The sequence below is a fragment of the Nitratidesulfovibrio sp. D1 genome (genome assembly GCF_051133415.1).
Lineage (GTDB): Bacteria > Desulfobacterota > Desulfovibrionia > Desulfovibrionales > Desulfovibrionaceae > Cupidesulfovibrio.
This window is the reverse complement of record NZ_JBPGNZ010000001.1, coordinates 169,003-282,913: the sequence shown is the minus strand read 5'-3', so window position 1 is coordinate 282,913 and position 113,911 is coordinate 169,003. Positions and strand designations below refer to the sequence as shown.

The 113,911-nt window shown below is 68.4% G+C and carries 96 protein-coding genes and 1 tRNA gene (2 of these 97 running past the window's edge); 25 read left to right on the top strand and 72 right to left on the bottom strand.

The features are described 5' to 3' along the window. Together gatA and mnmA are read left to right on the top strand one after the other, a co-directional pair. On the top strand, positions 1-822 hold the 3' portion of the coding sequence (gatA, locus tag ACR4XJ_RS01200) for an Asp-tRNA(Asn)/Glu-tRNA(Gln) amidotransferase subunit GatA (RefSeq protein WP_434753489.1). The gene continues 708 nt to the left of window position 1, outside the view; the window shows 822 of its 1,530 coding nt (coding positions 709-1,530); its start codon lies beyond the left edge, outside the window; the stop codon is at positions 820-822. A gap of 45 nt (positions 823-867) precedes the next feature. Beyond that, positions 868-1,911 carry a tRNA 2-thiouridine(34) synthase MnmA gene (gene mnmA, locus ACR4XJ_RS01195; RefSeq protein ID WP_434753488.1) on the top strand — a complete coding sequence of 348 codons (1,044 nt, stop codon included), beginning with the start codon at positions 868-870 and terminating at the stop codon, positions 1,909-1,911. Positions 1,912-1,947: 36 nt separating this feature from the next. Here the strand turns inward: mnmA and ACR4XJ_RS01190 are convergent, their stop codons facing one another. The 6 genes from ACR4XJ_RS01190 to uvrC all read right to left on the bottom strand — a co-directional run bounded on the left by ACR4XJ_RS01190 (position 1,948) and on the right by uvrC (position 9,795). Next, positions 1,948-3,159 carry an EAL and HDOD domain-containing protein gene (locus ACR4XJ_RS01190; protein WP_434753487.1) on the bottom strand — a complete coding sequence of 404 codons (1,212 nt, stop codon included), beginning with the start codon at positions 3,157-3,159 and terminating at the stop codon, positions 1,948-1,950. Positions 3,160-3,596: 437 nt separating this feature from the next. Continuing rightward, entirely contained in the window at positions 3,597-4,034 is a 438-nt protein-coding gene (locus tag ACR4XJ_RS01185; RefSeq protein ID WP_333504923.1) for a response regulator, read from the bottom strand. A 153-nt stretch (positions 4,035-4,187) separates the two neighbouring features. Continuing rightward, complete coding sequence (locus tag ACR4XJ_RS01180; RefSeq protein WP_015946464.1) at positions 4,188-4,484, bottom strand: phage regulatory CII family protein; 297 nt, start codon at positions 4,482-4,484, stop codon at positions 4,188-4,190. Between the two features lie 176 nt (positions 4,485-4,660). Then, the gene (locus tag ACR4XJ_RS01175) at positions 4,661-6,223 is read right to left on the bottom strand and encodes a sigma-54-dependent transcriptional regulator (protein WP_434753486.1); all 1,563 of its coding nucleotides are present in this window, start codon (positions 6,221-6,223) and stop codon (positions 4,661-4,663) included. A gap of 20 nt (positions 6,224-6,243) precedes the next feature. After that, complete coding sequence (locus ACR4XJ_RS01170; RefSeq protein WP_434753485.1) at positions 6,244-7,617, bottom strand: sensor histidine kinase; 1,374 nt, start codon at positions 7,615-7,617, stop codon at positions 6,244-6,246. 192 nt (positions 7,618-7,809) lie between these two features. Next, complete coding sequence (gene uvrC, locus ACR4XJ_RS01165) at positions 7,810-9,795, bottom strand: excinuclease ABC subunit UvrC (RefSeq protein ID WP_434753484.1); 1,986 nt, start codon at positions 9,793-9,795, stop codon at positions 7,810-7,812. Positions 9,796-10,117: 322 nt separating this feature from the next. On the opposite strand from uvrC, the gene ACR4XJ_RS01160 reads away from it, so the two are divergent. Beyond that, positions 10,118-11,533, top strand: coding sequence for an outer membrane homotrimeric porin (locus ACR4XJ_RS01160; RefSeq protein ID WP_434753483.1), 1,416 nt, complete (start codon positions 10,118-10,120; stop codon positions 11,531-11,533). 351 nt (positions 11,534-11,884) lie between these two features. Further along, positions 11,885-13,315 (top strand): outer membrane homotrimeric porin, encoded by a 1,431-nt coding sequence (locus tag ACR4XJ_RS01155; protein WP_434753482.1) that lies wholly within the window; start codon positions 11,885-11,887, stop codon positions 13,313-13,315. Positions 13,316-13,617: 302 nt separating this feature from the next. On the opposite strand, the gene ACR4XJ_RS01150 is transcribed toward ACR4XJ_RS01155, so the two are convergent. From ACR4XJ_RS01150 to ACR4XJ_RS01140, 3 genes are all read right to left on the bottom strand, one after another. Next, positions 13,618-13,926: a BrnA antitoxin family protein gene (locus ACR4XJ_RS01150; RefSeq protein ID WP_333504916.1), complete on the bottom strand. Its 309-nt coding sequence runs from the start codon at positions 13,924-13,926 to the stop codon at positions 13,618-13,620. Continuing rightward, on the bottom strand, positions 13,886-14,170 hold the full coding sequence (locus ACR4XJ_RS01145) for a BrnT family toxin (protein ID WP_434753481.1): 285 nt from the start codon (positions 14,168-14,170) through the stop codon (positions 13,886-13,888). The genes ACR4XJ_RS01150 and ACR4XJ_RS01145 overlap by 41 nt, the downstream gene beginning before the upstream one ends. Before the next feature lie 276 nt (positions 14,171-14,446). Then, the gene (locus ACR4XJ_RS01140) at positions 14,447-15,118 is read right to left on the bottom strand and encodes a CBS domain-containing protein (RefSeq protein WP_434753480.1); all 672 of its coding nucleotides are present in this window, start codon (positions 15,116-15,118) and stop codon (positions 14,447-14,449) included. Positions 15,119-15,339: 221 nt separating this feature from the next. Between ACR4XJ_RS01140 and ACR4XJ_RS01135 the strand changes: the two genes are divergently transcribed. Then, complete coding sequence (locus ACR4XJ_RS01135) at positions 15,340-16,206, top strand: YitT family protein (RefSeq protein ID WP_434753479.1); 867 nt, start codon at positions 15,340-15,342, stop codon at positions 16,204-16,206. 114 nt (positions 16,207-16,320) lie between these two features. On the opposite strand, the gene ACR4XJ_RS01130 is transcribed toward ACR4XJ_RS01135, so the two are convergent. Together ACR4XJ_RS01130 and ACR4XJ_RS01125 are read right to left on the bottom strand one after the other, a co-directional pair. Next, positions 16,321-17,301 (bottom strand): hypothetical protein, encoded by a 981-nt coding sequence (locus ACR4XJ_RS01130; RefSeq protein ID WP_434753478.1) that lies wholly within the window; start codon positions 17,299-17,301, stop codon positions 16,321-16,323. Positions 17,302-17,508: 207 nt separating this feature from the next. After that, complete coding sequence (locus tag ACR4XJ_RS01125) at positions 17,509-20,037, bottom strand: tetratricopeptide repeat-containing diguanylate cyclase (protein ID WP_434753477.1); 2,529 nt, start codon at positions 20,035-20,037, stop codon at positions 17,509-17,511. A gap of 264 nt (positions 20,038-20,301) precedes the next feature. Between ACR4XJ_RS01125 and ACR4XJ_RS01120 the strand changes: the two genes are divergently transcribed. The 8 genes from ACR4XJ_RS01120 (at position 20,302) to ACR4XJ_RS01085 (ending at position 26,149) form a co-directional block, all read left to right on the top strand. Next, positions 20,302-20,838 carry a nitroreductase family protein gene (locus tag ACR4XJ_RS01120; RefSeq protein WP_434753476.1) on the top strand — a complete coding sequence of 179 codons (537 nt, stop codon included), beginning with the start codon at positions 20,302-20,304 and terminating at the stop codon, positions 20,836-20,838. After that, positions 20,835-21,467: an MBL fold metallo-hydrolase gene (locus ACR4XJ_RS01115; RefSeq protein ID WP_434753475.1), complete on the top strand. Its 633-nt coding sequence runs from the start codon at positions 20,835-20,837 to the stop codon at positions 21,465-21,467. Before ACR4XJ_RS01120 ends, ACR4XJ_RS01115 begins: the two co-directional genes overlap by 4 nt. Positions 21,468-21,682: 215 nt before the next feature. Continuing rightward, the gene (locus tag ACR4XJ_RS01110) at positions 21,683-21,904 is read left to right on the top strand and encodes a hypothetical protein (RefSeq protein WP_434753474.1); all 222 of its coding nucleotides are present in this window, start codon (positions 21,683-21,685) and stop codon (positions 21,902-21,904) included. Positions 21,905-21,906: 2 nt separating this feature from the next. Continuing rightward, complete coding sequence (locus ACR4XJ_RS01105; protein ID WP_434753473.1) at positions 21,907-22,539, top strand: flavodoxin family protein; 633 nt, start codon at positions 21,907-21,909, stop codon at positions 22,537-22,539. A 3-nt stretch (positions 22,540-22,542) separates the two neighbouring features. Next, positions 22,543-23,349 (top strand): ComF family protein, encoded by an 807-nt coding sequence (locus ACR4XJ_RS01100; RefSeq protein WP_434753472.1) that lies wholly within the window; start codon positions 22,543-22,545, stop codon positions 23,347-23,349. Between the two features lie 197 nt (positions 23,350-23,546). Continuing rightward, the gene (locus ACR4XJ_RS01095) at positions 23,547-24,335 is read left to right on the top strand and encodes a DUF4198 domain-containing protein (RefSeq protein WP_434753471.1); all 789 of its coding nucleotides are present in this window, start codon (positions 23,547-23,549) and stop codon (positions 24,333-24,335) included. A gap of 255 nt (positions 24,336-24,590) precedes the next feature. Then, a complete protein-coding gene (locus ACR4XJ_RS01090) occupies positions 24,591-24,989 on the top strand; it encodes a response regulator (RefSeq protein WP_434753470.1) in 399 nt (132 codons plus the stop codon). Positions 24,990-25,225: 236 nt separating this feature from the next. Continuing rightward, positions 25,226-26,149, top strand: coding sequence for a Tim44 domain-containing protein (locus ACR4XJ_RS01085; RefSeq protein ID WP_434753469.1), 924 nt, complete (start codon positions 25,226-25,228; stop codon positions 26,147-26,149). Between the two features lie 137 nt (positions 26,150-26,286). On the opposite strand, the gene ACR4XJ_RS01080 is transcribed toward ACR4XJ_RS01085, so the two are convergent. Together ACR4XJ_RS01080 and ACR4XJ_RS01075 are read right to left on the bottom strand one after the other, a co-directional pair. Continuing rightward, positions 26,287-26,778 (bottom strand): peroxiredoxin, encoded by a 492-nt coding sequence (locus ACR4XJ_RS01080; protein WP_434753468.1) that lies wholly within the window; start codon positions 26,776-26,778, stop codon positions 26,287-26,289. Between the two features lie 91 nt (positions 26,779-26,869). Beyond that, positions 26,870-29,023 carry an AsmA family protein gene (locus ACR4XJ_RS01075; protein WP_434753467.1) on the bottom strand — a complete coding sequence of 718 codons (2,154 nt, stop codon included), beginning with the start codon at positions 29,021-29,023 and terminating at the stop codon, positions 26,870-26,872. 233 nt (positions 29,024-29,256) lie between these two features. Here ACR4XJ_RS01075 and ACR4XJ_RS01070 point away from each other — a divergent pair, with 233 nt between their 5' ends. Further along, positions 29,257-30,870: a cobyric acid synthase gene (locus ACR4XJ_RS01070; protein ID WP_434753466.1), complete on the top strand. Its 1,614-nt coding sequence runs from the start codon at positions 29,257-29,259 to the stop codon at positions 30,868-30,870. A gap of 18 nt (positions 30,871-30,888) precedes the next feature. Then, the gene (locus tag ACR4XJ_RS01065) at positions 30,889-31,899 is read left to right on the top strand and encodes a hypothetical protein (protein ID WP_434753465.1); all 1,011 of its coding nucleotides are present in this window, start codon (positions 30,889-30,891) and stop codon (positions 31,897-31,899) included. Between the two features lie 104 nt (positions 31,900-32,003). Here ACR4XJ_RS01065 and ACR4XJ_RS01060 read toward each other — a convergent pair whose 3' ends face one another. Next, positions 32,004-32,441 (bottom strand): hypothetical protein, encoded by a 438-nt coding sequence (locus ACR4XJ_RS01060; protein ID WP_434753464.1) that lies wholly within the window; start codon positions 32,439-32,441, stop codon positions 32,004-32,006. 276 nt (positions 32,442-32,717) lie between these two features. Here ACR4XJ_RS01060 and ACR4XJ_RS01055 point away from each other — a divergent pair, with 276 nt between their 5' ends. Next, entirely contained in the window at positions 32,718-32,960 is a 243-nt protein-coding gene (locus tag ACR4XJ_RS01055; protein ID WP_333504899.1) for a GlsB/YeaQ/YmgE family stress response membrane protein, read from the top strand. A 48-nt stretch (positions 32,961-33,008) separates the two neighbouring features. Here ACR4XJ_RS01055 and ACR4XJ_RS01050 read toward each other — a convergent pair whose 3' ends face one another. The 24 genes from ACR4XJ_RS01050 to ACR4XJ_RS00935 form a co-directional block, all read right to left on the bottom strand. After that, a complete protein-coding gene (locus ACR4XJ_RS01050) occupies positions 33,009-33,752 on the bottom strand; it encodes an OmpA/MotB family protein (protein ID WP_434753463.1) in 744 nt (247 codons plus the stop codon). Beyond that, positions 33,742-34,497, bottom strand: a complete 756-nt coding sequence (locus ACR4XJ_RS01045; RefSeq protein ID WP_434753462.1) for a motility protein A — start codon at positions 34,495-34,497, stop codon at positions 33,742-33,744. The genes ACR4XJ_RS01050 and ACR4XJ_RS01045 overlap by 11 nt, the downstream gene beginning before the upstream one ends. A gap of 561 nt (positions 34,498-35,058) precedes the next feature. After that, positions 35,059-35,802 carry a DUF5677 domain-containing protein gene (locus ACR4XJ_RS01040; RefSeq protein WP_434753461.1) on the bottom strand — a complete coding sequence of 248 codons (744 nt, stop codon included), beginning with the start codon at positions 35,800-35,802 and terminating at the stop codon, positions 35,059-35,061. Positions 35,803-36,349: 547 nt separating this feature from the next. Then, positions 36,350-36,442, bottom strand: a tRNA-Ser gene (locus ACR4XJ_RS01035). Between the two features lie 117 nt (positions 36,443-36,559). Beyond that, positions 36,560-37,798, bottom strand: a complete 1,239-nt coding sequence (gene argJ, locus ACR4XJ_RS01030; protein WP_434753460.1) for a bifunctional glutamate N-acetyltransferase/amino-acid acetyltransferase ArgJ — start codon at positions 37,796-37,798, stop codon at positions 36,560-36,562. Between the two features lie 146 nt (positions 37,799-37,944). Beyond that, a complete protein-coding gene (secA, locus tag ACR4XJ_RS01025) occupies positions 37,945-40,479 on the bottom strand; it encodes a preprotein translocase subunit SecA (RefSeq protein ID WP_434753459.1) in 2,535 nt (844 codons plus the stop codon). 308 nt (positions 40,480-40,787) lie between these two features. After that, positions 40,788-42,197, bottom strand: a complete 1,410-nt coding sequence (locus ACR4XJ_RS01020) for a (Fe-S)-binding protein (protein ID WP_434753458.1) — start codon at positions 42,195-42,197, stop codon at positions 40,788-40,790. Positions 42,198-42,227: 30 nt separating this feature from the next. Further along, on the bottom strand, positions 42,228-43,640 hold the full coding sequence (locus ACR4XJ_RS01015) for an FAD-binding oxidoreductase (protein ID WP_434753457.1): 1,413 nt from the start codon (positions 43,638-43,640) through the stop codon (positions 42,228-42,230). A gap of 116 nt (positions 43,641-43,756) precedes the next feature. Next, on the bottom strand, positions 43,757-44,218 hold the full coding sequence (gene smpB, locus ACR4XJ_RS01010; RefSeq protein ID WP_434753456.1) for an SsrA-binding protein SmpB: 462 nt from the start codon (positions 44,216-44,218) through the stop codon (positions 43,757-43,759). A 198-nt stretch (positions 44,219-44,416) separates the two neighbouring features. Continuing rightward, positions 44,417-46,192, bottom strand: coding sequence for a phosphoenolpyruvate--protein phosphotransferase (gene ptsP / locus ACR4XJ_RS01005; protein ID WP_434753455.1), 1,776 nt, complete (start codon positions 46,190-46,192; stop codon positions 44,417-44,419). Positions 46,193-46,195: 3 nt separating this feature from the next. Next, positions 46,196-46,492: an HPr family phosphocarrier protein gene (locus ACR4XJ_RS01000; protein WP_434753454.1), complete on the bottom strand. Its 297-nt coding sequence runs from the start codon at positions 46,490-46,492 to the stop codon at positions 46,196-46,198. Positions 46,493-46,625: 133 nt separating this feature from the next. Further along, on the bottom strand, positions 46,626-47,405 hold the full coding sequence (locus ACR4XJ_RS00995) for a PTS system mannose/fructose/sorbose family transporter subunit IID (RefSeq protein WP_434753453.1): 780 nt from the start codon (positions 47,403-47,405) through the stop codon (positions 46,626-46,628). An 89-nt stretch (positions 47,406-47,494) separates the two neighbouring features. Further along, the gene (gene rsmI / locus ACR4XJ_RS00990; RefSeq protein WP_434753452.1) at positions 47,495-48,334 is read right to left on the bottom strand and encodes a 16S rRNA (cytidine(1402)-2'-O)-methyltransferase; all 840 of its coding nucleotides are present in this window, start codon (positions 48,332-48,334) and stop codon (positions 47,495-47,497) included. After that, the gene (locus tag ACR4XJ_RS00985) at positions 48,276-48,710 is read right to left on the bottom strand and encodes a YraN family protein (RefSeq protein ID WP_434753451.1); all 435 of its coding nucleotides are present in this window, start codon (positions 48,708-48,710) and stop codon (positions 48,276-48,278) included. The genes rsmI and ACR4XJ_RS00985 overlap by 59 nt, the downstream gene beginning before the upstream one ends. After that, complete coding sequence (locus ACR4XJ_RS00980; protein ID WP_434753841.1) at positions 48,707-49,486, bottom strand: ribonuclease HII; 780 nt, start codon at positions 49,484-49,486, stop codon at positions 48,707-48,709. The genes ACR4XJ_RS00985 and ACR4XJ_RS00980 overlap by 4 nt, the downstream gene beginning before the upstream one ends. A 233-nt stretch (positions 49,487-49,719) precedes the next feature. Next, a complete protein-coding gene (gene rplS / locus ACR4XJ_RS00975) occupies positions 49,720-50,067 on the bottom strand; it encodes a 50S ribosomal protein L19 (RefSeq protein ID WP_333504879.1) in 348 nt (115 codons plus the stop codon). A 55-nt stretch (positions 50,068-50,122) separates the two neighbouring features. Next, positions 50,123-51,418, bottom strand: coding sequence for a tRNA (guanosine(37)-N1)-methyltransferase TrmD (trmD, locus tag ACR4XJ_RS00970; protein WP_434753450.1), 1,296 nt, complete (start codon positions 51,416-51,418; stop codon positions 50,123-50,125). Positions 51,419-51,433: 15 nt separating this feature from the next. Next, a complete protein-coding gene (gene rimM, locus ACR4XJ_RS00965) occupies positions 51,434-52,066 on the bottom strand; it encodes a ribosome maturation factor RimM (protein WP_434753449.1) in 633 nt (210 codons plus the stop codon). A 221-nt stretch (positions 52,067-52,287) separates the two neighbouring features. Then, on the bottom strand, positions 52,288-52,521 hold the full coding sequence (locus ACR4XJ_RS00960) for a KH domain-containing protein (RefSeq protein ID WP_333504876.1): 234 nt from the start codon (positions 52,519-52,521) through the stop codon (positions 52,288-52,290). 84 nt (positions 52,522-52,605) lie between these two features. Then, positions 52,606-52,845 carry a 30S ribosomal protein S16 gene (rpsP, locus tag ACR4XJ_RS00955; RefSeq protein WP_434753448.1) on the bottom strand — a complete coding sequence of 80 codons (240 nt, stop codon included), beginning with the start codon at positions 52,843-52,845 and terminating at the stop codon, positions 52,606-52,608. Between the two features lie 88 nt (positions 52,846-52,933). Further along, a complete protein-coding gene (gene ffh, locus ACR4XJ_RS00950) occupies positions 52,934-54,481 on the bottom strand; it encodes a signal recognition particle protein (protein ID WP_434753447.1) in 1,548 nt (515 codons plus the stop codon). A 204-nt stretch (positions 54,482-54,685) separates the two neighbouring features. Then, positions 54,686-55,870: a pyridoxal phosphate-dependent aminotransferase gene (locus ACR4XJ_RS00945; RefSeq protein ID WP_434753446.1), complete on the bottom strand. Its 1,185-nt coding sequence runs from the start codon at positions 55,868-55,870 to the stop codon at positions 54,686-54,688. Between the two features lie 118 nt (positions 55,871-55,988). Next, positions 55,989-56,189, bottom strand: a complete 201-nt coding sequence (locus tag ACR4XJ_RS00940; protein ID WP_434753445.1) for a hypothetical protein — start codon at positions 56,187-56,189, stop codon at positions 55,989-55,991. Positions 56,190-56,211: 22 nt separating this feature from the next. Next, positions 56,212-58,071, bottom strand: a complete 1,860-nt coding sequence (locus ACR4XJ_RS00935; protein WP_434753444.1) for a chorismate mutase — start codon at positions 58,069-58,071, stop codon at positions 56,212-56,214. Between the two features lie 787 nt (positions 58,072-58,858). On the opposite strand from ACR4XJ_RS00935, the gene aprB reads away from it, so the two are divergent. From aprB to ACR4XJ_RS00905, 6 genes are all read left to right on the top strand, one after another. Continuing rightward, positions 58,859-59,362 carry an adenylyl-sulfate reductase subunit beta gene (gene aprB, locus ACR4XJ_RS00930; RefSeq protein WP_333504870.1) on the top strand — a complete coding sequence of 168 codons (504 nt, stop codon included), beginning with the start codon at positions 58,859-58,861 and terminating at the stop codon, positions 59,360-59,362. A 42-nt stretch (positions 59,363-59,404) separates the two neighbouring features. Further along, a complete protein-coding gene (aprA, locus tag ACR4XJ_RS00925) occupies positions 59,405-61,402 on the top strand; it encodes an adenylyl-sulfate reductase subunit alpha (RefSeq protein ID WP_434753443.1) in 1,998 nt (665 codons plus the stop codon). A gap of 148 nt (positions 61,403-61,550) precedes the next feature. Further along, entirely contained in the window at positions 61,551-62,789 is a 1,239-nt protein-coding gene (locus ACR4XJ_RS00920; RefSeq protein WP_434753442.1) for a CoB--CoM heterodisulfide reductase iron-sulfur subunit A family protein, read from the top strand. A gap of 6 nt (positions 62,790-62,795) precedes the next feature. Next, on the top strand, positions 62,796-65,060 hold the full coding sequence (locus tag ACR4XJ_RS00915) for a hydrogenase iron-sulfur subunit (protein WP_434753441.1): 2,265 nt from the start codon (positions 62,796-62,798) through the stop codon (positions 65,058-65,060). A gap of 13 nt (positions 65,061-65,073) precedes the next feature. Further along, on the top strand, positions 65,074-66,228 hold the full coding sequence (gene qmoC / locus ACR4XJ_RS00910) for a quinone-interacting membrane-bound oxidoreductase complex subunit QmoC (RefSeq protein ID WP_434753440.1): 1,155 nt from the start codon (positions 65,074-65,076) through the stop codon (positions 66,226-66,228). An 84-nt stretch (positions 66,229-66,312) separates the two neighbouring features. After that, entirely contained in the window at positions 66,313-67,053 is a 741-nt protein-coding gene (locus ACR4XJ_RS00905; protein WP_434753439.1) for a hypothetical protein, read from the top strand. 517 nt (positions 67,054-67,570) lie between these two features. On the opposite strand, the gene ACR4XJ_RS00900 is transcribed toward ACR4XJ_RS00905, so the two are convergent. From ACR4XJ_RS00900 to ACR4XJ_RS00740, 33 genes are all read right to left on the bottom strand, one after another. Next, positions 67,571-68,929, bottom strand: coding sequence for an RtcB family protein (locus ACR4XJ_RS00900; RefSeq protein WP_434753438.1), 1,359 nt, complete (start codon positions 68,927-68,929; stop codon positions 67,571-67,573). Positions 68,930-69,052: 123 nt separating this feature from the next. Continuing rightward, on the bottom strand, positions 69,053-69,568 hold the full coding sequence (ahbA, locus tag ACR4XJ_RS00895; protein ID WP_434753437.1) for a siroheme decarboxylase subunit alpha: 516 nt from the start codon (positions 69,566-69,568) through the stop codon (positions 69,053-69,055). A 10-nt stretch (positions 69,569-69,578) separates the two neighbouring features. After that, positions 69,579-70,802: a heme b synthase gene (gene ahbD, locus ACR4XJ_RS00890; protein WP_434753436.1), complete on the bottom strand. Its 1,224-nt coding sequence runs from the start codon at positions 70,800-70,802 to the stop codon at positions 69,579-69,581. A 1-nt stretch (position 70,803) separates the two neighbouring features. Beyond that, the gene (gene hemB / locus ACR4XJ_RS00885; protein ID WP_434753435.1) at positions 70,804-71,805 is read right to left on the bottom strand and encodes a porphobilinogen synthase; all 1,002 of its coding nucleotides are present in this window, start codon (positions 71,803-71,805) and stop codon (positions 70,804-70,806) included. Between the two features lie 109 nt (positions 71,806-71,914). Further along, positions 71,915-73,096: a 12,18-didecarboxysiroheme deacetylase gene (ahbC, locus tag ACR4XJ_RS00880; protein ID WP_434753434.1), complete on the bottom strand. Its 1,182-nt coding sequence runs from the start codon at positions 73,094-73,096 to the stop codon at positions 71,915-71,917. 220 nt (positions 73,097-73,316) lie between these two features. Continuing rightward, positions 73,317-78,518, bottom strand: a complete 5,202-nt coding sequence (locus ACR4XJ_RS00875) for a translocation/assembly module TamB domain-containing protein (RefSeq protein ID WP_434753433.1) — start codon at positions 78,516-78,518, stop codon at positions 73,317-73,319. After that, entirely contained in the window at positions 78,518-80,773 is a 2,256-nt protein-coding gene (locus ACR4XJ_RS00870) for an autotransporter assembly complex protein TamA (RefSeq protein WP_434753432.1), read from the bottom strand. The genes ACR4XJ_RS00875 and ACR4XJ_RS00870 overlap by 1 nt, the downstream gene beginning before the upstream one ends. Positions 80,774-81,263: 490 nt before the next feature. After that, complete coding sequence (locus tag ACR4XJ_RS00865; RefSeq protein WP_434753431.1) at positions 81,264-82,016, bottom strand: hypothetical protein; 753 nt, start codon at positions 82,014-82,016, stop codon at positions 81,264-81,266. Between the two features lie 179 nt (positions 82,017-82,195). Beyond that, positions 82,196-82,531 carry a hypothetical protein gene (locus tag ACR4XJ_RS00860; RefSeq protein ID WP_196609794.1) on the bottom strand — a complete coding sequence of 112 codons (336 nt, stop codon included), beginning with the start codon at positions 82,529-82,531 and terminating at the stop codon, positions 82,196-82,198. Positions 82,532-82,579: 48 nt separating this feature from the next. After that, entirely contained in the window at positions 82,580-84,088 is a 1,509-nt protein-coding gene (locus tag ACR4XJ_RS00855) for a YIP1 family protein (RefSeq protein ID WP_434753430.1), read from the bottom strand. 132 nt (positions 84,089-84,220) lie between these two features. Then, positions 84,221-85,531, bottom strand: coding sequence for a hypothetical protein (locus tag ACR4XJ_RS00850; RefSeq protein ID WP_434753429.1), 1,311 nt, complete (start codon positions 85,529-85,531; stop codon positions 84,221-84,223). Beyond that, positions 85,528-86,733, bottom strand: a complete 1,206-nt coding sequence (locus tag ACR4XJ_RS00845) for a glycosyltransferase family 4 protein (RefSeq protein ID WP_434753428.1) — start codon at positions 86,731-86,733, stop codon at positions 85,528-85,530. The genes ACR4XJ_RS00850 and ACR4XJ_RS00845 overlap by 4 nt, the downstream gene beginning before the upstream one ends. 103 nt (positions 86,734-86,836) lie before the next feature. Beyond that, positions 86,837-87,616 (bottom strand): flagellar export chaperone FliS, encoded by a 780-nt coding sequence (gene fliS, locus ACR4XJ_RS00840; RefSeq protein ID WP_434753427.1) that lies wholly within the window; start codon positions 87,614-87,616, stop codon positions 86,837-86,839. A gap of 169 nt (positions 87,617-87,785) precedes the next feature. Next, positions 87,786-89,540: a flagellar filament capping protein FliD gene (gene fliD, locus ACR4XJ_RS00835; protein WP_434753426.1), complete on the bottom strand. Its 1,755-nt coding sequence runs from the start codon at positions 89,538-89,540 to the stop codon at positions 87,786-87,788. Positions 89,541-89,947: 407 nt separating this feature from the next. Continuing rightward, the gene (gene tsaB, locus ACR4XJ_RS00830; RefSeq protein WP_434753425.1) at positions 89,948-90,874 is read right to left on the bottom strand and encodes a tRNA (adenosine(37)-N6)-threonylcarbamoyltransferase complex dimerization subunit type 1 TsaB; all 927 of its coding nucleotides are present in this window, start codon (positions 90,872-90,874) and stop codon (positions 89,948-89,950) included. Continuing rightward, positions 90,871-91,935, bottom strand: a complete 1,065-nt coding sequence (gene rseP, locus ACR4XJ_RS00825) for an RIP metalloprotease RseP (protein ID WP_434753424.1) — start codon at positions 91,933-91,935, stop codon at positions 90,871-90,873. The genes tsaB and rseP overlap by 4 nt, the downstream gene beginning before the upstream one ends. After that, the gene (gene dxr / locus ACR4XJ_RS00820) at positions 91,932-93,299 is read right to left on the bottom strand and encodes a 1-deoxy-D-xylulose-5-phosphate reductoisomerase (RefSeq protein ID WP_434753423.1); all 1,368 of its coding nucleotides are present in this window, start codon (positions 93,297-93,299) and stop codon (positions 91,932-91,934) included. The genes rseP and dxr overlap by 4 nt, the downstream gene beginning before the upstream one ends. 37 nt (positions 93,300-93,336) lie before the next feature. Further along, complete coding sequence (locus tag ACR4XJ_RS00815) at positions 93,337-94,842, bottom strand: pyridoxal phosphate-dependent decarboxylase family protein (RefSeq protein ID WP_434753422.1); 1,506 nt, start codon at positions 94,840-94,842, stop codon at positions 93,337-93,339. 81 nt (positions 94,843-94,923) lie between these two features. Next, positions 94,924-95,730 (bottom strand): phosphatidate cytidylyltransferase, encoded by an 807-nt coding sequence (locus tag ACR4XJ_RS00810; protein WP_434753421.1) that lies wholly within the window; start codon positions 95,728-95,730, stop codon positions 94,924-94,926. Beyond that, positions 95,727-96,494 (bottom strand): polyprenyl diphosphate synthase, encoded by a 768-nt coding sequence (uppS, locus tag ACR4XJ_RS00805; RefSeq protein WP_434753420.1) that lies wholly within the window; start codon positions 96,492-96,494, stop codon positions 95,727-95,729. Before uppS ends, ACR4XJ_RS00810 begins: the two co-directional genes overlap by 4 nt. 171 nt (positions 96,495-96,665) lie before the next feature. Further along, positions 96,666-97,226, bottom strand: coding sequence for a ribosome recycling factor (frr, locus tag ACR4XJ_RS00800; protein ID WP_333504845.1), 561 nt, complete (start codon positions 97,224-97,226; stop codon positions 96,666-96,668). Between the two features lie 6 nt (positions 97,227-97,232). Further along, positions 97,233-97,949, bottom strand: a complete 717-nt coding sequence (pyrH, locus tag ACR4XJ_RS00795) for a UMP kinase (protein ID WP_333504844.1) — start codon at positions 97,947-97,949, stop codon at positions 97,233-97,235. A gap of 114 nt (positions 97,950-98,063) precedes the next feature. Then, on the bottom strand, positions 98,064-98,864 hold the full coding sequence (locus tag ACR4XJ_RS00790; protein WP_434753419.1) for a glycosyltransferase family 2 protein: 801 nt from the start codon (positions 98,862-98,864) through the stop codon (positions 98,064-98,066). A gap of 409 nt (positions 98,865-99,273) precedes the next feature. Next, positions 99,274-100,434, bottom strand: coding sequence for a DegT/DnrJ/EryC1/StrS family aminotransferase (locus tag ACR4XJ_RS00785; RefSeq protein ID WP_434753418.1), 1,161 nt, complete (start codon positions 100,432-100,434; stop codon positions 99,274-99,276). A gap of 342 nt (positions 100,435-100,776) precedes the next feature. Continuing rightward, the gene (tsf, locus tag ACR4XJ_RS00780; RefSeq protein ID WP_434753417.1) at positions 100,777-101,379 is read right to left on the bottom strand and encodes a translation elongation factor Ts; all 603 of its coding nucleotides are present in this window, start codon (positions 101,377-101,379) and stop codon (positions 100,777-100,779) included. A gap of 34 nt (positions 101,380-101,413) precedes the next feature. After that, positions 101,414-102,214: a 30S ribosomal protein S2 gene (gene rpsB, locus ACR4XJ_RS00775; protein WP_434753416.1), complete on the bottom strand. Its 801-nt coding sequence runs from the start codon at positions 102,212-102,214 to the stop codon at positions 101,414-101,416. 225 nt (positions 102,215-102,439) lie between these two features. Continuing rightward, positions 102,440-103,222, bottom strand: coding sequence for a fumarylacetoacetate hydrolase family protein (locus tag ACR4XJ_RS00770; RefSeq protein ID WP_434753415.1), 783 nt, complete (start codon positions 103,220-103,222; stop codon positions 102,440-102,442). Positions 103,223-103,353: 131 nt separating this feature from the next. After that, positions 103,354-105,015: a ribonuclease J gene (locus ACR4XJ_RS00765; protein WP_434753414.1), complete on the bottom strand. Its 1,662-nt coding sequence runs from the start codon at positions 105,013-105,015 to the stop codon at positions 103,354-103,356. Positions 105,016-105,313: 298 nt separating this feature from the next. Further along, positions 105,314-106,336: a 2-hydroxy-3-oxopropionate reductase gene (gene garR, locus ACR4XJ_RS00760; RefSeq protein WP_434753840.1), complete on the bottom strand. Its 1,023-nt coding sequence runs from the start codon at positions 106,334-106,336 to the stop codon at positions 105,314-105,316. Then, the gene (locus ACR4XJ_RS00755; RefSeq protein WP_434753413.1) at positions 106,293-107,450 is read right to left on the bottom strand and encodes a lipid II:glycine glycyltransferase FemX; all 1,158 of its coding nucleotides are present in this window, start codon (positions 107,448-107,450) and stop codon (positions 106,293-106,295) included. Before ACR4XJ_RS00755 ends, garR begins: the two co-directional genes overlap by 44 nt. A 120-nt stretch (positions 107,451-107,570) precedes the next feature. Then, positions 107,571-108,362, bottom strand: a complete 792-nt coding sequence (gene hyi / locus ACR4XJ_RS00750) for a hydroxypyruvate isomerase (protein ID WP_434753412.1) — start codon at positions 108,360-108,362, stop codon at positions 107,571-107,573. A gap of 67 nt (positions 108,363-108,429) precedes the next feature. Further along, positions 108,430-109,176 carry a GntR family transcriptional regulator gene (locus tag ACR4XJ_RS00745; RefSeq protein WP_434753411.1) on the bottom strand — a complete coding sequence of 249 codons (747 nt, stop codon included), beginning with the start codon at positions 109,174-109,176 and terminating at the stop codon, positions 108,430-108,432. A 188-nt stretch (positions 109,177-109,364) separates the two neighbouring features. Continuing rightward, positions 109,365-111,431 (bottom strand): elongation factor G, encoded by a 2,067-nt coding sequence (locus tag ACR4XJ_RS00740; protein WP_434753410.1) that lies wholly within the window; start codon positions 111,429-111,431, stop codon positions 109,365-109,367. 573 nt (positions 111,432-112,004) lie between these two features. On the opposite strand from ACR4XJ_RS00740, the gene ACR4XJ_RS00735 reads away from it, so the two are divergent. The 3 genes from ACR4XJ_RS00735 (at position 112,005) to ACR4XJ_RS00725 (ending at position 113,298) form a co-directional block, all read left to right on the top strand. Beyond that, positions 112,005-112,517 (top strand): hypothetical protein, encoded by a 513-nt coding sequence (locus tag ACR4XJ_RS00735; RefSeq protein WP_434753409.1) that lies wholly within the window; start codon positions 112,005-112,007, stop codon positions 112,515-112,517. 176 nt (positions 112,518-112,693) lie between these two features. Next, positions 112,694-112,957 carry a glutaredoxin family protein gene (locus ACR4XJ_RS00730; protein ID WP_434753408.1) on the top strand — a complete coding sequence of 88 codons (264 nt, stop codon included), beginning with the start codon at positions 112,694-112,696 and terminating at the stop codon, positions 112,955-112,957. Further along, entirely contained in the window at positions 112,954-113,298 is a 345-nt protein-coding gene (locus ACR4XJ_RS00725; RefSeq protein ID WP_434753407.1) for a ferredoxin-thioredoxin reductase catalytic domain-containing protein, read from the top strand. Before ACR4XJ_RS00730 ends, ACR4XJ_RS00725 begins: the two co-directional genes overlap by 4 nt. Positions 113,299-113,564: 266 nt before the next feature. Here ACR4XJ_RS00725 and ACR4XJ_RS00720 read toward each other — a convergent pair whose 3' ends face one another. Then, a protein-coding gene (locus ACR4XJ_RS00720) for a carbohydrate kinase family protein (RefSeq protein ID WP_434753406.1) crosses the window boundary here: on the bottom strand, positions 113,565-113,911 show its final stretch. 580 nt of this gene lie beyond the right edge of the window; the window shows 347 of its 927 coding nt (coding positions 581-927); its start codon lies beyond the right edge, outside the window; its stop codon occupies positions 113,565-113,567.

Genomic DNA, 113,911 nt, shown 5'->3' with positions numbered 1-113,911 from the left:
GACCCGCGCGACGCCACCAGCGCCGACCTGCCTGTGGACGACTACCTGGGCGCGCTGGCCGCCCGCAAGGACCTGTCCGGGGTGCGCATCGGCGTGCCGCGCGAATTCCGGGGCGAGGGCATCGACCCCGAGGTGTCCGCCGCCTGCGAAGGCGCGCTGGACACGGCGAAGGCGCTCGGGGCCAGCATCGTGGACGTGGAACTGCCGCACACCCCTTACAGCATTGCGGCGTACTACATCATCGCCCCGGCCGAGGCGAGCTCCAACCTGGCCCGCTTCGACGGGGTGCGCTACGGCCGCCGGGCGGAGTCCCCGCGCGACCTGGCCGACCTGTACGTGCGCTCGCGCGCGGAGGGATTCGGCGACGAGGTGCAGCGGCGCATCATGCTGGGCACCTACGTGCTGTCGTCCGGCTACTACGACGCCTACTACCGCAAGGCCGCGCAGGTGCGCCGCCTGATCCGCGAGGACTACGGGAAGGCCCTTGCCCGGTGCGACGTGCTGTGCGGCCCGGCCTCGCCGGTGACGGCGTGGGGCCTTGGGGAACTGACCAGCGACCCGCTGAAGATGTACATGATGGACGTGTTCACCCTGTCGCTGAACCTGGCGGGCCTGCCGGGCCTGTGCATCCCCGTGGGCATGGGCGGCCGTTCCGGCATGCCCGTGGGCTTGCAGATGCTGGGCCGCGCCTTTGGCGAGGGCGACCTGCTGGCCGCCGCCAACGTGCTGTCCGGCGCGCTGGGCGTGCCGGGCGTGGCCCCCGCCGCGTCCCCCGATGCGTCCCCTGTCGCGTCCTCTGCATCTGGCGGGGGCGGCGCGTAAGCGCGTCCGGATGACCGCACCCCGTACCACGGCAGCCCGCGCAGCATGAAGATCGCCGTCGCACTCAGCGGAGGCACCGACAGCCTGTTCGCGCTCCTGCTCCTGCTGGAGCAGGGGCAGGACGTGTTCGGCCTGCACGCGCGCTTCCTGCCTCAGCAGCCCGGCAAGCCGGACCCGGCCGAGGCCATCGGCACCCTGTGCGCCCGCCTTGGGGTGGACTTTCACGCCGTGGACCTGGCCGACGCCTTCGAGGAGGCCGTGGTGGCCCCGTTCATCGAGGAATACGTGGTGGGGCGCACGCCCAACCCCTGCGCCCGGTGCAACGCCACCATGAAGTTCGGCCTGCTGCTGGACGCCGCGCGCCGCCTTGGCGCGGCCCGCCTGGCAACCGGGCATTACGTGCGCCAGTTGCGCCACCCGGAATGGGGCATGACCCTGCAACGGGGAACCGACCCGGCCAAGGATCAGAGCTATTTCCTGTCGCTGGTGGCCCGCGCCCGGCTGGAGCAGGCCGTGTTCCCGCTGGGCAACTGGCGCAAGGAACAGGTGAAGGCCGAACTGGCGAAACGGAACATCGTTCCGCCGCTGCCGTCGGAAAGCCAGGAAATCTGCTTCGTGCCCGGCGACGACTACCGCGCCTTCCTGCGCCACCGGCAGGCGCGCCTGCCCGGCCCCGGCCCCATCGTGACCGTGCGCGGCCGCAAGATCGGCAGCCACCGGGGGTTGTGGCAGTACACCGAGGGCCAGCGGCGGGGCCTGGGCATCGCCTGGGACGAGCCGCTGTACGTGGTGGCCAAGGACATGGAGAACAACGTGCTGCTGGTGGGCGGGCGCGAACACCTGGCCGCGCGCGGCTGCCTGGCCGAGGACGTGAACCTGCTGGTGGACCCGTCCGACTGGCCCGCCGAGATCAGCGTGCGCACCCGCTACCGCCAGGCCCCGCAGCCCGCGCGGGTGACCGTGGGCGACACCGGCATGGCCGTGCGCTTCCGCGAGCCGCAAACCCCGCCCGCGCGCGGGCAGGTGGCGGCGGTGTACGATGCCGAAGGCCATGTGCTGGCCGGGGGCGTCATCCTGGGGCCGGTGTAGGCCCCGGACTCCTTGCGGCCGTGGCGGCCTTCGCCCCTACTGCGTCGTGCAGATGCACTGCGACACGTTCAGGGCCTGCAAGTAGCGGTGCGTCAGCAGCGACATGTCCAGTCCCAGCTCGGCAAAGCCCCGCGCGGCATCGCCGAAGTCCCCCCGCTCGTACGACTCCACCACGTGCAGCCAGTGCGCCAGCGCGCCGCGCCGCTCGATGAGCGCCTCGTCGATGTCGCTGCTGAGCCGGATGTCCGCCAGAACCGCCTCCATGGGCATGCCCAGGATTGCGTCCAGCAACGAGAACAGACCGGCCAGGTACAGCCTGTCCGGCGGCGGCCCGCCGGTGGTGCTGTTGCGCAATGCCTCGGCAAAGATGCCCCTGAACACCGACATGCGGATCAGTTCCGGCACGAACGGCCCCTTGGCGATGCCGGAAAGCAGCGCGGCGCACAGCCACCGGCGCAGCCCCGCCTCGCCCATGAGCCTGGCCGCGAACTCCACGGAGGATACCCGCGCGGTGAAGGAGAAGTGCGCGGAATTCAGGTAGCGCAGCAGCCGGTAGGACAGCGACACATCGGCCCGGATGGCCTCGATGAGGCGCGGGGTGGTGGTGCTGCCGGAAGAGAATATCTTGATGGTCTTCAGCCGCAGGGCCTGGGTGGTGCTGACGGTGCACCCGGAGGCCAGTTGCGGGCGCGCCATGAAATACCCCTGGAACAGATGGCACCCCAGCTTGCGGCAGTATTCCAGCGTGGCCCGGTCCTCGATCTTTTCGGCCACCACCCTGGCCCCGACCGCAAGCACCCGCTCCACGTCCCGCGCCACGTCCGCGCGCGGCCTGTGCAGCACTTCCACCTTCACGTAGTCGGCCAGGGGCAGCAGTGCGTCCGCCGGGCCCGGCCCTGCGTAGTCGTCGAGGGCGATGGTGAAGCCGCGCTGCTTGAGCGCCGACAGTTGCGCCATGACCCCGGGCGAGGCCGAGGTGGTTTCCAGCACCTCGATGCAGGTGCGGGCGGGGTCGAGCATGTTGGCCAGACCGCTGAGCAGCAGGGATTCGTCGAAGTTGACGAACAGCATCCGGGCGTCGCCCAGGCTGTCCATGATCAGCGGCAGGCCGTCGATGATCACCGAGGACGTGGCGACGGCGCCGGAAAATGGCGGGCAATTGCCGGGCGGCCAGCATGCGTTTCTGTACAACAGCTCGAATCCGAAAATGTGACCGGCGATGTCGAAGATGGGCTGGTGCGCGACCATGACGGGCGTGCTTCCGGGGCGCCCAGGCATGGCATCCCTGGCGGGCGTGCCGGTTGTTGCCGTGTCGGGTGGGCGGACATCGTTGTTCAGGATTTCGTCCATGGGGCCTTCCGCTCCTGGAATTGTCTGGTTGTAGTCGAGCCCACATGAAATAATCGGAATCCGTGACCCGCGACAGTCGGGCATGCCCCATGAATGGGTGTGAGTACATGCTATTGATGGAGATGCGGGTGGGGACGCCGGGCAGGAAATGGAGCAGGAGGGGGGCGGGGGCTGGTGGCGTTGATGCCGGAAAGGGTGGGGGCGATGCGCCTTTCATGCGGGTGGCGCATGGGGGCGGGCGGGTGCGCGCGGGATGACGGGCATCCGGCGTCGTTGGCCCGTGGGCAACAGGCGAGGAAGGGTGCGGGTACGGGGCGGCAATCGGAAGGAAGGGATCAGCAGAGTTTGGGCAGGGGCATGGCGGCGGGGTGGGCGTCCGGGTGGCTGGCTGTGGCGGCCAGCACGCGCGGCGTGGATACGGCGGTCAGCGCCCCGCGCAGCACGTCGGTGTCCAGCGGCTTGGGCAGCACGGCGTCGGCGCCCATGAGGTGGGCGGTGCGGATAGCCGACTCCATGTCCATGACCGGCGTGCCGCCGGACATGGCGATGACTTTCACCCCCGGGAACTCGCGCCGCAGCTGCGCGATGGTGGCCAGTCCGTCCTGCTCGGGCATGATGATGTCGGTGATCACCACGTCGGCCGGGGCGGTGCGCTGGCAGGTCATGCACGAGCGGCCGTTGTCCGCCGTGGCCACCTCGTGCCCCCAACTGCATAGCAGGGCTTCGAGAAAGCACAGCGTCACGGCATCGTCGTCCACGACCAGTATCCGCACCTTGACCTCCGGTGGGCATGCGGGAAGGCCCGCGGGATGTCCGCGCCGCCGGTGCGGCAACGCGGGTGTCTTGCCTGTGAACCGGGCATTGCGCCCGGCCCGTCGCCATGCGGACACGTGTCCGCAAACGCCATTGCCCCCACGGGGGCCGGGCTAGCGCTCGGCCGACATGCGCAGGGGCAGCAGGGGACGATGGATCTCGGCGCCGCCCGCATCGGGCTCCAGACGGTAGCCCAACTGCCGCGCCATGTATTCCAGCGGCCTGATGTTGCCGGTGTGCTTCATGATTTCAAGAAGCGTCTCGACACCCAGCTTGGCCCCGGTATCGTACGGGTTGATCTCGCGGAGCAGGGTGGAGTAGGGCTTGCCGATTTCCTTGGCCAGCGCCTTGGCCGGGGTGGGGCTGTCCAGCACGATGCCGTGGACGATCTTGGTCAGTTCGGAAAGCATGAGCGGTCTCCTGGTTGGGATCAAGGGCGACACGCGCATGTCCTATCAAAAGTCATACCATGGCGTTATTTTTGGTATTGATCAATGAAGGTAGTGTGTTGTGTGATGCGGGAGTGGGTGCGCAAGCATCCTCATGTAATTTTTTTCGGTATTTTGTCTTGTAAAAATTTACAATGTCATTCTGGTGTGGACGAACCGTCCCCCGCCCATTGCCGCATCACGCCGTGCTTGCGCAGCAGCGCGTACAACCGTTGCCGCGACAGTCCGGCCATGCGGGCGGCCCTGGTGATGTTGCCCCCGCTGGCCAGCAGCAGGTGGTGCAGGTAGCCCTTTTCCACGCTGCCGAGGGCGGCGTTGCGGTAGTCCTTCCAGGCCGGGGGTGCGATGCCGCACGGCGGTTGGGGCGCCGGGGCTATTCCGCCGGAGACGGTCTGGCCGGGCGCACCCGTGGCGGGGGGCGGGCAGGCGATGCCCGGCACGCAGCCCGCGGGGCTCCTGGCGTTCCCTGGTGTACCCTGTCCGGCCAGGTTGCCGAATCCGTCCGCTCCGGCGCCTGCGCCGGGCGCCAGCCTGTGGCGGGCGCGGCGGGCGCGCAGGGGCACGGGCAGGTGTTCCGGTTGCACCACCGGCTCCTCGCGGGCCTGCAACAGCGCGCCCTCCACCACGTTGACCAGTTCGCGCACGTTGCCGGGCCAGTCGTACGCGGCCAGCGCCTCGAACACTTCCGGGTCGAAGCTCTTGGCGCCGATGTCGTCGCGGCGGCAGATGCGCGCGGCGTGGGCGGCGACCAGTTCGCGGATGTCCTCCTTGCGTTCCCGCAGGGGGGGCAGTTGCACTTCCACGGCTTGCAGGCGGAACAGCAGGTCCTTGCGGAAGGCGCCGCGCTGGGCCATGTCCGGCAGGTTGCGGTTGGTGGCGGCCACCAGGCGGAAGTCGCTCTCCACCTCCTCCCTGCTGCCGATGGGCCGGAAGCGCCGTTCCTGCAGCACGCGCAGGAAGGCCTTTTGCTGGGCCAGGGGCAGTTCGCCCACTTCGTCCAAAAACAGGGTGCCGCCGTCGGCCTGGCGGATGAGCCCGGCGCGTGATTCCATGGCGCCGGTGAACGCCCCGCGCCGGTAGCCGAACAGTTCGCTGTGCAGCAGCGAGCGCGAAAGCGCCGCGCAGTCCAGGGTGATGAATGGCCCCGAGGCGCGGCGGCTGTTGCGGTGCAGCGCCCGCGCGAACAGTTCCTTGCCGGTGCCCGTCTCGCCGGTGATGAGTACGGCGGCGTCGCCCATGGCCGCCTCGGCCAGCCGTTCCAGGCATGCGGCCAGACGCGGGCTGGCGCCCACGATGCCGCCCGTGTCCAGCGGGCGGCGGTGCATGCGGGCCTGCCGGTCGCGGTGGCGCAGGGCGCGGTCCAGGGTGAAGCGCATCTGCTCCAGCGAGGCGGGCTTTTCCACGTAGTCCCACGCCCCGTCGGTGATGGCCAGTTCCGCGCCGTCCGGGTCGCCCGCCGCCGTGACGATGATGATCTCGGGCGGACTGGCCATGTGGCGCAGCCGGGGCAGCATGTCCAGGCCGTTGCCGTCGGGCAGGCGCACGTCCAGGAACACGGCGTCGAACACGTCGCGCTCCAGCAGGAGGGCGCCTTCCGCCAGCGAGTGGGCGGCGGACGAGGCGTGGCCCTCCATCTCCATGGCCGAGCGCAGCATTTCGCAGAACAGTTCGTCGTCGTCGAGGATGAGCACGTTGGCCATGTGGTCAGGCTCCGTAGGGATCAGTCGCCGTGGGCCACGGGCAGCAGGATGTCCACCATGCAGCCCAGACCGGGCCCCGCCGCGATGTCCAGCCGCCCGCCGTGGGCCCGCACGATGCCCGCCGCGCGGGCCAGGCCGCGCCCCTTGCCCTCGTGCCGGGCCTTGGTGGAAAAATAGGGGTCGCGCATGCGGCACAGGGTGTCCGCGTCCATGCCCCGTCCGGTGTCGCGCACGCGTAGGCGTACCCAGCGGCCGGGATGGCGCGGCGAGGCGGTGATCAGGGTGGTTTCCACCAGGATGCGTCCGGAGGGATTGTCGTTCTGAGGGGACGGGGGGGCCTGGGGGGACTGAGGGGTGGCTGGAATGGCATGCCCGGCGCTGTCCGGCGATCCCGTGTCCCGTGTCTGGGCCTTGCTTATGTCTTGGCCCATGTCTTGTCCCATGTCCTGCACCGCCCAGGCGGCGTTGCGCCATATCTCGGCAAAGGCCTCGCGCAGGCGGGCCGCATCCACGCGCACCGGCGGCAACCGTTCGGGCTGCGGCGGTTCCGGCGTGGGCTGGCCGCGGGATACCGTCCACCGGACATCGGGGGGCAGTTCGCCCGCAAGCTCGGCGCACCAGGCGGTGACCAGGCCGTGCAGGTCGGCCGGTTCCGGGTTCAGGTCCACCCGCCCGGCGACGGACTGGGCAAAGGCGATGACCTCCCGGGCGCGCTGGCAGCCCAGCACGATGTTGTCCAGACTGCGCACCACCATGGGGTCGGTGGCGGGTGGCGCGGCGGGGGCGGCGTGCAGCCGCGAGACGGCGATTTCCGCAAAGCCCAGGATGGAGGCCACCACGTTGCCGAAGTCGTGCGCCAGCCCCACGGACAGGGCGTCCAGCGCCTGGCGCAGGTGGGCGTCGGGTACGGCGGGGGAGGAGCCGGACGGGGAAATGTCGGCATGGCTGGCCGGGCCGGGATGATCCGCCAAGTCTGCCAGATCCCACATATCCCACAGATCCGGGGCATGCAGTTGCAGCAGCACCCCGGTACGGCCGGGGGAGGCTGGCCGGGTGGGGGTATCGGCGGCGTGATCGCGCAGGTCCGGACACTGGAGGATGGCGCGGGTTTCGGTGGGGTGCAGGGTGCGCACCAGCACGCCGCCGCGCACGGCGGCCGGGCGGGGTGATTGGCTGGCCTGGCCGGGGGCGGGCGGAAGGTCCAGCAGCCAGTGCCACCCCGCGCAGGGGGGGCAGCCCTCGGACAGGGGCAGCAGATCGTGCAGCATGGCGTCCGGCGGGGGGGCGGCAAGCCCCAGCGCACGCAGGAACAGCCCGCTCACGCCGAGCACGCGGCCCGTGGGGGCCACCGCGCAAAGGCCGGTTCCGGCATGGTCGTGCAGCAGGCGTGTCATGTGCGTTCCGCGTCCGAAGGGTGCGGCGGGGAATCCGCCGGAATCTCCATTGTGGTCCCATACTGCGCAAAGTCGCGCCGCAAGGCAATGGGCCGGGGTGCGGAACCTGCGGGCGCGCGGGGAAAACGGCTCGGTGCGCGGCGGGAGGGGCGGCGTGAGATGCGGTCGAACCGACGGGGTGGCGAGGGCGGGTCAGCGGCGGCGGGTGGTGTCCATTTCCTTCAGCCGCTGGTGAATCTGGCGCGCCCGGCGCGGGCCGATGCCCGGCACCTCGGCCAGTTCCTTCTCGTCGGCCTCGCGCATGGCGGCCAGCGTGCCGAAGCGGTCCCACAACAGGCGCGCGGTCTTGGGCCCCACGCCCTCCACCCGTTGCAGTTCGCCGGTCAGCGCCGCCCCGGCCCTGGCGCGGCGGTGCCGCCCGATGGCGAAGTCGTGCACCGCGTCGCGCACGTGCTGGAGAAACAGCAGTTCCGGCGCGCCGTCGCGCAGGGGCAGTGGGTTGGCGCGGCCGGGCAGGAAGACGCGGTCGGCCACGTTGCCCGCGCGGCGGTCTGCCCGGCCGTCCCCGGTGCGGGCCTTGGCGATGGAGGCCAGCGCGAACAGCCCTTCTCCGCCCGCCTCGCGGATGGCCCGGTGCACGGCGGAAAGCTGGCCCCTGCCGCCGTCGATCAGGACCAGGTCCGGCCACGGCGGGCCGGAGGCGATGCGCCGCCGTGCCCACTCGGCCAGGGCGGCGTAGTCGTCGCCCGCCGTGAAGGTGGGCGTTTCGTGGTCCGCCGGATGGTCCGTGGGATGGGCTGCGGGATAGGCTGCGGAATGGTCCGCCGGACGGTCGAAAGCGTAGGCGCGCCAAGCGTCGCGCACCGGGCGGCCATCCTCGAAGACCACCATGCCCGCGCGGGTGGACCGGCCGCCGGTATGCGAGATGTCCACGGCCTCCACCCGGCGCACCGGTGCGGACAGGTGCAGGGCGCGGGCCAGCAGGTCCGGCAGGGGGGCTTCCGTCTCGCGGCGGGCATGTTCGCGGGCGTTGGCGGCGGCCATGTCCACCAGCCGGTTCTCCTCGGGCGAGCGGGGGGCCACGATGCGCACCGGGCCGCCGCGCAGGTCGGCCAGGGTTTCCTCGATGGCGCGTAGGCTCATGTCTGTGGCCGCCTGGGGCGGGAGGGGGGCGTCGTCGTCCGCACCCACGCCATCCACACCGTCTGTCACCGGCAGCCACGGCACCACGATGCGCGCGGGTATGGCCGAATGCGGGCCATAGAACTGGCCCAGGAAGCTCAGCAGCAACTCCGGGGCCTCCTCGAAGCCCAACCCCGGCCACAGGAAGGCCCGGCCATCCAGCACCGCGCCCTGGCGCACGAACAGCACGCCGAGACCCAGCCCGCCGCCGGTGTCCACGATGCCCACCACATCCAGGTCGCCGCCGCCCGGCAGCACGGCGGCCTGGCGCTCCACGGTGCGCTCCACGGCCCGGATCTGGTCGCGCAGTAGGGCGGCCCGCTCGAATTCCAGGGATTCCGAGGCGCTTTCCATCTCGCCGCGCAACTGGCCCACGAGTTCGCCCGAGCGGCCGGAGAGCAGCATTTCCACCCGGTGCACCAGCGCGGCGTAGTCGTCCCTGGGCACGTCGAACACGCAGGGGGCAAGGCACTGCCCTATGAAATGGTACAGGCAGGGGCGCACCCGGTTTTCCAGGGCGCGGTCGGTGCAGCGGCGCAGGGGAAAGGCGCGGTGGATGGCCTTCCACGTGGCGCGGGCGGCCCCGGCCGAGGCGAACGGGCCGTAGTACTGGGCGCCGTCGCGGCGCACGGCGCGCACGATGTCCAGGCGCGGGTAGGGGTGCTTCTTCTGCAGGCGAAAGAGCACGTACTGCTTGTCGTCGCGCAGCACGATATTGTAGCGCGGCCGGTGCTTCTTGATCAGGCTGGCCTCCAGCAGCAGCGCCTCCTTCTCGGTGGTGGTGCTGAGGGTGTCGAGGCGCTCGGCCTGGCGGAGCATGGCGAGGGTCTTGGGGGTCTGGGGCGGCGGCGCGCCTTCGACCGCCTCGCGGAAGTAGGACGCGACGCGGCGGCGCAGGTGTTTGGCCTTGCCCACGTACAGGATGCGTCCGGCAGCGTCCTTGAACAGATAGACGCCGGGCGTATCTGGAATGCTCGATATGACGGGCTTTTGCATGCGGAAGAGGGGCGGCCCGCAGGGTGCGGGCCAGGTGTCAAAAGCGTGACTTTCGGGTGACCGCTCCTGTGCGAAAGGGGAATGCGGCGGGGGCGGTCGCGTTCCGGTCTCCCCCATCGGGCCTCGTGCGTCAAGTACGGGCGAGGCACGGGCGGGGTGCGTGACGGTTCCGCACGGGCCGGGTCGAAAAACTTCTACCGTAAAAAAATTTTTACACCGGCTCTTGCCAAGGTTTTGCGGGAGGAGTATGTTCCGGACCGAATCCTAGTGTTCCCGCGTCAGGAACATCGCACTTGAACCGCAAAGGAAGGAAGGGAAAACAATGAAGCGCATCGTTACTCTGATGCTCGCCGCCATGCTGGTGCTCGGCTCCGTCGCCGGCGCCTCGGCCGCCGACATCAAGGTGAAAGGCCAGTGGGACTTCAGCTTCGAGTGGCTGGACAACCCCGATTTCCAGGGTGAAGACAACGACGGGCCCAACGAAGACACCTTCGGCGCCAAGCAGCGCCTGCGCACCCAGATCGACATCATCGCCAGCGAAAACCTGCGCGGCGTGGTGTTCTTTGAAATGGGCGATACCGTGTGGGGCCGCAACGATGGTGCCCTGGGCGCCGACGGCAAGTCCGTGGAAGTGAAGCGTTCGTACATCGACTGGACCGTGCCCAACACCGACCTGATGGTCCGCATGGGTATCCAGGGCCTGGCCCTGCCCGGCGCCGTGGCCGGTTCCCCGGTCCTCGACGACGACGTGGCCGCCCTTACCCTGTCCTACAAGTTCAGCGACATGGTCGGCCTGACCGCCTTCTGGGCGCGTCCGTACGACAGCTACTCTGGTGAACCCGCCGGGTCGCACAACAACAACGCGTTCGACGAACTGGACCTGTTCGGCCTGATCGTGCCCGTGACCCTCGACGGCGCCAAGATCACCCCCTGGGGCATGTACGGCGTCCTCGGCAAGGATGTGGTCCGGGGCGAGGGCAATGGCGCTTCCTGGAACCAGGCCGCCTACGGCCTGCGTCCTGCCAACTACTCCGGTACCCAGACCTTTGGTGACGACTCCACCGCGTGGTGGGGCGGCGCCGCGTTCGAACTGACCATGTTCTCGCCCCTGTCGTTCAAGCTGGACGCCATGTACGGCTCCGTGGACGGCGACGAGATCGGCAGCATCGACATGGACCGTGCTGGCTGGCTGGTGATCGGCGCCATCGACTACAAGATGGACATGATGACCCCCGGCATCTTCGCCTGGTACGCCTCCGGTGACGACGACGACGAAAACAACGGTTCCGAGCGCATGCCCTACGTTGTGCCCGACTTCGGTCCCACCTCGTTCGGCTTTGACAAGGTCGGCGCGCCCATCGCCACCGACTCCCTGGCTTCCGTCAGCGGTACCGGCATGTGGGGCGTTGGCGTGCAACTGGCCAACATCTCCTTTGTCGAGAACCTGAAGCACACCCTGCGCGTGGTGTACATGGAAGGTACCAACGACAAGGATATGGCCGACCATGCTTCCGTGCGTCCTGTGGACAGCAATGGCGCCGCTTGGAATGGCCTGTACCTGACCGAGAAGGACAGCCTCTGGGAAGTGAACTTCGACCACTTCTACAAGATCTACGAAAACCTCGACCTGATCGTCGAAATGGGCTACATCAAGGCCGACCTTGATGAAGACACTTGGCACGATCAGGACTTCGACGACGCCTGGAAGCTCGGCTTCAACCTGAAGTACAGCTTCTAGGTTGCATTGTTCCTGACGCACCCCGAGGGGAGGCCGTGCGGCCTCCCCTTTTTTTATCCAAAAAACCACAGGCATAGCCGGTGGTTTTTATTCTTGGGTTTCCTGCCGCTGCGCACTGAGGGCGGCATCGAAACGATGCAGTCGGCGTGGCTGGCGCCCTTGTGGTTTCGGCGCTGTGCGTCATTGCAAAAGCGGTCCGCTTTCGCCATTTTTCATTTTTGTCGTACAAAAAATTCGCCGGGTGGTGGGCAAAAAGCGCCCGTCGCACAATTGTTGCCAAAATTTTAAACTTCGGGTACGTAGTGCGGGTGGTTTCAGGCACCCCCAACAGCAAAGAAGGAAGGAGCTTTCATGAAACGTTTTGCTACCCTGATGCTGGCCTTCGCGCTGGTGCTGGGCGCCTTCTCCGGCGCGCAGGCCGCCGACATCAAGGCCAAGGGCGTGTGGGCCTTTGACTTCTCGTGGCTCGACAGCGGCGACTACAAGTCCTCGGATGACGGCGGCGACGGCGAAGACGACTTCTCTGCCGCGCAGCGCTTCCGTACCCAGATCGACGTCATCGCCAGCGAATCCCTGAAGGGTGTCGTGTTCTTCGAAATCGGCCATCAGACCTGGGGCCGTGGCAGCCAGGGGGGTGCCCTGGGCGCCGATGGCAAGGTCGTCAAGGTCCGCCGTTCGTACATCGACTGGCTGGTGCCCAACACCGAACTGAAGGTCCGCATGGGTATCCAGGGCCTGTCTCTGCCCGGCGCCGTGGTGCCTTCCTCCCCCGTGCTCGACGACGACGTGGCGGCCCTTACGCTGTCCTACGCCATCAACGACATGGTGGGCGTGACCGCTCTGTGGGCTCGCCCCGTTGATTCCAGCAGCGGCAACTCGGCCGCCGATAATCGTAACGACTTTGACGAAGTCGACGTGTTCGCGCTGGCAGTGCCCGTGACCTTGGACGGTTTCAAGATCACCCCCTACGGCGTGTATGCCTCCGTGGGCAAGGATATCGACTTCACTGATGTCCCCAACGAGGGTTTTGAATTCACCCGGGGCATGCTGAGCATGGATGAAACCATAAACGGCATCAATCAGGGCTCCGACACCTACAACGCCTGGTGGGGCGGCGTGTCCTTCGAAATGAGCTACTTCGCTCCCTTCGGTCTGAAGGTCGACGCCGTGTACGGCTCCAAGACCGCTGACGACGATGCCGACTCCGCCGAACGTGCTGGCTGGCTGGTTGCCGCCCTTGCCGAGTACAAGCTCGACATGGTCACCCCCGGCATCATCGCCTGGTACGGCTCCGGCGAAGACGACGACATCACCGACGGTTCCGAGCGTATGCCTTCCATCTCCCCCACCGGCTGGGGCGTGACCAGCTTCGGCTTCCCCGGTTCCGTGTACCGTCAGGACTCCTACTTCGGTCTTAACGGCGCCGGCACCTGGGCCGTGGGCCTGCAACTGGCCGACATCTCCTTCATGGAGAACCTGTCGCACGTGTTCCGCGTGGTCTACATGCAGGGCACCAACGACGCCGACGTGGTGAAGGGCAACCCCGCCGTCATCGATGCGTTCAACCCCGCCGCTCACGGTTCCCAGGGCGCTGCGGTGTTCCTGACCGATGAAGACAGCGCCATCGAAGTGAACTTCGACACCACCTACAAGATCTACGAGAACCTCTCCCTCGTGGTCGAAATGGGCTGGATCAAGCTCGACATGGATGAAGACACCTGGGGCACGGACGACTTCTCCGACGCCAAGAAGCTGGTCTTCAACTTCATCTACGAGTTCTAAGCCTTACTCTGCCTGAGACCGCACACCCCGCCGGGGGCCGCAAGGCCCCCGGTTTTTCATTTTCCGGCCCCGGAAAGCGGGGCGCAGGTGCGCGGGTTGCCCAGTGAAGCAACCAGCGTCCGGGGGATTCCCCCCTGAAAGAGGACTGCAAAGCCCCCGTCATTTCTGACGGAGGCTTTGTGTGCATACAGTGCGCTTCCGGTTGGAGGGCTTGAACACGTTGAAGCCCCTGCAAGATTCTATCTGCAACCCGGCCAGATATGGCCGCAAGAGGACGTTGCTTATTGCAAGCGCAGCATGTCCTAACAAGCCTGAAGCCGACACTTGCGTTTTGCCGCAAGCATTTCCCGGCGCAAAATGGCGTTGATTTTCGTCTGGTATCCCTTGCCGCCGCTTTTCAGCCACGCCAGTACATCCGCATCGATGCGAACGGTGGTCATCTTCTTGTCCGGGCGGTACATGCAGTCTTGGGCCGGGATGTCCGAATAGTCAATCTCTTCATCGGGCATGCGAGCCAATGCCGCCAGCATTTCTTGCTGCTTGGCGGTCAAAGGGGGGGGATTATGCTGATCAAGCTCGAATCGAGTGGTATGCTTTGCGTTCTTGCTCATTGGCCTTCCTCGCGGATATGATACGGATACTTTCGCCCGCTGGCCCGCGTTCGGTATAAATGACGACCAGAACAACCGGGTCTACCATGCCGATTATTCTCCAACGGTCTTCATCCTCGACGTGGTCTGCGTCAAACACCTCGAGTCGCATGGGATCGAGAAAGACGCGGGCTGCAACTTCAAAATCGACGCCGTGCTTGCGCGCGTTCTTTTCGGCCTTGACGGGATCCCATTCAAATTTCATGGCGCCGCCGTTGTCATTATAAAAATGTTACAACAAAGCCGGGCGATGTCAAGATACGCCAACGGTTGATATCGCCAGAGCCCCAGCCGGAGATGGCCGGGGCTTTTCTGTTTCCAGACCCGGAAAGCGGAGCCCAGGGGCGCTGGCTGTACCCAAGCGAAACGGCCCGCACCTTTCCGTGTGCGGGCCGTGTGCTGTCCTGCGCGGTTCGTATCCTGCCCGTATTCTGCTGGGGGCGCGCCATCGCCGGGTGGGATTCCGTCCTCTCCGCGCTGTCTAGGCGGGGTGCACGTTGTCGCGCGCCCAGTACATGAGCGGGAAGCGATTCTTCACCGCTTCGATGATGCGGTTTTCCTCGGCGCGGTCCATGGGCAGGATGCGGATGTACACGCGGCGGGTGGGTCCGCCGGCATCGTCCATGGAAGTGAGGATGGAGATGATGCGCGCGCTGTGTTCGCGCAGGGTGTCCACGATGGGCTTCAGCGTGCCGGGGGTGTTCTCCAGTTCGAAGGCGAACTGCACGCCGCCGTGGCGCACGCCGGTGATGGTGATGAGCACCTTGAACACGTCGCTGTCGGAAATGATGCCCACCAGCTTTCCGCCGTCGTCGATGACGGGCAGGCCGCCGATGCGCTTCTCGATCATGTTCAGGGCCACGGTTTCCACCGTGTCGTCGGCGCGCACCGTGAACGGGTCGCGCGTCATGATGTCTTTGACCTTGATTTCGGAAAGCAGATAGTACAGCTCGTGCATGTCGAGCGTGGTGGCCTTGGAGGGGGAGGCTTCCTTGATGTCCCGGTCGGAGACGATGCCGATCAGGCGGCCTTCGGCGTCCACCACGGGCAGGCGGCGGATGCGGTTCTCCTTGAGGATCTTGGACGCCTTCATCATGGACGTGTCAGGCGTGACGGTGATGACATCCTTGGTCATCCATTCGCGGATGAGCATATGGTGAAACCTCCTTGGTCGCGGATGGCGTGCGTTGATGTTCTAGGGTATCCTGTTGGAACCATTCTATACCTGTTTCCGGCAGGAGCACAACCACCCGGCGGGCGCCCGGCCGGGGGAACCGGGCGGAATGGGGCGGAACCGGGTGGAATTGGTCGGAACTGGGCGGAGCGGGCGCCGCCACGCCATGCCGGTGTGCGGGCAACATCAGGGGAAGCAGCATGTTCGAAAGGGAATTGCGCAGCATCAGCATGACCGTGTGGTGGAACCTTGCGCTGCTGACCATCGGCGGCACGCTGTTCTCGCTGGGCATGAAGTCCATCGCCGTGCCGCACGGGTTCATTTCCGGCGGCATCTTCGGCACGGGCATCTACATATACTACGCCACGGGCGCGCTGTCGCCGGCGCTGTGGTACGTGCTGCTCAACCTGCCCATCTTCGTGCTGGGCTGGCTGTTCGTCAGCCGCCGCTTCTTCCTGTACAGCCTGTACGGCACGGCGGTGACCACCATCGCCGCGCAGTTCATCACCTGGCAGGCGCATATCGCCAACCCGCTGCTGGCTGCCGTGGCGGCGGGCACGGTGTGCGGGGCGGGCCTCGGCATCGTGCTGCGTTCGCTGGGCAGCGAGGGCGGCATGACCATCATCGCCATCATGCTGCACCAGCGCTGGGGCATGCGCGTGGGGCAGGTGAGTTTTCTCTACAACTTCGTGTTGTTCATGGTGGGCCTGGCCACGCTGGACGTGGACATGGTGCTCTATTCCGTCATCCTGGTGTACACCTATTCGCAAGTCATGGACTACGTGCACTCGCTGTTCAACCAGCGCAAGATGGTGTTCATCATTTCCGAGTGCTCGGAATGCATCGCTGCGGAAATATTGCAGCACCTGCATCGCGGCGCCACCTTCCTGCAGGGCAAGGGCGCGTTCACGGGGCGGGAAAAGCAGGTGCTGATGACCGTGGTGCACAACCACCAGTTGAAGCGATTGGAGGAAACGGTGTTCCGGCACGACCCCAATGCGTTCATGATCGTGGAGAACACCTTCAACGTGTTGGGGACGGGTTTTTCCAGGCGCAAGGTGTACTAGGCGGCACGGATACGGGCATTGCGGAACCGAGCCCAGGCGTGGCTTCATGAATACGGCGGCGGGCAGGGGGCAACTTCCCTGTCCGCCGCATCATTTCAGGGCAGGTAGCAGGCGTCAGTCTTCCTCGATGACATGCAGGCTGGCGCACAGGGCGGTCAGGGTATCGGGCTCCGGCTGTCCGGCGCTGCGCAGGCAGACCGTCACCAGCTTGTTTTCGTCGCCGATGAGCCATGCCGCGCCCTCTTCGCGGGTGGGGCCACGGGACAGCCCGCGCAGCACCGGCAGCGCCCCCAGCAGCGGGCGGCGCAGCGTGCGCTGCCAGGCGGCGGTTTCGCGGGCGCGGGGCGGCTGGCAGTACGGCAGGCGGGACCGCACCTCGCGGGTATCCACCCCGGCCCGGCGGGCGGCCCAGTGACGCAGCGGCAGCCCCTGCAACACCACGTTGGCGGGCGAAAGGCGCTCTACGGACAGGGTGTCCGCGCCGCGCCGAAAGCGCAGGGCGCACAACCCCGGCCGGAAGGTGAAGTCGCGCAGGGCGAAGCCGGGGGGGACGGAAAGCTCCATGTCGTGCAGCCGGTAGGGCATGGCCTCGTGCCGGGGGTGCAGGCGCAGGGTGGCCAGCACCGTGGCCGCCTCCAGCAGGGCCGCCTCGTCCGGTTCCGGGGCGTGCAGGCGGGTGACGGCGGGCGTCGTGCCCGGCCCGGCGGTTTCCCCGCCGCCATGGGCGGCCGCGTTCCCGGCGGGAAAGCGGATTTCAACGGTGCACAGGGCCTCCGCGTCGTGGCACAGGGCGCCGCAGCCCCCGTGCCAGGCAAAGGGTACGTAGGCCAGCCGGGGGCGCAAGGTGGCCAGCACCTGCGCCCAGCGGGCGGGCACCCGGCGCGGGTCGGCGGTGAAGCCGGGAAGGCGGCGGTTCTGGCGCTCCAGGGCCGCGCGGCGGCGGGGGACGGAAAATTCGGCGGGGTCAGGCCGCCAGGCGCATTCCAGCGCGGGGCGGCCGTGCCGGGACAGCGCCAGGAAGTGGTGCTCCACGTCGGCGGGCTGCCAGTCGGGCGGGGCGGAAAGGCTCAGGCCGTTCCAGGCGATACGTCGCAAGTGCGGTTCGGATGATGGGGGCGCGGGGTCCATGTGGTCCGGTCTGGGCGCCGGCGGGGCAAAAGGGACGGGCTGCGGCCACGCGGCCATGGGCCGTCGCGGTTGCGGTGGGGCGGGGGAACGTCCGTGGCGTTCCGGGCATCGGGGCCCTCACACTGAAAGCGTACCCAATCAATTGCCAGGGCGCAAGGGGAGCGGCGCTGGTTCTCAGCGCTCCCCGGCGCGCAGCAGGGCTTCGCGGGCGTCGTGGTCGCGGCCGCGCACTTGCAGGGCGCGGGCCAGTTCCAGCCAGCCCTGTTTCAGATCGGGCCGCAGGGCCACGCTCTGCCGGGCCATCACTTCCGCGATTTCCGGATCCTCGCCGCCGTCCAGGTACAGCCGGGCCATGAGTTGCAGGGCGATAGCGTCCTGCGGATTGTGCAGCAACGCCTCGTGCAGGTGTTCGCGGGCTTCGTCCGGACGGCCCTGGCGCATGCACAGCCGGGCCAGGTGGCGGCAGGTCAGCGCCGCGCCGCCATCCAGTTTCGCGGCCTTGGTATAGTACTGCCGGGCCTGGGCGAAGCGCTTCTCGCCCTCGGCCAGCTGGCCCAGACGGATCAGGGCGTAGACGTGGCCCGGCGCGTTGCGCAGGCACTTGCGGAAGCAGTCGCGCGCCTCCGCCGTTTCGCCCTCGGACTGGCACACGGTGCCCAGGTTGTACAGGGCCATGGGGTCGCCGGGCTTGCGGGCCAGCGCCTCGCCGAAGTGGCGGCGCGCCTCGGAATGCCGCCCCAGGCCCGCCATGCACACCCCCAGCGAGTTCCAGGCCATGGTGTTGGTTTCGTCCGCCAGCAGGGCCAGCTTGTATTCCTCGATGGCCCCGAAGGTGTCGCCCAGGCTGTAGCGCTTGTCCGCGCTGATGTTCAGGGCCAGCGAATCCAGCACGCCCACGCGCGGGGGGGGCAGCAGCATGGCGTATTCCAGGGCCTTGAGGCAGTTTTCCAGCGCGTCGGCCTTGCGGTAGCTGAGGTACGGATGGCAGGCCACGCCCACGGCGGCCCCGATGCGCAGGCGGCGTTCCAGTTCATGGCACAGCGCGCCGTACACTTCCCGCGCCCCGTCCGTACCATCGGGAGTCATGCCGGGGTGGAAGAAGATCAGGCTGTTCAGGCCGTAGCGTCCGCCCAGGGCCTGCGGCCCCAGCAGGTCGCGGCATAGTTGGGCGGCCTCGGCCATGAGTTGTTCCGGATGCGCGGCCCGGCCTTCCGGCTCGCGGCCTTCGTCGGACAGGCGGACGAGCGCCAGGGAGAAGGCGTCGCAACGTTCGCGTTCGGCGCTCCAGCGGGCCAGAAAGTCGCCGTGCCGGAACAGGCCGGTCAAGGGATCGGTGCGCGGGGCCTCGCCGCCGTCGCGCACGGTGACGCCCTTTTCCTCGGGCAGCAGGGTCAGCAGGTCGCCGGGCTCCACCGGCCAGGTGGGGTCGCCGACGTGCATGATTTCGGCCAGCGAGGTGTTGTCGCGCACCTCCATCAGCACCACCTCGCCCTTGTACAGGGGCTGGCGCGGCTCCTGCGAGCCGCCGCGCACGGGGTAGGCCACCGACCACACCGAAAAGCGCTGCCCTTCGCGGGCGTTCATGTTGCCGCCAAGGCTCACCACCACCCGCGACAGGGGCAGGGTTTCCAGCACCCGGCCGCCTTCGGCCAGGATGCGCGAAAATCCCATCACCGGCACGCCGGGGGCCGCGTCGCCCTTGCCGTCGCCGTCGCCCGGCGACAGGGCCGCCGCCTCCACGGCCACGGCGGCGGCCAGGCGGGCCTTGCGCAGCAGCACCCGGGCCTGTTCCCCGTGGTCGCGGGCAAAGGCGGCGCCCTCCATGTCCTGCGGGTAGACGGCGAATCCGGCGGAAACGGCCACCCCCACCGGCTCGTCGGTGAGCCCGCAGGTGATGGTCACCCCGCGCAGGCGGCGCACCATGTCCACGGCCAGCTTGCGACAGCCGCCGGAGGTGCCCGCAGGCACGAACAGGGCGAATTCGAAGTCTCCGGTGCGGGCGGGCAGGGCCTGTTCCGGCGCGGCGCTGCGCAGTTCTTCGGCCAGCGCGGCGATGAGCCGGTCGGCGAAGACGTAGCCGTGGTCGCGCGCCACCTCGCGCAGGCTGCCCAGGCGCACGGCGATGACGCCCATGCTGGCCCGGTGCCCGGCGGCCAGGTCGCACTTGCCCTCCGACGCGATGGAGAAGCAGTCGCGGATGCAGTCCACCTCGCGCGCGATGGCGTCCAGTAAGTGCTGCCTGGTGGCCAGCCCCGTCACCGGGTCGGTCAGGCTGGCCTTGTACAGTTGCAGGTTTTCCAGGCACAGCGCGGCCACGCCCGGCAGCACCGGCGACAGCGCGCGCACCGTGCGCGCGGCCACCCCGCGCGCCACGAACACGCCAAGCTGCTCGCCCTGGTGCAGCAGGGGCACCAGCAGCTTGCGCTCCTGCGGCAGCCACAGCGGTTCCGGGCCGCTGGCGGCGCGGGGAAAATACAGGCTGTACGCCTTGAAGGACAGCACGCGGGCCATGGCGTCGCGCAGACGGTGTTCGAAAGCGATCAGGTCGCGCCGATTGAGCTGGACGAGATGTTCGGGGCGTGCGGGACGGCACGCGGCGGAAGTCCCGGCGGCGGGTTGGGCGGCGGACTGGGCGGAACTGCCCGATCTGCCCGATCTGGCGGACACGGCGGCGCGGGTGGTAGCAGGCTGCTTCATGGGCATGGCTTATACCGTCTTTCCGCACTGTTGGAAAGGCATGCGGACGTGCCCGCTGCATGGAGCGCCATGGCCGGGGCGGGGTGGCGTTCCGCCCGGCGTGCGGGTGGCGGTTGAACCGTGCGGTGGCTTGGGCTATGGTCCCGAATGTCCGGTCAGGCCGGATTGGCGTGGACCGGGCAGCGCGGATCGGGCAGCGCGGATCGGGCAGCACGGATCGGGCGCACTTTCCGAAAACATTTCCCAGGCATATTTCCCGAGAGCACTCCCATGACGGAACCCCATATTCCCGCAGAAGTCCGCGCCGTGTTCGACGCCCTGTACGGGCGGCGCAGCATCCGCCGCTTCACCGATGCGCCGGTCACCCGCGACGAGATCGTGGCCATGCTGGACGCCGCCCGCTGGGCGCCCAGCGGACTGAACAACCAGCCGTGGCGTTTCCTGGTGGTGCAGCGTGGCGATCCCCGGCAGGATGCGCTGGCGGGCTGCACCAAGTATGCCCGCATCGTGCGCGACGCCGGGGTGCTGGTGGCCGTGTTCCTCGACCGCGAGGCGTGCTACCACCCCATGAAGGACCACCAGGGCGCGGGCGCGTGCATCCAGAACCTGCTGCTGGCCGCCCACGCGCTGGGCCTGGGAGCGGTGTGGCTGGGCGAGATCGTCAACCAGGCGGAACAGGTGGAACAGGCCCTGGGCCTGCCCGCCGGACGGTACGAATTCATGGCCCTCATCGCGGCCGGGCGCCCCGCCCAGCGCGGCTCGTCCAGCCGCGTCCCCCTTGAAGAACTGCTGCTGGAGGCCCTGTGAAGCCGCGCATTTCCACCTTTCCCATGGGGCCGCTGGAGACCAACGGCTATCTCGTGCACCTGGACGGGGCGGCCGTGGCCGTGGACCCCGGCGGCACGCCGCGTCCCATGTTGCAGTACGCCGAAAAGAACAAGCTCACGCTCACGCACATCCTGATCACCCACCTGCACTTCGACCACATCTACGGCGCCGCCGCCCTGGCGGAGGCCTCCGGCGCGCCGGTGCTGGCGGGCGCGGCCGACGCCTTCCTGATGGAGACGGAACTGGGCCGCGGCGGGGCCTTCGGCTTTCCGCGCGTGGCCCCCTTCAGCTACCGGCCGGTGGAAGAGGGCGACCTGGACCTGGGCGCCCTTGCCTGCCGGGTGCTGGCCACGCCGGGACACACGCCGGGCAGCCTGTCGTTCCATTTTCCGCAGGCGGGCGCGGTGATCGTGGGCGACCTGCTGTTCCACCGGTCCATCGGCCGCACGGACTTTCCCGGCGGCGACCTGGACGCCCTGCGCCGCTCGGTGGTGGAGAAGATCTTCACCCTGCCCGACGACACCGTGGTCTACCCGGGCCATGGGCCGGAGACCACCGTGGGCGCGGAGAAATTGAACAACCCGTACTTTACGGAGTTTTCCCTGTAGGGACTGTTTCCAGATGGCCCTTCATGGCAGGCTTGTTTTCCTTGCCAGCGAACGAAAGTCCTGATTTGGAAACAGCCCCTAGTGTTTACGCGCAAGCTGTTATATCGGAGCGTATGGATATGCCGGAACCGTTGATGGTGGACCTGCGCGCCACCTGCTGAGGGGTGGGCCTGGAGGTAGGTTGGTACCTCCGTTTCAAGCCGGATGCGGTTCTGGTGTTTCTGGTCGGCCACGGGTCCGTGGATGCGGCGCTGGGTGCGCTGCACACGGTTTCCGGCTGGCTGGCCGAGGTCGTCCGGCACGACGGCCATGCGGAAGTCCGCTTCCGGCGGGGCGCGCCGGAGCCGGAGCCCGCGCGGGATGCCGGGGCGGCCGCGTCGAATGGGCCAGACGATGCCGGTGGGGGACGCCACACCGGGGGGCACGGCAAGGAGTAGCCATGAACGCAAGCACCATTCCGGCCCGGGCGATTTCGTGCAGCCCGCGGGCGAACGGCAACAGCGACAAGCTGGCCGCGCTGTTCGCGCGCGGCTTCGCCGAGGCGGGCGGCAACATCGAGGTCACGCTGATGCGCCAGTACGAGGTGCGCCCCTGCGTGTCCTGCTACCGCTGCCAGCACGACCCCAACGGCTGGTGCTTCCTGGAGGGCACCGACCGCAGCGCGCCGCTGTTCTCCATGCTGTTCGAGGCGCCCGCGCTGTTTTTCGCCGCGCCGGTGTTCTTCTATCACCTGCCCGCCATGTTCAAGGCGTTCATCGACCGGGGCCAGTCGTACTGGCTGCGGCGCGAGGATGGCGACGAAAGGTTGCTGTCCCTGCCGCGCCGCACGGCCTGGGTGTCCCTGGTGGCCGGACGCAAGAAGGGTGAGCGCATCTTTGACGGCAGCCTGCTGACGCTGCGCTACTTCCTGGCGGCGTTCAACATCACCCTGGCCGAACCGCTGCTGCTGGCGGGCTACGACGGGCCCGACGACATCGCCAACGACCCGGCGACCTGCGCGCGGGTGCTGGAATACGGCGGCAACGCCGCGCGGGCCATGTTCGACGGCCAGGCCATGGCCGTGAACCAGTAGCAGGTGCACCCGCTTCTGGCCCGTCTGGCCGGTCTGGTAGATCTGGCCGGTCTGGGGGCGTGGGCGCGCGCCTGCGGCCTGGCCGAGGTGCGTTGCGCCGCCTGCGGCAGACCGTGCGACGGGCACCCGGCCACACCATCCGGCGCGCCGGAATCCCCTTCCCATGCCCCGGCATTGTGCCCGGCCTGCGCCCTGGCTCTGGCCCCGCGCCGGGGCGGCATCTGCCCGCGTTGCGGCGCGCCGCACGCCTTGCCCACCCTGCCGGACGCCCCCTGCGTCCATTGCCTGGCCTCCCCGCCGCCGTGGGCGGCCTTCCGCATGCACGGCCTGTACGAAGGCGCGCTGCGCCATCTGGTGCTGCGCGTGAAGTTTTCGGAGGACCACGCCGCCGCGCGGCTGCTGGGCGGTCTGCTGGCCACGGCCTGCGCGGACCTGCCACGGCCGGACGGAGTGGTGCCGGTGCCGCTGCACCCGGAACGGCTGCGCCGCAGGGGCTGCAACCAGTGTCTGGAACTGGCGCGCCTGCCCGCCGCCGCCCTGGGCGCGCCGCTGCGGCCCGGCTGGCTGACGCGCGTGACGCCCACCCGCCCGCAGACGGGCCTTTCGCGGCAGGAACGCCGCCGCAACCTGCGCGGGGCCTTCACCGCCCATCCGGACGTGCGCGGCAGGCGCATCCTGCTGGTGGACGACATCTGCACCACCGGCACCACGCTGGCCCGCGCCGTGGACTGCCTGTTGCGGGCCGGTGCCGTGGCGGTGGACTGCGCCGTGGCGGCGCGCACCCCGGCCCATCCCGGCCGACAGGGATAGCCGCCGGTTTCCCCGCGTTTCCAGCGCCCGGGCAGGGCGGTCGGCTTCGCTTTTCCGCCTTGCCGCCGCCCCCCGCCCCCTCGCCCCCGGCGTTGTCCGCATTTCATGGTGACACGACACATTGTTTCGTGTAACGAAACATCGCATATTTAACGCTTCGTATTCCCGCACGCATATCAACAGGAAAGGAGTGTCCCATGCAGCTTCGCAGGCTCGTCGGCGCGCTGGCGCTGGTGCTCGTCACCGCTGCCCCGGCCCTTGCCCACTTCGGCATGATCATCCCCGACGCCCCGGTGGCCACCGCCGCCAAGCGCGCCACCACCGTCACCCTGTCGTTCTCGCACCCCTTCGAGGGGCACGGCATGAACCTGGAGCGGCCGCAGGCCTTCGGCGTGCTGCGGGTGGACGATGGCAAGACCGAGCGCACCGACCTGCTGGCCTCGCTGAAGGAAGCCAAGGTCATGGGCAAGACCGCCTGGAAGACCGATTTCACCTTCCCCAAGCCCGGCGTGTACATGTTCACCATGGAGCCCAAGCTGTACTGGGAACCGGAAGAAGACTGCTACATCCAGCACCTGACCAAGGTGGTGGTGCCCGCCTTCGGCAACGAGGACGGCTGGGACACCCCGGCGGGGCTGAAGTTCGAGATCATTCCCCTTACCCGGCCCTTCGGCAACTACGCGGGCGGCGTGTTCACCGGTGTGGCCATGCTGGACGGCAAGCCCGCCCCCGGCGTGGACGTGGAGGTGGAATACTACAACGCCCAGGGCAAGTACGCGGCGCCCACCGAATTCCACGTGACCCAGGTGGTCAAGACCGACGCCAGCGGCGTGTTCACCGTGGCCTGCCCGCTGGCTGGCTGGTGGGGCTTTGCCGCGCTGACCACCGCGCCCGAGCAGGTCAAGGGTCCCGACGGCGCCATGAAGGACGTGGAGATCGGCGCGGTGCTGTGGACCCGTTTCGACGCCCTCAAGCCCGCCAAATAGCGCGCGGCGGGGCACCCCGCCGGGCATGGCCGACGTTGCGCGCCCGGTTCCGGCTTCGCCGGGGCCGGGCGTCGCAACATGCGCGGAATGGTCGAGGCCAGAGAGTAACCGGCGCGCACGAAAAGGGCGGGGCGCGTGATAGGTGCCCCGCGACGACTTGCATTCCACGGGCGAAACCTTATGATTGCCCGAACGCCACCGGCGCGGCCCCACGGCGCACCGGTCCCAGCGCCAGAACCGGTTCGGAGGCCCTCCATGCGCGTGCTCATCGTCGAGGACGACTTCACCAGCCGCAAGTTCCTGCAGACCATCCTTTCGCCTTACGGGGCCTGCGACATCGCCGTCAGCGGCGTCGAGGCGGTGGAGGCGTTCGCGGCGGCACTGAACACGCAGCAACCGTACGACCTTGTCTGTCTGGACATCATGCTGCCCGAGATGGACGGACAGGAAGCGCTGCGGCGCATCCGCGCCCTGGAGCGCGAGCGCGGGGTGGCCCCCGCCGACGAGGTGCCCGTGGTCATGACCACGGCCCTCGACGACCCGCGCAACGTGGTGGAAGCCTATTACAAGGGCGGGGCCACGTCGTACGTGCCCAAGCCCATCGACCGCCAACTGTTCGTGCAGATGCTGAAGGGACTGGGAGTGATTCGCTAGGATTTCTCCGGGAATCCGTTTCCTTCCCCCGCATCCGCCCGGCGCATCCGGCCACCTGCCGCAGCGCCGACCCGTCGCATGCCGCCGTTTCGATGGTGGACCGACGCCGCACCGACACCCACGTCGTTGCACCGGCCCGATACGTTGCGGGCCGCAACTGATGCGGTATGCCGGTGGGCACAGCCCGCCAGTCTACCCCGACTCCGACCAACCGCACGCAACCATCGGGAGTACCCATGACCCGTACCCGGATTATTGCCTGTTGCCTGGCCGTGGCCGTGGCCTTTTGCCTGAGCATGACCGACCTTGCCGACGCCAAGCGTCTCGGCGGGGGCAAGTCGTTCGGCGGCAGCCCCAGTTACCAGCGCAGCTTCACCCCCACCCAGCCTTCGCCTTCCTCGCCCGCCGGGCCCAACATGAACCGGCAGCAGCAGACCCAGCAACCCGGCCCCACCGCGCCGCAGCAGGCCCCGCGTTCCCGCTTCGGCGGATTCGGCGGCATGCTGGGCGGCATGCTGGCGGGCAGCCTGCTTGGCTCGCTGCTGTTCGGCGGCGGCTTCGGCGGCGTGGGCATGGTGGACATGCTGCTCATCGCGCTGGTGGTCTTCATGGCGCTGAAGTTCTTCGCGGCGCGGCGCGGCGGCGGCGCTCCTGCCCCGGCCACCGGTCCCGCTCCGGACAGGGGCATGCGCCGCGACGCCGACTACGGCGCGCAGTCCGGCTCCGGCGCCGGGTGGGACGCCCTGCGCTCCGCCCCGGCGGCGGCCGCGCAGCCCGCGTCCCCCGGCATTCCGGAAGGCTTCGACACCGAGGACTTCCTGCGCGGGGCCAAGCTGGCCTACACCCGCCTGCAATCCTCGTGGGACCGGCGCGACCTGGACGACATCGCCCAGTTCACCACCCCGGACATACTCAAGGAAATCACCCAACAGGCGCAGGAAGACCCCGGCCCCTCGCGCACCGAGATCCTGTACTGCAACGCCAGCGTGCTGTCCGTCACCGAAGAGAAGGACCGCACCGTGGCCACGGTGTTCTTCGACGTGCTGATGCGCGAGGACGCCCAGGCCGACGCCCCCGGCCAGGTGCGCGAGGTGTGGCACTTCGTGCGCTCGGGCAGCGAGATGTGGCGTCTGGACGGCATCCAGCAGGTGGAAATGTAGCGGCGCGGCCGAAGCCGGACGGCGGGCAGCGCCGTCCGGCCGGGCCGCGGACCGATGACGCGAACGGGGCGGTTTTCCGTGGGCGGACCCACGGGAAACCGCTCCGTTCCGTTGCGTGCCTGCGGACGCCGGGGGCGTTATCCGGCCGAGAGCCGCCGCAATTCGTCCAGCACCGCCTGGGCGTGCCCGTCCACCTTCACCGGCGACCACACCGCCCGCACCGTGCCGTCCGGCCCGATGAGAAAGGTGGAGCGCACGATGCCGGTCACCGCCTTGCCGTACATCATCTTGGCGCCGAAGGCCCCGTAGGCCCTGGCCACGGCCCGGTCCGGGTCGCTCAGCAGGGTCACGCCCAGTTCCTGCTTCAGCGTGAAGTTGCCGATGGCTTTCGGCGAATCGGGGCTTACCCCGGCCACGGCCGCGCCCGCCGCCGCGAAGTCGGACAGCATGCAGGTGAAGTCGCGCGCCTCGCGCGTGCAGCCGGGGGTGCTGGCCTTGGGGTAGAAGTAGAGCACCAGCCATTTTCCGGCAAAGTCGGCAAGGGCGCGCGGCGCGCCGGATGCGTCCGCCAGCCTGAAACCGGGGGCCGCCTTGCCTTGCAACGAGGCGGCGGTGATCAGTTCGTTCATGGGTGTGCTCCGTGGGTATCCGGTCATGGTGCCGCCCGGAACGCATGGCCCTTGCGGCGGGCGTGCGTTCCGGGCGGTTGTCGTTCCGTTGCTACTGCTTCTGGCCGGGCAGCAGGTTCCTGATGGCCCCGCCGATGCCCTTCACCGCCTCGCCGCCCTTTTCCACCGGGGCCTGGATGACGTTGCCCGCGCCTTCCAGGGTGTTTTGCAGCATCTTGGCCGGGTCAACCCCGTAGCTGGGCGAGTCCAGCGGGCCGCTGATCTTGATGGGTATCTTGGGCAGGCCGGTGACGTCGAGGGTGGCGGCGTAGTCCACCACGTTGCGGCCAAGGTCGGCCGTGCCCGCGCCCGTGGCGCCGATGCCCGGCGAGACGAACCTGAGGTCCCTGTTGCTGACCACGCCCTTGTCGGCGCGGATGGACGCGGTGAGGCTGTCGAACTTCTGGCCCGATGCCCCGGCCCGCCGGGATTCCGCGCCCTTGATGCCTTCGGGGATGATCTGGAAGCCGTGGATGGTGCCCTGGGTCATGGCCAGCGAGGCCGTGCCCGCCAGGGTGTGCTTGGCGGCGTTCCAGTCGTCGCCGGTGGCGGTGAGGTCGGTCTTCGCGTCGGTGCGGGCCGAAACGTGCCGCTTGCCCAGCGCGGCCTGCTGCAATTCGCCCACCTCCACTCCCTTCACGGTGCTGACGATGCGCGACTTCGTCGCTTCGGCGCGGGTGTCGGCGGTGATGTCGCCGTCCACGGAGCCGCCGCCCAGGTTCAGCTTCAGCGGGTTGATGCGCACCAGGCCCTTGTCGGCCACCAGGCGCACCAGCACGTTGGTCATGGGCACCTTGGAGGCGACGAGCCGCCCGGCCTTGAAGGTGGCGTCCACGTCGTAGGCGCGCAGGGCCTTCTTGGCCTCCGCCGCGCCGCCCTGCTGGGCCGCCTTGCCGCCCTGCGGGGCGGAGGCGGCCTTTTCCGGCGCTTTGCCCCCGCTCTGCCTGTCGCCTTCCGGGGGCAGGTAGCGGTCCACGTCGATGGCGTCCAGCGCCAGTTCCGCCCGGATCACCTGCACCGGGCCGGGCACGGCGGACGCCTTGCCCTGAATGGCGGTGTCATCCAGCTTGCCGGTGATGGAGCGCACGTCCACCTTGGCGGGCGCGGCCTGCACGTCCAGCGTGAGGTCCAGCGCTTCCAGCGCCTTGGGGTCGGCCGTACGGACGGGGGTGCCCAGCGCTTCCAGCGCCTTGCGCGGCGAACCGGCCAGGGTCAGCATGCCTTCGAAGGCCTGTGCGCCCAGCGCGGCGGTGCCGTTGGCGCCGACCTTCAGGGTGGGCGTGGACAGCGACAGCCGGGCGATGTCCAGCCGCTGCGGCACGGTGTGGAAGGTCATGTCGCCCGCCAGTTCCACCTTGCCGAGCCCGGCGGGGATCACGCCGCCCTTGGGGGTGAGGGTCACGGTCAGGCTGCTCACTTCCAGCACCGAGCCGCCCAGGTCGGACTGGACCTTGGCGGTGACGGAAAGGTCGGCCTCCATGTCCGGCTTCTGGCCGGACATGGCTACGGTCAGCCTGATGTCGGCGGGGTCGCCGCCGGGAGCCAGGCCGTTGACGTCCACGTTCAGGTCGCGGGCGCGGAACTGCTGTCCGGTGGGCAGGTCGCGGAAGGACAGCGAGGCCCCGTTCACCGACAGGGTGTCCACGGCCACGGCCAGGGGTGCGCCGCCGGAACTGCCAGAGTTGGCGGAACCGGATGCCGGGGGCTGGGCCGGTTGTGCGCCGGGTGTGCCGGTTGCGCCGGACGCGCCGGACGTGCCGGGGGTCTGGCCGGGCTTGGCGAAGTCCCAGTTGGTCCGGCCGTCGGCGGCGCGCACCAGGTTCAGGTGCGGCCCGTCCAGGATCAGTTCCGCCACCTCCACCCGCTTGGACAGCAGCGGCATGAAGGCCACGCGCAACCCGCCGCCCTTGATGCGCAGGAAGACGTCGTCGTCGCCCGCCGGGGAAGACGGGGGGGACGGACTGGGGAAGTCCGGCGGGTTGCCGAGGTGCATGGGGCCGAAGGCGATGCCCAGCCACGGGAAGAAGGACAGCGAGAGGTCGCCGTCGAAGACCAGTTCGCGGCCGGTGGCCGAGCGCGCGGCGTCGGCGATGCGGCCCTTGTAGTCGTTGGGGTCGATGGTCGCCACCACGATGGCGACGGCCGCCGCGGCAAGGATGACCAGGGCGCCGATGGCGGCGGCCACGAGTTTGAGCGTTCTGTTCATGGCGGTGCTCCCGGTTTGGGGTTGCCGAAGAGGACAGCGGACGCGGGCCGGGGCCGCGCGGACACGGCGGCGGAAGAAGGAAAGCCCGAGCCTTCCCTAAGGATAACCCACCGGGGATGTTGGGGCAAGGCATGGAGGTAAATCGGGGGCGTCCGCGGATCGGGGAGCGGGACCGGACGCTCTGGCGGACCGGTCCGATTCGCGCTAGACCTTGGCCCATGAGTTCCGTCACCATGCCCCCCGCAGCCGTCTCCCGCCCGCCCGCCCCCCGCCCGCCCGCGCTGATGGTGCAGGGCACCTGCTCCAACGCGGGCAAGAGCATCCTTGCCGCCGCGTTCTGCCGCATCTTCCTGCAGGACGGCCTGCGCGTGGCCCCGTTCAAGGCGCAGAACATGGCGCTCAATTCCTGCGTCACCCCCGACGGCCTGGAGATGGGCCGGGCGCAGGCGGTGCAGGCGGCGGCCTGCCGTCTCGACCCGGACGTGCGCATGAATCCGGTGCTGCTGAAGCCCTGTTCCGACGTGGGCTCGCAGGTCATCGTCATGGGGCGTCCGGTGGGCGTCATGCGAGTGCGTCAGTACGTGGACTACAAGCCACGGGCGCGCGATGCGGCCTTTGCCGCCTACGACAGCCTGGCGGCGGAGCACGACGTGATGGTCATCGAGGGGGCGGGCAGCCCGGCGGAAATCAACCTGAAGGCCCACGACATTGTGAACATGGCCATGGCCCGCCACGCCGGGGCGCGGGTGCTGCTGGTGGGCGACATCGACCGGGGCGGGGTGTTCGCGGCGCTGGTGGGCACCATGGAACTGCTGGACGGCTGGGAGCGCGACCTGGTGGCGGGCTACCTGCTGAACAAGTTCCGGGGCGACGCCAGCCTGCTGGACCCGGCGCTGGACTTCATGAGGGAACGGACCGGCCGTCCCGTGCTGGGCGTGGTGCCGCACCTGCGCGACCTGGGCCTGCCGGAAGAGGATTCCGTGACCTTCAAGGAAGGGCTGCCGGGCCTGCGGGACGGCGGTGTGGAGGGAGAAGGCGGCGGCGATGCGCTGGACATCGTGCTGGTGGACTTGCCGCACATCAGCAATTTCACCGACGTGGACGCCCTGCGCGGAGAGCCGGACGTGCGGCTGCGCGTGGCCCGCGTCCCGGCGGACCTCGCGGGATCGGCCGGACCGGGGGGGCGTTACCCGGATGCGGTGATCCTGCCCGGCAGCAAGAACACCACCGGCGACCTGCGTGCCCTGCGCGCCTCGGGCATGGCCGGGGAGTTGGCGCGCCTTGCGCGCGACCCGGACGGGCCGGTGGTGGCGGGCATCTGCGCCGGGTTGCAGATGCTGGGCCTTTCCGTGGCCGACCCGCTGGGGCTGGAAGGCGGCGGGCGCGAGCAGGGGCTGGGCCTGCTGCCGGTGCGCACCGAACTGGCGGCGGAAAAGACCCTGCGCCGCACGGCCGGGGTGCACCCGCACAGCGGCCTGCCGGTGGCCGGGTACGAGATCCGGCACGGGATAACCGTTGGAGAGGAGGGGGGAGGGGCCGGTGACGCGGGAGACCCGGAAGACGCGCGCGTCTTCCTGCTGCGCGAGGACGGCGGTGCGCTGGGCTGGTCCGTCGGAACCGGGCCACGGGAGCGGGTGTGGGGCACCTCGCTGCACGGGGTGTTCGACGCGGACGGCTTCCGCAGGCATTTTCTGGACGGGTTGCGCGCACGCCGGGGGCTGGCTCCGCTGGGCCGGGTGGTGGCCCCCTATTCGCTGGACCCGGCGCTGGACCGGCTGGCCGACGCCGTGCGCGCCGCCGTGGACATGGACGCCATTTACGGTATGCTGGGCTTGGCGCGGGCCTGATGCCGAAAAGGAGAGGCGATGTGTACTGACGGAGAGAGACGGGCTGCGGCGCGGGCCATGCCGGATGGTTGCGGCCGGATTTCGCGCCTGGCGGCCCGGTGCCTGCTGGCGTGCCTGCTGACGGGGCTGCTGGCGGCCCTGTCTGCCGTGTCCGCCGTGGCAGCCGAATTTTCCGAATCCCCCGCTCCCGCCCCCGTTCTCTCCATCGGCCACATGCCGAATTTCGGCGACCAGCCCGCCACCGAAGGGGCCAGTGCCCTGTACGCGGAGGCGGTGCGCGTGCTCTCGCAGGTGCGCAGCACCCGCTACACCGGCAACTACGTGGTGGACGAGGAGACCGGCCGGTTCGAGCTGAACTGTTCCGGCTTCCTGTCCATGCTGCTGTACGAGGTGAACCCCTCGGCGCTGGCCACCGTGGACCGCAGCGGCAAGCACTACCGCCCCCGGGCCGAGGACTTCCACCGCAGCATCCTGCGCGCCGGACCCAAGGGCGACGGCACGGGCTGGCTGCGGCTGGAGCGGGTTTCGGACCTGCGCCCCGGCGACGTGGTGGCGTGGCTGCGGCCCGCCGAACGCAGCGCCAGCTCCGCCACCGGCCACGTCATGGTGGCGCTGGGCGGTCCACGCTCCAACCCGGCCCGGCCCGGCGAGGTGCTGCTGCCCGTGGCCGACTGTACCCTGAGTCCGCACGGCGACCTGGCCGCCATACGCGAGGCGGGCAGCCCCGAATTCGAAGCCGCGCGGCCCACGCAACCGGCGATGGAACCCGTGCCGGGCGCCACCCTGGGGCAGCCCCGGACGCCGGAGGTGGAGGCCCCCCCGGCCATTGCTCCCGGCATAGAGCGGGGCAGCGCCGCATGGCTTGCCGCACTGCCCAGGGACACGCGAGAGCCGGGCATCGGCGGCGTGGGCACCGGGGTCATCGGCCTGGCCACCGACGCCACCGGCCACCCCGTGGCCTACTGGTGGCGGGGCGGTGTTTCGCGGCACCGGCTGGTGACCTCCATCATGCTCGGCCGGCTGGAATAGCCGGCCCGGCCGGGGCGGGACTGTTCCCGCGCTTCCGGTCAGGCCGTCTTTCCATTCCCCGGCCTCGCGTCCGGGCGTCCGGAGCCCCTCCGGCTCGATTCCCGCTATTTGGCCAGTTCGTCGGCCTTCTTGCGCAGGTAGTCGCCAAGATCGTTCATGGCCGCCTTGGCCTTGAACAGGTTGAGTTGCAGCGCATCGGTAAAGCCCAGCACGTTGGCCCCCTCCTTCAGCGGCGTGGACGACTGGCCGAGGGTGGCGTGCTTCAGGCGGCCGCCTTCCACCACGAACACCGTGGTGTCCACCATGTTGCCCACGAATTCCTTTTTCACGTCCACGGTGAGCACCACGTTGTTGCCCTTCAGTTCGCGCTTGGTGATGTCGCCCATCACCGATTCGCCAAGGTATATCCTGTCGTCCTTGATGTCGGGCACGGCGTCGAACACCACCCGGTAGTCGTTCTCGAACAGCCCGAGCACGGCGTGGGCGCTGGTGGCCGCGCCCGGCAACAGCAGCAGGGCGAAGACAAGCATGAGGGTGCGCATGGGAACCTCTCTTCACGGTTGGGTGACGGTTGCGGATGGCGGGCGCGCCGGGCGCGGAGACCGGGACGCGGTATCCGGCAAGGCCCGGCACGGTACTGCCCGCAGCATACACCCCCGCACGCGTCGCGGGCAACCACATGTCCCCGCCGGGCGCGGAAACATCCCGCACCCTCGCGCGGGGGGCAGACATTTTTCCGGGCTGCGGGTACCATGGAAGGAGCAACCCCGGCGGGCGCCGCTGCCGCGCGCCCCCGAACACAACGGGAGGACACATCCATGGGCATCATCTGGTTTCTGCTGCTGGGCGCGCTGGCTGGCTGGCTGGCCGCCAAACTGATGCAGGGGCGCGGCTTCGGCTTTCTGGGCAACATGGCCGTGGGCGTGGTGGGCGCGGTGCTGGGCGGTTTTCTGTTCCGCATGGTGGGCGTGCACGGCGGCGGCATGACCGGATCGCTGGTCACCGCCGTGGTGGGCGCCATCGTGCTGCTGTTCCTGGTGGGCCTGATAAAGCGGAACTGATGCGGCGTGGCGCGCGCGGCCCGCGGCATTGCCCGCAGGCCGCCGCCGCTACTTGTTGTCGCGCATGATCTGCCTTTCCAGCACGAATTCCACGCGGCGGTTCCTGGCCCGGTTCTCTTCCGTGGTGTTGGGGAACAGCGGGTTCATGTCCGCAAGGCCGGTGGCGGTGATGCGGTGCGGGTCTATGCCCATGTCCAGCAGGGTGCGCAGCACGTTGATGGCCCGGGCGGAGGACAGGTCCCAGTTGTCGCGGAACCGTCCGCCCGGAGCGGTAGGCGAACTGTCGGTGAAGCCGCGCACGTTGATGTCCTGGTCGGGGTGGCGCACGAACAGGTCGTACATGTGCTGCAACAGCTTGCGGCCTTCCGGCGTGATGGAGTCGTTGCCCGGCTCGAACAGCACCCCGGCGGGCATGTTCAGGGTGATCTTGCCGTCCTCGCTGCTGCCGGTGAGGATGTCGCTCATGCCGCGCGACTGCGCGAACAGCCGTACTTCCGCGTAGAGCCGGTTCTGGGCTTCCACCAACTGGCGGCGGTACATCACCTCGTCCACCACGCTGCCCACCTTCTCGTCCTTCAGGCGCACGATGCGCGAGCCTTCCCCCACGCCCAGGGCCTGCTGCACCGAGTTGATGGAGTCGGAGAACATGCCCTTTTCCACCGAAGACATGGAAAAGAGCAGCACGAAACAGGCCAGCAGCAGCAGGGACAGGTCCGAGGTGGTGATCAGCCAGATGGCGTGGTCGTCGCCATCGGATTCCATGGCCTTCTGGCGTTCCTTTCTATCGAGCATAGCGGCGCTCCTTGGGGGACAGGAACGAGGACAGCTTTTCGTAGACCAGGCGCGGGTTGTTGTTTTCGAGGATGCACTTGGCCCCCTCGAAGATGATTTCCAGCCGGTGCACCTCAAGCTGGGTGCGCGCGGCCAGCTTGCCCGCGATGGGGGTGAGGATGAGGTTGGAGAGCATGGCCCCGTAGAATGTGCAGATCATGGCCACGGACATGGACGGGCCGATGCTCTTGGGATTGTCGAGGTTGGCGAACATCTGCACCAGGCCGATCAGCGTGCCGGTAAGGCCCAGCGAAGGGGCCAGCAGGCCCAGCCGCTTGAACACGTTCTGGGCCACCGAATGGCGCTTGCACAGTGAGGATATCTCGATCAGCAGCGAATCCTTGATCAGTTCCGGCCCGGCGTTGTCGGCGATGAGCATGCACGCCTTCTTGAGCACCGCGTCGTTGGTGTGCACGTGCTCCAGGGCCACGATGCCCTCGCGGCGGCTCAGTTCGGCGATGCGCACCATGGTGTTCACCACGTCGGCGTCGGAGAATTCGCGCATCATCAGCGTTTTGGATGCGGCGCGAAATGCCTGAAGCACCTGGTTGAGCGGAAAGTTTATGCAGATGGCCGCCAGCGAGCCCCCCACCACGATCATGAAGGCATGCAGGTCCACGAACAGCCATATGGAACCGCCGCCCATGATGGCCCCGAAGACCATGGCAAGTCCGACGATGAGGCCGAAAAGGGTTGCGATGTCCATGCGCCGTACTCCGGAGTGGCGTTAACGTGTGGTGAAAGCGTATACATTCTGCCGGTTGGCGTGCAGGGGCGGCCATGGGGCGCTGCCGATGCAACGTTCTGCCAAGGCGCGGAGATGCGAAAGCTTTTGCAGGGAGGTACGCTGCGTACGTGTTGTCCGCACGGAAGGGGGCATTGTGCCGCGCTGCGCCTGGCATGAACCCATGCCTGTTGCAGGTTGGTGCATTTCACGTGGAAATGCAAGCAGGTGGAATGGCGGGGTGAAGGGAACACCCCGCCTGGGCTGGCTTTTCATGCGCCTGCCGCGTGCGGGGGACGCCGGAGCGGGAGGAGTATCCCCCGGAACCGTGCGGGGCCGCCCACCCTGTGCGGGGCGGTGGCAGCACGCGAAAAGGGTCACGGTGTGCACCGTGACCCTTTGTCGTCTGGCGGAGAGGGAGAGATTCGGCAGTTCGGATACGTTTCCTGCCGAACTCACCGATTTTCTTCAGGTCCGTCGAAGGGCCTAGAGAGCGTTTGTAGCAGGGGGGTGTATCCGGGGCAAGCAAAGGGATGCTTGTATTTAACTTGACGTTGCTGGCTTGAGTCCTTTGAAAATACTGTGCATTTCGTCACGCGTCTGGACCATGAGCAAAGACACAAGTGATAGACATATAGTAATATAATCCTCTTCTATCTCGCTATGTACACCTCTTCCGCGTTCTTGAGAATCCATTCGGTAGTATGCCATTGGCAGTCCGTGTACTTGGGCAGAGAATAGGCGAAACGCCCATCGATAAGTTTTCTTTTCAAAACCAGCAAGAGCAGCAATGTCTTCTAGTTTGTGAATATATGCTTGTTTTCCTTTCAAGATCTCTGCTTGTATCTTTTTGTCAAGCGATAAAAAGTAGTTGTTTTTATTTAGTCTTTCTCGAAGGTCTTCCATCATATTTTTGTGGTATGCGGCATCTTTTGTAGCGATCGGGTTGTCCTTAAACAGAAGATATCTGCTTCGGCAGTCATGAAGATTTAGTATGTTCCATCGGCATTCCCATTCATCATTGCTTATTTCTTCATAGCATATATAATGAAATGCTAGTCTTATTTCAAGGATAGACCGAGCAAGTACAGCTATGCTGGCATAGTCCCAGTGTGGTATATTTATTTGATATAGTGGAGAGTGTGGTACAAGCATTGATATGCTCACACCACGTGTGCAAAGTGTCGTGAATAAAACTGAAGCATAGAAATGCCTTCCAGTCGGCGATTTGATTCCAGCATAATCTCTGGAAACAGAGATGCATTCGCGGATAATGTTGTCAAGCATGTTCACTCGATCAAGATAGTCTCCGGACGGGGATTTTTTCGGCATAGCATTTTACCACGCGTTGTTATGTTAGGCGTCTCATGGTGTTGAGTATGCTGGATGCATGCCACTTACCACCCCGAGGGGCGGCAACACAACGACGGTTTCAGCTCTTCGGCTATCCCTTTGGCCGAGGTGATCTTTGATGCCTGGATGGACTTGACGAGGGGCCGAAGCCCTGTGCCCGTGCGTCGGCGTTCTGCTTTACGGCGTCCACTCCGGCGGCATTGCCGTATTCCCGGAGGTGTGCCGCCCCGGTGGGGCACCCCAGCTTGCCCCCTCGCTCTTTGGCTTCGGCGAGGGCGGCCTTGGTCCGGGATGAGTGGCCTTCCGTTCCTCCCGTGCAACGAGGGCCATGATGCCCACGGTCAACTCGTTAGCGTTCGGCATGTCGGCGGCCACGAAGGACTCCCGGCTTGTGTAAGTTCGATTCATGATGCCAACAGAAGGAAAACATAGTGAATTAATACGAAAAGGGTCACGGTTTGCACCGTGACCCTTTGCCGTCTGGCGGAGAGGGAGAGATTTGAACTCTCGATACAGGTTTTGCCCGTATACTCCCTTAGCAGGGGAGCGCCTTCGGCCGCTCGGCCACCTCTCCGTTGTCGCGCGGACAAGCCGCGCGAGAAAGCGTGTGTACCCGGTTGGCGGGCGCGCTGTCAAGCACGCGGGCCAGATTCATGGGGCGGACCCCATGGCGGGGCGGTGCCGCCTGCCGCTAGCTGCGGTAGTCGGCGTTGCAGCTGACGTAGTCGTGCGTCAGGTCCGAGGCCAGCAGGCGGTAGCTGCCCGGCCCGTTGCCCAGCATGATGTTGACCACGATGTCGCGCCCGGCCAGCGGCTCCTTGAGCAGGGCGTCGAAGTCCAGGTTGGTGGGCTGCCCGCCCCGGAACAGTTCCACCCCGCACAGGGACACGATGACCGCCGCCGGGTTGAAGACGGCCCCGCTGCGGCCCAGCGCCGCCACGATGCGGCCCCAGTTGGCGTCGCGGCCGTACATGGCCGTCTTCACCAGTTGCGAATGGCCCACGGTGCGCGCGGCCAGTTCCGCGTCGGCGTCGTCGCGCGCGCCCGCCACGTTGATGTGGATGACCTTGGTGGCCCCTTCGCCGTCCTTCACCAGCATGTAGGCCACCTCGCCCAGCACGCCGGTAAGCGCCGCGCCCAGCACGGCCAGGTCCGCGCCGCGCGCGGCCACGCCCGAAGCGCCGTTGGCAAGGCCGAACACGGTGTCGTTGGTGGAGGTGTCGCCGTCCACGGTCACGCGGTTGAAGGTGGCGTCCACCGCGTCGCGGAACAGGGCCTGCCAGGCGGCGGGCTCCACGTCGGCGTCGCACAGCACGGTGGCCAGCATGGTGGCCATGTTGGGGCAGATCATGCCCGCGCCCTTGGCCATGCCCGCCAGGGTCACCGTGCCGCCGGAAAGCTCCACCGTGCGCGAGGCGAACTTGGGGAAGGCGTCGGTGGTCATGATGGCCCTGGCGAAGTCTTCCGGCCCCTTCTTGCCAAGGTCGGCGGCCAGGGCGGGCGCGGCGGCGGCCCACAGGTCCATCTTCAACTGCGCGCCGATGACGCCCGTGGACGCGGGCAGGATGTCCTGCGGCGCAAGGCCGGTGGCGGCGGCCACCAGTTCCAGCGTGGCGCGGCAGTTGGCGAGGCCCTCGTCGCCGGTACAGGCGTTGGCCTGGCCGGAATTGATCAGCACCGCGCGGGCCTTGGGCGCGCGGGCCAGAATGTCGCGCGCCACCAGCACCGGGGCGGCCTGGAACAGGTTCTTGGTGAACACGGCGGCAGCCACGGCGGGGGTGTCGCTGACCGCCAGGGCCAGGTCGTCGCGCCCCGACTTGCGGAACCCGGCGCCCGTGGTGGCGAAGCGGAAGCCCTTGGGAGCCGCGCAGGTGGCGGGGACTTCCTGAGTGGTGGCCGGGGTGTCGTTACTGGCCCTGTTCGGTTGCATGGTCGGCTCCGTGTTCGGCCCGTCGGGCCGGTTGGCGGGTGCGTGGGGTGCCCGCCGTGCGTATTACGGGCAAGTCCCGGAAAAGTGAAGGGCGGCGCGGGAACTCCCGCGCCGCCCCTGTGTGTGCGACAGTGCCGTGGGGCGCGTTACGCGCCGCAGCACTTCTTGTATTTCTGGCCGCTGCCGCAGGGGCACGGGTCGTTGCGGCCGACTTTGGGCTCGGCTCGTCGCTCGGGCGTTGCGGACGGGGTTTCCTTCTGCGCGCCGGAATAGTTCAGGCTCTTGGGCTCTTCCTTGTGCTTGAATTCCTGCTTCAGTTCTTCCTGCGGCACCTGCTCCTCGCGCTGGATGCGCAGGCGGGTCAGGGCGCGGAACAGGTTTTCGCGCACGCGGAACAGCATGTCCTGGAACAGCGAGAAGCCCTCGCGCTTGTATTCCTGCTTGGGGTCGCGCTGGCCGTACCCGCGCAGGCCGATGCCGTCGCGCAGGTGGTCCATGTTCAGCAGGTGTTCCTTCCAGCAACGGTCCACTTCCTCCAGCAGGAAGAAGCGCAGGATGTCGCGGTACACCTCGCCGGTGTCGCGCTTCAGTTCTTCCAGTATGGACAGCACGGCCCCGCGCGCGGTTTCGCGGTCGGGCAGGTTGCCGTCGGCAAGGGGCAGCACGCGGGTGATGTTGAACACGTCGCGCAGGCGGGCCATGGCGTAGGCCTTGGCGTCGTCGCCCTCGCCGCCCTTGCCCTGTTCCACGTCGCCGTAGATCTCGTCGAACAGGTCGTCCATGAATTCGAGGGCGGTGTCTTCGAGGTCCGCCTCCATCATGGTCTCGCGGCGCAGGGTGTAGATGACCTCGCGCTGCTGGTTCATGACGTTGTCGTAGTCCAGCAGCGTCTTGCGGATTTCGAAGTTGTGGCCTTCCACGCGCTTCTGGGCGTTTTCGATGGCGCGGCTGACCATGCGGTTCTCGATGGGTTCGCCTTCCTCCATGCCCAGCTTCTGCATCAGGCCGGAGATGCGGTCGGACCCGAACAGGCGCATCAGGTCGTCTTCCAGCGAAAGGTAGAACCGCGACGAGCCGGGGTCGCCCTGGCGGCCGGAGCGGCCGCGCAACTGGTTGTCGATGCGGCGGCTTTCGTGGCGTTCGGTGCCCAGGATGTGCAGGCCGCCCAGTTCGCGCACGCCTTCGCCCAGCACGATGTCGGTGCCTCGGCCCGCCATGTTGGTGGCGATGGTGACCTTGCCGCGCTGGCCCGCCTGGGCCACGATTTCGGCTTCCTGCTCGTGGTGCTTGGCGTTCAGCACGTTGTGCGGCACGCCCGCCTTCTTGAGCATGGCCGAAAGCAGTTCCGACGTCTCGATGGAGATGGTGCCCACCAGCACCGGCTGGCCGCTCTGGTGCAGTTCGCCGATGGCGGCCACGATGGCGTCGAACTTTTCGCGGCGGGTGCGGTAGATGGAATCCGGGTAGTCGCGGCGGACCATGGGCTTGTTGGTCGGGATGGTGATGACCTGCAACCCGTAGATCTGCTGGAATTCCACGGCCTCGGTGTCGGCCGTGCCGGTCATGCCCGCCAGCTTCTTGTACATGCGGAAGTAGTTCTGGAAGGTGATGGAGGCCAGCGTCTGGTTTTCCGCCTCGACCTTCACCTTTTCTTTGGCTTCCAGCGCCTGGTGCAGCCCGTCGCTGAAGCGGCGGCCCGGCATGAGGCGGCCGGTGAACTCGTCCACGATGACCACCTGGTCTTCGGGGGTGACGATGTAGTCCACGTCGCGCCGGAACACGTGGTGGGCCTTCAGGGCCTGCAACACGTGGTGCTGGAAGGTGATGTTGCCGGGGTCGAACAGGTTGTCGATGCCCAGCAGTTCTTCGCATTTCGCCACGCCCTCGTCGGTGAGGGTGGCGGTGCGGGCCTTTTCGTCCACGGAAAAGTGGGTTTCGGCCGAAAGCCTGGGGATGATGTCGTCCACGCGGCGGTAGAGGCCGGTGGAATCCTCCGACGGGCCGGAGATGATCAGCGGGGTGCGCGCCTCGTCGATGAGGATGGAGTCCACTTCGTCCACGATGGCGAAATTGTGTTCGCGCTGCACCAACTGGTGCGGGTAGAACTTCATGTTGTCGCGCAGGTAGTCGAAGCCGAATTCGTTGTTGGTGCCGTAGGTGATGTCGGACCCGTAGGCGGCCTTGCGCTCCTCGTCGGTCAGGCCGTGCACGATGACGCCCACGGACAGACCCAGGAAGCTGTACAGGCGGCCCATCCACGCGGCGTCGCGTTTGGCCAGGTAGTCGTTGACGGTGACGACGTGCACCCCGAGCCCGGAAATGGCGTTCAGCACCACGGGCAGGGTGGCCACCAGGGTCTTGCCTTCACCGGTCTTCATTTCGGCGATGCGGCCTTCGTGCAGCACCATGCCGCCCACCAGCTGCACGTCGAAGTGGCGCATGTTCAGGACGCGCCTGCCCGCCTCGCGCGTCAGCGCGAAGACTTCGGGCAGCAGGTCGTCCAGGCTGCGGCCGTTCTGGGCCTGTTCGCGGTATTCGGCCAGGCGCGCCGGAAAGTCTTCGTCGGCAAGGGCCTGCATCTGCGGCTCAAGGGCGTTGATGGCCTCGACGCGGGCGCGGCAGCGCTTGATGTAGCGGTCGTTGGAAGAGCCGAAGAGGCTTTTGAACAGGATATCGAACATTCCTTCTCCCGAAAGATGGAGGCGGTGGGAACGCGGGGCGGCCAGGGCCGGTTGCCGCGCGGAAGGCCCCGCGCGGGGCGGGGCTGGCGATGGCCGCAAGGGCGACGTGCCGGGCGGGCCGCATGGCGCGGCGTCCGACGTGCGGCGGCGGAGCGGAAAACATGGGCCGCGCGGCGGGTGGCCGAACCCGTCTCAAATAAGTCAAATACCGTCTGTTGGCAATGCGCGCACCTTGAATTCACACGCAGTATTCCGGAATGACAGGGAATCGTGACGCATGCATCGCGCCGGGCAATGCCGGGGCGGGACTAGCCTTTCGGCAGGCCCACCACGTCCAGCCAGTGCAGCACGCGCACGTTGCGGGGCGCGGTTGCGGCCAGTTGCAGAGTGCAGCCGCTGCACCCGGTCAGTACGGTGACCTCCGGAGCCTGTGCGGCGTCGGGCGGGGCGGCTGGCGCGTTTGCCAAAGATGTCGGGGCGGACGCCGGGGGGGACGCCGGGCCAGATGTGGGGGAGGGCGCGAGGGAGGACGCGGCGGCCCGTTCCGGCAGCAGGGCGTTCCAGCAGGCATCGGCCACGGTGCGCGAAAGGTCGGGCGCGGCCAGTTGCAGCACGCCGCCCATGCCGCAGCAGTTCACCCCGCCGGGGGCGCGCATGCGGTCGCCCAACAGGGCGCGCAGCCACACCGCGTCGGGGTCCGTGCCCTTGCGGTGGCAGGGCTGGTGGTAGCGCACGGGCGCGGGGGCGCCGGGTTCGGGCAGGGCCGGGGCGTCACCGGTGACGCGGAACGCGGCCTCGCCCCACAACGTGGACAGGGAACGCAGGGCGGCGGTCCATGCCTCGCGCTCGCCGTCCTGCCAGTCGAGATCGGCGTGGCCGGGGTATTCGCCCAGACCGTGGTGGCAGGTGGCGCAGAAGGTGACCAGCAGCGGGCGGCCCGCGGCGCGCCAGGCGTCCAGGTTGCGGGCGCGGGCCGAGGCGGCGGCATCGGGGATGCCCGCGTGCTCCAGCGTGGAGCCGCAGCAGGTGAAGGCGTCCTCGTCGCCCTGAGCAGGCGCGGGGTGCCCCAGCCAGCGCAGCAGGGCGCGGGCCGTGTCCTTCCAGCGGGGGCGGATGCGCCGGGCGGTGCACCCGGCAAAGAGCATGGCCGGGGGACGGGCGGCCTCGCCGCGCGTTGCCTCCTGCGTTGCCTTTTGCGTCGCCTGATCCGCCACTATCCACGGGGCGGGCGGCGGCGGGGGCAGCATGGCGGCGGCGGAGCGAAGCATGTGCTGCACGCCTTCCGGCACCACCGCGCCGGGCACCACGCGGGTCGACCTAGAGATTTGGGCCAGCGCGGGCCACAGCAGGCGGCCGTGTTCGATCCACTGCTTCCACAGCCACTGCTGCCAGTTGGGGTGTCTGGCGCGCAGGGCGGCCAGCGCCTGCGGCACCGACAGCCCCTGCGGACAGATGGTCGCGCAGCGCCCGCAGGACAGGCAGCGGTCGGCCAGTTCGCGCGCGGGCTTCAGGCCCAGGCGTCCCGGCTCGTCGCGCAGGGCGGCGAACACCAGGTGCTTGGCGCGGGGCGAAAGTTCTTCCCGCCCGGTGGTCAGGAAGGCGGGGCACACGGCCGTGCACTGGCCGCACAGCAGGCAGGCGCGGGGCCGTTCGGGGGCGTCGCCGTGCGCGGTGTCGGCCGGTGTGGCCGTGGTTCTGGAAGTGGTGTCCGTGCTCATGATGTGTTGCCGCGTGGTGTGGGAGCGCCCCTAGTAGGCCTTGTCGGGATTCATGATCCCCAGCGGGTCGAAGGCGTGCTTCACCTGGCGCATCAGTTCCGTTTCCAGGGGCGAAAGTTGCAGGTGCAGGAATTCCTTCTTGGCCATGCCCACGCCGTGCTCGCCGGAAAGGGTGCCGTCCATGGACCGGACCAGGCGCATGACCTCCACGGTGGCGGCGTCGGCGCGGGTGACCTCGGCCTGGTCTGCCCCGTCGAACATGATGTTCACGTGGATGTTGCCGTCGCCCACGTGGCCGTACGTGAGGATGGGCAGGTCGTGGGCCTGAGCGATGGCCCGGATGCCGGTCAGCGCGTCCAGCAGGCGGCCGCGCGGCACGGCGATGTCCTCGCCGATCTTGTTGGGCCGCACCAGATATGATGACGGGCTGATGCCGCGCCGCATGGCCCACAGGGGGTCTTCCTCGTCGTGGCCCACCCCGTGGGCGGACCACACCGGCGGTTCGTTGCCGGGGGCGGCATCCGTGGTGTGCAGGGCGTCGTGCATGCGTCTGATTTCCAGCGGCAGCGATTCGCGGCTGCCGTCCAGGCGGATCAGCAGCGCGCCGCGCACAGAGTCGGGCCATGGGGGCGGCTGGCGGCGGGCCACGCAGTCCAGCACTTCCGGGCTCAGGAATTCCAGCGCCACCGGCAGGATGCCCGCGCGGAAGATGCGCCGCACCCCGTGCATGGCCGCCTCCATGGACGAGAACCCGGCCAGCAGGGTGGCCGTGGCCTGCGGCAGGGGCAGCAGCTTGAGCGCGATGCGGGTGACGATGCCCAGCGTGCCTTCCGAGCCCACGAACAGGCGGGTAAGGTCCAGCCCTACCACGTTCTTGTGGCAGCGGCCGCCGGGGCGCAGCACCCTGCCGCCGGGCAGCACCGCCGTGAGCCCCAGCACGTATTCGCGGGTGACGCCGTACTTCAGGGCGCGCATGCCGCCCGCGCAGGTGGCCACGTTGCCGCCGATGGTGGAAATGTCGATGCTGGCCGGGTCCGGGGGGTAGAACAGGCCGCGCGCCTCCACGGCGCGTTGCAGGTCGGAGGTGACCACCCCCGGCTCCACCTCGGCCACGAAGTCGTCGTCCGCGATGTCGAGGATGCGGTTCATGTGCAGCAAGGATACCACGATGCCCGGCCGGGTGGGCACGCACGCGCCTACCTGGTTGGAGGCGCGGCCCCGCGCGTATACGGGCAGGTGTTCCGCCTGGGCCAGGCGCAGCAGTTCCACCACCTGCGCTTCGGTGGTGGGGCGCACCACGGCCAGCGGAGTGCCCATGCGGCGGCCCGCGTCGGTGGCGAAGATCAGGGTCTGCTCCGGTGCGAGCAGCAGCGAATCGCCGGGAAAGATGTCCCGCAGGGAACGTTCCTGCGCGGCGGTGAGATGGGGGGCTTGCGTGGACACGAAAATATCCGGGGCTGATGCGGTTGGAGATTGGCTGAAAGATGGTCGGGGGGCAGGGAAAAGGGGAAACGGAAACGGCGGGGCGGCGGTGGCGGCGGCTTCGCCGTCACGGTTGCCTAGAAACGGGCCAGTTCGCGCTCCGTATCCCGGTCGGCGGCGCGGCGCTTCAGGTCCTCGCGCTGGTCGTGCAGCTTCTTGCCTCGGCCCACGGCTATTTCTACCTTCACCCGGCCCTTGCTGAAGTGCAGGTTCACCGGCACCACGGTCAGGCCCTTCTGCGCCACGCGCAAGGCCAGCGTGTCGATCTGCTTGGCATGCAGCAGCAGCTTGCGGTCGCGGTCGGGGTCGTGCTGGGCGTAGCCCGCGTTGTCGTACGGGGCGATGTGCAGTCCCACCAGGAAGGCTTCGCCGTTGCGGAAGTCCACGTAGCTGTCGCGGAAGTTCACGTGGCCCGCGCGCAGGCTCTTGACCTCCGAGCCGGTCAGCACGAGGCCAGCCTCCATGAAGTCGTCGAGTTCATAGAGGTGCCGGGCCTTCTTGTTCTGGGCGATGAGGGCGGGAGAGGGTTTCTTGCTCATATGTTTGGGGAATGTTCGTGCGGTTGCAGGCGCGCGGGGAGGGATGGGCCATCAGGGGGGATGGCGGCGGCAGCGGTGGCGAGGCGTGCGCCGGGCGCCGCGCGATGACATGGCGCGCAAGGGGTTTCAAGACCAGAAATCGGCGGGAATGGCAAGGGTTGGGGGGAAGGGGGCCCCCTTCGGGAAAGGCGTCAGCCCCTAATCGTCCTGGTCCAGCATGGACGAGAAGAAGGTCAATTCTTCCGGGAACCTGTTGTAGATCGTCTCCTTCACCATGCGGTTGATGGTCGAGACGGTGGACGCGCTCAGCACGTCGCGCAACAGTTCCTTGCACTCTTCCATGTTGGTGCGCCGCAGAATGTGCTTGATGCCCGGTATGGCCTGCGGGGCGATGGATATGGCGTCGATCTGCATGCCCAGCAGGATGGGCAGGCAGTACGGGTCGGACGCCACCTCGCCGCACACGCACACGGATATGCCCATGCGGTGGGCCGAATCCACCACGTACTTGATGGACCGCACGATGGCCGGGTGCAGCGGCTGGTACAGATAGGAGACGTGCTTGTTGCCCCGGTCGATGCCCAGCGAATACTGGATCAGGTCGTTGGTGCCGATGCTGAAGAAGTCCACTTCCTGCGCCAGCGCCTCGGAAATCAGCACGGCGGAGGGCAGTTCCACCATGATGCCCACGGGCATGTCCGGGTCGTAGGGCTGGCCTGCCGCGTCCAGTTCGGCGCGCACCTCGTTCAGGATGTGCTTGGCCTGCCGCAACTCGTGCAGCCCCGAGATCATGGGGAACAGCAGCGACGCGCTGCCGTGCGCGCTGGCCCGCAGGATGGCCCGCAACTGCCGCCGGAACACCTCCTGATGACGCAGGCAGAAGCGGATGGCGCGCAGGCCGAGGGCGGGGTTGGGCTCCTGCAACTGGCTCTGCTCGGCCAGCATCTTGTCCGCGCCCACGTCCAACGTGCGGAACACCACCCGACGGGGGGAAAGCAGGCTGGCCAGTTGGGCGTACTCTTCGTACAGCTCTTCTTCCGTGGGCGGGGTGCGGCGGTTCAGGAAGGCGTATTCGGTGCGGTACAGGCCCACGCCGTCGCCCCCGCCGTCCAGCACCTGGGGCACTTCCTCCACCAGTTCGATGTTGGCCTGCACGTCGATGCGGTAGCCGTCCAGGGTTTCCGCGGGCAGGGTGGACTGGCGGCGGATGGACTTCTGGTAGTTCTCGAACTGGTACTTGAGGTCGGTGTAGTCGGCCAGTTCCGCCTCGTCCGGGTCCACCAGGATGAGGCCGCGCAGGGCGTCCACGATGACCAGGTCGCCGTCGGCCACGGATTCCTCCAGCGACGAGACGCCGACCACGGCGGGAATTTGCAGGCTGCGCGCCAGGATGCCGGTGTGCGAGGTCTTGCCCCCTTCCGCCGTGGCGAAGGACATGATCTTGACCGTGGGCAGACCCATGGCGTCGGCCGGGGTCAGGTCGTGGGCCATGAGCACGATGCGCTCGTCCGGGGTGCGCAACGGCTCCGCGTGGCGGCCCACCAGACGGGCCTGGATGCGTTCCGCCACGGCGCGCACGTCCTGCACGCGCTCACGGATGTACGGGTCCTCGATGGCCGAGAACGCGGCGGCGATGGCGTCCACCGCCTGGTCCAGGGCCCATTCGGCGCAGATGTGGTGGTCGCGGATGCGTTGCGAGGCGGCGCGGATCAGCTTGGGATCCTGGCAGATCATCATGTGCGAATTGATGATCGCGGCGTGGTCGCGCAGTTCGGCGGGCACGTTGTCGCGGGCGCGGGCAAGGTCCTCGCGCACGTCGGCGGCGGCCTGCTCCAGGCGGGCCACCTCCGAATCCGCCGCGCCGGGCGGGATGATCTCGAACGAGACGCTTCTGCGGCGGCGGTTGGTGAAGAACGCCTTGCCGATGGAAACGCCCGCCGAAACGGCTATGCCCTGCAGAATTTCGCGCGCCACCGGCTACTCCTCGCGAAAGCGGTTGCTGAACAAGGCGGAAAGGTGTTCCAGGGCGTGGCGCGCGTCGGCGCCCACGCCGCGCAGGGTAAGGCGCGTGCCCTTGGCGGCGGCCAGGGAGAGGATGTCCAGAATGCTTTTGGCGTCCACCTCCATGCCATCCATGGCAAGAAAGAGTTCCGAGCCGAATTTCTGCGCTTCCTGGGCCAGGCGGGCGGCCGGTCTGGCGTGCAGGCCCTGGTCGTTGACCACGCACACCGTCACGGTAAGTCCTTCCTGCGTCTCTTCTATGGGTTCCTGCACGTCGTGTATCCTGTCGGCTATGGAGTCGTAAGGTTCGTGGTGCGGGCGGCGTCCAGAAATGTTGCCAGGGGCTGTTTCCAAATCAGGCTTGTTTTCCTTGTCAACGAACGAAAGGACAATTTGGAAACAGCTCCTAGAAGCCCCAGGGCATGGGCATCCAGTCGTCGGCCCAGGGCAGGGCGAAGGCCGCGGCGGTGGCGCAGGCGGCCAGAAAGATGCGCGAAACATGAAAGCGGCCGATCAGCCACGAGGCCAGCATGAGCAGCAGCGCGGACAGCGTCCAGCGCGTGGCGTGCTGGTGGTGCGGCCAGATCAGCCACAGCAGCCCCGCCAGCACCACGGCGTTGCACAGCTTCAGTTTTTCGCCCCAGTTGATGAGGTCCCACTGCTTCAGCCGTTGCAGCACCTTGAGCCCCTCGCGCAGGCCCGCCGCAAAGGTGAACAGCTTGAACACCTGCAACGAGACGAACAGCATCAGGCTCCACAGGAACGCCGCGCCGTTGTTGCCCGAAACCACCAGCGCGCAGGTGGTCAGCGACCAGAATACCAGCATGCTGCCGCCGAACACCGAATCGCCGATGGCCGACAGGGTGTACACGGTGGTGTCCTTGAGGCTGCGCAACACCTCTGCGGGAAAGGTTCCGCGCGCGATGCGCGCCTCCAGCGACAGGAAGGTGCCCACCAGCAGCGGCGCCCAGAACGGGTGGGTGTTGAAGTGGCGCAGGTAGCGCTTGCGCGCCTCGCGCCGGGCGCGCGGGTCGGGGTAGATGGCGGCCAGCCCCGGCTCCATGGCGAACACGATGCCGATGTTCTGGTGCCCCCGCGTGTTGAACGCCGCGCCCACGAGATACGACCGCAGAAAGCACAGCAGCAGGGTCTTGGCGTCGGGCATGGAGGGGGCGGGCGTGGGCATGGGGCACCGTGGCAAGGCCGTTGTCGTGTTGTCGCGTTGCGGGTTCGGCCGGATTCCGGGCCGGGGGCGCGTTCGCCGGGGAACGGTTCCTAGCGGTTGTCCTGCAACAGCTTGTAGATGTCCTTCACCGTCCAGCCACGGGTGGCCTCGTGCACCCGGCGGGCCAGTTCGCGCGGCTTTTCGCCGGGGGCGGCCCTGGCCTCGTCCGCCAGCAGGGCCAGCACGTCCGCGCGCGGGGTGGCGGTCACGGATTCCGGAGGACCGATGACTACCGTGATTTCTCCAAGCAATTCACGGGTCAGCTGCGCCCTGTTTTCCAACCGTAGAAGGATAAACTCCTCGTGGGGCTTGGTCAATTCCCGCGCGATGCAGCACTCGCGCGGGCCCAGCACGGCATGGGCGGCGTCCAGCGTATCGGCCAGCCTGTCCTTGCGTTCGAAAAACACCAGGGTGGTGCGCACGGCGGCGTATTCCGCGAACAGCCTTTCCACGTCGGACCGCTTGCGCGGCGGAAAGCCCAGGAAGGTGAACGGCTGCGGCGCGATGCCGCTGCCCGCCAGCGCCGTGACCGGGGCCGAGGGGCCGGGCAGCACCGAAACGTCGATGCCTTCGGCCCGGCAGGCGCGCACCAGCCGGAAGCCGGGGTCGGCCATGAGCGGCATGCCCGCGTCGGAGATGAGCGCGACGTGCGCACCGGCCCGCAACTCGTCGAGGATGCGCGGCAGGCGTTCTTCCTCGTTGTGGTCGTGAAAGCTCATGAACCGCTGGGCGGACATGCCGCAACGGGCGAACAACTGCCCGGCGCGCCGGGTGTCCTCGGCCAGCACCAGCGCGGCCTGGGTCAGCACTTCGCGGGCGCGGGGCGACAGGTCACCAGGGTTGCCAAGCGGCGTCGCCACCACCCAGAGACGCGGTGAGGTCGAAGGCATGGGGGTAGTGCTCCAGCGTCAGGGTTGCCCCGTCGTGCACCACGCACACGAGGTCGAAACGGCACGGCCGGTCCCAGGCGTCGTGGGCGGCCAGATACTGCCGGGCGGCGCGCACCAGCTTGCCGCGCTTGGCCGGGGTCAGCGCTTCGTCGGGCCGGGCGGGGCCGCTGGCGGCGCGGGTCTTCACTTCCACGAAGACCAGCGTGCCCCGGTCGTCGCAGACGATGTCCAGTTCAAGGCCGCCGTGCCGCCAGTTGCGGGCCAGCACCCGCAGGCCGCGTTTTGCCAGCAGCCGGGCCGCCGCCTCTTCGCCCCGCGCCCCAATGGTGGCGGTGGCGGATGGCGTGGCCGGGGGAGTGGCGCGGCGCGGGCTCACAGCAGCGACCCCTGGGTCTGCGGGGCATCCGGCCGCACCCCGCGAAAGGTGGCCCGGTGTTGCGGGCAGGGGCCCCGTTCGGCGATGGCCGCCATGTGCTCCGCCGTGCCGTAACCCTTGTGCACGGCAAGGCCGTAGCCGGGGTGGCGGCGGTCCAGGGCGGTCATGAGCCGGTCGCGGAAGGTCTTGGCCAGGATGGACGCGGCGGACACGGCCGGGACCAGCGCATCGCCCCCCACCACGGCGCGCTGCGCGGGCGCGGGGCAGACGGCGGCGTCGGGCGCGGCGCGGGCCGGGCAGGGCGGCTGCCCCGCGAACACGGCGTCCGGGATGGTCTTGTCGCCGTCGATGATCAAGGGGATACCGGACAGGGGGGGCAGGACCGCCGGATCGAAGCCGTACGGGCTTGAGCCGTCCCGGCCCGCATGGCCGGGGCGCAGGGCGCGCACGGCCCGCCACATGGCGTGGAAGGTGGCCTGCAATATGTTGATGCGCTCGATGTCGCGCGGCCAGACCACGCCCAGGCCCCAGGCCACGGCGTGCTGGCGGATGCGCGGGGCCAGGGCTTCGCGCCTGGCGGCGGTGAGCTTCTTGGAATCGGTCAGCCCGGCAAGGCCGGGCAGCAGGGCGGCCAGGGCGGCCGCGTCGGCGTGGGGGGGCAGGATGACGGCGGCGGCCACCACCGGCCCGGCAAGGCAGCCGCGTCCGGCCTCGTCTATACCGATGTATGGCGTTGCCGGCCCGATATACGGCGTGGCGGGGTGGGCGGGGGCCATGTCCGCCAGCAGCCCCTGGCGCATGCCGGGCGCGCCGTGCGCGGAACGCGCGCGGGGTGCGCTGGCGCGGCGGGCGGGCGGTGACATGCGGCCTCCTGCGGGTGGGGGGACAGGTGGAGCGGGCCGAAACGGAATGCGGAGCGTGACCGGCCTTGGAGCAGGGGGACGGGGGCGCGCCAACGAAAAAAGGGGGGACCGGCGTGCCGGACCCCCCTTGCATGAAGCAGTCTGGCCTAGAAGCGGTTCTTGGGCTTGATGCGGGCGGCCTTGCCCTTGAGTTCGCGCAGGTAGTACAGGCGGCTGCGGCGCACGCGGCCTTCGGTCACCAGCTCGACGTGGTCGATGAAGGGAGAGTGCAGGGGGAACACGCGTTCCACGCCCACGCCGTCGGACACCTTGCGCACGGTGAAGGTGCCGCCGGTGGTGCCGCGGTGGATGCGGATGACGTTGCCCTGGAACACCTGGATGCGTTCCTTTTCGCCTTCCACGATGCGCAGGTGCACCTTCACGGTGTCGCCGGACTTGAACTGGGGCAGGTCGAAGCGCAGGTGTTCGCCTTCGATTTTCTTGATGATATTCATGATCGTGTCTCCCTTGGACCGGAGTTTTTCGCTATCGTGGTCTCGCCGGTTTCGCCTAATAGCAGTCGCCGAGAATCCTGTCCATGATGATGGCGGCGGCGGTGCGCACCGAAAGGTGGTTGTACCCGTCCATCCACCGGACGGGCCGCAGGGTGCCGTCGCACGCCGCCGCGAGGTGCGGCGAGAGGCCGTGCCCGGTGCCGAACAGCAGCAGCACCGGACGTTCCGCGAGGACGGACCGCACCTGACCGAAGGTCGTGTCGCCCGCGCCGCGCGCGCTGGTGGTGATCACCAGGGGGCGCTGGCCCGTGCGGCGGGTGATGTCGTCCACCGCTTCCTGTACCGTATCTGCGCCGCGCACCAGCCCCAGCGCCTCGCCCCGGTCGGGGTTCGCCGCCAGGCCCGGCCCCTCCGTCCAGTGCCGGAGGATGCCGTCGAGCAGCCGCCGCTGATCTTCGATGGGGGTCACGATGTAATACCCGCCGAGACCATACGTGCAGGAACAGCGACCTATATCGTGAATGTCGAGGTTTGTCAAAGACACGGCCACCGATTTTTTTTCCTTGTTCAGCACCGGGTAGTGCACCAGCGCGCAATGCAGGTTGCGGCCGGGCCGTTCCACGGTTTCGGCGGCCTCGCGCCGCAGGAAGGCCATGTCGGTTTCGGTCAGCGGAGCCTCGGGCAAAAGTTCCGGGCGCAGGCGCAGGGTGGCCGCCAGCGACTGCTCGCGCCGCCACGCGGCGATGCGGCCGTGGTCGCCGGAACGCAGCACTTCGGGCACGGGCAGCCCTTCGAACACCTCCGGCCGGGTGTAGTGGGGGTATTCCAGCAACCCGTCGGAAAAGCTCTCGTCCTCGCCCGACTCCTCCTTGCCCATGAAGCCGGGGACGAGGCGCGCCACGGCCTCGATGACGTTCAGCGCCGCCGCCTCGCCGCCGTTGAGCACGAAGTCGCCCACGCACACCGGCTCGATGTCGAACAATTCCTCGATGCGCGCGTCGAACCCCTCGTAGCGGCCACACAGGATGGTCACGCGCTCTTCGCGGGCCAGTTCGCGGGCCATCCGCTGGGTGAAGCGGCGGCCGCGCGGGGCCATCATCAGGATGCGGCCAAGGGGGGCCTGTGCCTGCATGTCCCGCAAGGTGACGGCCAGCGGTTCGGGCAGCATGACCATGCCGGGGCCGCCGCCATAGGGGCGGTCGTCCACGGTGCGGTGACGGTCGGTGGCGGCGTCGCGCGGGTTGCGGAAGGAAAAGTCCACGGTGCCCGACTCGCGCGCCTTGGCCATGAGCCCGGCGGACAGGGGCGAGTCGAAGAATTCCGGGAACAGGGTGACGAGGGTGAAGTGCATGGCGGCTGCCTGGCGCTATGCGCCGCCCGTTCCTGTCTGTTTCCCGGTCCCTGCCGGTTCCCCGGCTTCGTCCCGCCCGGCGTCATCGGCACCGGATGTGCGGTCGGCGGACTTGTCCGGCGTCTCCAGGTACAGTTCGATGAGCCCCGGCGGCGGGGTGATGCGCACCTCGCGCGCGTCGAGGTCGATGGACGCCACGAACTCGTCCACGGCGGGGAGCAGCACTTCCTTGCCGTCGGCGGTGCGGATGGACCACACCTCCTGCCCGCCGGGCATCTGCACGTCGTCGAGGGTGCCCAGCGCCTTGCCCGTGTCGTGCAGCAGCACGCGCAGGCCCAGCAGTTCGTGCAGGTACACCTCGTCCTCGTCCAGTTCCGGCAGGCGGTCCCTGGGCACCAGCACGCGCATGCCGCGCAGGGTTTCCGCCGCGCTGCGGTCGGCGATGCCCTCGAACAGCACCAGCGGGCGGCCCTGATGCCGCCGCACCGCCGCCACCGTCATGGCGCGGGGCGCGCCGCGTCCGGGGCGCAGCCACAGGGCGCCGCGCAACAGGTCGGGCGAATCGGCCCAGAAGTCCACGCCCACTTCGCCGCGCAGGCCGTGCGGCCTGCCGACGAGGCCGATTTCGATGAAGGAGTCGTCGCTCATGTGCGCCCGGTGCATGGATTGAGGGTGATGGCCGTAGGTCGTCGGGAAAGGGCCGCAGGTTTCGGCCCGCCGTGCGCGTGCCCGGCCGCCCAAGCGACAAGAGCCCTTCGGCTTGCGCGTCCGGGCTAGTCGTTTTAATGGCTGCTGTCGCGTGTTCCCGTACCGTGGCCCACCGTGCCCACCACGGCACGCCGTGGCGTACCGGGAGGGAGGAGCGCCGGCTACTCGAGGATTTCGAGCACGGAACGCTTGCGCGCCTTGGTGGAAGCCGCGCCCAGAATGGTGCGCATGGCGCGCGCCGTGCGGCCCTGCTTGCCGATGACCTTGCCGAGGTCTTCCTTCGCTACCTTCAGTTCGAGAACGGACGTCTGTTCGCCCTCGACCTCCGTCACATGCACGTCTTCCGGCTTGTCGACGAGGGATTTCGCGATGTATTCGACCAGTTCCTTCAGCATGGCCACCTCCACAGGATGTTCCGCAGGATTACAGCTTCCGGCGAGGCGCCTCCGCGACGGGATGCCGGGCAAGCCGGCGCCGCACTACCCGGCCTGCTGCTTGAGCAGGGCGCGGACGGTGTCGGTGGGCTCGGCGCCCTGGTCCAGCCACTTCTGCACCTTTGCGGCGTCGATCTTCACTTCGGCAGGGTTCACCATGGGGTTGTAGAAGCCCAGGAATTCCAGCGGACGGCCGTCGCGGCGCGCGGCGCTGTTGACGGCGACGATCCGGTAGAAGGCACGCTTCTTGTTGCCCATGCGGGCGAGTCTCAGCTTCACGGACATGGCTTGGTCTCCAACTAGTCTGTGTATAGTATGGTATCTCGGGAAAAGCGCAAGTGGGCGAGAATTCCCACCCGGCAGCTTTTCGTCCTCAGCGCTTCTTGCTCTTGTTGCGTTGCTGCTTGCGCAGCTGCTTCTTTTTCTTGAGCGCGGTCTTGGACATGGGGTTGGGACCGCCGGGCGCGGCTTCGCCGTCACCCGCGCCGGGCATGCCCGGCATTCCCGGCATGCCGCCGAGCCCGCCAAGGCCCCCCATTCCTCCCATTGCTCCAAGTCCGCCCATGCCACCCATTCCGGGCAGCCTGGGCATGCGCGGCATCTTTCCGGCCTGCGCGGGCTTGCCCCCGCCCATGACCTTTTTCATCATGTCGCGCATCTGCTCGAAATTCTTGATCAGCTGATTCACGTCCTGCACGGTGGTGCCGGACCCCCTGGCGATGCGCTGGCGGCGGCTGCCGTTCAGCACCTTGGGGTTGCGGCGTTCCTGCATGGTCATGGAGCTGATGATGGCCTCTACCCGGCCCATCTCCTTTTCCGGCACGTTCATCTCGCCCAGCTTTTCGCGCAGCGCGCCCATGCCGGGAATCAGCTTCAGAAGGCCTTCCAGCGAGCCCAGCTTCTTCAGCCGGCGCATCTGGGTGCGGAAGTCCTCCAGGTCGAACTCCGCTTTCTGGAACTTGCGGCCCAGTTCCTCGGCCTCTTCGGCCTTGATGGTGGACTGCGCCTTCTCGATGAGCGTCATCATGTCGCCCATGCCGAGAATGCGGCCCGCCACGCGGTCGGGGTGGAAGACCTCGATGTCCGAGAGCTTCTCGCCCATGCCCACGAACTTCACCGGCTTGCCGGTGACCGAGCGGATGGACAGGGCCGCGCCGCCGCGGGCGTCGCCGTCCATCTTGGTGAGCACCACGCCGGAAATGTCCAGCGCGGCGTTGAACGCTTCGGCAACCGTCACCGCGTCCTGGCCGGTCATGGCGTCGGCCACGAACAAAATTTCTTGCGGTTCGACGCGGCCCTTGATGGAGACCAGCTCCTGCATCAGGGTTTCGTCGATGTGCAGGCGGCCCGCAGTGTCCACGATGACCACGTTGCACTGCTTTTCGCGCGCGTCTTCCACGGCGGCCGCCGCGATGTCCACCGGGTTCATGCCGGTGGCCGAGGGGTAGGCCGGGATGTCGAGCTGCTTGGCCAGCGTGTGCAACTGGTCGATGGCCGCCGGGCGGTACACGTCGGCGGGCGCCAGGTACGGACGCATCTTCTGCTTGCGCAGCAGGTTGGCGAGCTTGGCCGACGAGGTCGTCTTGCCCGAGCCTTGCAGACCCACCATCATGATGACGTAGGGCTGTTTGCCGCGCAGGTCGAGCTGGGTGGCGCCGCCACCGAGCAGTTCGACCAGTTCGTCGTGGACGATCTTCACCACCTGCTGGGCAGGGGTGAGGCTTTTCAGCACGTCCTGGCCGAGGCAGCGCTCGCGCACGCGCTCGATGAAGTCGCGGACGACCTTGAAGTTGACGTCGGCTTCCAGCAGCGCCAGACGCACCTCGCGAAGGCCATCCTGGATGTTGGCTTCGTCGAGGCGGCCCGTGCCGCTGAATTTCCGGAAAACTCCTGTCAGCCTGTCCGAGAGACTGTCGAACATGAATACCCCGTCCGGCGAATATCGTAAGAGGAGGTTCGGTACATGGGTTTGGGGGGGAAGTCAAGGATGGGGGTGGTGGGAAGGGAGGGGACGGGCCGGGTGCAACTGCGCACGACCTCATTCCCGCCCGCCGGAAATATGTGGAGGCCGCACCCAGCAGGGCACGGCCTCTCCTTTCTTGCTCTTGTTCCGAATGTACCCACGTCAGCCTTTGATGGCCCGCCTGAACCCTTCCTCCGACCGCGCGATCACATCCTCGCCCACGCAGAAGGTCAGCCGGAAATGCCCCGGCCCGCCGAAGCCGGAACCGGGCACGGCCAGCACCTTCTCTTCCATCAGCCGGTTGACGAACTTCACGTCGTCGCCGCCCGGCGCCTTGGGGAAGAAGTAGAACGCCCCGGCGGGCATCTGGAATTCATACCCCGCGTCGCGCAGGATGCGCGCCATGAGGTCGCGGCGTCGGGCGTAGATGCCTGCGTCCACCTGCGAGCCCAGCGCCTTTGCCATCAGGTGCTGGCCCACGGCGGGCGGGTTCACGAAACCGAGGATGCGGTTGGTCAGCAGCAGCGCGGCCGTCAGCGTGCCCCGGCCTTCCATCAGCGGGGACAGGGCGATGTAGCCCAGCCGTTCCCCCGCCAGCGAAAGATTCTTGGAGAACGAGCTGACCACCACCGCGTGCGGGTACAGGGGCAGCAGCGAGGGCACCTCGTCGCCGTCGTAGGACAGGAAGCGGTACGGCTCGTCCGAGATCAGGAAGATGGGCCGCCCGTGCCTTGCCGATGCACGGCCCAGCGCCGCCGCCAGTTCGGTCAGCTCCGCCCGGTTGTAGATGACCCCGGTGGGGTTGTTGGGCGAGTTGACGATGAGCGCGCGCGTCTTGGGGCCGATGGCGGCCTCGATGGCGGCCACGTCCAGCGCGAAGGTGTCGGGCTTCGAGCCCACGGTGCGGAAGACGCCGCCGTGGTTGGCCACGTAGAAGCCGTACTCCACGAAGAACGGGGACACGGCCAGCACATCGTCGCCGGGCTCCAGCACCGCGCGCAGGAAGGCGTTCAGCCCGCCCGCCGCGCCGCAGGTGAGCACCACGTCGTCGGTGGTCAGGTCCACGCCCTGCTCCCGCGAAAGATGCGCGGCCAGCTTCGCCCGCGCCCACGGATAGCCGCCGTTGGGCATGTAGCCGAAGGCGAAGGGCTCGCCCGCGTGGTCGGCCAGTTCGCGCAGGGCCTGGGCCACGGCGGGCGGGGCGGGCAGGTCGGGGTTGCCCAGGCTGAAGTCGCACACGGCCTCATCGCCGTACTGCTGCTTGAGGGCGATGCCCGCCTCGAACATCTTGCGGATCCACGACGAGCGTTCAAGGTACCCGGAAATCTGCTGGGAGATGAGCGACATGCTGTGACCTCGGCGGTTGATCGGTGCTGCGGGCGGTCCGGCGCGAAGCTGGCGGCGGACCGCGAACGGCGCGGGGGAGGCGACGCGCGGTGCGTTACCTCCCCCGGCGGGTCATGAACTAGAACATGGAATTGGCGTCCAGACGCAGGCGGTTGATGCGCACCCGCCGCAACTCCTTCTGCACTTCCAGTTGCAGCTTGCGCTGGCGCGCCTCGTGGATTTCCTGCGCGAAGAAGATGCCCTCGCCGGGGCGCTCGGACTCGCTCAGGCGGCGCACGGTGGCCTCGCAGGCGCGGCGTTCCTCCTCGAGCAGGGCCATCTGGGCCTCCAACTCGGGGATGCTATTCGGCAATGATGCGTCGTCGAGCGGGCTTGGCGCCGTCATCCTTCTGCTCCTTGGGCTTGCGCGGGGCGTTTTCGGGCGAGGGCAGGCCGTTGTACAGCGCCCAGAAGCCCGGCATCAGTTCGGTCACGTTGCCGGGGTTGGACAGGTGCAGGCCGGGGCGCAGCAGCGCGCCCAGCGCCAGGCCGAACGTCCAGGCCGCCGTGGGGCTGGCCCAGGGTGAACCATTGGCCGGGGCCCTGGAACCGGCGGGCACCACGGCGCGCAGCACCGGCTGGCCCGCCTCGGTAGCCAGGGCGAAGCCCAGTTGTCCGGCAAAGCTCTCGGCCGTCACTTCGTCCACCCCTTCGGGCAGGAGCGGCGCGGGCACCACGTCCACCTTGGCCGCGCGGGCCGTGGCGGCGGCCAGGGCCAGCGCCAGCGGGGCGTAGTCGAGGGGCAGGGCGGAGGCGTCCAGCGGGGCGGTGGGCGCGGGCGCGGCCTGCACCGAGGGCTTCATGGCGGGCCTGGCGGCCACGCCCTTGGCGTCGGCGGTGACCACGAGGCCCGAGGCGCGCAGCAGGTCCAGCACCTGAGCGGCGTGAGGCTGCGCGGCATCCCAGGTGCCGGAAAGCCGGGCCTCGCCGCCGGTGAAGGCGGGCATGGCCAGCATCACGGCGGCCACCAGCGGATCGATGCCCATGGCCGGGGCCTTGGGCACGCGCAGCCTGGTCGTGGGGGCGATGCGCACCGACAGGGCGGCCTCGCCGGTTTCGCCCAGCGTGGTCACGTCGGCCTTGCAGGCCCTGAGCAGGGGCAGCACCTCGGCGATGCAGGAGGCGGCGTCCGGGTGGTCGGCACAGTGCAGGGTGATGGCGGCGTTCCAGAACGGGGCGGCCAGCAGCAGCGCGGTCAGCGCGTCGGCGGGCAGTTCGGCCGGGATGCGCGCCTCGTCGGGCAGCACGCCGGAACATTCCAGACGCACCGGCAGGCCGGACGACTTGGGGACCACGGGGGCCAGGCGCGCGCCGAGCTGCGGCAGGAACTGGCGCAGGGGGGTGGTGTCGGTCATCTTCAGGGCCGGGCCGCCGGTGAACTTGACCTTGCCGACGGCTCCAAGGGACAGCGCGGCCAGCAGGTGGAAATTCAGGGAATCGTCGCCCGCGTAGATGACCTTGTCGGTGAAGTCCAGGGCGTCGCCGCCCTTGCTGCGCACGGTGGCGTCGCCTTCCCACGACAGGTGCGCGCCTGCCTGGTTCAGCGCCTTCACGGCGTCGATCAGGTGGTCGCCCAGCATGGCCCCGCCCCCGTCGCCCCCCCCGCCGTCTCCGAGGACGGCCTCGGCACCGGCGGCGGCGGCCAGCGCCACCCACAGCCGGGTGGGGCGGGCGGCCAGCGGTCCATATATATTGATGGAGACCGGGCGGCGCGGCGGGGCCAGGTTGAAGCTGGGGCGCACCTCGCCTTCGGGGCTGCGCTCCTGGATTTCCACTTCCTGCAGCAGGGCGAACAACTGGCGCACGAAGCGCGGGTCGCGGCTGACGCGCGCGGCGGCGCTTTCCCACGCCTCGCGCAGCTGCTTTTCGGCCACGGTGTCGCGCGCGGGGGCGGAGGACACGCCGGGACGGCGGCTGCCGCGCACCTTCTGGAAGAGGCGGGCGCGCTTGGCCAGCAGACGGATGATGTCCCGGTCGAGTTCCATGATGGTCTCGACCAGTGACTGGCCGGAAGAGGGGCGGCCCTGGCCGGGGCGGGGCGGGCGGGTGGGCCTGTCGGGACGGGCGGACCGCTCGGACCGTTCAGGCTGTTCGAAGCGCTCCGGCTGGGACGCGGCATCCCGTTCCGGATGGCCGGACGGGGAATCGTTGGTGTCGTGCATGGGGGAACCTGTGTTGGGATGGTGATGTGGCGTACCACCTAGCCCGAAACGTGTTCTTCGGCAAGTGGCAAGGCCCGGGGATGCCCCCGGGGCAGCGGCGGCCGTGGCCGCGCGCGCGGCGTCACCTGCTTGAGACAGGGCGCACATGCTCGGCCGGGATGCGGTGGCGGCAGCGCTGCCTGTTATTCCATATGGTTGCACAGAAGGTACGGGCTCACCCCGCCAGCACCTTGCGGCGGCGGGCCGCGCCCGCGTGACATTTTGGCGGCATGCGCATACCGTCACAAACTCGTCCCTCTGGTGTCGCGGCGCCATGTAACTGCTTGTTTGAACAGTCATAGCCGGGAATTCCGGTCCGGAATCGGTTCGATCCTCCATCGCGGGAAACCCGTTCCGAACGGTCTTTCGTGAAAAAATGGATAAAAGGCCGGGAATCGGCGGCGGACGGTCTTGAAACTCTGCCTGCTTCACGATACACCGCAAGGGGCAGTGCGGCGGGCCCGGCCCCCACGGGTGGCGGCAACGTGGTGAAAAAGCCGAATAAATCCCGAAAAAACAGTGCGATGGCGTATCCTTGTGAAGGGTTTGAACAAGTTGCTTGACACTATCGGGCCACATTGTTAAATCGGTCACAAGCAACACGATTAGGCCGCCAGGCGGCGATGCAGTCCGAAAAGGCAGGCTCCCGAACCTGCTTTTTCAGCCTCCATCGACATGATGGTGGGATCCGCATGGGTTGAGGCTGACAAGGTATAACCCCTTAATTCGCTGAGTTGGAGGATAAGGTATGCCGACTTATGTTGACCCGTCCAAGTGTGACGGCTGCAAGGGTGGCGAAAAGACCGCTTGCATGTACATCTGCCCCAACGACCTCATGATCCTCGACCCCGAGGCCATGAAGGCCTACAACCAGGAGCCCGAAGCCTGCTGGGAATGCTACTCCTGCGTGAAGATCTGCCCCCAGGGCGCCATCACGGCCCGCCCCTACGCCGACTTCGCGCCCATGGGCGGCACCTGCATCCCCATGCGCTCGGCCGACTCCATCATGTGGACCGTCAAGTTCCGCAACGGGAATGTGAAGCGCTTCAAGTTCCCCATTCGTACCACCCCTGAAGGCTCCATCAAGCCCTTCGACGGCAAGCCCGAAGCTGGCGACCTCGAAAACGAACTGCTGTTCACCGAGACCGCCCTCATCGCTCCCAAGGTCGCCCTGGGCGAGAAGGCCGCGATCAGCGACGCCGATCTGAGCCAGTGCTGGTATGAAACCGGTTGCGAAGGCGGCAACCGCTAGTCCGGAACCCACCGCAAGTCATTGCGATAAGGAGATTTAGCTATGCCGATGATTCCCGTTAAGGAACAGCCGAAGGGTGTGGCCATCGCCGATCCCATCGTGAAGGAACATGACGTCGACATTCTCATCGTCGGCGGTGGTATGGGCGCCTGCGGCACCGCGTTCGAAGTCGTTCGCTGGGCCGACAAGTACGCTCCCGACCTGAAGATCATGCTGCTGGACAAGGCCACCCTCGAGCGCTCCGGCGCCGTGGCGCAGGGCCTGTCGGCCATCAACACGTACCTCGGCAAGAACTCCGCCGACGACTACGTGCGCATGGTCCGCACCGACCTGATGGGCCTCGTGCGCGAAGACCTCATCTTCGACCTTGGCCGTCACGTCGACGACTCCGTGCACCTGTTCGAAGAGTGGGGCCTGCCCTGCTGGATCAAGGACGAACACGGCCACAACCTCGACGGTGGCCAGGCCAAGGCCGCCGGCAAGTCGCTGCGCAACGGCGACGAGCCCGTGCGCTCCGGCCGCTGGCAGATCATGATCAACGGCGAATCGTACAAGTGCATCGTGGCCGAAGCGGCCAAGAACGCCCTTGGCGAAGCCCGCATCATGGAACGTATCTTCATCGTGAAGCTGCTGCTCGACGCCAACACCGAAAACCGCATCGCCGGCGCCGTGGGCTTCAACCTGCGCGCCAACGAAGTGCACATCTTCCGCGCCAACGCGATGATGGTTGCCTGCGGCGGCGCGGTGAACGTGTACAAGCCCCGCTCCACCGGTGAAGGCATGGGCCGCGCCTGGTACCCCGTGTGGAACGCCGGTTCGACCTACACCATGTGTGCCCAGGTCGGCGCCGAAATGACCATGATGGAAAACCGCTTCGTGCCCGCCCGCTTCAAGGACGGTTACGGCCCGGTCGGCGCGTGGTTCCTGCTGTTCAAGGCCAAGGCCACCAACTACAAGGGTGAAGACTACTGCGCCACCAACCGCGCGATGCTGAAGCCCTACGAAGATCGCGGCTACGCCAAGGGTCACGTCATCCCGACCTGCCTGCGTAACCACATGATGCTTCGCGAAATGCGCGAAGGTCGCGGTCCCATCTACATGGACACCAAGACCGCCCTGCAGAACACCTTCGCCACCATGACCCCCGAACAGCAGAAGCACCTCGAGTCCGAAGCTTGGGAAGACTTCCTCGACATGTGCGTGGGTCAGGCCAACCTGTGGGCCTGCATGAACATCCAGCCCGAAGAACGCGGCTCGGAAATCATGCCCACCGAACCCTACCTGCTCGGCTCGCACTCCGGCTGCTGCGGCATCTGGGTTTCCGGTCCGGACGAGCCCTGGGTGCCCGAAGACTACAAGGTGCGCGCGGACAACGGCAAGGTCTACAACCGCATGACCACCGTCATGGGCCTGTGGACCTGCGCCGACGGCGTGGGCGCTTCCGGCCACAAGTTCTCCTCCGGTTCGCACGCCGAAGGCCGTATCTGCGGCAAGCAGATGGTCCGCTGGTGCATCGACCACAAGGACTTCAAGCCCGCCATCAAGGAAACGGCCGAAGAGCTGAAGCAGCTCATCTACCGTCCTTACTTCAACTACCTGGCCGGCAAGGACGCCTCCACCGATCCGGTGGTGAACCCGACCTACATCAGCCCCAAGAACTTCATGATGCGCCTCGTGAAGTGCACCGACGAATACGGCGGTGGTTGCGGTACCTACTACACCACCTCCGCTGCGGCGCTGGACACCGGCTTCGCGCTCATGGACATGCTGGAAGAAGACTCCCTCAAGCTGGCCGCTCGCGACCTGCACGAACTGCTGCGCTGCTGGGAAAACTACCACCGTCTGTGGACCGTGCGCCTGCACATGCAGCACATCCGCTTCCGTGAAGAGTCCCGTTACCCCGGCTTCTACTACCGTGCCGACTTCATGGGCCTCGACGACTCCAAGTGGAAGTGCTTCGTGAACTCCAAGCATGATGCGAAGAAGGGTGAAACGAAGATCTTCAAGAAGCCCTACTACCAGATCATTCCCACCGAATAGGTGAGCTTCAGGGGCGGTTGCGGCAAGCCGCAGCCGCCCCTTTCTCCTTTCACCCGGACGGCCTAAGCCGGGGCAGTAAGCATGCCTTATTGTCTGGGCTTAGGCCGTTTTGACGAAGGCCCGATAAACTGTAGGGAGGATAGCGAGAATGTCGAACTCCATACTCGTCGTCGGAGGCGGTTTCAGCGGACTTACGGCCGCCATTGAAGCCGCGGAAGTCGGCTATGAAGTGTACATCGTCGAGAAAACACCATTTCTTGGCGGGCGGGTTGCGCAGCTGAACAAGTATTTCCCCAAGCTTTGCCCTCCCTCCTGCGGCCTGGAAATCCAGTTCCAGCGCATCAAGAAGAACCCCCGCATCAAGTTCTTCACCCAGGCGGAAGTGACCGCCGTGTCCGGCGACGCCGGCAACTACACCGTCAAGGTGCACATCGAGCCGCGCGGCACCGTGCCGAGCAGCGCCGATCTTTCCCTGCTCGCCTCCTCCCTTGAAAGCGACGTCGACAACGAGTTCGAACTGGGCCTCGCCAAACGCAAGCCGCTGTACATGAGCGTGCCCTTCGCCTTCCCCAGCCGCTTCGTGCTCGACAAGGCCGCGCTTTCCCGCGCCGACGAGCTGAAGGTCGGCAAGAGCGCCTTCTGCGACATGAACGAAGCCCCCCGCGACATCGAGCTGAATGTGGGCAGCATCGTGGTCGCCACCGGGTGGAAGCCGTACGACGTGACGAAGCTTTCCAACCTGGGCGCGGGTAAGTTCGCCAACTGCGTGTCCAACATGCAGCTGGAGCGCCTGGCCTCGGCCAGCGGCCCCACCGCCGGGCAGATCAAGCGCCCCTCCGACGGCAAGGCCCCCAGGAAGGTCGCCTTCGTGCAGTGTGCGGGCTCGCGTGACCAGAACCATCTGAACTACTGTTCCTACATCTGCTGCATGGCCTCCCTCAAGCAGGCCCTGTACGTGCGCGAGCAGTACCCCGACGCGGAAGTGACGGTGTACTACATCGACCTGCGCACCCCCGGCCGCTATGACAAGTTCCTGCGCAAGGTGAAGGCGGACGAAAAGATCGCCCTGGTCAAGGGCAAGGTCGCGGGCGTCGAGGAAGACGCCGCCACCGGCGACGTCATCGTCGAGGTGGAAGACGCGGTGAAGGGCGAAAAGCGCAAGCACCGCTACGACCTCGTCGTGCTGGCCACCGGCATGCAGCCCAGCCTTGCCGGCCAGAAGCTGCCCTTCGACGTGCCCGTCGACGAGGAAGGCTTCATCGTCGGCGGCGAGGAAAAGGGCATCTTTGCCGCCGGGTGCGCCCAGAAGCCGCTCGACGTGATGCGCACCGCCCAGTCCGGCACCAGCGCCGCCCTGAAGGCGATTCAAACGGTGAGAGGGAGGTAATACAGAATGGCCACCAAAATTGGCGTCTATTTCGACCAGTCGAGCATCGGCGGCGGTCTCGACCTTGAGTCCCTTGCCGACACCGTGGGCGGCAAATGGGGCGATCTCACGCCGGTCTGCAAGGTCTTTCCCGTCCTTGCCGACAAGAAGGCGCGCGACGAGATCGCTGCCGACATCGAGGAAGAAGAGCTGGACGGCGTGCTGCTGTGCGGGGCTTCCCCCCGCGTGGACTGGGACCTCTACGAGTTCGAGAATGTGCTCGTCGACCGCGTGAACCTGCGCGAGCAGGGCGTGATGAGCTACAAGAACCCCGACGGCTCGCTGGCCGACCCCGAAGCGGCCCCCGAACTGCTTGAACTGCTGGTTACCGACTACGTGAACATGGGCGTCGTCCGCCTGCAGAAGACCACCGCGCCCGACGGTTCGCCCTCCGAGGGCGTGCGCCGCATCCTGGTGCTGGGCGGCGGCTGGACCGGCCTTACCGCGGCCGTCAACGGCTCGCTGGCCGGGCACGAAGTGGTGCTGGTGGAAAAGGACGAAGTCCTGGGCGGCCGCGCCCTGGGCCTGCTGAAGACCGTGCCGCTCGTCCACCCGTACACCGACGTGCACGAGACCGGCATCGAAAAGAAGATCGCCGCCGTGCAGGGTGACGAAAACATCACCGTGTACACCAAGGCCACGCTGGCCAAGCTGTCCGGCCAGCCCGGCGACTTCACCGCCACCATCGCCCTTGCTTCCGGCGAACAGGAAGTGAAGGTGGGCGCCGTGGTGCTGGCCACCGGCTGGCAGCCGCAGGACACCAAGGTGCTCGAGCCCTTCGGCTACGGCAGCCTGCAGAACGTGGTCACCGCCGCCGAGTTCGAGAAGATGGCCAAGAACGGGGGCGTCAAGGCCCGCCGCGTGGCCTTCATCCTGAACACCGCCCTGGCCGAACCGGCCGACCCCTACGCCGAACTGTGCGCGCCCGAGGCCCCGGCCGAAGCGCCCGCCCCGGCGGAAGGCGAAGCCGCCGCCCCGGTGGTCAAGGACCACGAAAGCGTGCGCCACCTGCCCATCTCCAACGCCATCAGCAGCGTTGTCGCCCTGAAGCAGGCCGGCTACGTGTGCGACGCCTTCGACGGCGCGCAGGCGTTCATCCTGTACGACAGCATGGTGGTGCAGGGCATCCACGAGCGGTTCTACAAGGCCGCGCAGGACCGCCTGGGCGTCATGATGTCCAAGGCGGACATCCGCTCCGTCACCCAGGCCGCCGACGGCAGCCTGAACGTGCTGTGCGACAACACCCTGATCGGCGACGACATCGAGATCAACGTGGACATGGTGGTGCTGCCCACCGGCATCGTGCCGGCCACGGCCAAGGACCCCATCGTCAACTTCGACTACCGCCAGGGCCCGGCCTTCCCGGACCTGGAACTGTTCGAGGGCTATGCCGACTCGAACTATATCTGCTTCCCCTACGAGACCCGCCGCACGGGCGTCTACGCCGCCGGCTGCGTGCGCCAGCCCATGATGCTGGACGCGGCCGAGGAAGACGCCGTGGGCGCCACCATGAAGGCCATCCAGTGCATCGAGTCCTCCAACCGGGGCGTTTCGGTGCATCCCCGCTCGGGCGACCTGTCGTACCCGCTGTTCAACTTCGTCCGCTGCACCCAGTGCAAGCGCTGCACCGAGGAATGTCCCTTCGGCGCGCTGGACGACGATGAAAAGGGCACGCCGAAGCCGAACCCGGCCCGCTGCCGCCGCTGCGGCACGTGCATGGGCGCCTGCCCCGAGCGCGTCATCTCCTTCGCCAACTACAACATCGACCAGATCGGCTCCATGATCCGCGAGATCAACGTGCCTCCGGACATGAAGAAGGGCGGCCCCCGCGTGGTCATCCTGGCCTGCGAGAACGACGCCTACCCCGCGCTGGACATGGCCGCGTTGCGCGGCAAGCACTGGAGCCCGTACGTGCGCGTCATTCCCGTGCGCTGCCTTGGCTCGGTCAACGCCATCTGGGTTGCCGACGCCATGTCCAAGGGCATCGACGGCGTGATGATGCTGGGCTGCAAGTACGGCGACGACTACCAGTGCCACTTCGTCAAGGGGTCGGAAATCTGCAAGCGCCGCAAGGAGAACATTGCCGAGACGCTGAACCGCCTTGGCGTGGAACCGGACCGCGTGGAGCAGTACGAAGTCGCCATTGACGAGTACGACAAGCTCCCCGGCGTGATCGAGGACTTCATGAACATGATCCTTGAGAAGGGTCCGAACCCGTTCAAGGGGTACTAGGAGGAGATGGAACATGGCTCAACCCGTCAGGATTCAACCCGATCTTGAGTTCGTCAAAGAACTGCAGGCAGTCGGTGGCGAATCGCTCAAGAAGTGCTACCAGTGCGCCACCTGCAGCGTGGCCTGCCCCATCTCCCCCACGAACAACCCCTATCCCCGCAAGGAGATGGTCTGGGCCTCGTGGGGCCTGAAGGACAAGCTGCTGACCGACGTGGACATCTGGCTGTGCCACAACTGCGGCACCTGCTCCGACCTGTGTCCCCGCGGCGCCAAGCCCGGCGACCTGCTGGCCGCCCTGCGCAACATGACCTACGCGCGGCTCACCCAGCCCTCCATCGTGGGCAAGTGGCTGTCCTCGCCCCAGTATCTGCCCATCCTCATCGCCATTCCCGCCATCCTGTGGGCGGTGGTGTGGATGATCATGGCCGGCGTGAACGGTTCCGTCTTCCCCGAAGGCGAAATCGTGTACGGCAAGCTGTTCCCCGGCGACTTCACCATCGACCCCATCTTCATCCTCACCTTCTTCACGGCGGTGGGCATCCTGTGGAAGGGGACCAAGAACCTTCTCGCTTCGTTCCAGCCCGAGGGGCGCACCATGATGCTCGGCAAGACCAAGCACTGGACGCTGCACCTCATCGACGTGATCCTCGAGGAAGTGGTGACCCACTCCAAGTTCAAGGATTGCGGCGCGGACAAGTCCGACCGCAAGGTGGGGCACATGACCCTCATGTACGCCTTCATCATCCTGGCCATCGTCACGGGCGTGGTGGCCGTGGGGCACTGGGGCGGCAAGGTGATTCCGGCCATCGAGATCCACACGCCCATGCCCCTGACCTTCCCGGTCAAGATCCTGGCGAACATCGGCGCGGTGATGCTGCTGATCGGCCTCGCCGTGCTCACGGTGCGCCGCAGGGCCCTGGACCCCATGAAGACCGGTTCGAGCTACTACGACTGGTACCTGCTGGGCGTCATCTGGGTTGTGGCCGTCACCGGCGTGCTCTGCGAACTGCTCCGCCTCGCGGGCATCGCTCCGGTCGCGTACAGCATGTACTACCTGCACCTTGTGGCGGTGTGGATGCTGTTCGCCTACCTGCCGTGGTCGAAGCTCGGCCACCTTGTGTACCGTACCGCCGCGCTCACCTACGTGCGCGCCATGGGCCGCCGCTAGCGGCAGAGAAGGCGGCGCGCGAGGGTGCGCGCCCGGCCGGAACAACGAACCGAGAAGTCATTCTTCCGATATCAGGAGGCTGCAATGTCTGACGAAGGTCGCAGAGTGTTCAAGATGGAAACCGTTCTCGGCCTGGTCGCCGGGAAAGCCGGTGCCGACGTGTCCGACCTGCTGGGCTACCTTGCCCAGCGCGCCCTGGCCACCGAAGAGGAAGCCGCCGTGGCCCCCATGGCCAAGGGCTGGCTGTACAGCCAGAACCCCGCGTTCATGCAGTGCGGCGAAGCCGAAGGCAACTACGACGACTGGGTGAAGAAGCAATGTGGCCGCCTTGGCGACAACGTGTCCCTTCAGCCCATTTCCGCCGCCGAACTGGCCGGCATCAGCGTGGTGCTGGACAAGATCGCGGCCCTGAAGGCCACCGTGGCCGAACAGGAAGACGCCATCGCCGGACTTGAAGCCCAGGTGAAGGAACTGACCCCCTTCAAGGGACAGGCCGCCGACCTCGAGAAGAAGCTCGGCCAGTCCGAGCAGAAGGTGCAGGGCCTGAACGGCGACATCGCCAACCTGAAGAAGGAACTGGCTCCCTTCAACGGCAAGGTGGCCATTGACGAGAAGGAAATCGAGTCCAGCGTGAAGGACATCGTTTCCCGCGCCGTCAAGGACGCCCTGAAGGCCTTGCCCGTGGCCGCCGCCGGTGCCGCTGCCGCCGAGGGTGGCGACGCTGCCGCCGGGTTCGATGCGCCCGCCGAAGACACCAGCGGCGGCGTGCCCGATACCTTCGGTTTCGGCGCTTCCGGCGCCAGCGACGACGGTTTCGGTTTCTAGCCGCTACGCGGCTTGATGTGAGAAGAGAGCGCCCGGCCGTATGGCTGGGCGCTTTTGCGTTTGGGGGCGAGGAGGGGGAAGGGGAGGAAGAGGGGCGCGTGCGCTGATGGGGACGGTTTCTACGAAGACAGTCCTGCCTCCCCGGTCACCCTCGATTTCGTTATGCCTCCGGCGGGCAAGGGGCCGCAAAGCGGCGGCCCCTTGCATCCCCGCGCTCCAGGGGGGCTTCGCCTCCCCTGGACCCCCGGGGTATCATGCACCGCATTCTTCACCGGGCAGCTTCCCTCGGCCAAAGCGCCTTCGGGTAATCTTCCCGGCGGAATGCGATGTGCGCATGACTCTCGCTGGCATGGCGAACCGAGGGTGCCACCATCTGAACCCCCGCCGCGACGCATGTGCCGCCGCCAAGGCGCGGCGTCACACGCTTCTACGCGCGGCACCTTTCCTTCGGGCGTTGCGTATGATGCCGCGCTTTCTAACCCGCGATTGTTTTGCACGTAGCAATGTTTGGTTCCCATCATCCCTTCAGCACCACCAGGGGGCGGAAGTGGTCGATGACGCGCACCAGCACGCCGTCTTGTGCGGCCAGCACTTCGGCGATGGGCTTGTAGGCGTCCGGGGCTTCGTCCAGCACGCCCTTGTCGGCGCGGCAGACGATGCCGCGCATCTGCGACCGGAACCGTTCCAGCGGGATGGTGCGCTGCGCCTCGTTGCGGGACATGCGGCGGCCCGCGCCGTGCGAGGCCGAGGACAGGTATTCGGCGTTGCCCAGCCCTTCGGTGACGTATACCCCGTCGCGCTGGTTGGCGGGGATGACGCCGGGCTGGCCCGCGTCCGCCGGGGTGGCGCCCTTGCGGTGCAGCACCAGCGGCGCGCCGGAAGGGCCGGGCTGGTCCCCGGGCTGGTTCAGGACCACGGCGTGGTTGTGGTTCTCGTTGATCATCCGGCCCAGCAGCATGGCGATTTCGTGCTCGGAAAGGGGAGGCTGGCCGGAAGCCGCCGGGCTTGCGGCGCGGCTTCCCTTGTGCGGAACCAGTTGCCGCTGCACATCGGCCAGGGCGCGCAAGGCGTGCTCCAGCATCAGGCGGCGGTTGAGCAGGGCGTAGTCCAGCGCCCAGTCCATGTCCTGCCGGTAGGCGCGCCCCAGCCGTGAATCCAGCGGAAACAGCCGCCCCTGCTTCATGTACCACGCGCCGATGTCCCAGCCGGAGCGGCGCGAGCCGGAATGCACGGTGACGCCGATTTCCCCCCGGCGGTTCACGCCCACTTCGAGGAAATGGTTCCCCCCGCCAAGGGTGGCCAACTGGATGGATTGGCGCGCGTTGACCGCGCCGGTCAGCTGCGTGTCGCCGCTGGCGCTTTCGAAGCTCGGCAGATCGTAGTCGCCGGGAGCGCGGGTGGCCGTGCCCACCGGAATGGCCAGGCGCAGCCGGTCGAACAGCAGGCGGCGCGCGGCCTCGTCGGGCAGCACTTCGTCGGCGGGCAGGCCAGTGTTCACGTGGCACATGCCGCAGCCGATGTCGTAGCCCACGAAGCTGGGGCTGATGTGCCCGTCCAGCAGGGCCACCCCGCCGATGCACAGGTCGTAGCCCGCGTGGGCGTCGGGCATGACGGACAGATGCACCATGCAGGGCAGGGCCAGCGCGCTTTCGATCTGGTCCCAGGTGGCGGCGTCGAGGCGGTCGGGCGGGATGGTCAGGGACAGGCGCGGCGGCGCGTGGGGCACGCCGGTGCAGGTGGCGTAGGCCATGCGGTCGTCTGGAGCCTGGCGGGCCGCGCCGGATGTGCGCCGCTTGCCGCGTTCCCGGCGGGAATCGTCGGCGGGTGGCTGTGCGCCCCGCTTGCCGGTGTGTTTGCTGTGTGTCTTGCGTCCCATGCCCCATCCATAGGGCAGGCGACGCGGGCGGGCAAGCCGGGCAAACCGTACGGCATGAAAAGGCCCCGGACTGGTCATGCAGGTCCGGGGCCTTGGTCTGGAACAGCGGCGCATTCTTGCGGGCTACTCGCCCATCTGGAAATCCACCTTGATCTTGTACAGCTTCGTCGCGGGCAGGTTCAGGATGGGGATGCCGGTCTTTTCGGTGATCTCGGCCAGGGTGGCGCACACGCTGTCCCACGAGGGGCCGATGCAGGTGAACCAGATGTTGTATTCGTGGTCGCGCAGGTAGTTGTGGGTGACCCCCACGTGGCCGTTCACCTCGGCCACGAAGCTGTCCATGGCCTCCGCGGGCACCTTGGCCGCGCACAGCGTGGAGCGGAAGCCCAGCTTGGCCGACTGGAAGTTGGCCCCCAGGCGGCGGATAAGCCTGCGCTCGCGCATGGCGCGCACGCGGGCCAGCGCTTCCGCCTCGGTGATGGCGCATTTCTCGCCGATGACGGCGTAGGGGCGCGATTCCAGCGGAAAGTCCGACTGGATGACGTCCAGGATGCGCTTGTCGATCTGGTCGAGCGTGTCAGCGGGAGCGGCAGTGCCAGTGTCTGGGGCAGTGCAGCTTTCGGCGTGGGATGCGGTCATGATGCCTCCGTCAGCGGCACGCGCCGGTGCGCCGGGGGGTGTACGAGCACAGCGGTTCCTCGGCCATGTGGTCGCCGCTCATGTTGTAGGCGCGCGCGCGGCAGCCGCCGCACACCTTGTGGTATTCGCACGGGCCGCACTTGCCGGTGTAGGCGTCTTGGTCGCGGAACTGCTTGAAATGGTGCGTGTTGCGCCAGATTTCGGGGAAGGGCGTCTCGTGCACGTTGCCGCAGTCCAGTTCCAGGTAGCCGCACGGCTGCACCTGTCCCACGTGGCTGATGAAGCAGAACCCGATGCCCCCGAGGCAGCCGCGCGTCAGGGCGTCCATGCCGAAGGTGTCGGGCGTGACCGCCACGCCCTCTTCCTTGGCCCGCTGGCGCATGATGCGGTAGTAGTGCGGCGCGCAGGTGGCCTTAAGGTGCATGGAGGTGGTCTTGCGGAAGTCGTAGAACCAGTTCAGCACGTCCTCGTATTCCGTGGCCGAGATGACCTGGTCGCCAAGGCCCGCCGCGCGCCCGGTGGGCACCAGCAGGAAGATGTGCCACGCCGCCGCGCCGATGCGCTCGCACAGTCTGAAGATGTCCTTGAAGCTGCCGAGGTTGTCGCGGGTGACGGTGGTGTTGATCTGGAACTCGATGCCCGCCTGCTTCAGGTATTCGATGCCCCGCAGGGAGGCGTCGAACGCGCCGGGCACGCCCCGGAAGGCGTCGTGGCTGGCGGCGTCCGGCCCGTCGATGGAAATGGAGCAGCGCTGCACGCCCGCTTCCTTCATCATGCGGGCCGTTTCCGGCGTGATCAGGGTGCCGTTGGGCGACATGACGCAGCGCAGGCCGATGCCGGTGGCGTACGCGATGAGTTCGTACACGTCGGGCCGCATCATGGGGTCGCCCCCGGTGAAGATGATGATGGGGTTGCCCACCTGCGGAAAGGTGTCGATGAGGGCCTTGGCCTCTTCGGTGGAGAACTCGCCGGGGTAGGGCTCCTCGTGCGCTTCGGCCCGGCAGTGCTTGCAGGCCAGGTTGCACGAGCGGGTCACCTCCCACGCGATGAGCTTGCAGGTGGGGGTGCCGTCGGGCAGGGTGCGCGGCATCTGCGGCGCGCCTACTCCGGAAGGATGGCCGGAAGGATGACCGCCGCCGGGATGGCCTCCCGGCTGTCCGCCCTGCGGGCTGGCCGGATGTCCACCAGGATGTCCGGCCTTGCGTTCGTCGCCGGGGTGTTGCGGATGGCTCATGCTAGTTCACCAGCCCTTTGCGCAGCAGGTCTTCGGTAAAGTAGGTGATGATCAGCCCGGCCCCGGCGCGCTTGATGCCCAGCAGCGATTCCATGACCACGGCGTCCTCGTTGATCCAGCCGTTCAGCCCGGCCGCGCGGATCATGGCGTATTCGCCGCTCACCTGATAGGCGGCCACGGGCACGTCGAAGCGGTCGCGCACGTCGCGGATGATGTCCAGGTACGGCCCGGCGGGCTTGACGATGAGCATGTCCGCGCCCTCGGCTATGTCGGCCGCCGCCTCGCGCATGGCCTCCACCCGGTTGGCGGGGTCCATCTGGTAGGTCTTGCGGTCGCCGAACCGGGGGGTGGATTCCGCCGCCTCGCGGAACGGGCCGTAGAAGCTGGAAGCGTACTTCACCGCGTACGACATGACCGGAATGTGGGTGAACCCGTTCTGGTCCAGCGCCCGGCGGATGGCCTGCACCCGGCCGTCCATCATGTCCGAGGGGGCCACCATGTCGGCCCCGGCCTCGGCGTGGCTCACGGCGGTCTTGGCCAGCAGCGACAGGGTGGGGTCGTTGTGCACCTCGCCCGAGGTGTCGCCCTGGCGCACCAGGCCGCAGTGGCCGTGGTCGGTGTATTCGCACAGACACACGTCCGTGCACACCACCAGGTTCGGCCAGCGCTTCTTCAGCAGGCGCACGGCCTGCTGCACGACGCCGTCCTTGTTGTAGGCCTCGCTGCCGCGATAGTCCTTCTCTTTCGGGATGCCGAACAGGATGCAGCTGCGCAGGCCCGTGGCCACGGCGGCTTCCACCTGCTTTTCCAGTTCCTGCAACGAAAGCTGGTACTGGCCGGGCATGGCCCCGATTTCCTTGCGGAAGGCGGGGTCGTCGGTTTCCACCACGAAGTAGGCCATCATCAGGTCGGCCGGGCGCAGCGCGGTTTCGCGCACGATCTCGCGCAGGGCGGCGGTGCGGCGCAGTCTGCGCCCCCGGAAGAAGTCCCCGAATTCGGACATGCCGTCTCCTGGAGTAGGCAGGTTGAAACGCTTGGCGTGGCGTGCGCCCGGACGGCACAGGGCCGTCCGGGCGCCGTCATGGCAGGTATGGTTCCGGCGCGGGGCGTGCCTACGCGCGGATTTCGTCGTCGGTCAGGTAGCAGGCGGGGTCCTGGGCCCAGACGTCGCCGTAGTAGGCTTCGGCGCGGGCGCGGAAGTTGCCGCCGCAGATGTTCAGGAAGCGGCAGGTGGCGCAGCGGCCGCCCACGTACTGCTTCTTGTCCTTCAGCTTGTGCAGCAGTTCGATGTTCGGGTCGTCCCAGATCTGCGAGAAGGGGCGTTCCAGGACGTTGCCCATCACGTGCTGGCGCCAGAACTGGTCGGGGTGCACCTTGCCGTCCCACGAGATGCAGCCGATGCCGCGCCCGGAGCTGTTGCCCTCGTTGTACTGGAGCAGTTCGAACACCTCGGCGGCGCGCTTGGGGTCTTCCTTCAGCATGCGCATCCACACGTAGGGGCCGTCGGCGTGGTTGTCCACGGTCAGCACTTCCTTGTGCAGCCCGGCGTCGAACAGTTCGCGCGTCTTGTCCATGAGCAGGTCGACCATGGCGCGGGTTTCGGCGTGGTCCAGGTCTTCCTTGATCAGTTCGGAGCCGCGGCCGGAGTACACCAGGTGGTAGAAGCAGATGCGCGGCACTTCAAGGTCGCGCAGCAGCTGGAACAGCTTGGGCACCTCGCCCTGGTTGCGCTTGTTGATGGTGAAGCGCAGGCCCACCTTCAGCCCTTCGGCCTTGCAGTTCTCGATGCCTTCCAGCGCGCGGCGGAACGAGCCGGGCACGGCGCGGAACCTGTCGTGCACCTCTTCGCCGCCGTCCAGCGAAATGCCGACGTAGGACAGGCCCACTTCCTTCAGTTCGCGGGCCTTCTGCTTGGTGATCAGGGTGCCGTTGGTGGAGATGACCGCCCGCATGCCGCGCGAGGTGGCGTGCTTGGCCAGTTCCACCAAGTCCTGGCGCACCAGCGGTTCGCCGCCGGAAAAGAGCATCACCGGCGCGCCGTAGGCGGCGAGATCGTCGATGATGGCCTTGCCCTGTTCGGTGGAGATTTCGTCCTTGCCGTCGGGGTCGATGGCCTGGGCGTAACAGTGCACGCACTTCAGATTGCAACGGCGGGTCATGTTCCAGACCACCACCGGTTTCTTGTCCTTGGAGAACTGGAGCAGGTGGGAGGGAAGCTGGCCCGAATGGCGCCCGTAGCGAAGGGCGTCGGAGGGCTCGACCTGACCACAGTAAAGCTTGGAGATGCCGATCATTCTCACTCCTGTTGGCTGGCCGCCGGACGCGCTGGCAAGAGAGAGGCCCCGGCCTTCTGGCACGGGGCGTAGCGCGGCGGGCTGGCACCGGAAAAACGTCCTCACGCCCTAGCATAATTCGTGACGGAGGGAAAGCAACCCCGGCGCGGCGGGCATTGCGGCGCAACGGTCCGGAGCGGCGCGCGCGGACGGGGGCCGGGGCGGGCGCAAGGGTGCGGGGTCAGTAGTCCTTTTTCCACATGATGCCGAGTTCGCTCGACGTGGGTGAACTGCGGCCTTCCAGGTTCAGGCGGGGCAACAGCTCCACTTCCACCCGCGCGCCGGTGGTGCCCGGTTCCGCGCCCTGCTCCACGCCCACGTACACGTTGTCCAGCAGGTACTTGCCCGCCTCCAGCGTGGGGTGGGCCTGCTCGGCGCTGCCGGATGCGGCGGTTCCGGACAGGGACGGGTCGCGCGGGGTCGTGGCGGCGCGCTGGCGGGCCGGGTCCGACGAGCCTACCCGCAGCACGTCCACTCCCAGGGTGCGCCGCACCGAGGTCAGCACGTCGAAGTCGCCGCCCGCGCCGGACAGGGTGCGCAGGGCGTTGGCGGCCTGCAACGCCTCGAACCGGCTGAGTTCGGTCAGCGGCTTGCCGAACAACACGTAGCTCATCACCTCGTCCTGGGGCAGGGCGGGCGTGCTGGACAGGGAAAGGGCCGGGCGGCGGGCCGTGCCGCCCACGTGGGCCACGGCGGTGACCGCCGAGCCCTCGTTGGTCAGGTCCAGGTCCAGCGCCGGGTTGGGCGGCCGTTCGCCGGTGAAGGCGATGCTGCCGCGCGACAGGCTGAAGGGTTTGGCCAACAGGTCGAACCGGCCGCGCACCGGAGACAGCGCGCCCACCAGCGCCGGGGACGCGGCGGGGCCGGAAACGCGCAGGTCGCCCTTCCATTCGCTGTCCAGCCCGCGCCCCCGGATGAAGAACCGTTGCGGCACCACGATGCGCAGGTCCAGCTGCGGGCCGGGAGGGGGCGTGGACGGGGCGGCTGCCGTGGCGGCGGCAGGGGTGGAAGCGGACGGCGGGGAGGCGGCCTTTTCGGTCACGTCCTCAGTGACGTCAAGGGTGGTGACGCCGCCGCCCAGCCCGCGCAGCAGACGCAGTTCGCCCTCGGGCACGGTGATGTCCGCCCGCACCAGCGGCGCGTTGAGCGGGCCGGTGACCTCCACCCCGCCGGACAGCGTCAGCGACAGGTCGTCGCGGTGCAGGGGGCTGAGGCGCAGCAATTGGCCGCGCAGGTCGATGCGCGGGGTAAGGTCGCGGAAGGCGTGGTCGTGCGGGCCGGAGGAATCGGGCGAAGTGGACGGGGGGGCCGGGGGCGGCGAGAGCCGTCCTTCCAGGGCCGCCGCGCCGCCGCGCCCGTCGCCCAGCCGGGCGCGTACGGACAGGGCGCCGTCGTCCTCGCGCCGGGCGTCCATCTGGATGTCCGCCAGCAGCACGCCGGACACCAGGTCTTCGTAACGGCCGCCGCACAGGAAGGCATCCGCCGCCACGCGAGGCGTGCCGAGCGGGCCGCGCAACGAGGCGGTCAGGCCGCCCGTGCCGGTCAGGCGGCGGTCGGCCAGCGGCACGAAGCGCCATACCGGGGCCACGGGGCCGCGCCAGCGGATGTCCGCCGCCATGTCGCCCGCAAGGTCCGGACCGGGCAGGCCCGCCGTGAAACGCAGGGGCAGGGTGACGGCCGCTTCGGCCACGTCGGCCTGCAAGCCTTCGGCGGACAGGGTGGCGCGCAGCAGCCCGACGTCGGGTGGGGTGGCGGAACCGCTGCGCGTTGGTCCGTTGCGGGCGGGGCCGTCGGATTCGATGGTTCCGGGTTTGATGGAGCCTGTCAGGCGGAAGGCGGCGGGCGTCTGGCCGGGGTCGGGGTAGGCCACGTCCTCGGCCTCCAGCCGGAACTGGCCGGAGCCGGAATTCCCCTGCCCGCGCAACGACGCGGAACCGGAAATGCGTCCCTCCGGCAGCGGCAGGTCGGCGGCCAGACGCAGCACGCGCAGTGGCACGCCGGTCAGGGCGGCGTCCAGCATGACGTTCCGGGCGTCGTCGTCGCCGTGCAGGTCCAGGGAAATATCCAGGGCGCCGGTGGCGCCCGTGGAGCCAGAAGAGCCAGAAGAGCCAGAAGAGCCGGGAGAGTCGGAAGGGGTAGTGGAGGCGGACGCCGCCGGACGTTCGTTGCGGCCATCGCGCCGGGTAGCCGGTGCCTCCGGCGGCGTGGCGGCCAGCGCCAGATGCAGGCCGTCCACCCGCACCCCGTCGACCAGTTGGATGTCCGCCGGGCGGGTCAGGTTCACCCGCGCGCCGTGGTCCGTATCCGAGAGGTGCAGGGTGTCCAGCCGCAGGGTTTGCGTGGCGGCGTCGTACCCGCCCCCCACGTTGGCCGTGCTGCGCCCGCGCAGGGCCAGCGAGAAGGCCGCGCCGGACGTGGGCGCGCCGCTGTTCCCCATGTCCAGCGTGGCGTTGGCGGCATCCCAGGCCAGCCCGGCCGCCGTGCCGGGTCCGGTGCGCAGGCGGGCCGCGACGCGTGGGGTCGCCCCGTCCTGTATGTCCCGCATGTCCTGCATGTTCAGGGTCAGGGACAGGGTGTCGAGCGTGGCCGCGCCGCCGATGGCGAGGCGGTCCGCCGTGGCCTCCGCGTGCAGCGGCGTGGCGGCCCCCCCGGCAGCGGCGAGGGCAGGGAGGGGGTTTCCGTCCCCCAGCCGCACCCGCAGCCGGGCCTCGCCGCCGGACAACGCCGTGCCCGCCGCGCGGGAGAGCGCGGACCAGTCGGCCACGGCCAGGTCGGCGGTGCCGGACAGGGTGGGGCCGGACAGGGTGGGACCGGACAGGACAGGCGCGGTGGCCGCATCACGTGCATTCCGTATATCGCGCCACGATGCGGCAAGGGATGCCAGCCCGCGCAGGCCCACCCCCTCGGCGCGGGTGAGATCCACGCGCGCGTCGCGCCGCTCTTCACCCCGTTCGCCGCGCTGCTCCAGCCGCCAGTGGGCGTCCACGGCCAGCGGCGCGCCCAGGGCGTCGGCGGCGGAAATGTTCAGGCTGCCCCGGCCGGACAACGGGGGGGCAAGGGGCTCGGCGGGCTGCGCATTCCCGGCGGGGTGGGAGGCGGCCACGGGTAGGTTCAGGTCCGCATCCAGCCGGGCCGCCAGCCCGCGCACTCCGCCTGTGGGCAGGGCAAGAGACGGCAGGGCGGCAGACAGGCGTACCTTGAGGGCGGCCAGCATGCCCCTGGCGTCGAGATCGAGGGTCAGGGTGTCCTCGCCGCCGCTGGCGGCCCGCGCGGGTGTGCCCTTTGCCTGCTGCCCGTCGGAGGCCAGCAGGCCGTTCACGCCGGTCACGGCCAGCCGGGCCGTGGCGTCGAGCGGGGACGCGCCGGTGACGGGCGGCAGCAGCGGGTATTCCGCGCCGTCGCGGGTGTTGGGGGCGGTAAGGTCGGCCGTGAGCTTGCCGGAGAGGTTGCCCCCGGCAAGCTCGCGCAGTTCCAGCCGCAGGGGGGCTGCGTAGCCGCCGCTGGCCCGCGCGGACAGGACGGGCGATGCGCCCAGCAGGTGCTGAAGCTGGGGGGAATGCCAGCGCAACCCTTCACCACGGCCACTCAGCGTCAGGTTCAGGCCGGGGGTGGCGTCGGTGGGCGTGGTCCCCGGAACGGGCGGCAGGCGCAGGTCCAGGTCCGCCTCCAGCCGCGCGTTGCCCGCCAGCAGGGGGGGCGGGGTGGCGGGGGCGGGCGGCGTCAGCAGCGCCAGCAGGCCGGGAAGGTCCGGCAGTCCGGCCGCAAGGGTGGCCGTAGCCTGCCGGGTGGCGGCATCCCACGCGCCCCCTCCGGTCAGGAGGGTCAGGATGGTAAGCGGGGCGGCGTCCCCGCCGTGCCTGCCCGCATCGCTGGTCCCGTCCTTGGCTGCCGGGGCGGCTGCCGGATCGGCGGCCAGACCGGCGGCAAGCCGCAGGCCGTCCAATGCCAGCCGCTGGCCGGTGCGGTGCAGGGTGCCGTCCATGTTCACGGCAATATCCGCGTGCGCAACCGCCGCCACACCGCCCAGGTCAACCCGGCCGCGCAGGGCCAGCGCGTCCCCGTCCGGCCCGCTCAGGCGGCCCTGCACCGTCAGTGCGGCCTCGGCCGTGCGCAGGGGGGCATCGGGCAGCAGGGCGGCCGCGTCGTGCAGCCGTGCCCGCACGCTGGCGCGCAGGTCCATGGGGGCGGCAGAGGCCGTTCCGGCGGGGGCATGCAGCGCGCCGTCGGCAAGTTCCAGGCTCCATGCGTCGCCATCCAGCGCCAGCAGGGGGATGTCCAGCGTCATGCCGTCGCGCCCGTGCCTGCCGGAGGTCTGCGCCCGCAGGGTCAGGCCCGCGTTCGGCGAGTCGGGCGAATCTGGCATACCGGAGGAACCCGCCCACCGGCGCAGTTCCGCCGGGGCGTCCGCACCGGCCCGTGCGGTCAGGCGCAGGTCGGCCCGCCAGACGGAATCCTTCCGGCCCGCCAGCCATGCGGCGATGCCCGGGGCGCTGGCGTCCAGTTCCGCGTCGGCCTCGCCGTCCAGCCGCAGCAGGTCGCCCGCCGAGGCCGCCAGCCAGCCGTGCCACCGGCCGCCGCTGCCCCGCCCGGACAGGCGCAGGCCATAGGCGGGCAGGTCCGGCTGGCCCGCAAGGCAGCCCAGCAGGCCGCCCGCGTCCTCGCCGCCGGTGACGTCCAGTTGCAGGTCGCCGCTGCTGGCGGTGTAGGACAGGGCAAGGGCCAGGCCGCCGTCAGCGGGCACGGGTTCGCGGTCCAGTTGCAGCCGGGCGGACACGGCCCCCACGGGGGCGTCCAGCGCGCCGCGCAGCGAAAAGGCCAGTTGGCGGCCTAGCAGTTCCGCGCCCAGCACGGCGTGCTGTACGGCCAGTTCCCCCAGCCGCACCCGCACCGGCAGGGCCAGCGGGTCGAATGCCGCTCCGTCGTCCGGTTCCGGTTCTCCGCTGCCCGGCATTTCCGGCATCCGTTCCCAGCGGGGGGATGCCACGCGCACCAGTTCCACGTCCAGCGTGCCGCGCAGCAGGGCCAGCGGGCGCAGGCGGATTTCCGCCTCGTCCACGTGCAGCCAGGGGCCGCGCCCGTCGGCCAGGGTCAGGTTGCGCAGCAGCAGCCGTTGCGGCAGGGGGCCTTCCAGCCCGTCCAGCGTGGCGGTGATGCTCGCCGCCGCCAGCAGACGCACTGCCTGTGCCGCCAGCCACGCCTCACCGGGGGCGCTGCGCAGGAAGGCCGCCCCGGCCCCCAGCGCCAGCAGCAGGACCGCCAGCGCCGCCAGCGTCGCGAGCCCCAGGGTGCGCCACGGCCGCCGCGTCCGGCGTTCCCCTTCGGGGGGCACGGGCGGCGTCGGCGATGCGGTGCCGGGGCCGGTATGGCGGTGCGGGTCGGTCATCAGAAGCTCTGCCCGATGCTGATGTAGAATTGCAGGGGCGCGTCGTCCTCGCGCGGGTTCAGCGGGGTGGCCACGTCGAAGCGCAGCGGCCCGGCCACGGTGTAGTAGCGCACCCCGATGCCCGCACCCCAGCGCATGGCGTCGCCGAAGCGGGGCGTTTCCTGTTCGTAGACGTTGCCGCCGTCCAGAAAGGGCACGATGCCCAGGGTTTCCGAAATGCGGTAGCGCAGTTCGAAGCTGGCCTCTCCGAACGAGGAGCCGCCGATGGGGTCGCCGTCCTCGCGCGGGCCCAGCGACTGGTAGGCGTAGCCGCGCACCGAGCCGCCCCCGCCGCCGTAGAAGCGGATGGAGCCGGGCACCGCCCCGCTGGATGCCCCGGACAGGGAACCGGCGGCGGCGCTGGCGGCCAGCACCAGCCGTCCGTCGGGACCGTCCGGCTCACCGGCGGGCGGGGTTCCGCCGCCGTCCCGGCCATCCGGACCGTCCTGCCCGGCCCGGTCCGCCCTGCCGCGCAGCAGCACGTGGTAGGCGCTGACGTCCAGCCGCGACCGCACCACATTGAACGGTTCGCCGTACACCCCGGTGTAGGGGGTGACGGAAAGTTCGGCCCGCGTGCCGCGCGTGGGGTCCAGCAGGTCGTCGGCGCCGTCGCGGCGCAAGAAGAGCGGCAGCCCCCACATGGTGTACGAGCGTTCCGGCCCGTTGGCGTCCTCGATGCGGCCCCCTTCGGTGGAAACGCCCGCCCCGGCCCGCCAGCCGGGGGCCAGGTCGCGCGCGAGGCCCACCGAGGCGAAGGCCGCCTGCTGGTCGTAGGCGTCGGAGGTTTCGTTGCGCACCCAGCTTTCGGCCAGCAGTTCCTGGTCGGGCCGCAGGAAGGACGGCTTGCGGAAGCTGGCCTTGCCCTCCTGCCGCTTGTCCCAGACGGGCAGTTCCAGGCGCAGCCGTTCCCCTTCGCCCAGCAGGTTGCGGTGCTCCCAGAAGGCCAGCACGCCGGGGCCAAGGGTGGAATCGTAGCGCAGGCCGCCGCCCACGGTGCGGTGCGGCCCTTCGGTCACCTCCGTCCGCACCGGACTGGTGTAGGCGGCGCCGGGCCCATCGGGGGGCGTGTCGGCGGACGTGCCGGAATCCGCCATGGGCACGGCGTCCGCGCTGACCGAACTGAACAGCCCGGTGGCGCGCAGCCGTTCGCGGTAGCGTTCCACCGCCTGTTGGTCCCAGGGCTGGCCGGGCTGCCAGTCGGCCATGGATTCCAGCCATTCCGGCCGCACCGAGCGCGTGCCGAGCACCTGCGGCGGCCCCATGAGGGTGGGCTGCCCCGCCTCCACGTCCACGGCGGCGTCCAGGGTGCGCGCGGCGTGGTCCACCTCGTACCGGGCGGACGCCACCCGCGCGAACGGGTAGCCCATGTCACGCAGGGCGGCGGGCACGCGGTCCACGGCGTCCAGCACGGCGTCGGACGCGGCGGGCGCGCCGGGGGCCAGGCCCACGTCGGCCAGGGTGCGCGGCGGCGCGGTGGCGGGTTCCGCGGCGGGGGGCTGCATCCTGTCGATGATGCGGATGCGCGTGACGCCCACCACGTAGCGCGGGCCGGGGCGCAGTTCCAGCCGCACGGCCACGGGCGACGCGGCGACGTCGATGCTGCCTTGGGCCGTGCCCGCGTAATACCCGTGGGCGCGCAACACCTTTTCCGCCTCCTGCTCGTCCGCCAGCATGCGGCGGTGCAGGCCGGTCAGGCTGTCGGGCGGAGTGTCGGCCAGACGGTGCAGCAGGCTGGCGTCGCGCACGCCGTCCAGCAGGGCCTGATCGTCGGCGCTGGGGGATGGGGACGTGTCGTCGCCGGGCGGGGCGATGACGAAGGATACCCGGTAGGCCACCTTGTGCACGGACTGGTCCGCGTTTGCGTCAGGGGGTGTTCCGGGAGGGGAGCCCGGAATTCGGGAAGCGGCCATGTCGGTGGGGCTGGGGCACAGGTCCGGCGGGGTGCGCGGCGGGGTGATGGCGCCGAAGGCGCGGGTTGCCGCATCGTCGGCGTGCGCGGCATCACGCGGGAGAGCAGACCCGGCGGGTCCGCCCGTGCCGGATTCGTCAGCCAGGGCGGAAGGGCCGGGTATTCCGGAAGCGGTGTGAGCGTCGTTGCGGGTGGCCGCGCAGCCCGCCAGCGTCAGGGTCAGCAGGGCCAGCAGCGCCAGCGCCGACAGAAGCGGTACGAGGCGGAACCACCGCGCCACGGCGGCGCAAGGACGAATGCACGGCATGCCGCAGGATAGCGGCTGGGCGGCGATTTGACAACGTGAGCCGGACGGCGGCGCAAACGTTGCGGGGCGGCCATGGCAGCCACCCCGCGAACATGGGCGATGGCAGGCGGGGGAACCTTGGGGTTGTTTCTAACTTAGGATTTTCGTTCGTTGGCAAGGAAAACGAGCCTGCCATGAGGGAGTGCCTCAGCCGTTAGGCGAGCGCGCAGCGCGAGTCTTACGGATGAGGACCGCAGAGCGCGGCAGCCGTTAGGCGAGCTTGCGAGCCTTACGGATGGCGACCGCAACGCATACTCTTATCGTATTCGACCGAGCCTTAGCCGTTGGTGAGCGAAGCGAACCTTACGGATAAGGACAGCAGAGCCATGGCAGGCGAAGTTTGACCGCTCTGCGCACGATGCCCGTAAAGCTCGCAAGCTCGCTTAACGGGCACGCTTCGCGCCCTTCGGGTCGGACGCCAACGGGCGAAAGGACAAGTTAGAAACAGCCCCTAGAAGGCGGGCTCCTTGGACAGCCCCTTGGGCGCGGGCGGGTTGATCCACAGCTTGACCTCCTGCGCCATGTCCCACGAAACGGTCTGGGTGATGGCCCACATGGGGTCGCTGGGCATGCGGGCCTTGGCGGAGAACAGGATGAAATCGTTGGCGAACTGGTGTTCCATGACCCCGGCGTGGCCCATGGCCCAGATCATCTGGCCGGTGTTCACGTCCCATATCTCCAGCGACACCGACAGCTTGGAATCGCCGGAGGTGCCGCCGTTGACGTAGTGGGTGACGTACCCGCCGATGAGCAGTTGCGCCCCGCGCAGGGCGGCCATCTGCATGGCCAGGTCGCGGCGGTAGGGGGTGGCGTTCTCCGCGAACTCGATGACCGGAAAGACCTTTTCCGACAGCCACGTCTGCCATATCTGGCGCGACACCTCGAGGCCCGTCACGCTGGGCTTCTCCATCTGCTGGGTGACCCGGAAGGGCACGAACAGCGCGGTCAGCTGCCGGTCGGGCGGGGTGACGGGCCGCACGCTGACCTGCGGATTGCCGCGCCGCACCCAGTCGTCCATGTAGAAGATGGGCTGGCTGCCAAGGTCGAGGTACACCCCGGCCTTGGGCGGCCCCGAACAGGAGGCGGCCAGCGGCAGAAGCAGCAGGAACAGCAGGAACAGCGGAAGGCGCGCGGCGGGGCGGGCGCGCCGGCCGGAACGGCTGCCGGGGGCGGCGGGTTTGGCCGGGCAGGGCGAGAAGGACATGGACAACGCTCCGGGGATGACCGTGGGCCACGGGCCGCCATGGCGGCGGGCGCACGGACGGTGATGTCGGAAAGCCGTCGCGCGGACGGATGTGGACATGCCGAAGCAAGAATGGTGCCGGGGGATGCCGGGAATGCGCGGGGCGCGTGCCGGGCAGGACCGGCCGGGGCGAAGGCCGCCTATTGCAGGCGCGGGGTGGGCGTGGGCGCGGCCTGAGCCGATTCCAGTATCTGCTCGCGGGTGCGCTGGATGCCGTTGTGCAGGTCCAGCCTGCGCTGGGCGGGGATGCGGTGGAATTCCGGGCGGCGGGTAAGGTCCATCAGGTCGTTCATCTCGTGGCGGATGCGCCGCAGGCGCACCAGCGTCTCGGCATCCACGGGGGCCACCCGTTCGGCGATCTCAGCCAGTTCGCGCAGTTCGGCGGCCAGGTCGCGGATGGTGCGCGGCGCTATCTCGCGGGAATGCCTGCGCCGTTCGCGCAGTTCGTTCCACAGGGCGCGCAGTTTCCTGAACATGGCCGCCTCCCCGGTTGTCCCGGCCGGACTCCCCGCCCGCATGTCCCCTTACATGGGCGCGGAGGACATGAACATGCGCAGCAACTGCACCGTCAGCGCGAAGCCCAGCCCCAGCAGAGGCCCGATGGCCAGCGCCGTGCGCGACCAGGGCAGCCGGTGCGCGTACTTCACCCCTACGAAGGTACATACCACGAACCACAGCGATCCCACCACCGGCCCCACCAGCGGCACCACGCTGAGCACCGTGGGCGCCGCGCTGTACGAGATGACCCGCACCGTGGTGGGCAGGTCGGCCGCGCGCGGCTCCACCAGCCGGATCATGAAGTGGTACAGGCCCGACAGCACGGCCAGTTGCAGCAGCAGGGTGAACGGCGAGAGCAGCAGGGTCATGGGCAGGCTCATGTCGTGGGTGACGCTGCCCATCCAGGCCTGCAACTGCGGGTCCTCGATGACGCCGCCGAAGGCGCGCATGCTCATGAGGTACCACAGCCGTTCGGTGAGCGCCTGGAAGATGCCGATGAGCAGGTAGAACGTCACCGGCCGCTTCAGCGAACCCGTGGAGCGCACCCCGGAGAAGAAGCGGGGCGCCGCCAGCATGACCCGCAGGATGGTCTGGTACAGGCCGGGGAAGAAGCCCAGGCGGTCCAGGTTTTCCCACGGCACCTCGCTGCGGGCGGACGCGGCCCACGGCGGCGGGGAGGCGTCCCGTTCGTCGGGGCGCTGGCCGTCGCGCGGGGGAAAGGGGCCGCCATGGCCGTCGGGATCCTGCCTGCCGCCATGCCCGCCGTCGGCGTCGTGGTCGTCGGCCTGCCGCCCGCCGCCGGGACGGGCCTTGGACCCGGACTGCTTGCGCCAGCGGTCGCCCACCGAGGCCACGGCGTCCCAGATGTCGCGCGGCGAGCCGGGGCGGCGCTGGCCGTCGGCGGGGGCGTCGTGCCCGTCATGCCTATCATGCCCGTACTGGTCGTCGTCGCGGGCCGGGGCGTTGCCACGGCCGGGGATCACCGCGCCGGGGGGCAGCGGGTCGTCGCCGGGGCGGGAAAGGTCGGTGTGCCCATGGGGCGGGGCGGGGGCGCGGGGCGCGTCCGCATCGGGGCCGGGCGTTTCCGTATCGGGAGCTTCCGTACCGGAGGCATGGGGCGCACGGGGCGCATGGGTCGCATGGGTCGCGCCGGACACGGGGCGGGGTTCGCCCACGTGGTCGTCCTCGCCCGTGTACTCGTCTTCTGCGCTGGGTGCGCCGGGCGCGCCATGTGCGTCATGTGCGCCATGTACGGAAGTCGCCGGAGGTGCGGAGGGGCGGCGGAACGCGGCGGGCAGGCCGTCGTCCTCGTCCCGCGCCATGCCGGGCGCGGCGTCGTCCTGTCCGGCGGGAGCCGCACGGGACGATGCGTCTGTACCCCCCTGTCGGGCGGCGTCGGGGGCCTCGTCGGGCGCGAGGGCGCGAAAGCGGAACCGGTGACGGCACTTGGGACAGGTGGCGATGGCGGCCGAGGACGGAATCTTGCTGCTGTCGATGCTCCGCTCGAACTGGCATTCCGGGCAGCGTATAATCATGGGAAATCCTTTGCTTCCTTGCATATGCCCAGTGTAGGGCATCGGGCAGCGCAAATCAAGGTGGGCGGTCCCGCGCACCGTATCGCGCCACGAACGGGTGATGTGGTCCGGCGCTGCCGCCTTAGCCCGGCGTCAGGGGGACAGGGGCAGACGCAGGGCCGGATGGAGGAGTTCCCCGCCGCCGGGCATCAGTCCGGCCGCAGCGAACAGGCGGCGGGGCAGGGCGGGGTACTCCGCGCTGAGCCGGTGCTGCCCGCCCGCCGCGTCGAACACCCGCAGGCGTTCGGCCAGCACGTCCCGGTCCTTGGCGGTCCAGCTCAGGTGGTCGATCCAGGCATCGGCCAGCAGGCAGGTGTGGCCGCGCACCCCCACCACCCGCTCGTGCACCGCGCCTTGGAAGCGAACCCCCGGCACGCGGCGGAACAGCCGCAACTGCACGTCGGGCCACAGGCCGTAACCCACGCGCAGGTGGTCCGCGTCGGGATAGGCCGTGGCGCGCGGAAACAGCCACGCCCCGGCTTCGGGCGCGGCCATCAGGCGCGGCAGCAGCGCCCACGCGCGGGTGGGCAGGCGTTCGTCGGCGTCCAGATACAGGCACCATCCGGCGGACAGCAGTTCCAGCATGGCGTTGCGCTGGGCGGAAAAGTCGCCCCCCAGCGGCCGCACCGCCTGGCGCAGCGGCACGGGGCACAGGGCCGCCGGGTCGAAGCCGGGCGGCGCGCCGTCCCAGACCACGGCCATTTCGCGCACCCAGGCGGGAACCTGGGCGAAGAATGCGGGCAGGTCCGGCTCGTCCGGGTGCAGGATGGCCCCCACGCCAAGATCGGGGCGGGACGCGGCGTGGACGTCCCGGTCGCCATCCTCCCGCGCCGGGGGCAGGTCCACGGGCACGCATGCGGCGAACAGCCGCCGCCAGCGGTGCAGGGCTTCGGCCTCCGGTCCGGGCAGGAACGGGTTGGGGAACAGGGTGGCGGTTTCCGGCGCGATGCCGGTGGCCCGCAGCAACAGCAGCAGCGCCCACGGCGAGGTGTCGGCCAGCAGGCGCGGGGCCGTGGGGGTGGGGCGCGGCGGCGTGAAATCCTTCAGGCGGCCGGTGGCCAGCGCCGCGCGCACCCCGTCCGGTGCGAGGTCGCACAGGGTCAGGCGGGGCGGGGCGTTCGGTCCCTCCCCCATGGCGGCCAGTACATCCGCCAGGGCGTCGGGCAGGCTGCCGTCGCCGGCGCCCAGCAGCACCAGGTGGGGGCGCCCGCTGCGCGTGGCCAGGCGCACCGTTTTTTTCACCACCTGCTTGATGGACGCCGCGTCCGGGGCATCCGCCGTGGGCGGCGTATCCGCGCCGCCCAACCGGAACCCCAACACCGCGCGGGTGTAGGCCGCCAGCAGGGCGTCGGCGGCGTCCGGCGGGGACATGGCGGGCGAGGAGGTAGCGGGCGCGTCGCTCATGAAGCCTCCCCCGCCGCCAGTTCCGGCGGGCACAATTCGTCGTACAGCGCTTCCAGCGCGCGGGCCTGGGCGTCGGCGTCGAACAGCGCGGCGGCCTTGCGCCGCCCGGCCTCGCCCATGCGCCGGGCCGTCTCCGGGTGACGCAGCAGATGCAGCACCGCCTGGGCGTAGTCCTCCACCGTGTCGGCCACCAGCCCGGTGACGCCGTGCTCCACCAGTTCCAGTTGGGCGTTGTCGCGCAGGCCGGGGCAGGGATGGGTGACCACGGGCAGCCCGGCGGCCATGGCCTCCGCGATGGCCAGGCCGAAGCTCTCGCCGGTGTCGTTGGCGTGGGCCAGCAGGGAAAGTTCGTTGAAAAATCCGGCCAGTTCCGCGTCGTCGCGCACCGGCGGCAGAAAGCGCACGTTGTCCGCAAGGCCGTGCTCGCGCACGTAGCGTTCCGCATCCGGGGTGCCGCCGATGACGTCATAGCGGAAGCCGGGCATCTCGCGGCGCAGCACGGGCAGGATGTGCAGGGCCAGCGACGACCACTTGCCGGGGTCCGGACGGGACAGGCGGCCCAGCACCGGGCGGGAGTAGTCGCGCGCGGCGGGGTCCGCCGGGTCCGGGGTCAGCCGGGCGAACAGCACCGTGTCCACGGGATTGTACAGCACCCGCCAGCGCGGGGGCACCGCGGGGATGCCCTGCACGCGGGCGAAGCGTTCGGCGCAGAAGCGGGAGACGAACAGGGTGACGTCGATGAACCGGCCCGACGGGGAAGGGTCGTGCCGTCCGAAGACGTTGGTTTCCACGATGGCGGGCAGACGCCGGGGCGCGACAGCGCCCGTGCCGGGAGGATGCGTGGCGGCGGACGCCTGGCGGAAGGCCGTGCGCAGGGGGCGCAGCAGTTCCGGCTGGGGCCAGCCCGCGCGGTGCACGTGCACGATGTGGGGAAGGTGGCGCGCGGCCACGCCCCCCAGGTCGCCGCCGATGAAGGTGGTCACTCCCGCCTCGCGCAGGAGGGCGGCGCGGGGGCCGTCCGACGGGCTCCACACCGCGCGGTGGAAGCGGGCGGGGTCCAGCCGGGTCAGCAGCAGTTGCATGACCTTTTCGGTGCCGCCGAGCCCCAGCGAAGGGACCACGTGCAACACCCGGCGTTGCGTGACGCCGGGCTGCGGGCCGGAATGGCCCGGCGCGGGGGCGTGGGGTGCGGCGGTGACCATGGGCCGTGTTCTAGCCCAGCGGGGCGGGCATGGGAAGGGTTCGCCCCGCCCGCCGTTGCGTAACGGGAGCGGGGCGTGTTGCGGGAAATGTTCCGCCGGGCCGCTAGCCTTGCGCGAACTTGCGGTACAGGCTGGCCGCGGCCATGCGGCTGGGGGCGAAGCCCTTCACCGGCTGGCCGTCGGCATTGGCCTGGGCGTCGGCCTGGGGCTCGGTCTGGGCATTCGCGGGCGCGCCCGCTGGTGCCGGTGCCGTGGATTGCATGGGCGCCGCCTGCGCGGACACCTCCTGCGGGGCGGCTGGCGCGGCCTCCACGGGCTGGACGGGGGCATCGGCTGCCGCCTGCGGCGCGGCCTCGCCCGCCGGGGCCTGCTGGCCGTACGCCTGGGCGTGGGCGCGGCCGAACTGCGCGGGCCTGCCCAGCGGCGGCATCTGCGCGGCGGGCAGCGGCGCGCGCGAGGGCGCGGCGTTGGCGGGCGCGCGGTTGGCCGCCATGCTGGCCCCGATGGCCATGGCCTCGGGGGTGTTGACGATCTGGCCGTAGGCGCCGCGCAGGCCGGACAGAATCTTGACCACCTCGTCGATGAACGCCACATCCATCTTGAGGTTGGCGTTGAGCAGGCGGGTGGAGCAGTAGAAGTACAGCTTGTGCAGGTTCTGCGCCAGTTCGCCGCCCTTTTCCATATTCAGGCTGGCGTCCAACTCGTTGACGATGTCCAGGGCCTTGGAGATCAGGATGCCCTTGGCCGCGTAGTCGCGTTCGGCGATCTTCTCCTTGGCCTGGGTCAGGAACTTGATGGCCCCGTCATACAGCAGGAGCAACAGTTCGCCCTGGGTGGTCGTGGTGACCTGGGTCTGTAAGTAGGCGTGTGCAGCCTTCTGCATTGCATTCTCCCGATGTATGCGCCCGCGTGCCGGTGCGGTGAGTGTGCCGCGGGTGGTGGTCGATCCCCGCGCCGGGGCGGGGGGCGGCGTCTGTTGCGCGGCCGGGCTTGGGTCGTCCGGCCGGGTCGTCCGGCCGGGTCGCCCGGGCCATATTCCCGGGGTGCCCGCGTTACGAAGACGACGACGAGGACAGCGACTTGATCTGGCTTTCCACCGACTTGCCGAGGGCGTCGTAGCGGGCCAGGGTGGCCTCCAGCCGCGAGTAGCGCAGCCGTTCGCGCCGTTCCCACTGGGTGACGCGGTCCACTTCCTTGTCGATCTTCTTCTGTATGTCGTCCATGATGTCCTGGTAGTTGTCCTCCAGGATCTTCAGAGCGCCGTCGCTGCCCAGCATGTCTCCAAGCTGGTCGCCGAGGCCGCCGAGCTTGCCTTCCTTGATGCGTATGCGGCTCGAGTAGCTGCCCGGCGAAAGGTTGTCGATCTGCAGCGCCAGGCCCCGGGCGTCGCCTTCCATGGCGGTGATCTGCTTGTTCACGTTGTCCACGTTGGCGCGCTTGCCGCCGATGAAGGCGTTGACGATGTTGCCCGAGGCGTCCACGTCGTAGGTCACGTCGTAGATGCCCGCCTTGGACACGCCCTTGACGTGCGAGTAGTAGCTGAAGTCGGACGAGTCGGACTGGGGCAGCCCGCTGGCGGCGAACAGTTCCGCCACGGCCTCGGGGTTTTCGCGCAGGGCCTTGTCCAGCGAGGGCAGGTCGTGTTCGCGTTCCTCTTCAAAGACTTCCAGCAATCCGGCGTTGGGGCTGTTGGTGTCGGCAACGGTCAGGATGCCGATCTGCGACAGCGACGAAAAGAAGTCGCCGCGCAGGATATTGCCGTCCTGGTACTGGTATTCGAAGCCCGCCGCCTTGTCCGCCGTGGCCGTCTTGAGCTGGGTGGCCAACAGTTGCACGCCGTAGTTGCCGGTAAGAATGGAGCCCTTCTGCATGGAATACAGCGACGAGGCGTCGTCGGGCTTGTCCACCTCCTTGGAACTGTTGACGGCGGTCAGTTCCTTGATCTTCGTCCGCACGGCGTTCATGGCGGCGACGAAGCCGAAGATGTTTTCCTTGATCTTCTCGATGTCGGTGACCACGGAAATCTGCGAGGTGCCCACGTCCCGCAGGGTGATGTTCATGCCCTCCACGGCGCCGGTCAGCGTGTTGGACATGGATTCCAGCCAGGTGGTGGCGGGCCAGCCGTTGACCCGGTACTGGGCGTTCTGGTTGGCCTGCACCGTCCAGTTGGCGGCATCGCCGGACAGCCCGCTGACGGTGGTGCCCGAGCCCACGGACAGCGTGGCGTTGGCCCCCAGGTCCATGCCCCGGAACTGGAAGGTGTAGCCGGTGCCGTTCTGCACCAGCATGGCCTTGACCCCGGGATTCTGGGGGTCGTTGTTGATCATGTTCTTGAGCCCTTCGATGGTGGTGCCGCTGGGCACGGTGATCGAACGGGTCTTGCCCATGTAAGTGTAGACGAACTGCTGGTCGCTGCCGGAGTCGTTGACCTTGGTGTTCTTGGCGGCGAAGGCGGTGTTGTAGGTCCAGATGGCACTGGAGGCCAGTTGCCCCACCTCGATCTTGTAGGTGCCTTCGAGCACGCTGGAATCGGTGGTGGCGCTGGCCACGGTCTCGTTGGAACTGGACGGCGTCTTCACCAGGAATTTTTCCATGGTGTTCATGGAATCCACGATGTCCTTCAGCGAGGCGATTTCCGTGCGCAACTCGCCGAAGGCGTCCTGACGCCGCTGCCAGTCGGCCTTCCACAGGGCAAGGCGCTTCTGCGGGATCTGCTCGATGGACTTCAACTGGTCGATGACCTTGGAGAAGTCCGTGCCGTTGCCGAGCCCGGAAAAGTATACGCCGCCGGATGCCAGTTCAACCATGATGCACCTCTTCGCCGGAAGAAATTTCCCGATGGGGGTCTCCCGCTGTGGGGCTGCAAGGCTGGTGCCAGAGTGGGCCGCCTGCTCCCGAGGGGCAGTTTCTAAATCGTCCTTTCGCCCGTTGGCATCGTCAAACTTCGCCTGCCATGTCAGCCGAATACGATAAGAGCGCGCTGCGGTCCTCTCCCGTAAGGTTCGCAGGCTCACCTAACGAGAGAGGCATACTCCCTCATGGCAGGCTCGTTTTCCTTGCCAACGAACGAAAATCCTGATTTGGAAACAACCCCTCGTGAACCTTATCGGCGGGTGGGCGGAGGGCTTTAGGCCGGGGGGCGCGGCGTACACCGCGGGGGCGGGGAAGGGACCGGTACGGGGCCGGAGAAAGGCCGGGGCGGACTAGGCGCCGGTCAGGGTGCGCCGGTCAGGGTGGCGTCGGCCAGGGGGGCGGAGGTCAGGCGGGCCAGTTCGCGCCGGGCCTGGTCCGGGTCCATGCCGCGCGCGGCGGCAAGGGCGGGCAGGTTTTCCTCGGCGTCGCAGGGGCGCACGTACAGCGGCTGCACGTCGCCGGGGCCGTAGGCGGCCGTGGCGGCCAGGGGCAGCAGCAGGGCGGGGGCCGGGTGGTCGAACCGGGCGGGCAGGAAGCGCGCCCCCGGCAGCAGCGCGGCCAGGGCCGGAGCCAGGGCGGCCCGGTTGCGGGTGGCTCCGCTGCCCATCAGGTATACCGGGGGGGCGGCGTTATCTGATCCTGCCGCAGGATTCCCTGTGCCTGACTGGAACGCCGCCATCCGGGCCACGGCGGCGTCAAGCATCGCCGCCTCCACCGGGGTCAGGGCTTCGGGCAGGGGGGAGGGCGCGGCGCTGGCGATGTCCGTCAGATCGGCCGCGTCCGCCGTCTCGCCGGGCATGCGGAAGGCTTGCATGTGCACCAGCCCGCGCCGGGCGTGGGTCAGCACCCACAGCACCGCGCCGCGCGGCAGCAGCGGCCCGCAGGCCAGCAACTGCGTGTAGGACAGCCCCGCCTGCCGCGCGCCCAGCGCGCGGGCCATGCCCGCCGCCGTGGACAGCGCCAGGCGCAGCCCGGTGAAGCTGCCGGGGCCCTGCACGCAGGCGATGCGCCGCACGTCGCGCAGCGAAAGGCGCATCCGCTCGAAGGCGTCGGCCAGGGCCGGGGCCAGCAGTTCCGTGCCTTGCGAGGGCACGTGCCACTCTTGGGCGAACAGGGTTTCGCCGTCGCGCAGGGCGGCGGCCTGCACACGCGATTCCGCCGCGTTCAGGGCCAGGGTGATGGCCCCCGTCGTTTCAGCCAGCCCCGTTGCCGGGGTCATCTGGGTCATTGCAGGTTCCGCACGATGTCGTTGTAGGTGGCCAGCAGCATCAGGGCCAGCAGGAAGGCCAGGCCGATGCGGGTGGTCACCTCGCGCAGGCGGGCGTTGACCGGGCGGCGCATGACCATTTCCATGGTCAGGAAGATGATGTGCCCGCCGTCCAGCACCGGCACGGGCAGCAGGTTCAGGAGGCCCAGGTTGATGCTGATCAGCGCGGTGAGGGCCAGCACGCTGTCCAGCCCCTGGCGCGACTGCTCGCTGACCATCTGGGCGATCATGATGGGCCCGCCCACGGAATCCAGCGGCACCACCCGCTCGAAGATCTTCTGCACGCTCTGGCCGGTGATGACGATCATCCGCCAGGTCTGGTCCAGCCCGGCCTTCATGGCCGATGAGCCGTCCAGCGGCACGGACACGGTGCGGCCCGAAGCCTGGATGCCGATGAGCCAGGTGCGCTCGTCCTCGCCGAAGATGGTCTTGCGGGTGCGCACCTCGGGCTGCACGTTCAGGGTCAGGGCCGTGCCGTTGCGGTCGATGGCGATGGCCAGTTCGCGGCCCTCGCTGGCCACGATGGACCCGGCCACGTCGTCCCACCATTGCACCTGCCTGCCGCCGATGGACACGATGCGGTCGCCGGGGGCCACGCCCGCGATGGCGGCCGGGCTTTCCGGCTGCACCCGGCCCACTTCCGGGGCCAGTTGGAACTGCCCCTGGGCCCAGAACAGCCCCCAGTAGATGAACCACGCCAGCAGCAGGTTGAACACCGGCCCGGCCGCGATGACCAGCAGCCGCTGCCACGCCGGGCGCAGGGTGAAGCTGTGCCGCTTCTGGAAGCCTTCGGGCAGTTCGGCGTCCTCGCTTTCGCCCACCAGCGACACGTAGCCGCCCAGCGGCACCAGCGACAGCCGGTAGTCGGTCTGGCCGCCGCGCCAGCCGAACAGGCGCGGGCCGAAGCCCAGCGAAAAGGTCTGCACGCCGATGCCGAACAGCCGGGCCACCAGGAAGTGCCCCAGCTCGTGGAAGAAGATCAGGCCCCCGAGGACCAGAAGGACCGAAAGAAAGCTGCTCATGCGTTGCCCGTTCCTTGCGTGCCTGCCGCGTTGGCCCAGAGGCGCACGCGGCGGCGGGTTGCGGCGTCGAGCGCCTCTATGTGGTCGATGTCGTGCATCGGCATGTATCCGTCGGTATTCGCCTGATCCGTCGGCTCTGCGTCTGGCGGCTCCGCGTCTGTCGTTTCCGCGCCTGCCGTTTCGGCGTCTGCCGATTCGGTTTGGTGGGCGTCCAGCGCCCGTTCGATGAGCGCGGGAATGTCCATGAAACCGATGCGCCCGTGCAGGAAAAGCTCCACCGCCTCCTCGTTGGCGGCGTTGAGCACCACGGGCAGGCCAGCGCCGCCGGGGGTGCGCGCCTCGCTCGCAAGAACGCGCCGCGCCAGCGCAAGACACGGGAAAGAGGATAAGTCGGGGGTCTCGAAGGTCAAGCAGCCCGACCGCACCAGGTCCAGCGGGGCCACCCCGGTGTCCACGCAGCGCGGCCAGGCCATGCAGTAGGCGATGGCGATGCGCATGTCCGGCGTGCCCAGGTGGGCGATCTGCGAGCCGTCGGCGTATTCCACCAGCGAATGCACGATGGACTGCGGGTGCACCACCACCTCGATGTCGTCCGGGGCCACGCCGTACAGGTGGTATGCCTCGATGACCTCCAGCCCCTTGTTCATCAGCGTCGCGGAATCGATGGTGATCTTTGCGCCCATGGACCAGTTGGGATGGTTCAGGGCCTGCTCGCGGGTGACCGTGGACAGGAAGGCCCGGTCGCGCCCCCGGAACGGGCCGCCCGACGCGGTGAGGATGATCCGCCGCACGGCATCGGGCGCGCGTGCCCCGTCCCGCAAGGTATCGTGCACGCGCAGGGCCTGGAACACGGCGTTGTGCTCGGAATCCACGGGCAGCACCACCGCGCCCGTCTCCGCGCAAATTTGCCTGATGAGCGCCCCCGCCAGCACCAGTGATTCCTTGTTGGCCAGGCAGATCACCTTGCCCGCCCGCGCGGCGGCCAGCGTGGCGCGCAGCCCGGCCGCGCCCACCTGGGCCGAGAGCACCGTGGAGGCGTCCGGCAGGGCGGCCAGCGCGGCGTACCCTTCCGGCCCCACGTGAATATCCGGCGCGTATCCGGCGGGCAGCAGCGCGCGCAGTTGCGCCGCGCCCGCCTCGTCCAGCACGCCGAGGTGCGGCGGCCGGTGGCGGGCGGCCTGCTCCGCCAGCAGGCGCACGTTGCGCGCCCCGGCCAGCGCGGCCACCCGGAACAGGCCGGGGTGGGCCTCGACGACCTTCAGCGCGCTGGTGCCGATGGAGCCGGTGCTGCCCAGCAGGGCCACCGTGCGCGGCCGGGCGTCTTCCCAGGCCCGGTCCGGCATGCGCGAGATGTAGCGGATCATGCCCGTGTCCTTCCCTTTCCGCCGTGCAAGGGCGGGTCTAAACCTGCGGGGTCTGCGGAGCCTGGGGGCCTTGGGGCCCCTGCGCCGCCAGTTCGCGGCCGAGCGCGGTCATGAGGTCGAACAGCAGGCGGATGTCGGCCCCGGACGTGCGATGGTTGGCCACGCACAGGCGCACCCCGGCCCGGCCGCGCACCATGGCCGGGGTCAGGAATCCTTCGCCCGACGCCTCCAGCCGTTCCAGCAGGCGCACCTGCAAGCGGTCCACCTGTTCCTCGGTCCAGCCGTCCCCCTGCGGCACATAGCGCGCGCAGGCGATGGACAGTTGCACCGGGGCCAGCATCCGCCATTCCGGCGAGGCGGCGCACAGGTCGCGGAATTGCCGGGCCAGTTCCATGTTGCGGGCCACGATGCGCCGCAGCCGGTCGCGGCCGTAGGTGCGGAAGGCGAACCACACCTTCAGGGCGCGGTTGGCGCGGCTGAGGATGAACGTGGTGTTCTTGAGGTCGTGCGGGTTTTCCTCGCCCAGGTACGAGGCGCGGGCCCGGAATGTGGCGATCTGTTGCGCCTTGCTGCGGAACAGGGTCACCCCGCATTCCAGGGGGATGAAGAACCACTTGTGCGGGTCCACGCAGATGGAGTCCGCCCGTTCCACGCCCGCCAGCAGGGCGCGGCCTTCGTCTGTCAGCATGGCCGCGCCGCCGTAGGCCGCGTCCACGTGGAACCACAACCCCTCGGCCGCACACACGTCGGCGATGTCCGGCAGCGGGTCCACCGCGCCGGTAGTCACCGAGCCCGCCTGGGCCACCACGCAGAACGGGGCCAGCCCCGCCAGCCTGTCCGCCGCGATGGCCGCGCGCAGGGCCGCCACGTCCATGCGGTTGTCCGCCCCGGAGGGCACCGCGCGCACGTTGTCTGCACCCAGGCCCAGCAGCACCGCCGAACGTTCGATGGACATGTGCCCCTGGTCCGAGACATACAGCACCGGCGTGCGCCCGAGGCCCGCGAGTCCCTTGACGGCCGCTTCCGGAAAGTGCGCGTGGCGGGCCACGGTCAGCCCCATCAGGTTGGCCATGGTGCCGCCGGACACGATGGTGCCGCCCGGGCCGTCCAGCCCGCCACCAGCCGCTTTCGGCAGGCCGAACAGCCGGGCCAGCCAGCCGATGACCACGTGCTCCAGCACCGTGGCCGCCGGGCCGCCCTTGAACGACAGCGGCGCCTGGTTCAGCCCCGTGCATACGATGTCGCCCAGCGTGCCCGCCGGGGCCGGGCTGGTGGTGATCCAGGCCAGAAAGCGCGGGTGTCCGATGCGCGTGGCGTACGGTTCGATGCAGTGCGCCACCTCGTCCAGCACCGCGTCCGCGCCCGCGCCGTGTTCGGGCCAGTCGGAGGGAATCAGCGCCGCCAGTTCGTCGAACGTGGCCGGATGCACCACCGGACCCTCGGCGCGCGGGCCGATGCGCTCCACCCGGTCCGCGATCATGGCCGCCGCCCGGTGCAGCAGGGCCTCGAAATCTTCCAGGTCGAGTGTCTCGTGTCGTTGCATGGGGTGTAAACTATGTGAGTTGTGGCATGGCTGGAACTGTCCCGGGGGCAGGAGACGCCCCCTTCCCCCGGTCATGTCCAGTTAAAAGAACGGAAACACCGAATCCAGGGCGGCATAGGCGGGCACGACGAAGAGCAGGCTGTCGATGCGGTCGAGCAGGCCGCCGTGTCCGGGCAGGAGCGCGCCGGAGTCCTTGACGCCGAGGGTGCGCTTGAGGGCGGATTCGAAGAAGTCGCCAAGCTGCGAGGCCACGTTCAGCAGGCCGCCCAGCAGGACAAAGGCCCACCACGGGGCGGTGCCTGCGGCCATGCCCACGCCGGTGCAGGCGGCCACGCACAGCACGAAGCCGCCAAGGCTGCCCGCCCAGCTTTTCTTGGGGCTGACGCGCGGCCAGATGCGGGCCTTGCCGAACCAGGTGCCGATGAAATAGGCGCCGGTGTCGGAGATGACGGCGGCCAGCACGACCACCAGCTGTTCCCAGCGGTTGAAGTGCAGGGCGGGCAGCAGCAGCACGGGCACGTACAGGATGCCGCTGGCCAGCACCTGGCCTTCGGTGAAGCGGCAGTCGTCGTCGCCGCTGCCCCAGGTGAGCAGAAAGCCCACCGCGCCCACCAGGAAGGCGGCGGCGACGCAGCCCAGCACCATCCAGGGGCGGTCCATGTGCCCTGCGGCCAGCACGGCCGCGCCAAGGGCCATGCCTGCGGCCTTCAGGGGCAGGCGGGCGTTGCCGGGCCAGAACATGGTGTAGAATTCCAGCAGTGCCAGGCTGGCCACGGCCACCACCATAATCAGCAGCACCCAGCCGCCGATGGCGAGGCCCACGGTGAGCAGGGCGGCCAGGGCCGTGCCGGTGACGACGCGTTGGAAATGCGGGGATGCCGGGGTCACGCGGGGGTTGCCTCCGTTTTGCCGAAGCGGCGCTGCCGCCTGGCGTAGTCGCGCAGGGCGGCGCGGAAATGCTCGGGGGTGAAGTCTGGCCAGAGGGTGTCGGTGAAGTGGAATTCGCTGTAGGCGCTCTGGTAGAGCAGGAAATTGCTGATGCGCACCTCGCCGCTGGTGCGGATGACCAGGTCCGGATCGGGCTGCCCGGCGGTCCACAGCCGGGCGGCGAAGGCTTCCTCGGTGATGGCCTCGGGCGCGAAGCCTTCGGCGGCCAGGGCGCGGCAGGCCATGAGGATTTCGTCGCGGGCGGAGTAGTTGAGCGCCAGGTTCAGGCGCATGGCGGAGCAGGCGGCGGTGCGGCCGATGGCGTGCTCCAGCGCCTTGCGCGCAGCCAGCGGCAGGTCGGCCAGCTGGCCGAACACCGAAAGCCGGATGTCGCGCTTGATGAGGTTGGGCAACTCCTCGCGCAGGAATTCCACCAGTAGATCGAACAGAAACTTCACCTCGGCGCCGGGGCGGCCCCAGTTCTCCTTGGAGAAGGTGTACATGGTCAGGTGGGGGATGCCCAGGGTGCGGCATTCGGTGACGATGGCCCGGGCCGCCTCGGTGCCCGCGCGGTGGCCGTCGCTGCGCGAAAGGCCGCGTTGGGTGGCCCAGCGTCCGTTGCCGTCCATGATGACGGCCACGTGGCGGGGCAGCGTGTCCGGTGACGACGTGTCCGGCGAGAGAGTGTCCGGCAGGGCGGAGCCTGCCGTGGGGGCGTTGTTCACGATAAGCCTCTGGTGCGCGGGCGTTGCGTCCGCGTCATATGCGCCATGGCCGGTCCCGCCCGCCCGTCCGTGCATCCGCGTGCGCGGGGCGGGACTGCTGCGGGCGCGACCGGCCATGTGGAATCATTGGCCGCTCGGTCATTCGTGCCGGTGCGGCTGGGGGCAGCCCCCCTAAAGTTCCATGATTTCCTTTTCCTTGGCCGTGCACTTCTCGTCCGACTTGGCAACGAAGCGGTCGGTAAGTTTCTGCACGTCGTCGGTGGCCTTGCGCACGTCGTCCTCGGACACCTCTTTGGCCTTTTCCAGCTTCTTCAGGGCGTCGTTGGCGTCGCGGCGCACGTTGCGCACGGCCACCTTGGCCTCTTCGGTGTACTTGCGGGCCACCTTCACGAGGTCCTTGCGGCGTTCCTCGGTCAGCGGCGGGATGGAGATGCGGATGATCTTGCCGTCGTTGACCGGGTTCAGCCCCAGGTCCGACTTCATGATGGCCTTTTCCACCAGCGCGAACGCGGAACGGTCCCACGGCTGGATGGTCAGGGTGCGGCTGTCGGGCACGCTGACGGACGCCAGCTGGTTGATGGGCGTGGGCGTGCCGTAATAGTCCACCTTGATGTTGTCCACCAGCGAGGTGGAGGCCCGGCCGGTGCGCAGCTTGGCGAATTCGCGGTCCAGGGAGCCGATGGCCTTTTCCATGCGCTCTTCGGCGTCGAGAAGAATGGTGTCCATATCCATAGGGGGTTAGCCTCCGTGTACGATGGTTCCGACGTCTTCGCCCATGACCACGCGCTTGATGCTGCCCTTGAACATGTTGCAGACGATGATGGGCACGTTGTTCTCCATGGCCAGGGTGATGGCTGTGGAGTCCATAACGCCGAGCTTGCGCTGGAGCGTTTCGACATAGCCGAGGCTGCGGAACATCACGGCGTCGTCATGCTTCATGGGGTCCTTGTCGTAGACGCCGTCGACCTTGGTGGCCTTGATGATGGCCTGGCACTTCAGTTCCATGCCGCGCAGCGCGGCCGCCGTGTCGGTGGTGAAGTAGGGGTTGCCGGTGCCCGCCGCGCAGATGACCACGCGGCCCTTTTCCAGGTGCCTGTCGGCCCGGCGGCGGATGTAGGGCTCGCAGACTTCCTGCATGGTGATGGCCGAAAGCACCCGCGTGGGATGGCCGATCTTTTCCAGGGCGTCCTGCACGGCCAGGGCGTTGAGCACCGTGGCCAGCATGCCCATGTAGTCGGCCGATGAGCGGTCCATGCCCTTGGCGGACGAGGAGAGGCCGCGGAAGATGTTGCCGCCGCCGATGACAAGCGCCACCTGCAGGCCCATGTCGACAACCTCGGCGATTTCCTCGCATATCTTCGAAACAGTCTGGGGGTCAATACCGAACTTGTTTTCGCCCGCCAGGGCTTCGCCGCTGAGTTTCAGCAGCACGCGCTTGTAGCGGAGTTCGCTCATGTCCGTCCCTCGGTGTGGTGGTTTGGTGTTGCGTCGTCGTAAATTCGGGTTCGCTGGCGGGGATGGTGGCGCGCTCGCCGCAGTGCCCGCCCGTGGTGAAGTCGTAGATGTGTCTTAGTGGTGGTCGAAGGGCGCGCCCCAATCGCCCTCGCGGACCCGGATGTACTTCAGGAAGGCGTAGAACGCCCCGTGCGCCGCGTTGATGTAGCCCGCCCGCCCGTCCAGAAAGCCCAGCTTGACCACGTACAGTTTCAGGAACCGGGCCAGGCCGTGCGCCGTGGCCACGGCCACGCCGCCCTGGCGGTCCTTGGCGCGCAGGTCGTCCGCGCCCTGCTGGGCGTAGGAGTTGATCTTGTCCAGGTGCTGGCGGAAGCTGTCGTACGGGTAGTGCAGGATGTCGCCGCGCAGGCGGCCGGTTTCGCCCTTGGGGTGGAACGAGTAGTGCGCGCCCGAGACGTGCACGTCCATCTTTTCGGGCCGGAACAGGCGCAGCAGGTAGTCCGGGTACCAGCCGCTGTGCTTCATGAACCGGTCGAAGTACCACGAGCGGCGGGGCACCCAATAGCCTGCCCGGCGTGCGTGGGTCCCGTGGCTGCCGTCGCCCCCGCGCACCTGCGCCCGCACGGCGGCCAGCACGCTTTCACGCAGTTCTTCGGTGCAGATTTCGTCCTGGTCCAGGCTGAACACCCATTCGGTGTCGATGACGGACAGGGCGTGGCGGAACTGCGGGCCGGGGCCTTCCCATGCGCGCTGGATGACCTCTGCCCCGGCCGCGCGGGCCATGTCCACGGTGCGGTCGGTGCTGAAGGAATCGACCACCAGGACCTTGTCGCAGAAGGACAGCGAGGCCAGGCACCTGTCGAGCAGGCGTTCGCCGTTGTAGGTGAGTACGAGGCCGGTGATGGCGGGGGGCATGCGGACCTGCCGTGGCGGCGGGGTTGAGGTTGGGGGAGGAAGAGGGGGCGAGTTGGTATTGCGTGGTTAGGGGCGAGCGGACACGTTGCCCGTAGAATCCGTCTTTTGCCGTCGGACGGCGTTGGCTCGGCGTTTTTGATGCTCACGTACAAGAGTACGCTGCGCTCAAAAAACGCCGATCCGCCTTGTCCGGCGGGCAAAACTCGTAATTCCTTGCATCGTGTCCGCACCAGCCACCCGCAGCGGAAGACCGCTGCGGGGTATAAGGAAGAAAGACAATTTCCCGTACAGCGGGAAGGCAAGAAAGACGGAGAAGTTAAACTCGGGGGTGCAGGGGGCTTTGCCCCCTGCCCGCCGGAGGCGTATAAAAAACCGATCATCCTCGTGCCGGCGACGTATCAAAGAATCCTTACCTACCCTTGCCGGTGACGATGTCGCGCACGGCCTCGATCACGTCGTCCACGTCCTGTTTGCTCAGCTTGGGCGAGATGGGCAGGGAGATGGTTTCGCGGCCGTAGGCCACGGCGTTGGGGTAGTCGTCCGGGTTCCAGCCGTAGTTCTTCCGGTAGTAGGGGTGTTCCGGAATGGCCAGGTAGTGCACCCCCACGCCGATCTTGCGGGCGGTCATCATGGGCAGCATGGCGTCGCGCGAGACGCCGCAGCCCGTCTCGTTCACCCGGATGGCGAACAGGTGGTAGGCGTGGCGGGTGTCCGGTTCCGGCGCGGCGGGCAGGCCCACGGGCAGGTCGGCGAAGGCGTGCATGTAGCGCTGCCACACGGCCTCGCGGCGCTTCCAGTAGTCTTCCACCCGCTTCAGTTGGTGGATGCCGAGGGCGGCTTGCATGTCCATCATGTTGTATTTGAAGCCGTGGTCCACGACATAGTAATGCTTGTAGCCCGAATCGGAGAAGCGGGCCCAGGCGTCGGCGCTCATGCCGTGCAGGCCCATGATCTTCATGCGGTCGATCTTGGCCTTGTCGCGCGAGAGGATCATGCCGCCCTCGCCGGTGACCACGTTCTTGGTGGCGTAGAAGCTGAAGCAGCCGATGTCGCCGATGTCCCCCGCCTGCCTGCCCTTGTAGGTGGTTTCGATGGCGTGGGCGCAGTCTTCGATGACGGCGAGATTGTGCCGCCGCGCGATGTCCATGATGGGGTCCATGTCGCAGGCGCGCCCGGCGAAGTGCACCACCAGCAAGGCCTTGGTGCGCGGGGTGATGCGGCGCTCGATGTCGGCCGGGTCGATGTTCTGGGTCGACGGGTCCACGTCGGCCAGCACCGGGGTGGCGCCGGAGTGGATGATGGCGTTCACCGAGGCGCAGAAGGTCATGGCCGTGGTGATCACCTCGTCGCCCCGCTCAAGGTCGAGGGCAAGGCAGGAAAGCTGGAGCGCGGCCGTGCACGAGTTGACGGCGGCGGCGTAGGGCATGCCCTTGTAGGCGGCGAAATCCTTTTCGAACTGGTGCACCTTGGGGCCGGTGCCGATCCACGCCCGCTTCATGCTGTCGAGCACTTCGTCCATTTCCGCCTGTTCGATGAGCGGCTGGCCGAAGACGAGGAAGGTGTCGCGCATGGGTGTTCTTTCTCCGGGGCCGGGCGGCGGGGCGGTGGGCCGTTCGCGCGCGGGGCCGGCTTTGCGTGGGGCGCGCGGGGCGCGCCGGGGGAGGGACGAAACCCCGTCCCGTGGGGGCTTGCGGCGGCGGGGCCGCCGGAGGGCGCGGCAGGCGGCGGAACGTTCGTGGTCCCGCCCGCGCGGCTGCCGCAGGGGAGCATACCCCCCGAACATACCCTAAGTCGCAGCCCGCGAAAAAGGGGGTCTTTCGACCCCCCTTTCATTCATGATGCATGCACGGTCTGCTCCATGCCGGTTGCGGCGCGGTGGCGTCCGTGCGGCATGGCGGCTTCCGTCCCGCGGTTAGGCTTCTTCCGCGCCCAGCTGCATGCGGACGAAGCGGCCGACGGTGACGTTTTCGCCCAGGGTGGCGATGACGTCGTTCAGCAGGTCGCGGATGGTCATCTTGTCGTCGCGGATGTACGGCTGTTCCAGGAGGCAGACCTCCTTGTAGAACTTCTTGATGCCGCCTTCAACGATCTTCTCGATGATGTTCTCGGGCTTGCCTTCCTCGCGCGCCTTCTGGCGGTAGACTTCGCGCTCGCGCTCGATGATGGCGGGCGCCACGGACTCGGCGTCCACGGCGGCGGGGTTGGTGGCCGCGATCTGCATGGCCACGTTCTTGGCGAATTCCTGGAACTTTTCGTTGCGGGCCACGAAGTCGGTCTCGCACTTCACTTCCACGATGACGGCGATCTTGCCGTTGGAGTGGATGTAGCTGCCGATGACGCCTTCGGAGGTGGCGCGTCCGGCCTTCTTGGCGGCCTTGGACAGGCCCTTCTGGCGCAGCCAGTCAACGGCCTTTTCGAGGCTGCCGCCGTTTTCTTCCAGGGCCTTCTTGCAGTCCATCATGCCGGCGCCGGTCTTTTCGCGCAGTTCCTTAACCATCTGGGCGGTAATTGCCATTGTGCGGTCTCCCTGAGATGTCGTGGAGGTCTGGTTACTCGGCGGCGGGGGCGTCAGCGACGGCTTCGGGCGCGGCTTCGGGGGCAGGCGCGGCCTTGGGCGCGGCGGCCTTCTTCAGTTCTTCCTCGGCGTCCTTGCCCTTGCGTTCCTTGCGCATGGCGTCGCCTTCCATGCAGGCGTCGGCGATGGCGGCCACGAAGAGCTTGATGGCGCGGATGGCGTCATCGTTGCCGGGAATGACGAAGTCGATCAGGTCGGGATCGCAGTTGGTATCGGTGACCGCCACGATGGGGATGCCGAGCTTGCGGCATTCCTTCACGGCGATGTCTTCGCGGTGCGGGTCCACGATGAAGGCGAGCTGGGGCAGGCGGTCCATTTCCTTGATGCCGCCAAGGGTGGCCAGCAGCTTGTCCATCTCGCGCTGCATGCGCAGGATTTCCTTCTTCTGGTACTTGTTGACGGTGCCGTCGGCGAACATGGCTTCCAGCTTCTTCAGGCGGTCGATGCTCTTCTGGATGGTGGTGAAGTTGGTCAGCGTGCCGCCCATCCAGCGGTTGGTCACGTAGAACTGCCCGGCGCGTCCGGCTTCCACGGCCACGGCCTCCTGGGCCTGGCGCTTGGTGCCGATGAACACCACCTTGCCGCCGTTGACCACGGTGTCCACCACCTTGTCATGGGCGGTGCGGAACAGCTTCACGGTCTGCTGCAGGTCGATGATGTGGATGCCGTTGCGGGCGCCGAAGATGAAGGGGCGCATCTTGGGGTTCCAGCGGCGGGTCTGGTGACCGAAGTGCACGCCGGTTTCCAGCATCTGCTTCATGGAAACATAAGCCATTTCAGAACTCCTTGCGGGTTTTTTCTTCCACACCGGCCATGGCCCTTCAACCCGCGCCGCTCGTGGCGTGGCGGGCACCCCAGGCCGAAACCGGAGTGTGCTTGGTGTAAAAGGCAGGAATGCATACGCCAGATTGGCGCGGATGGCAAGCGGCGGGAGAGCGGATGGCGAAAATCCGCGCGATGCCGGGCGGGGCGATGCCTGCGCCGGGCAGGGCGGTCCCGCCTACTGCAACGGCACCTCGGCGTGTTCGTCCGCGTCCGGCGCGGCCAGCACGGGGTTGATCAGCAGGCCCACCTGCTCGATTTCCACGCGCACCTCGTCGCCGGGCACGATGGGCCCCACGCCCACGGGGGTGCCGGTAAGGATCAGGTCGCCGGGCAGCAGGGTCATGACCCGCGAGATGGCGCTGACCATTTCGTGCGGGGTGAACAGCATGTCGGCGGTGTTGCCCTGCTGGCGCACCTCGCCGTTGACCAGGGTGCGCACGGCCAGATTGGCGGTGTCGGGCAGGTCGGTCTCTATCCACGGGCCCACGGGGCAGAAGGTGTCGTAGCCCTTGCAGCGGCCGAACAGGCCGTCGCGCCGTTGCTGGTCGCGGGCGGTGACATCGTTGGCGCAGGTGTAGCCGAAGATGTTCGCGGGCACGGCATCGGGCGTGATGTTGCGGCACTGCCGCCCCACCACCAGCGCCAGTTCGCCCTCGTAGTCCACCCGGCCCACGCCCTGGGGCACCAGGATGGGCTGGCCGCTGCCGATGACGGCGGTGGGCGCCTTCAGGAAGAATATCGGCTCATCCGGCACGGGAAAGCCGATTTCCGCCGCGTGGTCACGGTAGTTCATGCCCGCGCAGACGATCTTGGAGGGGGCCACCACCGGCAGGATGGAAAGTTCCGCCAGCGGGATGGGGTCCTTCAGGCCCAACTGGTGGTTCAGGCACACCACGCCGTCGTCCTGCAACGCGCCAAAGAACACGCTGCCCTTGTATTGCACCCGTACCACGCGCATGTCGCCGCTCCGCTCCGGCGGGCCGGTGCCCGCCGCGTTGCATGGCCATTGTCCGAAATTGGGGTCTGCCCGGCCCGCGCGAGGCCCGCACGATGGCTGTCGCCCGGCAGGCAATGGCGGCCGGGGAAATATCAGATGGTGGTCACCACGGGCACCACGATGGGGTCCCGTTCCAGCACCTTGCGGAAGAACCGCCGCAGCGACGAACGGATGCGGTCCTGCAACCGTTCCGTCTCGCCGGGCGGGATGTTCTCGAAGATATCCAGCACGATGCACTTTGCGTCTTCCAGCACGTGGTTGTAGTGCTGCTCGAACACGAAGCCCTTGGACAGCATTTCCGGGCCGTGCAGCACTTCCCAGCCCGTGTCGTCCACCACCAGCACCACGATGACCATGCCCTCGCCGCCAAGGATGTGCCGCTCCTTGAGCACGGAATGGCCCACGTCGCCCACGCCCTTGCCATCCACAAGGATGAACTCCACCGGCACGTGCTCTTCGAAGCGCACGCCATCCGGGGTGAGGGTGATGGGGTCGCCGTTTTCGAGGATGATGGTGCGCTCCGGCGCAACGCCGCATTCCTGCGCCAGGCGGCAGTGCTTGACCAGGTGGCGGTATTCGCCGTGCACGGGCACGAAGTGGCGGGGCCGCACCGCCTCGATCATGGCGCGCAACTCGTCGCGGTGGGCGTGGCCCGACGCGTGGATGGAGCGCACCTTGTCGTAGTAGACTTCCGCCCCCAGCCGGTACAGCTGGTTGATGAGCTTGGTGATGGCCCGCGCGTTGCCGGGGATGAAGCGCGAGGACATGACCACCGTGTCGCCCCGGTGGATGGAAAGCTGCTTGTGCTCGCCCATGATGATGCGCGACAGGGCCGACAGCGGTTCGCCCTGCGAGCCGGTGACCAGCAGCACCAGGTCGCGGTCGGCCATGGGGGGCATGGTCACGGCGTCGAGAATCATGCCCGCCTCGGCCCGCAGGAAGCCGAGGTTGCGCGCGATTTCGATGTTGTTCATCAGGCTGCGGCCGCTGACCACCACCTTGCGCCCGAATTCGCGCGCCAGGTCGAACACTTCCTGGATGCGCTGGATGTGGCTGGAGAACAGGGTGATGACGATGCGGCCTTCCGCTTCCTGGAACAGCTGGCGGAAGGTGTCCATGATCTCGCGCTCGCCCAGCGAATGGCCGTCGCGCTCGATGTTGGTGGAGTCGGACAGCAGCAGGCGCACGCCCTGGTCCCCGGCGAAGTCGCGGAACAGCGCAAGGTCGGTGCCGGGGCCGGACAGGGGGTTGGGGTCGATCTTGAAGTCGCCGGTGTGCACCACGCGGCCCGCCGGGGTTTCCACGGCCAGGGCGTACCCTTCGATGATGGAATGGCACACGGGCAGGAAACGGAAGGTCATGTCGCCCAGCGTCAGAGGCGCGTCCGGCGAGACGGGCATCAGTTCCACGCGGTCGGCCAGGCCGTGCTCGCGCAGTTTGTGCTCGACGAGGGCGAGGGTGAAGCGCGAACCGTAGATGGGGGCCTTCAGGTGGGGCATCAGCCAGGGCAGGGCGCCGATGTGGTCCTCGTGCGCATGCGTCAGCACGATGCCGCGCACCCGGTGGCGGTTCTGCAGCACGTGGTCGAAGCGCGGAATCACCACGTCCACGCCGAGGTGGTAGTCTTCGGGGAACATCAGGCCGCAGTCCACCAGGACCATGGAGTCTGGCGTGGACCAGATCTGGCAGTTCAGGCCGATCTCTCCGAGTCCGCCAAGGGGGGTAATGGTCAGGTGCGGGGTCTGGTCCGCCATGCGAGGGGCTCCACTCTGGTTGCGCGTCGGGTGCTGGTGCGAAAGGCACGGGTTAGTTCCTCTTGCTACCGTAAAAAGGCGGCCCTCACAAGGGGATGCGGCGCGCGCACCGATGCGTGCCGTTCGGCTGAACAGTCCTTGGCGAGGAAGGCCGGGGAGGGGGCGAAGCGGAACGCCGCGCCACCCGGTGCGGGCGGCGCGGCTGTGGTTGCGGGGCATGATAATTCCGCACCGGGTATGTGCGATGAATGTTCAACCGATGCGCAACGATTGTCCGATGCGGTACGGTTCGCCAAGGCTAGGAGGGCTTGCGGCGCACCTCCACCCCGGCCAGCTTTTCCCAGTGGCGGATCAGCGCGCCGTGGTCGGCGTCGCCCAGGCCGTCGGCCATCAGGCCCTGCATCACTTCCATCAGTTGCGCGGCCAGCGGCAGGGACACGTGCAACTCGCGCGAGGTTTCCAGCACGTTGCCCAGATCCTTGGCGTGCAGTTTGATGCGGAAGCCGGGCGCGAACTTGCCGTCCATGACCAGCGGGGCCTTGGCGTCCAGCACGGTGCTGCCCGCAAGGCCGCCCCGGATGGCCTGGTAGACCAGGTCCGGGTCCGCCCCGGCGCGGGTGGCCAGCACCAGCGCTTCGGACATGGCCGCGATGTTGCCCGCCACCACGATCTGGTTGGCCAGCTTGGCCACGTTGCCCGCGCCCACCTCGCCCACGCGCACCACCGAGGCGGCCATGGCCTTGAGCACCGGCAGGCAGGCGTCGAAGTCCGCCTGCGCGCCGCCCACCATGACCGACAGGGTGCCGTCGATGGCCTTGGGCTCGCCGCCGCTCACCGGGGCGTCCAGCATGCGGATGGACTTCTTCGCCAGTTCCGCCGCGATCTCGCGGCTGGCCAGCGGGGCGATGGAACTCATGTCCGCCACGATGCAGCCGGGGGCCGCGCCCTCGGCGATGCCGCCGGGGCCAAGGGCCACCTCGCGCACCTCGGGCGAGTTGGGCAGCATGGTGATGACCACGTCCGATGCGGCGGCCACGGCGGCGGGGCTTTCCGCCGCCTTCGCCCCTTCGGCGGCCATGGCCCGCAGCTTGTCCCCGTTGCGGGTGTACGCGGTGACCGGAAATCCGGCCTTGAGCAGGTTGCGGCACATGGGGGCGCCCATGATGCCCAAACCGATGAATCCGATGCGTTGCATGGCGTGCTCCTTTGCTGCGGTATGGCGGCCGTGGCGTTGCGGCGGCCGCCCGTGACGGTGCGTGGTTCGCGCGTGGCCGGGGTCAGGACGGCCGGTGCCGTTCCAGGCTTTCGAGGTTGCAGAAATCGCGGTGGGCGGCGTGGTCGATGGGGTAGTCCCACGAACCGCTGCGCAGTTCCACGCGGCCCCCGAACCCGGTCTTGAAACGGTGCAGCCCGTGGAAGGGGTGGGCCGGGTCCAGCCCCGGCGGCACCGCGCCCATGTCGTAGGCGGCGCAGCCGCGCTGGCGGGCCAGCCGCATGGCCTTCCAATGCATGGCGTAGGGGGCCATGTACTGGCGCTTGTGGTCGGCCGAGGCCCCGTACAGGAAGTGCGCGGTGGCCCCGCACAGGGCCACGATGGCCCCGGCCAGCACGTCCGCGCCGTGGCGGGCCAGCAGGAACAGCAGTTCGGCGTCGCGGCCGGGAGACGTCGTTTCCGCCCGATCCGGGCAGATGGGGTTGGCCGGAGTGGAGTCCGGCGGGGTGGGGGCCAGCGGACCCGTGGGGTTCAGGGCGTGCATGCGGGCGCGGAACAGCGCCCGGAACTGTTCGTAGCCGCAGGGTGCAAAGCCGTTGCGCAGGGCGGTCTGGCGGTACAGCCCGTGGAACACCGGCAGCATGTCCGGCAGGGCGGGGTCCACCCGCACGCCCTTTCGCGCCGCAAGGCCGATGTTGTAGCGGGTCTTGGGCTTCATGCGCGCCAAGATGTCCTGCTCCGTGCCGGTCAGGTCCACCACCAGCGAACTGGCCACGGTCATGTCGCGGTGGGCCTTTTTGAGGTTCCAGTTGCGGGTGCCCATGTTCATGCGCATCTCGCGGATGCGCGGCTCCGGGTAGGCGTTGCTGCCGTAGGTGCGCATGTCGTCGGCATAGGGCGAGGCCCACGGCAGGTCGTAGCGGATGAACGCCACGGACGGGCCAAGGCTGCGGGCCAGCGCTTCGGAAAGGTCTTCGAGGAACGGGCCGTAGTCTTCCGCGGCGGGGGCGTGTTCCGGCCCCTGCGGCACGCAGGCCATGGCGCGGCCGCGCCCCATGGGTTGCAGCAGCACCAGCACGTCGCCGTGGCGTTCTGTGGCGGCCAGGTCGAACGCTTTCGGCGTGTATCCCAGCCGGGCCTTCACCTGCGCCCAGTATCCCGTCTGGAACAGGATGTCGGTGGGCAGCAGCGCATCGGTCCGTTTCGATGAAAGCTCGAACATGTCTAATCCCTGTTGAGGTTGATGGGCGCCGTCAGGCGCGGTCCGTGACGAGGGGAGGGGGCAGGCCCCCGCGCGGGGTGCTCGTGTCCATGCGGATGGTTCCTTGCGTCGTGTGACGGTTCATGCCCGCTGCGCGTAGTCGCGCATCCAGTCCAGCGAGGCCAGCGTATCGGGCGCGGGCACGTACTCCAGGCCGATATGCCCGGCGTAGCCCAGGCGGTCCAGTTCGGCGAACAGGAAGGGGTAGTTGATCTCGCCGGTGCCGGGCTGGTGGCGGCCCGGCGTGTCCGCGATCTGGACGTGCCCGATGCGGTCCATGTGGGCGCGCAGGGTGGCGGCCAGTTCGCCCTCCTCGCGCTGGGCGTGGTAGACGTCGTACTGCAACAGCACGTTGGGGCGGTCCACCTCGTCCATCAGGCGCAGCACCTGCGCGGTGGAGTGCAGGAAGAAGCCGGGAATGTCCTTGCGGTTGATGAATTCCACCAGCAGCACCAGCCCGGCCTCGGCCAGCCGGTCGGCGGCGAAGCGCACGTTGCCCGCCAGGGTGGCCCACGCGGCCTGCGCGGCGGTGGGGTCGTTGTCCGGCACCTTGCCCGCCAGGCAGTTCAGGCGGGGCACGCCAAGGGCCTTGGCGTAGGCGACGGCGCGGTCCACCCCGGCCCGGAATTCCGCCTCGCGGCCGGGCAGGGCGGCGATGCCGCGTTCTCCGGCGGCCCAGTCGCCCGCGGGCAGGTTGAACAGCACCTGGGTCTGGCCGTTGTCGCGCAGCAGCGCGGCCAGCGTTTCCGGGGCGTGGTCGTAGGGGAACAGGTATTCCACCGCGTCGAAGCCCGCCGCCCGCGCGGCGGCGAAGCGTTCGGTGAACGGCAGGTCGGTGAACAGCATGGTCAGGTTGGCGGCGAATCTGGGCATGGTCGCTCCTCTTGTGGGTGCGTTGGACGGTGACGGGGGGACAGGCGTCAGTCTGGGGCGGGGTGCGTCAGCCGGCGTTGGGCGGCGTCGGCTGTTGCAGCGCCTGCCGCAGCGCCGCCAGCGACGGCGCGATGTGGCGGCGCATGGCCGCGCCGCTGGCCGCCGGGTCGCCCCGGCGCAACCCTTCGATGACGGCCAGATGGTCGGGCACGGTGTCCTCCCACGGGCGGGGGGTGCCGTGCAGGTAGGCGGCGGCCAGCATGCTCACCGGGTCCATGGCCGCGCGCAGGAACGGATTGCCGGAAAGCTCGGCCAGCCGCCGGTGGAAGGCCCGGTCGCGCTCCACGTATGTCTGGTGCGCCTCGGGCGTGTCCGGCAGGCTCGCCATGGCCCGCCATTCCCCGGCCATGCGGTCGGCCTCGTCCGGGGCGATGCGCGTGGCGGCCAGTTCCGCCGCCAGCGGTTCCAGCCGTTCGCGCAGTTCGAACAACTGCACCAGTTCCAGCGGCGAAAGTTCGCGCACCCGGAACCCCCGGCGGGGGATGGCCCGCAGCAAGCCTTCCTGGGCCAGCCGCTTCAGGGCGTTGACCAGCGGGGTCCGGCTGACGCCAAGGCGCACGGCCAGCGCTTCCTGCGCCACGCGCTGGCCGGGGGCCAGCACGCCGTCGGCGATCATGGTCCGGATGCGGCCGTAGACCTTCTCGTCGAGGTTCTCGTGCCGGATGGCGGCAAGGCCGTCGTCCGGCATGCTGGCGGCTGGAGCGGCATCGGCGCCACGTGCGAGGATGCCAGGGTTGGGCTTGGGGTGCTTCATGAGGCAACCCTAGCCGGGGACAGGGAACGGGTCAACCATTTTGCATGCAGAATGCAAAAATGAAGATGGCGCGGTTCGAGTCCACGGCACGCACTTTCGCAACGCAAGCGCCGCCCCCGGAACTCCGGGGGCGGCGCACTCGTTTGCACTGGTCTTCGCCTTCACTCAACTGGCAGCGCCAGCTTCGGCTACTCCTCGCCGCGCTCCTTCCTGTAGTCGGCGATGACCTTTTCGGCCACCGGCGGCGGCGCTTCCTCGTAGTGGTCGAATTCCATGGTGAACACGCCCTGCCCGCCGGTCATGGAGCGCAGGTCGGGCGCGTAGCGCAGCACTTCGCTCATGGGCACGTGGGCCTTGATCTCGGTGATGCCCACCTGCGAGTCGGAGCCCAGCACCTTGCCGCGCCGCGACGACAGGTCGCCGATGACGTCGCCCATGTATTCGTCGGGCACGGAAACGGTCAGCAGCACGATGGGTTCGAGCAGGGTGGGCTTCATCATTTCCATGGCCTTCTTGAAGGCCAGCGAGCCCGCGATCTTGAACGCCATTTCCGACGAGTCCACGGTGTGGTAGCTGCCGTCGTACAGCTTCACCTTGAAGTCCACCACCGGGCACCCGGCAAGGTAGCCGCGCGCGGCGGCCTCCTGCACGCCCTTGTCCACGGCGGGGATGTACTGGCGGGGGATGGAGCCGCCCACCACCGCATCCTCGAACACGTAGCCGGAACCGCGCGGCAGCCCTTCCATCTCGATCCAGCAGTCGCCGAACTGGCCGCGCCCGCCGGACTGCTTCTTGTGCCGCCCCTGCACCTGCGCCTTGCCCCGCACGGTTTCGCGGTAGGGCACCTTGGGCGTCTTGAGCAGGATTTCGGTCTTGTAGCGGCGCTTGGCCTTTTCGACGGAAAGCTCGATGTGCAGCTGGCCCATGCCGGAAAGCAGGATGTCGCTGGTTTCCTCGTCGCGGGCCAGCTTGAGGGTGATGTCCTCGTCCAGCAGCTTGTGCACGGCGGCGAACACCTTGTCCTCGTCGCCCTTTTCCTTGGGCGCGAGCGCATAGGTGATCAACTGCGGCGGCATGGCGGGCCTGGGCAGCGCGAAGGGGTTCTTTTCGTCGCACAGCGTGTCGCCGGTGCGGGTGCCCTTCAGCTTGGCCACGGCCACCACCGCGCCGGGGCCCAGCACGTCCTTGCAGGGGGTCTGGGTCTTGCCGGTGAGGTACAGCAGCGAGCCCAGGCGTTCCGGCTCGCCGGTGGTCATGTTCTTCAGGGTGGATTCGGTGGAGACGGTACCCGAAAGCACCCGGATCAGGCTGAGCTGCCCGGCGAAGGGATCGGCCAGGGTCTTGAACACGAAACAGGCGGCCGGGGCGTCCGGGCTGCTGGCCCGCTCGTTGCCGTCGGCGTCCAGCCACGCGGCGCGTTGCAGGGGCGAGGGCAGCAGCCGGTCGATGGCGTCGAGCAGTTGCGCGCCGCCCTTGTTCTCGATGGCGGCGCCGGCCACCACGGGCACCAGGTCGCCCGCCAGCACGCCCTTTTGCAGGCCCAGGGCCATTTCCTCGGGGGTCAGTTCGCCCTCTTCGAGGTATTTTTCCATCAGGGTTTCGTCGGCCTCGGCGATGTTCTCGATGGTGGTCTCGCGCAGGGCGGCCACGTCGTCGGCCATGTCGGCGGGAATCTCGCCCTCGGTCACCTTGCCGTCGTCGCCGAAGAACAGGGCCTTGCCTGCCAGCACGTCCACCAGCCCCTTGAAGTTGGCCTGCTGGCCGATGGGCATGTACAGCAGCACCGGCCGCATGCCGAGGATGGCGGAAAGGCCGGAAAAGGCCATGTCGAAGTCGGCCCGGTCGCGGTCCACCTTGTTGATGAACACGGCGGCGGGCAGCCCGGCCGCCCGCACCGACTGCCACAGCTTGCGGGTGAGCGGCCGCACGCCGTCCACCGCGTCGATGACGAAAACGGCGGCATCGACGCCCGAAAGCAGGTAGCCGATGTCGCCGATGAAGTTGTTGTCGCCGGGAATGTCGAGCAGGAAGTGGCGGGAACCGTTGCGCTGCAAGGTGGCCAGGGCGGGCTGGATGGAGCCGCGCCGCTTGGTTTCCTCCGGCTCGAAGTCGAGGGCGGTGGTGCCCTCCTCGATTTTGCCGAGGCGGCCGACCACGCCCGCCTGATACAGCAGCATTTCGGCGAGCGAGGTCTTACCGCAACCTCCGGTTCCTACGAGAGCATAGGTTCTTTGGGTTTCCAACGCCTTGGACATAATCCGTCTCCCTTGTTCCTGATGGTTGTGGAGATGAAATCCCTGCCGGGCAGGGCGCAGTGTCCATGAATGCGTGATGCCGCCAACAAAACCGTGTTCCGTTCGTGCTTCCTCGTGCGGGGCGTCGTGCCTGCGGCGTCGTGCGCCGCCGTGGCTGCCTGGGCTGCGGTTGTCGCGCCGTCGGGCGTTCTCCCCCGTGTCGTGTGGCGTATCGTCCGGTTTTCGGGCGGCGATGCGGGTTGGGGTTTGCGAAGGCGCGTTGCCGGTCCGTAACCGTTCCGCGCGGGAATCATGACCGTACCGGACGTGCCGCCGGGCCTTGCCGATGGCTTTCCAGTTACGTAAGTCATAGGAAGACGTTAAGAAAGATGTCAAGGGCAATCTGGACAGCGCCCCGGCGATCCGCGTCCCGCAACGGTTTGCGGGCGTCGCCCTGCCTGGGGGGGGATGGGGCGTGTCGGACGGGGCGTGTCGGGTGGGGCTCCGGCGGGACGGAGTGCCGGCTGACACGGACCGGTCCCGCCGACCGGCCCCCCTTGCGCGAGGCACACCTTTCGCGGCATGGAGTATGACATGATACGCGGCTTGATTCTGGGCGGCCTGTTCGTCCTCCTGATCTACCTGCTGTTGCGCTACGTGTGGCGGACCCGCCCGGAAAACCCGCGCGACGTGCTGCGCGAGGAACTTTCGCGCCGCCGGGCCGTAGGCGAAAGCGCCACGGGCATGGCCGAACGGCTGCGCGACGTGGCCCGCGAGCGGCTGCGCCCGGTGGCCGCCGCCCTGGCCGAAATGCGCGAGGAATTGCCCGAGGACCAGCGCTTCGAGGTGCGGGACGACGGCGACACCCTGACCGTGGAGGCGGGCGGGCGGACCATCGTGGTCACCCACAACGCGCTCACGGTGCTGCTGGGCGACCGCGACGGCGAGGGCCGCCCCGGCGGGGACGGCGTCCGCCGCCCCCTGCGCGACGAACGCTACGGCATCCGCGTGGACGGCGCCCTCGAGGAGCACGCCGACCTTGCCGGAACGGTGCGGCGGCTGGCCTCGCTCATTGCCGACGCGGTGGCCGGGCGGCCATCCACGTAGCGGACGGAGCCTCCGGCCCGGCGCATTGCCCGCGCCCGACTGTGCCAACTGCGCCCGGCTGCGCCCGGTCACGATTGTCACGCGGGGGCGCTGCTGCTAGGATGCGCCGACGATCCGCACTCCCTTGCCCGGTTCCATCGAACGATGCGGCGCGCGCGCCGAACGAGGTATCCATCATGTCCGACGACTCCAACGAAGTGAAACTGTTCGCCCTGTCCACCTGCATCCACTGCAAGAACACCAAGCAGTATCTTGAAGAGCATGGCGTGGACTACAAGTGCGTGTTCGTGGACCAGCTGGAAGGCGACGAGCGCAAGGCGGTGCTGGAGGAAATCCGCGCCCACAATCCCAAGCTGTCCTTCCCCACCCTGGTCTGCGGCAACGGCCGCGTCATCGTGGGCTTTCACAAGGAAGACATCAAGGAGGCGCTTGACCTATGAGCGGCCCCGCCACCCCCCAGGCGCTGCACGACATGCTGCGCAAGATTCAGGAACCCAAGGGGTACTTCTTCAACAAGGACATGGACATGACCATGCCCCTGCTGGAAAGCCTGCTGGTGAACAAGGAACGCTACGGCTACATGGCCTGCCCCTGCCGCCTGGCCCTCGGCGAGTTCGAGAAGGACCGCGACATCGTCTGTCCCTGCGTGTACCGCGAGGAGGACGTGAAGGAATTCGGGGCCTGCTTCTGCGGGCTGTACGTGTCGCAAGCCTGGAACGACGGCGAGATTCCGCATGAGGTGGTGCCGGAGAGACGGCCGCCGGAGAAATTGTTTGGATAGTTGCCTCGCCAGTTGATGCGGCCTCTTGACTACCGACCCAAACAAAACGCCGCCGGATTCCCGAGGGAGTCCGGCGGCGTTTTTGTGTTGTTTGTTTGGGCCGGGCGTGTGGGTATCCGCTAGGGCCTGTTGCCACTATGAGGGATTTTGTTCTCTGCCAAGGAAGAATGGTTTTTTATGGAGGGAGTATACTTTTGTGGTATTCGACCGAAATAAAAAACATTCTGACGCCGGCAGAGGGCAAAAGGCCCATAGTGGTGCAGGCCCTATGCGCCGAAGGCGGCCGCATGCCGCGCCGCAAACTGCTCCGGCGTGAAGGCGTGTTCCTGGGTGCCGTAGTGCTCCACGCAGAAGCTGGCGCAGGTGGCGCCCATGCGGGCGGCCTCCACCACGTCCCTGCCGTCCACCAGGCCCTTGATGAGCCCGGCGCGGTAGGCGTCGCCCGCGCCGGTGGGGTCCAGCACCCGGTCGGCCTTGACGGCGGGCACCAGCACCGGGCTGCCGTTGTCGATGCGCGAGCCGTGCTCGGACATGGTGGTGATGATCCATCCGGTGCGTTCCAGCAGTTCCGCCTTGGTGCGGCCGGTGGCCTTCATGATCATTTCCAGTTCGT

What these genes read in the sequence shown, in the direction of transcription:
- ACR4XJ_RS01095 (WP_434753471.1), top strand. Translation starts at nt 23,547, where the DNA reads ATGCAGCTTCGCAGGCTCGTCGGCGCGCTGGCGCTGGTGCTCGTCACC.
- ACR4XJ_RS01160 (WP_434753483.1), top strand. Translation starts at nt 10,118, where the DNA reads ATGAAGCGCATCGTTACTCTGATGCTCGCCGCCATGCTGGTGCTCGGC.
- uvrC (WP_434753484.1), bottom strand. Translation starts at nt 9,795, where the DNA reads ATGCAAAAGCCCGTCATATCGAGCATTCCAGATACGCCCGGCGTCTAT.
- ACR4XJ_RS01125 (WP_434753477.1), bottom strand. Translation starts at nt 20,037, where the DNA reads ATGCCCATGAAGCAGCCTGCTACCACCCGCGCCGCCGTGTCCGCCAGA.
- ACR4XJ_RS01080 (WP_434753468.1), bottom strand. Translation starts at nt 26,778, where the DNA reads ATGAACGAACTGATCACCGCCGCCTCGTTGCAAGGCAAGGCGGCCCCC.
- ACR4XJ_RS01170 (WP_434753485.1), bottom strand. Translation starts at nt 7,617, where the DNA reads ATGACACGCCTGCTGCACGACCATGCCGGAACCGGCCTTTGCGCGGTG.
- ACR4XJ_RS00900 (WP_434753438.1), bottom strand. Translation starts at nt 68,929, where the DNA reads ATGGGACGCAAGACACACAGCAAACACACCGGCAAGCGGGGCGCACAG.
- ahbD (WP_434753436.1), bottom strand. Translation starts at nt 70,802, where the DNA reads ATGAGCCATCCGCAACACCCCGGCGACGAACGCAAGGCCGGACATCCT.
- fliS (WP_434753427.1), bottom strand. Translation starts at nt 87,616, where the DNA reads ATGCAGAAGGCTGCACACGCCTACTTACAGACCCAGGTCACCACGACC.
- ACR4XJ_RS01060 (WP_434753464.1), bottom strand. Translation starts at nt 32,441, where the DNA reads ATGCGCACCCTCATGCTTGTCTTCGCCCTGCTGCTGTTGCCGGGCGCG.
- dxr (WP_434753423.1), bottom strand. Translation starts at nt 93,299, where the DNA reads ATGATCCGCTACATCTCGCGCATGCCGGACCGGGCCTGGGAAGACGCC.
- tsaB (WP_434753425.1), bottom strand. Translation starts at nt 90,874, where the DNA reads ATGACCCAGATGACCCCGGCAACGGGGCTGGCTGAAACGACGGGGGCC.
- rseP (WP_434753424.1), bottom strand. Translation starts at nt 91,935, where the DNA reads ATGAGCAGCTTTCTTTCGGTCCTTCTGGTCCTCGGGGGCCTGATCTTC.
- ACR4XJ_RS01140 (WP_434753480.1), bottom strand. Translation starts at nt 15,118, where the DNA reads ATGCTCATCCGCGAATGGATGACCAAGGATGTCATCACCGTCACGCCT.
- aprB (WP_333504870.1), top strand. Translation starts at nt 58,859, where the DNA reads ATGCCGACTTATGTTGACCCGTCCAAGTGTGACGGCTGCAAGGGTGGC.
- ACR4XJ_RS01050 (WP_434753463.1), bottom strand. Translation starts at nt 33,752, where the DNA reads ATGCTCGATAGAAAGGAACGCCAGAAGGCCATGGAATCCGATGGCGAC.
- ACR4XJ_RS01045 (WP_434753462.1), bottom strand. Translation starts at nt 34,497, where the DNA reads ATGGACATCGCAACCCTTTTCGGCCTCATCGTCGGACTTGCCATGGTC.
- pyrH (WP_333504844.1), bottom strand. Translation starts at nt 97,949, where the DNA reads ATGAGCGAACTCCGCTACAAGCGCGTGCTGCTGAAACTCAGCGGCGAA.
- ahbA (WP_434753437.1), bottom strand. Translation starts at nt 69,568, where the DNA reads ATGACCGCATCCCACGCCGAAAGCTGCACTGCCCCAGACACTGGCACT.
- ACR4XJ_RS00905 (WP_434753439.1), top strand. Translation starts at nt 66,313, where the DNA reads ATGTCTGACGAAGGTCGCAGAGTGTTCAAGATGGAAACCGTTCTCGGC.
- trmD (WP_434753450.1), bottom strand. Translation starts at nt 51,418, where the DNA reads ATGCACTTCACCCTCGTCACCCTGTTCCCGGAATTCTTCGACTCGCCC.
- ACR4XJ_RS00850 (WP_434753429.1), bottom strand. Translation starts at nt 85,531, where the DNA reads ATGAGCGACGCGCCCGCTACCTCCTCGCCCGCCATGTCCCCGCCGGAC.
- ACR4XJ_RS00785 (WP_434753418.1), bottom strand. Translation starts at nt 100,434, where the DNA reads ATGCGCGACACCTTCCTCGTCTTCGGCCAGCCGCTCATCGAACAGGCG.
- ACR4XJ_RS00735 (WP_434753409.1), top strand. Translation starts at nt 112,005, where the DNA reads ATGATACGCGGCTTGATTCTGGGCGGCCTGTTCGTCCTCCTGATCTAC.
- fliD (WP_434753426.1), bottom strand. Translation starts at nt 89,540, where the DNA reads ATGGTTGAACTGGCATCCGGCGGCGTATACTTTTCCGGGCTCGGCAAC.
- ACR4XJ_RS01190 (WP_434753487.1), bottom strand. Translation starts at nt 3,159, where the DNA reads ATGGTCGCGCACCAGCCCATCTTCGACATCGCCGGTCACATTTTCGGA.
- ACR4XJ_RS00845 (WP_434753428.1), bottom strand. Translation starts at nt 86,733, where the DNA reads ATGGTCACCGCCGCACCCCACGCCCCCGCGCCGGGCCATTCCGGCCCG.
- ACR4XJ_RS00765 (WP_434753414.1), bottom strand. Translation starts at nt 105,015, where the DNA reads ATGGCGGACCAGACCCCGCACCTGACCATTACCCCCCTTGGCGGACTC.
- rplS (WP_333504879.1), bottom strand. Translation starts at nt 50,067, where the DNA reads ATGAATATCATCAAGAAAATCGAAGGCGAACACCTGCGCTTCGACCTG.
- ACR4XJ_RS01075 (WP_434753467.1), bottom strand. Translation starts at nt 29,023, where the DNA reads ATGAACAGAACGCTCAAACTCGTGGCCGCCGCCATCGGCGCCCTGGTC.
- ACR4XJ_RS00815 (WP_434753422.1), bottom strand. Translation starts at nt 94,842, where the DNA reads ATGCAACGACACGAGACACTCGACCTGGAAGATTTCGAGGCCCTGCTG.
- ACR4XJ_RS01020 (WP_434753458.1), bottom strand. Translation starts at nt 42,197, where the DNA reads ATGAGCACGGACACCACTTCCAGAACCACGGCCACACCGGCCGACACC.
- rimM (WP_434753449.1), bottom strand. Translation starts at nt 52,066, where the DNA reads ATGAGCGACGACTCCTTCATCGAAATCGGCCTCGTCGGCAGGCCGCAC.
- ACR4XJ_RS00995 (WP_434753453.1), bottom strand. Translation starts at nt 47,405, where the DNA reads ATGCCCACGCCCGCCCCCTCCATGCCCGACGCCAAGACCCTGCTGCTG.
- ACR4XJ_RS00875 (WP_434753433.1), bottom strand. Translation starts at nt 78,518, where the DNA reads ATGACCGACCCGCACCGCCATACCGGCCCCGGCACCGCATCGCCGACG.
- hemB (WP_434753435.1), bottom strand. Translation starts at nt 71,805, where the DNA reads ATGTCCGAATTCGGGGACTTCTTCCGGGGGCGCAGACTGCGCCGCACC.
- ACR4XJ_RS01085 (WP_434753469.1), top strand. Translation starts at nt 25,226, where the DNA reads ATGACCCGTACCCGGATTATTGCCTGTTGCCTGGCCGTGGCCGTGGCC.
- qmoC (WP_434753440.1), top strand. Translation starts at nt 65,074, where the DNA reads ATGGCTCAACCCGTCAGGATTCAACCCGATCTTGAGTTCGTCAAAGAA.
- aprA (WP_434753443.1), top strand. Translation starts at nt 59,405, where the DNA reads ATGCCGATGATTCCCGTTAAGGAACAGCCGAAGGGTGTGGCCATCGCC.
- ACR4XJ_RS00855 (WP_434753430.1), bottom strand. Translation starts at nt 84,088, where the DNA reads ATGATTATACGCTGCCCGGAATGCCAGTTCGAGCGGAGCATCGACAGC.
- ACR4XJ_RS00870 (WP_434753432.1), bottom strand. Translation starts at nt 80,773, where the DNA reads ATGCCGTGCATTCGTCCTTGCGCCGCCGTGGCGCGGTGGTTCCGCCTC.
- ahbC (WP_434753434.1), bottom strand. Translation starts at nt 73,096, where the DNA reads ATGATCGGCATCTCCAAGCTTTACTGTGGTCAGGTCGAGCCCTCCGAC.
- ACR4XJ_RS01065 (WP_434753465.1), top strand. Translation starts at nt 30,889, where the DNA reads ATGTGTACTGACGGAGAGAGACGGGCTGCGGCGCGGGCCATGCCGGAT.
- ACR4XJ_RS00740 (WP_434753410.1), bottom strand. Translation starts at nt 111,431, where the DNA reads ATGTCCAAGGCGTTGGAAACCCAAAGAACCTATGCTCTCGTAGGAACC.
- hyi (WP_434753412.1), bottom strand. Translation starts at nt 108,362, where the DNA reads ATGCCCAGATTCGCCGCCAACCTGACCATGCTGTTCACCGACCTGCCG.
- ACR4XJ_RS00865 (WP_434753431.1), bottom strand. Translation starts at nt 82,016, where the DNA reads ATGTCCTTCTCGCCCTGCCCGGCCAAACCCGCCGCCCCCGGCAGCCGT.
- ACR4XJ_RS00770 (WP_434753415.1), bottom strand. Translation starts at nt 103,222, where the DNA reads ATGCGCGTGGTACGGGTGCAATACAAGGGCAGCGTGTTCTTTGGCGCG.
- ACR4XJ_RS01155 (WP_434753482.1), top strand. Translation starts at nt 11,885, where the DNA reads ATGAAACGTTTTGCTACCCTGATGCTGGCCTTCGCGCTGGTGCTGGGC.
- ACR4XJ_RS00945 (WP_434753446.1), bottom strand. Translation starts at nt 55,870, where the DNA reads ATGTCGCTCATCTCCCAGCAGATTTCCGGGTACCTTGAACGCTCGTCG.
- ACR4XJ_RS00860 (WP_196609794.1), bottom strand. Translation starts at nt 82,531, where the DNA reads ATGTTCAGGAAACTGCGCGCCCTGTGGAACGAACTGCGCGAACGGCGC.
- secA (WP_434753459.1), bottom strand. Translation starts at nt 40,479, where the DNA reads ATGTTCGATATCCTGTTCAAAAGCCTCTTCGGCTCTTCCAACGACCGC.
- ACR4XJ_RS00960 (WP_333504876.1), bottom strand. Translation starts at nt 52,521, where the DNA reads ATGCTGAAGGAACTGGTCGAATACATCGCGAAATCCCTCGTCGACAAG.
- ACR4XJ_RS00980 (WP_434753841.1), bottom strand. Translation starts at nt 49,486, where the DNA reads ATGGCCCCCGCCCACCCCGCCACGCCGTATATCGGGCCGGCAACGCCA.
- frr (WP_333504845.1), bottom strand. Translation starts at nt 97,226, where the DNA reads ATGGATATGGACACCATTCTTCTCGACGCCGAAGAGCGCATGGAAAAG.
- tsf (WP_434753417.1), bottom strand. Translation starts at nt 101,379, where the DNA reads ATGGCAATTACCGCCCAGATGGTTAAGGAACTGCGCGAAAAGACCGGC.
- ACR4XJ_RS00790 (WP_434753419.1), bottom strand. Translation starts at nt 98,864, where the DNA reads ATGCCCCCCGCCATCACCGGCCTCGTACTCACCTACAACGGCGAACGC.
- ACR4XJ_RS00940 (WP_434753445.1), bottom strand. Translation starts at nt 56,189, where the DNA reads ATGGCCCTGCTCGAGGAGGAACGCCGCGCCTGCGAGGCCACCGTGCGC.
- argJ (WP_434753460.1), bottom strand. Translation starts at nt 37,798, where the DNA reads ATGCAACCGAACAGGGCCAGTAACGACACCCCGGCCACCACTCAGGAA.
- mnmA (WP_434753488.1), top strand. Translation starts at nt 868, where the DNA reads ATGAAGATCGCCGTCGCACTCAGCGGAGGCACCGACAGCCTGTTCGCG.
- rsmI (WP_434753452.1), bottom strand. Translation starts at nt 48,334, where the DNA reads ATGCCTTCGACCTCACCGCGTCTCTGGGTGGTGGCGACGCCGCTTGGC.
- ACR4XJ_RS00915 (WP_434753441.1), top strand. Translation starts at nt 62,796, where the DNA reads ATGGCCACCAAAATTGGCGTCTATTTCGACCAGTCGAGCATCGGCGGC.
- ACR4XJ_RS01135 (WP_434753479.1), top strand. Translation starts at nt 15,340, where the DNA reads ATGTTCGAAAGGGAATTGCGCAGCATCAGCATGACCGTGTGGTGGAAC.
- ACR4XJ_RS01150 (WP_333504916.1), bottom strand. Translation starts at nt 13,926, where the DNA reads ATGAGCAAGAACGCAAAGCATACCACTCGATTCGAGCTTGATCAGCAT.
- ACR4XJ_RS00745 (WP_434753411.1), bottom strand. Translation starts at nt 109,176, where the DNA reads ATGAAGCACCCCAAGCCCAACCCTGGCATCCTCGCACGTGGCGCCGAT.
- ACR4XJ_RS01070 (WP_434753466.1), top strand. Translation starts at nt 29,257, where the DNA reads ATGCCCCCCGCAGCCGTCTCCCGCCCGCCCGCCCCCCGCCCGCCCGCG.
- ACR4XJ_RS00730 (WP_434753408.1), top strand. Translation starts at nt 112,694, where the DNA reads ATGTCCGACGACTCCAACGAAGTGAAACTGTTCGCCCTGTCCACCTGC.
- ACR4XJ_RS01145 (WP_434753481.1), bottom strand. Translation starts at nt 14,170, where the DNA reads ATGAAATTTGAATGGGATCCCGTCAAGGCCGAAAAGAACGCGCGCAAG.
- rpsB (WP_434753416.1), bottom strand. Translation starts at nt 102,214, where the DNA reads ATGGCTTATGTTTCCATGAAGCAGATGCTGGAAACCGGCGTGCACTTC.
- ACR4XJ_RS00935 (WP_434753444.1), bottom strand. Translation starts at nt 58,071, where the DNA reads ATGCACGACACCAACGATTCCCCGTCCGGCCATCCGGAACGGGATGCC.
- ffh (WP_434753447.1), bottom strand. Translation starts at nt 54,481, where the DNA reads ATGTTCGACAGTCTCTCGGACAGGCTGACAGGAGTTTTCCGGAAATTC.
- smpB (WP_434753456.1), bottom strand. Translation starts at nt 44,218, where the DNA reads ATGAGCAAGAAACCCTCTCCCGCCCTCATCGCCCAGAACAAGAAGGCC.
- ACR4XJ_RS00755 (WP_434753413.1), bottom strand. Translation starts at nt 107,450, where the DNA reads ATGTTCGAGCTTTCATCGAAACGGACCGATGCGCTGCTGCCCACCGAC.
- ACR4XJ_RS00725 (WP_434753407.1), top strand. Translation starts at nt 112,954, where the DNA reads ATGAGCGGCCCCGCCACCCCCCAGGCGCTGCACGACATGCTGCGCAAG.
- ACR4XJ_RS01180 (WP_015946464.1), bottom strand. Translation starts at nt 4,484, where the DNA reads ATGCTTTCCGAACTGACCAAGATCGTCCACGGCATCGTGCTGGACAGC.
- ACR4XJ_RS01090 (WP_434753470.1), top strand. Translation starts at nt 24,591, where the DNA reads ATGCGCGTGCTCATCGTCGAGGACGACTTCACCAGCCGCAAGTTCCTG.
- ACR4XJ_RS01040 (WP_434753461.1), bottom strand. Translation starts at nt 35,802, where the DNA reads ATGCTTGACAACATTATCCGCGAATGCATCTCTGTTTCCAGAGATTAT.
- ACR4XJ_RS00920 (WP_434753442.1), top strand. Translation starts at nt 61,551, where the DNA reads ATGTCGAACTCCATACTCGTCGTCGGAGGCGGTTTCAGCGGACTTACG.
- rpsP (WP_434753448.1), bottom strand. Translation starts at nt 52,845, where the DNA reads ATGTCCGTGAAGCTGAGACTCGCCCGCATGGGCAACAAGAAGCGTGCC.
- ACR4XJ_RS01105 (WP_434753473.1), top strand. Translation starts at nt 21,907, where the DNA reads ATGAACGCAAGCACCATTCCGGCCCGGGCGATTTCGTGCAGCCCGCGG.
- ACR4XJ_RS01120 (WP_434753476.1), top strand. Translation starts at nt 20,302, where the DNA reads ATGACGGAACCCCATATTCCCGCAGAAGTCCGCGCCGTGTTCGACGCC.
- ACR4XJ_RS01175 (WP_434753486.1), bottom strand. Translation starts at nt 6,223, where the DNA reads ATGGCCAACGTGCTCATCCTCGACGACGACGAACTGTTCTGCGAAATG.
- ACR4XJ_RS01055 (WP_333504899.1), top strand. Translation starts at nt 32,718, where the DNA reads ATGGGCATCATCTGGTTTCTGCTGCTGGGCGCGCTGGCTGGCTGGCTG.